Origin of the sequence: Streptococcus sanguinis (genome assembly GCF_019929225.1) — a bacterium.
In the GTDB taxonomy this organism is placed as follows: Bacteria; Bacillota; Bacilli; order Lactobacillales; family Streptococcaceae; genus Streptococcus; species Streptococcus sanguinis_J.
Map to the genome: position 1 here is coordinate 57,672 of NZ_JAHZPA010000002.1, position 115,343 is coordinate 173,014.

Below are 115,343 nucleotides of genomic sequence, written 5' to 3' on the forward strand. Positions count from 1 at the left end.
CTGGTTACAAGGATACTGACGGTGATGGTTATCGTGAAAAAGACGGCCAAAAAGTCAGCATTGAGTTGCTGTCCTTTACCCGTCTGCCTGAAATGCCGCTGGCTGTAGAAGCAACCCAGCAACAGCTCAAGGAAGTCGGAATCGAAGCGACTATCAAGAAAGTTGAAGTCAGTGCCGTTGCCAGTGAAAAGGACTATGCCTTCACACCTTATGCGGTGGTAGCAGCTCCGATTGGTGACCCATACGCCTTTTTCAACAGTGCTGTTAAGACTAATGGTACAGCCAATATTGGCCACTACAGCAACCCAGAAGCAGATAAGAAAATCGAAGAGCTGGCGACTGAGACTGATCCAGCTAAGCGCAATCAGCTCAGCAAGGAAATCCAAGAAATCATGGATAAGGACTACGGCTTTACTATTATCGGCTTCTTCAAGGTCGCTCTGGTGATGGACAAGTCCGTCTCTGGTTTGGAATCCCATCCGACAGATTACTATCACGTCAGCAACAAACTATCAAAGGAATAAAACATGCTGGAAATGAAAGATCTGCTGGTGCAGTCAGCAGATAAAGTCATTCTCGATCGGGTCTCCCTCTCTCTTGCTGAGGGGGAGTCCCTTTCGATTGTGGGCGAGAGTGGCAGTGGCAAGTCCACCCTGCTCAAGATGCTGCTAGGTCTCCCTCTTAGGGGGCTGATAGTAACAGAGGGCAGTATTACCTTTGAGGGGCAGGAAATTCAGCCCCAGGGCCACCGCATTTATCTGCCTTTTGTAGGCCGAGAAGTGGCCTGGATTAGTCAGCATGCCAGTCTCAGCTTCAATAACCGCCGTAAGATCAAAAAGCATTATCAGGACTTGGTGAAAAATCAGGGTCAGCAAGCAACAAATCTCCGTCCCTTGGAAGAATGTCTAGAGATGGTGGGACTGCTGCCTGAAAAAGTCGTCAATAAGTATCCTTTCGAGCTCAGCGGTGGTATGATGCAGCTAGTCGGTGTAGCGCTGGCTCTAGCCAGCAGACCCAAACTGCTGCTGGCTGATGAGCCAACTAGCGCTCTGGATGTCCTGTCGAAAATGAAGCTGCTTGATCTCTTGAGCAAGCTTCATCAGGAGGAAAACATGGCCATTCTCTTTGTCACACATGATATCAGCGTAGCTGAGCATCTGGCGCAAAAAGTAGTCGTCATGAAAGAAGGGCAGATTGTCGAAAGCGGTCCAGCCTATCAAGTTCTCTGCCATCCTAAGCAGGCCTATACCCAGAAATTGCTGAAGGCTGTGCCCAAGCTGGCAGAGTTTAGAGAAGGGGAGCAGCCATGAGTCAAGTATTGGTCGGTCGCCAGCTGACCTACGAGTATGGTCAGATTGGTAATCGGAGAATCGGTGTCTTTGATATTGATATTAGCTTGGAAAAGGGACGAGCTATGGGGCTAGTCGGAGAGTCAGGATCTGGCAAGAGTACCATTGCCAATCTCATCTGCCGCTTTTTAAAGCCGGACCAAGGGGAGCTAACCCTACTGGGCCAGCCAGTCTCTGCCTACAGAGATAGAGACTACTATGCTCGGGTCCAGTACATCGCCCAGCAGCCCCAATCTACCTTTCATCCCAAGCGCAGCATTCAGCAGAGCCTAGAAGAGGTCTGTCGAAATTTCTCTCTCTATCAGCAGCCGTCAGATAGAAAGCAGGCCATCCATGACTTGCTGACCTCGGTCGGTCTGACAGCTGAGCTTGCTCAGCGGCTGCCGCATCAGCTGAGCGGAGGAGAATGTCAGCGGGCAGCTATTGCCCGTGCCTTGCTGATTAATCCTGATGTGCTCATCTGCGATGAAATCACCAGTGCCCTGGATGTGACTGTTCAGTATGAAGTCATGCAGCTACTGGCAGATATCAAGAAGCGTTCGCAGACCTCCTTTCTCTTCATCTCTCATGACATCGCACTGGTCAGTAATTTTGCGGAAGATTTGGTCGTCCTCAAGGACGGAATCGTGCAGGAAAAGGGCAGCATGCGAGAGGTCGTCTCTGCTCCCAAGAGTGACTATACCAAGCTCCTACTCAGTCAGTACAGGGAGGATAAAGATGAGGATTAAGCAAGAACTAGACTCTATGGCTCCTTGCAGCAGCTATCAGGGCAGTCTGCCCATCACAGATGAGCTGGCTATCCAGTACACTCTGCTCAAAGGACAGGCTACCCAGCCCTTGCTGACCATCAGTGCGGCAGTCCATGGCTGCGAGTATGTCGGAGTTAAGGCGCTGATGGACTTGGCGCATGAATGGGACTTTAACTTTCAGGGCTCTGTCCTCCTCCTACATGCAGTCAATGTCAGCGGCTTCTGGGCTCGGGAGACGACACTTGTACCTGAGGACGGTCTCAATCTGAACAGGATTTTTCAGGACCAAGAGCCAGTTTCCAGCCTCAGCTATCAGATTCGGTCTGTGATTGAGAGCCAGGTCTTTAGTGTCAGTGACTTCCTGATTGACCTGCACAGCGGTAACCGGGAAGAACTGCTGACCCCTCATGGTTACTATTCCCTGCGGGCAAATCCAGAGGTGATGGAAAAGTCCTATCAGATGCTGCAGGCTTCTGGGACACCGATAATCTACCAATCTCAGGACCGTGGCAATCTTTATCACGCTGCCTCGGTGGACTATGGTTTACCTAGCATCCTACTGGAGCAGGGAGAAAACGGCACCTGTCTGCCAGAGGATGTTCTGGCTATGAAGGAGTCAGTCAAGCAAGTCGCCCGCTATCTTTTTGAAGGGATCATGCCCTATTATAAGCAGGCGCCGCTGATCTTTGACGACAGTTACTATCTGACCTGTCAGAGGTCGGGGTGCTGGATGTGCTTTGTCCGGCCCAATCAAACAGTACAGGCTGGTCAGGTCATTGGCGAAATCTGTGATATTTATGGCAATATTTTAGAAAAGGTGACTGCCAAGGAAGACGGTCTGGTCCTCTACCAGAAAGCGACCCTGGTCGTCCACCAAGGCGAAGTGCTGCTGACCGTTGCCAGCAAGAAGCCTGGAAGCTACCAGACATCTGAAAGGGAGGCGCATGATTAAATTTATTATCAAAACTATTCTGCAATTCGTCCTCATCCTGCTCTGCGTCAGCTTCATCTCCTTTTTACTGGTTTATCTAGCACCGGGAGATCCGGCTGAGAGTATCCTCAATGCTCAGGGCATTCCTTTTACCAAGGAATTGCTGGAAATTAAGCGGGCAGAGATGGGGCTGAATGGCAGCTTTATGGAGCAATATCTGGCCTGGCTGGGCAGGATTGTCCATGGCGACTTTGGTGTGACCTATAATTCCGGAGCTTCGGTCTGGGAGCAGCTTGTTTTCTATTTTCCAAATACAGTCTACCTAGCTTTTTATACCCTGCTAGCTACTCTGGGAATTTCCTTGCCGACAGCTCTCTACACATCCTACCATGCTGGAAAGCCAGTTGATCGCTTCCTGATGGCAGGTATGGCCTTTCTGAATGCCATTCCTAGCTTTGTTATGGGGATTATCCTGATTCTGATCTTTTCCGTTCAGCTGCGCTGGCTTCCCATTCAGGCAACGGCCAATGAGCTGGGCTTGGTCTTGCCAGTCATAACACTGGCCATGATTATGTCCACTCGCTATATTCCGCAGCTGCGGACCGCTTTGATAGAAGTGCTGCATTCACCAGAAGTCGAAGGTGCGCGTGGTCGGGGGATTCGAGAGGGACATATCCTACTGCATGACGTGATTTACAATGTTCTGCCCTTTCTCATGACCTTAGTCAGCCTCTCTCTGGGCTCGCTCCTAGGAGGGGTGGCTATTATCGAGCACCTCTTTTCCTGGCCGGGCATCGGTAAGATGCTGATAGGAGTCGTCGCCAAGCGGGATTATCCCCTCATTCAGGGGGCGGTCCTCTTTATCACAGCTGGGGTCTTGACTGTAAATCTAGTCTTTCAGCTGCTTACGGTTTGGCTCAATCCTCGTGTCCGACTGGCTCAGGAAAATCCCAAACTGCTGCCGCGCATGAAGGGACTAAAGGCAAGCAAGGAGGGTTCGTATGGATAAGAAAATCAATCAAAAACTTCTGGTCTTGGGCGGTCTCATCGTCCTGGCCCTGATCCTCTCCTCCTTGGCTCCTCGTCTCTTGGGTGACAGTTTGACCAAGGTCAATCTGGGACAAGCCCTGCAAGGACCGAGCAGCAGTGAGTGGTTCGGAACAGACGCTCTAGGCCGGTCTGTCTTTGCGCGTGCAGTAAGCGGAGGTGCGGAAACAGTTCTGCCAGCCCTGATGATTCTGATGCTGATTGCGGCGGTAGGCTCCTTTATCGGGGTGACTAGCGCTTTCATCGGCGGGAAATTCGACCAGTTCATATTGCTGGTAATCACGGCTTTTCAGTCTTTCCCATCTATCATTTTGGTCATTGCCATCGTCAGTATCTTGGGCATCGGTCTCCAGCAAACCCTCATCGCTATCTGCTTGACGGCCTGGACCAAGTATGCCTACCTGATGCGCTCCATGACCCTGCAGCTGAAAAATGAACCCTATATCCAGTCCTCTAAAATGTATGGTAATAGTTTTTGGACAAGCCTGAAAAATTATTATTTCCCCAGTCTTTTTCCTCAGATTCTGACGACTATGAGCTTTGACATCAGCACCATTATCATGGAAATCGCTGGTCTCAGCTTTGTCGGTCTGGGAGCTCAGGCACCGTCGCCTGAGTGGGGAGCCATGATCAATGACGGCCGGATTTACATCCAGGAAGCCCCTTGGATTGTGGTCTTCCCTTGTATCTTGCTGATTCTGACGATTCTCCTCTTTACCAAGTTCGGAGACGCTCTGAACAGCAAGTACAACCGCATGAATTGATCATCAAAAAACATAAACTATAGCCCCTATCTCTTGGGACTGCAATCATAAAAAATATGAATACAAGAAAGTGATTCAATAAAAATGAGAAAAAAACTATTTTTATTAGTTGTCCTCTTGCTGCCTTTATTCTTGGTAGCCTGCCAGCAAAACTCAAATTCTTCCAAACAAGCCAATGAGAAAGACAAACTCACTATGGTCTGGGGAGAGGACTTTGGGGATGTCAATCCTCACCGCTACAATCCAGATCAATTTGTCATTCAGGATATGGTCTATGAAGGCCTAGTCCGCTACGGTGACAATGGTAAAATCGAGCCAGCCTTGGCTGAAAGCTGGGATATCAGCGAAGATGGTAAAACCTATACCTTCAAGCTGAGAAAGGCAAAATTCTCAGACGACTCTGACTTTAATGCTGAGAATGTCAAACGGAATTTCGATACCGTTTTTTCAGAGGAAAATAAGAAAAACCACACTTGGTTTGACTTCACCAACCAGTTGGAAAGCTATCGAGTTGTAGATGAGCATACCTTTGAGATTAAGCTCAAACAAGCCTACAGTGCGACTCTCTATGATTTATCAATGATTCGTCCGATTCGCTTCATTGCTGATGCTGCCTTTCCTGACGGAGATGATACGACTAAGGACAACCTCAAAAAGCCAATCGGAACCGGTCAATGGGTTGTCAAAGACAAGAAGCCAAACGAGTACATCACCTTTACCCGTAACGAAAATTACTGGGGCGAAAAGCCTAAACTGAAAGAAGTAACTGTCAAGATTATTCCAGACCCGCAAACCCGTGCTCTTGAGTTTGAGTCTGGCAATGTTGACTTGATCTATGGAAATGGCGTTATCGGTCTGGATAACTTTGCCAAGTATGCCAAGGATGACAAGTACACGACAGATGTATCACAACCAATGTCCAGCCGCCTCATGCTCTTGAATGCCAAGCAAGAAATTTTCAAAGACAAGACTGTCCGTCAGGCCATGAACCATGCAGTTGATAAGAAGTCTATCGCGAAAGACATTTTCCGCGGCACAGAAACACCAGCTGATACCATCTTCTCTAAGTCTACACCGCATTCTGACGCCAATCTGACTCCCTATGACTACGACATCAAGCAGGCTGAAAAGATGCTGGATCAAGCAGGCTGGAAGAAAGGCTCTGACGGTATCCGTGAAAAAGATGGCAAGAAATTGAGTCTGAATGTTCCTTATATCTCTTCTAAGGCGACAGACAAGGACTTGGTTGAGTACTTCCAAGGTGAATGGAAGAAAATCGGAATCGACGTTCAGCTTAAAGCTATGGAAGAAGATGACTACTGGGAAAATGCCAAGACAGGAAACTTTGACCTGATGTTGACTTATTCTTGGGGAGCACCGTGGGATCCGCATGCTTGGATGACTGCCTTGACTTCACCAGCAGACCATGGTCACCCAGAAAATGTTTCCCTAGAAGCTCTGCCATCTAAGCCAGAAATTGATAAAATTATCAAGGCGACTCTGGTCGAACCAGACGAGGCAAAAGTCGATGAAGGCTACAAGAAAGTCCTCACTATGCTCCACGATGAAGCTATCTATATCCCAATCACTTACCAATCCGTTGTTTCCGTCTACCGCAAGGGAGAACTCGATGGTATGCGCTTTGCTCCAGAAGAAAATGCTTTCCCACTGCGCTATATTGAGAAAAAATAAAAACCTGGCTTCATAACTACAAATTTTAATATAAAGGGAGTAGTGCTGCTGAGTTGAAAAGCTTAGCAGCCGCCCCTTTTCTTTTAAGGACTATGAAAAAAGATTTATTTAAAAAAATAGTTTCTTTCTTAGCTGCCCTGTTGATGATATCAGTCTTGACCTTTCTCTTGGCCAAGCTATCCTCGGCGGATCAAGCAGAAAATTATTTAAGGGTATCTAAGATTCAAGTGACTCCTCAATCCTTGGAAAAAGCCAGAGAATATCTGGGCCTCAATCAACCTTGGCCCCAGCAGTATCTGGGTTGGCTGACTAAGGCCCTTCGTGGGGATTTTGGAACGTCTTATCTATTAAAGGTTCCTGTCCTGCCCTTGGTGTTGGAACGTTTCCAGTCGACTCTTTCTCTGGGCTTGACATCCTTTGCGCTCATTTTGCTTACATCCATTCCTTTGGGAATATTTAGTGCAGTCTACAAGGAGTCTCTCTTTGATAAGGTCACTCGCTTTCTATCCTTTTCCAGCGTTTCCATGCCCAGCTTTTGGCTAGGCTACATGCTGATTGTGATTTTTGCTGTTCAGCTCAGATGGCTGCCAGTTTCGGGCAAGCAGGACCTTAGCAGCTTGATTCTTCCTAGTCTGACCCTCAGTATGTCATTGATTGGCCAATATACCGCTTTGATCCGCAAGGCCGTGCTGGAGCAGATGAACAGTGTCCATGTTGAAAATGCCCTCCTGCGCGGAGTCAGTAAGTTCTTCCTGGTCAAGAATCATCTCTTGAGAAATTCCCTGCCAGCCATTGCGACAGGCCTGAGCCTGACCTTGGTCTATCTTCTGACAGGATCCTTAATTGTCGAAGAAGTCTTCTCCTGGAATGGTGTCGGCTCTCTCTTTGTAGATGCGCTGCAGTCTGTGGATCTGCCCATCATCCAGTGCTGTATGCTTTTATTTGGCCTATTATTCTTGGGAAATAACATTCTAACCCAGCAGCTGCCGCTCTGGATAGATCCTAGAGTCAGAAAAAGGAGGAGCAATGTCTAAACGATTTATTTTTTCAAGTGTCATTTTGCTGGTCCTCTTCATCTGCGCTCTCTTTGCTCCCTATCTATCCTCTTTTGATCCCCAGCATGTGGAGATTTCAAATAAACTAATGGCACCTGACGCTGTTCATCTGCTGGGGACCGATCAGCTGGGCAGAGATGTCTTGTCTCGTCTGCTGCACGGGGCTCGTTATTCCCTCTTTTTATCCTTGACTATCAGTCTGCTGGAAGTGGTTATCGGTGTGGCAGTTGGCTTGCTGATTGGATGGTACCAGGGAAAGGCGGAAGCCACCTTCTTATGGTTTGCAAATGTTATTTCCGCCTTTCCTAGCTTCCTGCTATCGCTAGCTACAGTTGGGATATTGGGACAGGGAATGACCAATATGATTCTAGCCATTGTCATCATAGAGTGGGTCTATTATGCTCGGGTGACGGCCAATCTGGTCAAGAGTGCCAAAGAGGAAGCCTACGTCATTTCTGCTCAGACCATGGGCCTCTCTCAGATTCATATTCTCAAAACTCATATCCTGCCCTTTATCTACAAGCCTATTTTGATTATTGTGCTGATGAATATTGGGAATATCATTCTCATGATTTCTGGCTTTTCCTTTCTGGGAATCGGTGTCCAGCCCAATATTACCGAATGGGGTATGATGCTGCATGATGCTAGAAGCCATTTTCAAACGGCAACTTGGATGATGCTGGCGCCCGGACTGGCTATCTTTCTGACTGTGGTCGCCTTTAATCTATTTGCCGAATGCTTTGAAGAGAAAGGCTGGAAACAGATATGGAAAAAATAGCAGTAAAGCAACTGACAGCCCAGATTGAGGGAAAGACCATACTGCAGGACATCAGCTTTGAAGTGGAGGCGGGTCAGTCTCTGGTCATCATTGGGGAGAGTGGTTCTGGTAAAACCCTCTTAACCAAGATATTGATTGGCCAGCTGCCTTTATCCTTGAGCATGCAAGGAGAAGTTCACTATGGCTACATGTCTCTGGAGCGCAACTCTCTCAAGGACTGGCAGCAGCTGCGGGGGAGACGAGTGGCCTATATGTCTCAAAATCCGATGGCTATGTTCAATCCTTTTCAGACCATTCAAAGTCATTTTTGGGAAACCCTGCGCAGCCATAGCAAGATTTCAAAGAGCGCTTGTCTGACTAAGGCCCTAGCCTCTATGAAAGAAGTCAGACTGGGAGAGTCGGAAGAGCTTTTGAAGAAATATCCTTTTGAGCTCAGCGGCGGTATGCTGCAGCGGGTCATGTTGGCTATCTTGCTTTGCCTAGAGCCAGAGACCATCATTTTGGATGAGCCTACTTCGGCGCTGGATATCCACAATCGCGAGCAGATTATCCTCATCTTAAAGGAGCAGTTAGCTAAAGGCAAGACCCTCATCACAGTGACCCATGATTATCATTTGGCGCGGGAGCTGGGAGGCAAGATGCTTGTCATGTATCAAGGGGCTATCATGGAGGAAGGGCATGTGTCCAAGCTTCTCGAAAGTCCTTCGCAACCCTATAGCCAAGACCTTATCTTAGGAAATCCATACGAACGGTTGGTGAGACAAGATGTTGGAATGTAGACATGTTTTTAAAAAATTCGAGGGCAAAATGGTTGTCAAAGACTGTAACTTTTCCGTCCAGAAGGGTGAAATGATCGGCCTGATGGGCGAGAGCGGCAGTGGTAAGAGCACGCTGGCTAAATTGCTGATTGGTCTAGAAAAGCCCAATCAAGGCCAGGTCTTACTGGATGGCCAGCCCTACTCAGTCAAAAAGTCTGGCGTGAGAATTTTGCTGGTCTTTCAAGACTCGCTCCATTCGGTCAATCCGCACTTTACAGTCGAGCAGGTCTTGACAGAGGCCCTGCCGAAGGATGTGGCTAGAGAAGAGATAGAAGCCATTCTAGAAGACGTCGGTCTGGATAAAAGCTATCTGACTCAGCCAGCGCGCCAGCTCAGTGGCGGCCAGCTCCAACGGATTTGCATCGCCCGCGGCCTGCTCTTAAAGCCAGATATTCTTATCTTTGATGAGGCTCTGAGCGGTCTGGATCCCATTGTTCAGGGAAGGTTGTTACGCCTCCTATATGATTTGTGGGAGAAATACCAGCTGACCTATCTTTTCATTTCTCATGACTTTAAGCTGAGCTATGCTCTCTGCCATCGGATTTTGGTCATGGCAGACGGGGAAATCGTTGACGAGATAAAGGACTTTGAGCTTCCTATCCAGGCTCATCACCCTGTGACAAAAAAGTTGATAGGCGACAAGGGACATTTCAGTTGATGTGTGCCCCAGCCAGCTAATCTATTTTAGAATTAAAAATAAAGGAACATATATGAAACGTACTTTTGAAACGAGAAAACTTTACTTCGGATTTCCAGTCTTCTTTTTAGGCTATAAGGACGATGTGCACGGCTATAATATTTCGACCTCAAGCTCGGTTTATTCCTTGGGTAGCATGATGGTTATTGCCATGCGTACCAAGGGGAATGCCATTACAGAGATTGCCAAGCACCAGCAATTCACAGTCAATGTCCCTGAGAAGGATTTGACCAAAGAGTCTGAAATTGCTGGCTTCAACAGCCGCAAGGACAAATTTGCCCTGACCGGTCTTAGCTACACAATCGGCGAGACCGTGGATGCTCCGCTGGTAGACCAGTGCCCTGTATCCATTGAGTGTCAGGTGCTGGACATGGTCGAATGCGGTGCCTTGACCAATGTCATCGCCCGTGTCACTCGGCGCGTGGTTGATGAAGACTTGATTGATGAGAATGACGCTTTCCGCAGTGATCGTTTTTCCCCTATCAGCTACATGGGAGATGGAGATGGCCGGCTTTACCGCTATTTCAGCGACGAGTCAGTCAAGATGGGATCCATTATCAAAGAAATCCGCAAACAAGAAGAAAAATAAAGAAACCGCTGAGATATTTACGTCTCAGCGGTTTAGTTTTCTATCACTAGTTTTTCTTTTAGGCCAAATTTCTCTAGAAAACGGCCTTGCTCTTCTTGGATTTGCGGAGTTGGATTTTTGATGCCCATGACTAGTTCTATCATTTCTGGATGGACCTCACGCACCAGCTGACTCAGAGCCCAGATAGCTGTAGCGACATGAATCGGATTTTGCCCCTTGTCGATAATTTCCAGCATTTTAGGAATGGCAGAGCGGTCATTGGCATTTGCCAGAGCGATAATGGCATTGCGCTGCAGGATGTTTTTCCCCCGCCAGCTGCCGGCCACATGACCGAATTTCTCCTTAAACTGACCGTTGGAAAGCTCCAAGAAAGGCAGGAGCTCCGGATGAGAAAGGTCGGGATCAATCTCTGTCGCCAGAGGATTGCCCAAACCTTTATTGTAAGGGCAGCAGATTTGGCAGATATCACAGCCATAGATGACCGTTTTAATCTTCTTGCGAAATTCCAGATCCATGACGCCCTTGTCCTGAGTCTGAAAGGATAGACAGCGCTTGGCATTCATGCTGCCATCGCCAATCAAGCAGGAAGTAGGGCAGGCTGTCACGCAGCGATTGCAGTCTCCGCATCCGTAGTCGACAGGCTGATCAGGCTCGATGTCCAGATTGGTGATTAGCTCTCCCAAAAACATATAGGAGCCAAATTCCTTGGAGATGACCAAGCCGTTCTTGCCGATAAAGCCGATTCCTGCTCTTTGGGCTACGGCGGTATCGACCAAGGCGCCCGTGTCCACCATGCCCTTGTACTCAAAATCAGCGGTCAGTTCCTCAATTCCCTTGGCAAGCCGGTCCAGCTTGTCCTGTAGGACATAATGGTAGTCCAGCCCCCAGCTGTTAGGGGTAAATTTCCCACGTTTATAGGCCGTTTTCTGAGGTTGCTGCTTGAGCTTGTGGGGGTAGGCGACTGCGATAGAGATGATGGTCTTAGCCGAAGCCAGACTCAGCTTAGGTTTGATTCGCTCCTCGATGTTCTTATGCTCAAATCCTGAATTTCGCCCTTCTTCTACAGCCAAGCGCAGCGACTTCTCCAGATAGTCAAAATCATCCGCTGTCGTAAAACCAATCTTAGAAATCCCAATTTTTTTTGCTAAGTTAATAATTTCTTCTTTGATGTTCATCCTTATTATTATAGCGGAAAAATGCCAACTTGGCGAATGATTGAGAAAGGGAATTATCCTATAGAACTATACCTATAGTTTTATAAGACTTCCTTAGCCTATATACTGTATGATATAATGAAATGTGGAATTTTTTTATAGAAAGTTCCGCAAAGTTTAGGGAATTTTTTTAATAAATGGGAGTTATAATATGAAAAAGAGATACTATGAATTTTTGAATGTTCTTGTTACGGATTGTAATCCAATCAGAAACTTAGATTTTTATAAGGCTGGTTTAATTGAGTTATTTTTTATCTCGCTGGTATCTATCGTTTCGATTTTCTTGCGTGGTGAGATGCATGAGCGGAGCATGATGGTCATGCAGTTTACTATTGGGCACATCGCTATCTTGTTGCTAGCCTTCTTATTGTTCCAAAAGTTTTTTGATACCAAGGTGCTGCAGGTCGTTCCGACCAGTTCTTACCTATTCCTGCATTTTGAATTGCTTTTTTGGGGCTCCATCTTTTTTGGTGAGAACTACTTAGCATTTTTCCTGATTTTTATCATACTGAGTTTGTCTTACCAGCTGATCAATTTGCTCTATCAGATGGTGATTGTTTCAAAATTGAGATATTTTGAACAGAAACAAAAGATCAACATTTTGCAGATTCACGCCATCGTCCTGTGCTGCCTGTCAGCAGGAGTAGCAGTCATCACTCGCCTGTTTATGCTGTCAGGAATCTATATGATTATTGCATTAGTAGGCTTGAGCATTGCATTGACGCCCTTGTATCTATTGGGCTATGCACAAGTTTTCACAGGCTGGAGAAATCAAGTGCCTGAAAAATGGTAGAATTGAGGGGGATTATCGAAGAGATAATGTACTGACCCCAAAAAGTTAGACAATTAATTATTGAAAGGATTTAGTTCTGTATTGCACAGGGCTAAGTCCTTTTAGTTTGACTTTGATTCGTTTGTTATTGTAGTAATCAATGTAGTCCACAATAGCTTGCTCAAGGTCTTCTAAAGACCTAAAGTTCTTCTCATAACCGTAAAACATCTCAGACTTAAGAATGCCAAAGAAGGACTCCATCATGCCGTTGTCTGGGCTGTTACCCTTGCGTGACATGGATGGCTGAATTCCCTTATTCTCTAGAAACCGATGATAAGAATCATGTTGGTATTGCCAGCCTTGATCGCTATGGAGAATCGTATTCTCGTAGTGTTTCTTTGTGAATGCCTGTTCCAACATGGTCTTCACTTGTTCTAAATTTGGTGAAGTAGAAAGATGATAAGCGATGATTTCACTGTTATATCCATCCAGAACAGGGGATAAATAGAGTTTCTGCCTGCTTGCTGGAATGGCAAACTCTGTCACATCCGTATAGCACTTTTCCATTGGCTTGGCTGCTTCAAACTGGCGTTGAATGAGATTCTCTGCTTTCTTGCCAATCTCTCCTTGGTAGGAAGAATACTTCCGTTTTCGACGAATTCGAGCCGTTAAACCAAGGACTTTCATCAGCCGTTGGACCTTCTTATGATTCACCACGAAGCCATGATTTCTTAATTCAAGAGTAACTCTCCGATAGCCATAATTTCCTTTATGCGCACTATAAATGGCCTGAATTTCAGCTTTAAGTTCTTGATTCTTATCTGGTTGATCTAGCTGTTTTAAGTGATAGTAGTAAGTTGAGCGAGCTAAATGTGCCGTTTCAAGAAGTAAATCTAATCGAAATCCTCCTGAAACCATTTCTCTAACTGTCTCTGCCTTTCTCGCTGTAAGGCTTCGTCCCTGTCTTCTAGCTCTTTTAACTTTTTTAGGTAGGCCACCTCAGTACGTAGACGCTCATTCTCCTCTTGAAGTCGCTCTAATTCTGTCATTTCTTCCCAAGTTTTCTTCCGTTTACGTCCCATTTTAGCTGGTCTCCCTCTTGTTTTCTCAACAATAGTATACCCGTTTTTCTTGTATTGTGCCAGCCAATTTGGAAGTAATCCACTACTTGGAAGAGCATAATCCAGAGATACGCTTAGTTGCGAACGACCTTCAATCAAAACCTTATTGATGATTTCTTGTTTTAATTCAGGAGAGTAATAACGGTTTTTCCCTTTTTTGACACTATCTATTCCGTAGCGATCAATCAATCGAATTAAGTAGTCAAGATTTGAAAGGTTCATCCCATATTTTTCTGAAAGTCGCTTTAAGCTGATTCCTTGTTTTCTTAGTTCATAGATTCGAACTTTATCCTCATAAGTTAATTTCATTTAAAAACACCCCAAAAGTTAGATTTTTTCTGTCTAACTTTTGGGGTGCGGTTCATAACTTCCTCTTTTTTCATTTGGAGGGAAGAAGTAAATGCTAATAATTAGCCACGATAACTGGATTGTTTATCAAGCAAAATTTAAAATGTATAAGAGTAATTAATACTGAGAATTTTAGAAGAAACAAAAACATCAATACAGGAGCTGCGAAATGAAAAAAAATATTACGATTTTTTAAATATGATTATTATAGACTATTCAAGTTGTCAACAGCTTATGTCTTTGAAAGAATTTCGGAAATTAAATGAATTCCTTGATTCATACATTAAATTACTTCAGAAAGTGTTTGTTTGGTTTAGTTAATGGTGAAGGTGAATATGAAAGATAACGCAAAGATTACTAATATAGAAAGAGAAAGATACCATGGTCCTTTGATCACACATGGTGTCAGTTTAGGTTATATTAAATTATATCCATGGATAAATTTACCATTTTGCTCATTTTTCTTTTACTGGGCCCTTATAGGTGAAACAGGAAGTCGCCAGGGAGGGATTAAAGTTCTATTTTTGACTTGCATCATTCTTAATGTGGTAAGTATGTTATTTGCTTTTTCTAAGTTTCTAATCAATCGATTTAAATTTTTAACCTATATTCTGATTGCTTTGCTTACTTGGACCGCATTAGTTTGGATCGATTTTATCGGATTGTTGATGTTTGCAATAGTAGGAGATTCAAAAAGTATAGAGGGAATATATCAATCCCCCCTCACTCCATTTTATGTAATATTGATGATGTTCCTTTTTATCTTTGCTTGTGGCCTCTATGCTTGGTACTATCTCCCAAAAAATCAAGGAAAAGTCTGGGCTTTTAATCAAGTAAATGAGGGAGATAGAAAGAAAACATGGTGGAATAATTTTGCTGTAGCTTTTGCGGGTGCAACAATCATTCCCTCCCTCCTAACGGGTTATATTCAGAATGCCTTTGGTTTTTTATTGGGAATTTTGTTAACCTTTACGCTGACAGCTGTTATGGTAGATGCGGTTTATGCAGCTATTTATATAAAGAAGAATCCGAAAAGTGATGAGCTGATTTGAGTGCTTTTAGTAGCTGACCAAAATTTAAGTGGTGTACCGAATATCTTCTATGTAGTTAAACAGTTATAGCGTTTATATTCTAAAAGTTTGCTAAGGTAGAGAAATAATTTTCTCTGCCTTTATTTTTTACAAATTTGAAAGCGCTTCATTGACAAAGTCAATCAGATAGTTTATAATATAATAACAGTATAGAAAATGGCAAGGAAGCCTGATTTGATCGCAATGAAGCGAGTGTTTCAGAATCAAAGGGTTTTTCTATGCCATTTTTTTGCGCACTATTATTTTTTATGGAGGATTGTTTCTATGCGGACAAAAGGAATTGTGCTGCTTTGTGGTTTGGCTTTGCTTCTGGGAGCCTGTCAAGCGGGGAATAATAAGACGACGACTGAGTCATCCTCGGCTAAGACGGAGACAACAGATAAGGACAAGGCTAAGACTTTGGATAAGGGTGTCTGGGAAGACAAGCTTTATGCCCGTCTGACCAAGCTCATCAAGGAGAATGGGAACACCAGCTCTAGCTATGATAAAAATAAAAAACCTTATGCCGTCTTTGACTGGGACAATACGACAGTCATTAACGACATTGGCGAAGCAACCTTTACCTATCAAATTGAAAATCTGGCCTTTAAGATGACGCCGGAAGAATTTGACCAAGCAGTACGGACCAATATACCGAGCGACGATTTTGTTGAAGATTTCCATAACAAAGATGGTGAACCAGTGAACATTGACAAGATTGCGGCTGACTTGCTTTCTGACTACACGGCTATTTACAATAGCTATAAAGGAATGCAAGGAGATAAGTCTCTGGAAGAAGTCAAAAAGACTGATGAATACCAAGACTTTGCTGCTAAACTCCGCTATCTTTACGAAGCGATTGGTGATACCTTCAGCTCTGACATCAGTTATCCATGGGTGACCTACCTCTATGCAGGTATGACTTCTGAAGAAGTTCAAGCTCTATCTGAAAAGTCTATTGATCAGGCTCTCCAAGACAAGCTGACTTCTGAAACCTGGGAAAGTCCTGAAGGTTTGAAAGGTGAATCAGGCCAAGTCACTGTAACCTTCAAGCGCGGTGTTCGCTCAGTCAAGGAAATGCAAAATCTCTACAAGACTCTGATGGCCAACGGCATTGATGTCTATATATGCTCCGCGTCTTATATTGATGTGATTATCCCTTATGCTAGCAATTCTAAGTATGGCTACAATATTCCTAAAGAAAATGTCACTGCTATGCGCCTGAAAAAGGATGACAAGGGAGTGATTCAGCCGGAATACGATACCAACTATGCTCAGACTCAGGGTGAGGGCAAGACAGAGACTATTAAGAAGCTGATTGCTGTCAATCATGACAATCAAGAACCAATCCTGATTGCCGGTGATAGTAATGGCGACTATGCTATGCTCAAGGATTTCCCTAAACTGCAAATGGGTATTATCTTCAATCTTTTGAGAGATCCTAGCAAGGGAATCGGTCTTTTGCAAACTAAGGCAATTGAAACTTACGGCCAGGAAGATGCAATTTACTACCTGCAAGGTCGCGATGAAAATAAAGGTGTACTGCTCAACGGTAGGGAAACTATCAAACTAGATAGTAAGAAAGCCCAGCTCAGCAGATAGCAGGCAGTTCCCTGTCATAGAGAGGAATGGATGCAAGATATGAAAAAAATCATGTTTGTCGGTCCAGTCGGAGTGGGTAAGACCACTCTGACCCAGCGACTGAAAGGATTGGAGCTGACCTACTTTAAGACTCAGGCTATTGAGTTCTATGATGCCATCATTGATACACCCGGAGAATTTCTCCAGCATCGTAAGTATTACAATGCTCTGAACGTGACAGCAACGGAAGCTGATGTGATTGGCCTCTTGGTGGCGGCTTCCGATCAGATGCAGACCTTTCCTCAGGGCTTTTCTTCCCTCTTCAATAAAGAAGTGATTGGTATTGTCACCAAGATTGATATGACTGAACAGCCGGAGCAAATCGAAAAAGCACGGCGACAGCTGAAAGCGGCTGGAGCTAAGGAAATTTTTGAAATATCAGCGACGGAAAACGAAGGAATTGACCGTCTCCAGGCTTATCTGGAGGCAGACTAAGGACGAAAAAGCCGAATATGGTATACTAGATTCTAACAAGGAAACGAGGAAGGAATGTCTATTTATGAAAGTAGAGCACGGTGGAAATGCGGCAGCTTTGGCTGAGGAATTTGGTTTTTCTCTAGAAGACTGTCTGGATTTCAGTGCCAATATCAATCCTTTGGGGATTTCTCAAAGGCTGAGGGCTTGTCTGACCGAGTCCATTGATTGGCTGGTTCATTATCCAGACATCGGCTACAGCCACTCCAGAGATCTTTTGGCACATCATCATGCCCTAGAAAGGGACAATGTCCTACTGGCAAATGGTGCGGTAGAAGTCTTTTATGAGCTGGCCCGCTTCCTGCGTCCAAAGACAGTCCTGACTCTGAGCCCTACTTTCATGGAATATGAAAAAGCCTTTTCGCAAGTGCAGGCCAAGGTGGAGCGCTTTAGCCTTCCTTCTCCATCCTATGAGTTGAATCTAGCTGACATGTTGCCAGCCTTGGATTCACTGACTGCGGGAGACGCTGTACTCATATGCAATCCTAATAATCCGACGGGTACCTTGATTCGGCGTATTGAGCTAGAAAAGCTGGCTGAGGACCTGCAGGAACGGCGAATCTTTTTGATATTGGATGAGGCTTTTATGGACTTTCTGGACGATGAGGGGGACTATAGCTTTGTCTCCTGTCTAGCTACCTATCCAAATGCAGTAGTGGTGCGGTCTCTGACCAAGTTTTATGCTATTCCTGGTCTGAGATTGGGCTATGCTCTCAGCTGTCATCCAACTTGCTTTGATGAGATAGAGGGGAGCCGCGCTCCTTGGTCGGTCAATGCTATGGCGGATCACACCCTGCCTGTCCTTTTGGCGGATCAGGCTTATCAGCAAGCTACCAAGCAGTGGCTGCGAGTAGAAAGAGACTTTCTTTTTCAAGGACTGACTGCATTTTCACAGCTTCGACCGGTCAAGCCTAGTGTCAACTATATCTTCTTTGAATATTTAGGTCAGCAGGACCTGCGTCACGAGCTTCGGCAGAGAAAGATTTTTATCCGTTCCTGTCAAAATTATCATGATCTGACAAACCGGCATTACCGCATAGCCATCCGCAGCCATCAGGAAAATGAACAGCTTCTGGCTTGTCTGACAGAGGTCTTGGCGAAAGAGGCTCCTTATGACTAAGGGTATCGTGTCCTGTCCAGGTTCCTGCGGTGAATTATTTCAAGGTTTAGTAGGAGAGCAGGAGGTCCTGCTCTCCTATGGGATTGAGAAGCGAAGTCGAGTGAGATTGGACGGAGCTTCGTCTTTTGCAAGGCAGGCCCAAGGTGAAAAGGTAAGGCGAGCTTTGGAGCTCCTGCCTGAGTCCAATGTTTTCTCTTTTGTTCAGGAGTCAGACCTGCCGATCAGCAAGGGCTATTCTAGCAGCACAGCTGATATGATTAGCTGCCTGCAGGCAGCTGCTCTGGGACGAAAGCAGCCTCTAAAGGCGGCAGATTTGACGAGTCTCTGTGCCAAGATTGAGCCTACTGACTCTGTGGCTTTTGCGGACTGGACGGTCATTAATCCCCTGACTGGTCAAGTTGTCTGGCAGACAGATTGGCGACCGGAGCTCTATGTTTATATATTGGAGCCTGTGGAGATGGTGACAACTCTTGACTTGGTTCGGATGAAGGACAGTCCTAGCTATCCAGCTGAGGAGTCTAAGCGTTTGCTTCCTCTTTTTCAGGAGGCTTGTCGGGAGAAGAGTTTGGAAAAACTTGGCCATTTAGCGAGCTATAGTGCTTTGTTGAACAACCAACGGCTACCCAAACCCTATCTGAAAGAATTACTGGCTTTGGTAAAAGAATACCAGTGTTTAGGCCTTAATGTTGCCCATAGTGGTACATTGGTTGGTCTGTTGCTGAGCAGGGAAGAGCTAGAAAACTTGCCTCTGTTAGAGGCTGAACTAGCTCGCTCAGCCAGTGGGGCTTATTATCAGAATCGGACCTTGAGCAGGATTATTTTTGAAGGGGTGCAGCCGGTCAGGGAGGAGATAGACTAGTTTGAAAGACTTAGAAAAAATTATTGAGCAGATTCTTCCGATAGATAAAGACAAGCTTCAAGAAGGCCAGCGCTACTGTGATCAATTAGGGAAACCCCCGGGGTCCTTGGGAAAGCTCGAGACTATCTATGCTCGCTTGCATGCCATGTTTTCTGGTCCTATTGACCTAGAGAAGAAGATTGTCCTCGTCTACGTGGCAGATAATGGCATTGTGGCTGAAGGCGTTTCTGCCAACCCTCAAGAAACAACCTACACTGTTGCTCGCAATATTCTAGCAGGGAAATCAGGCTTGTGTGCTATTTCCAAACATGCAGGTTCAGACATCTGCCTGGTAGATATTGGCTGCAAGAAGGATATCTTTGAGGAGAATGGGGACAAGGTCTGCCATGGCACCCACAATATGCTTAGAGAGCCAGCCATGACTCGCGAGCAGGCTATAGCGGCAGTTCTAGTCGGCTACAAGAAGACAGAGGCCTTGATTAAAGACGGATATCGTCTCTTTGGAACAGGAGAAATGGGGATTGGCAACACCACCACCTCGGCTGCTGTCATTGCGGCAGTTCTCGGTCTAAAAGCAGAAGACGTCACAGGCTATGGAGCTGGTCTGACTCAGGATATGAAGGCTCATAAAACAGCCGTTATCCAGCAGTGTCTGGATCGTCACGCTCCTTATGGAGATATTCTGGATCTGACCGCTAAGCTTGGTGGGCTAGATATGCTGGCTATGGCAGGCACTCATCTCGCCTGTGCCCGCTATCAGTTGCCTTGTGTAGTGGACGGTCTTATCTCTCTGACGGGGCTTCTGATTGCCCATCAGCTGACTCCTCATGTCTTGGACTATAGTTTTGCTTCTCATGCATCGACGGAGCCTGCTTACAGACTGGTCAGTGACTTTCTAGGACTGGAGCCCATGCTTTTGCTGGACATGCGACTGGGTGAAGGGTCGGGTTGTCCTTTGGCTTTCTTTCTGCTGGAAAATGCTGTTTATACCATGGAGCATATGCCAACCTTTGCAGAAGGCAGCTTGAAAGAAGAAGATTATGTTGATATTCGCAAAAATGTGACTTAAAGGAGGAAAAATATGCAACTCTATACAAAAACAGGTGACAAGGGCTTGACCAAGCTAGTTGGCGGTCAAAGTGTCGCCAAGGATGCAGAACGAGTTAATGCTTATGGAACCATTGATGAGCTGAACTCTTGGATTGGTTATACTATTACCAAGCTGGACAAGGATGATAAGCTGAGAGATGAGCTACTCCAGCTGCAGCATTATCTCTTTGACTGTGGTTCAGACCTCTCTACTCCTAAGGGAGTTTACCCTTATAAGGTCGATCAGCAGCTGATTGACTGGATCGAGGAGAGGATTGATACTTACGCAGAAATTCCACCGGCTCTGGAAAGGTTTATCCTGCCAGGCGGTGACGAGATTGCTTCCATGATTCATGTGGCTCGGACCATTGCAAGACGGGCAGAGCGTCATATCGTAGGAACGATGTGGACTACGGAAATTAACAATAATGTCCTGATTTTTGTCAACCGTCTATCAGATTACTTCTTTGCCTTGGCTCGAGTAATCAACTTTACCAAGCATCAAGAAGACATCGCCTATGAAAGAGGTGCCAAGGTCTTCCACAATATCACCAAGGCGGATGTTGAGCGTTGGGCAAGCAAGCGCCAGTGATAAAAAGAAACAGAAAAAAGTTCTGTCTTTCCAAATTGACTCTTACTGAGTCTTGGAAGGACAGAACTTATTTTGATCTTCTAAAAAAGAAAGCCGCCTATACATCGTTGTATCTTCATGCTAAGCTTCGTTGATTAGCACTAGCTTTCCAATTATTGACTCTGCTCCTTTGCAGAAAGACAAGTGAAACCTCATCTTTAGAAAATTAACGTACTTAAACGTAGAGTCAATAATGGAAACTAAGCTAAAATGTTTGTTCCAAACTGACATCACTACCTTACATCGAGGCATGAAATCTACTAAAATTTAAGAATAAAGACCTGACTTAAAGCTGAAAAGCTTATCACAGTGGCGGGACCGCGCTGGATTTGCACCAGACTTCCATATCCTTAAAAGTACTAAAATCAATTTCCTAGTAACTAGATTGTAACACCTTTCACAGGGAATTACAAGGAAAATGAACTAAATTTTAATAAAAATTTAATTCTTCAAATAAGCTTGGCTTTTCAAGGAGAAGCAGCACTAAAAACTTCTTATATTAATGACTTTTTTATTGCCATGAAAGCGCTTTTGTGTTATAATTCAATATAGTACAAAGGGGTACTGAAGATAAATAAGCAATGAAGCTATATGAAAATGCTGTGACATGTGTAGGGGAGCAGTCTTATTTTCATATAGCTTCTTTTTGTTTAAAAACAGATACAACAGAAAGGAGAAAAGATGTATAAGATTTCCTATAAGACTGAATTGCATGTGGGCAAGGGCGCTCTGCAGCAATTAAACCATTATAAAAACGAGCATATTTTAGTCGTTGCCGATCCTTTTTTGAAGACATCTGGCACGCTGGATGCTATTTTAGCCAACTTTGATGACAGCAATGATATTGTTGTTTTCACAGATATTGTGCCTGATCCGCCAATCGAAACGGTTGTGGCTGGCATCAAGAGTGCTGGAGACAAGCCAATCAGCATTGTGCTTTCTATTGGTGGAGGCTCTGCCATTGATGCTTCCAAGGCTATGTATTATTTTGCCAAGAAGCAGGGTGCCTTCTCAGAGGCCATTCTCATTGCCATTCCTACAACAAGCGGAACTGGATCTGAAGTAACGTCCTTTTCTGTAATCACGGATGCAGAGAGAGGTACCAAATATCCTTTAGTGACCAAAGAAATCCTTCCGGATGTTGCGATTTTAGATGCGGATTTGGTTCTGTCACTTCCTGGTAACATCACGGCTGACACTGGAATGGATGTACTGACCCATGCCATTGAAGCTTATGTATCGACCAAGGCTACGGACTTCTCTGATGCCTTGGCTGAAAAGGCAATCAAGCTGGTCTTTGAATACTTGCCTAAAGCCTACAAAAATGGTCAGGATGTAGAAGCGCGTGAAAAGATGCATGCAGCATCCACTCTGGCTGGTATGGCCTTTAACACAGCTTCCTTGGGTATCAATCACAGTCTGGCACATGCGGCAGGAGCTAAGTTCCATGTACCTCATGGTCGTTTAAACAGTATTTTAATGCCCCATGTCATTCAGTATAATGCTGGTATCGAATTCAACAATCGGAACCGGCAGGCGACAGACAAGACTGTAGCGAGCCGCTATCAGGATATTGCCAAACTACTGGGATGCAGTGCTTCAAGTCCTGTGTCAGGAGTAAGACAGCTGGTTGAAGCCATCAAGAAACTACAAAGAAAGCTGAAAATGCCAACTTCTCTAAGAGAATATGGTGTGAAAGCAGATGCTTTTGCTCAGTACAAGGTAGAAATTTCAGAAGCTGCTCTGCATGATGGCTGTACTCCGACTAATCCTCGCGTCCCTACGGCAGAAGAACTGCTTAAAGTATTAGAGAAAGCGTTTTAATCCTCTGAATTGCTGTTATGCCAAAATTATTGTATAATGATTAAGAGCATGCAGTACACTTCTGAACGTTTAAAATCATGAAGAAGGTTTACTAAATTGGAAGAAAAACAAAGAATGATACAGGAATACGTTCCTGGGAAACAAGTGACCTTGGCGCACCTTATCGCTAATCCTGATGAAGTCATTTTTGAAAAATTAGGATTGCAGGCAGAAATCAAGGATGCGATTGGAATCTTGACGATCACTCCAAGTGAAGCGGCTATCATTGCGGTTGATATTGCGACCAAGGCTGCGGATGTTCAAGTTGGTTTTGTGGATCGTTTCAGCGGCTCTGTCGTGATGACAGGTGACGTTTCTTCTGTTGAGGCAGCTCTCATTGCCGTTTTACAAGGTCTGGAAGAGATTTTGGGCTTCTCCAGTACTGTCGTAACGCGGACATAAAAAATCAAACTGTCGAGGGGAAGTATGAAAGGCAGAATACTAATTGTTGATGATGATCCAATTGTAAGATTAGATATCCGAAATATATTAGAGGCAGCTGATTATGAAGTGGTGGCTGAGGCATCCGATGGCTTTGAGGCTATTGATTTGTGTCAGAAATATCGTTGTGACTTGGTCATGATGGACATCAAGCTTCCACTTCTGGATGGCCTGACAGCAGGTAAGAAGATACTCGAAGACGCTTTAGCCTACAGTGTGATTCTACTGTCAGCCTACAGCGATGAACACTATGTTCAAAAAGCTAAAACCAATGGGATTAGTGCTTACTTGGTTAAACCTTTGGATGCCAAGTCCTTGATTCCAATGGTAGAGATTTGCATTGAGAAGGGCCGCCAGCTTCAGCAGATGTCCAATGAAATGGTCAAGCTGTCTAAAAAAATAGACGATCGGATTGTGATTGAAAAGGCTAAAGGCTTGCTGATGGCTCGTGATCATTTGTCAGAGCCAGAAGCTTTCAAGCGCATTCGGACAATTAGTATGCAAAAGAGAGTGCCGATGATTGAGATTGCTAAATTGCTGGTGCTCCAAGATGATGTGTAATGATGTATAAAGATAAGATAAAGCAGCTTTGTCAGGAACAGACAAATTTGGATGAGGCTGATATCGAGCATCTTGTCCAACAGGCTGACGAATTATTGAAAAACTCAGCTTATGCTAATGAAGATGTCTTCATTGACGTAAAGAATATCTTTTCGGAACATGCCATTGTCATCTTTCACAAAAAACCGGAAAGCAAGCTCAGCTTGTACGAAAAATCGGTCGTAGGTGCTATGGCTTACCTGGAAAATGAGCCAGGTGTTATCCGGACCTTGGAGACGGGGGCTCCCTCGATTGGGCTTTCGGCCAGATCGCAGGAGGGCTTAGCCATCCACCAGACGGTCTTTCCGATAGTGAGAGAAGAGCGCGTCATCGGAACGCTGATTATCGAAAAAAATGCTCCTCAGACTTTACCGGACCACTTTTCTTTGGATAAAGAGGACGACGGTTTTGGGTTGCGGAGCACTCCTGAGATTTCAGCTCAAGAGCAGTTTGTTTTATTTGATCATATTGACGAAGCTTGTCTGGTCTTTGACCAGCAGGGCTATCTCAAGTATTTCAATCAAGCAGCTGCCGATTCTTATCGCCATAAGCTGGGCTATATGGACTCGATTGAGGGAATGCACTATAGCAATCTGGTCTTAGACAGTCTGACTTTTGAAGAAATCCAGCAACTGGGACCGCAAGCCCCTCAAGAAAAACCTCACCAAGTTGAGGTACATTATGGCACTTATTGCTTTTTGGTCAAACGCTATTTGCTGGCTGAGAGTGAGAATGTGGTCATGATCTGTAAGGATATTACAGACATCAAGGAAAAGGAAGCACAGCTCTTAACCCATACAACTACCATTCGTGAAATGAACCATCGGGTAAAGAATAACTTGCAAACCGTTGTTTCCTTGCTGCGACTACAGGCTCAGCAAAGTCCAGGAGCAGACACCAAAAAAGCTCTTAACGACAGTATGAATCGTGTGCTCTCTATAGCAGCGACCCACGAGCTCCTGTCTTCTCAGCAGGATGACAGCATTCAGATTGAGCATCTGCTGAAGAGAGTTATCGAAAATGTTCAGCGTTGTTTTTCCGGGCATAGGGAAATAACCCTGACCTACAGCCTGGAACCGGAACTTTGTCTCGACAGCAGCCGGGCTACTTCACTGGCGCTAATCGTCAATGAATTACTGCAGAACAGCTATGAACATGCTTTTAAGGACAAAAAAAATCCAGAAAAACCGCAAATCCGTTTGCAGGTTGGATTTAAAAATGATATAATAACTTTAAAAGTACTGGATAATGGTAGCGGTTACAATCAAGAGCACACCTTTGAAAATCATCTGGGTCTACTCTTGGTGGAGCGTTTTGTCCAAGGAAAGTTGTTTGGAACCTTGTCTATCCACTCAGACTGTGAGGGGACGACAACGACCATTCGTTTTAAAAAATAAATACTACCAGACTAACAATGATGTCAGTCGAAAAAAGCAATGACGCTTGAAGAATGTAAATGAACTCTGTTTGTTTGCATTGCTTTGAGCGTCTTTTTTTGGAGGTTTTTAGTATGTCAGATAAAATTTTGAGTGTGGGGCTTGATATCGGGACAGCCACTACACAGCTGATCTTGTCAGAGCTTACCATCGAGAATATTGCTTCTGTGTTTACTATTCCTCGTGTCTATATTACAGATAAAAAAGTTCTTTATAAAAGTGAAATTATCTTCACACCAATTTCGGATCAACTTTTGATCGAGGTAGATAAGATCAAAAACTTTGTTCTGAATGAGTATGCGAAAGCAGGCATTCAGAAAAAAGATATTCAGATGGGAGCAGTCATCATTACTGGTGAGACAGCTCGCAAGGAAAATGCCAGTCAGGTGCTCCAAGCACTGAGTGGCTACGCTGGGGACTTTGTTGTTGCGACTGCTGGTCCAGACCTTGAGAGTATCATCGCTGGTAAAGGGGCCTGCAGCCATCAATATTCTCAAGAGCATCATACATCAGTAGTCAATATTGATATTGGTGGGGGGACTTCCAATCTGGCAGCCTTCCGAGAAGGAGATGTGATTGATACAGGATGTTTTGATATCGGAGGTCGGCTGATAAAAATCGATCCGCAGACCCAGCGGATTAGCTATATTGCTCCAAAACTGCAGACTATCATTGCAGAGCAGGGGCTTCAGCTGGCAGTTGGTGAAACGGTCCATCGGGCTGATTTGGATCGACTGATTCAAGAAATGGTCTCCGTATTAGAACAGTCTGTAGGAATTGACAATCACAGTCCTTACTATGAGCTTCTACAGACCAACCATGGTCTCAAGTTGAACTATGATCTCCACTGCGTATCTTTCTCTGGTGGTGTAGCTGATGGAATATACTTGGAAACGACCTCGGCGGATGATTTTCGCTATGGGGATATCGGTATCCTGCTAGGCAGGGCGCTGAGAAAGTCCAAGATTTTTGAACAAAAGAAGGTCATCCAGTCAGCTGAGACCATTCGGGCAACCGTTGTTGGAGCGGGCAGCCATACGACCGATGTCAGCGGCAGTACCATTACCTACATCTCTGATATCCTCCCTATTAAGAACATTCCAGTTCTCAAACTGGCAGCTTCTGATGAGCATGAGGATAAGGAGGGGCTGCAGCAGATTATCAAGGACAAGGTAGCCTGGTTCACACTGGAAAATGAAGTCCAGCAGGTGGCTTTGGCAATCAATGGAGAAAAAAGCCCAAGCTTCGCCCGAGTTTTGGAATATGCAGAGGCTATTGTCAAGGGAATGAGCGAAAGCATTGAAAAGAAAATTCCGTTGCTAGTGGTGGTCAGAGAAGATATGGCCAAGGTTCTAGGCCAATGTCTCTTTGCTCAATTGCCTAAGGATTATCCATTTGTCTGCATTGACTCAGTGGATGTTCAAAATGGCGACTATATCGATATTGGTAATCCAGTCATTGAAGGATCGGTCTTACCGATTGTCGTGAAAACATTGGTGTTTAATTAAACTTTTATTTACACTAAGGAGGAAGTAATCCATGATTTTGAAAACAAAATTGTTTGGTCGGCTTTACGAATTTAAATCCGTAAAAGAAGTGCTGGCCAAAGCCAATGAGTACAAATCAGGGGATCAGCTAGCGGGAGTAGCAGCAGAATCTGCCGAAGAGCGCGTTGCTGCTAAGGTTGTACTAGCTCAGCTGAAATTATCTGATTTGTTCAATAATCCGGTAGTGCCTTATGAAGAAGATGAGGTAACACGGATTATCATCGACGATGTCAATCTTCGTACTTACGAAAAGATTAAGAATTGGACAGTAGAAGAGTTACGTGAATGGATTTTGGATAACAAGACTAAGAACGTAGATATTCAGTGGCTGTCTCGTGGGTTGACTTCTGAAATGGTAGCAGCGGTTGCTAAGTTGATGACCAACTTGGACTTGATTGTAGCTGCCAATAAGATTGTCATTACCAAACATGCGAATACAACGATTGGTATGCCGGGAACATTCTCTTCTCGTCTTCAACCTAACCATACCACAGATGATCCAGACGGTATCATGGCTTCTACTATGGAAGGTTTTGCTTATGGATGTGGGGATGCTCTCTTGGGGTTGAACCCAGTGGATGACTCAGTAGAAAGTACCAAACGGGTCTTGCATAAGTTTAACGACTTCATCGAAGAGTACAAGATTCCAACTCAGCACTGTGTGCTAGCTCACGTTACTACTCAGATTGAAGCCATGAATCAAGGTGCTCCGACAGGTTTGGTCTTCCAATCTATCGCTGGATCTGAAAAAGGAAATGAAGCTTTTGGTTTTGATGCTAAAATCATTCAAGAAGCTTGGGATACAGCTTTGAAAGTGGGAACAGCTGCTGGACCGAATGTCATGTACTTTGAAACAGGTCAAGGTTCTGAACTTTCATCTGACGCTCACCATGGAGCAGACCAAGTGACTATGGAAGCTCGTTGTTATGGCTTCGCTAAACGCTTCGATCCATTCTTGGTAAATACCGTTGTTGGATTCATCGGACCAGAATATCTTTATGATTCTAAGCAGGTTATCCGTGCTGGTTTGGAAGACCACTTCATGGGCAAACTGACTGGTATCTCAATGGGTTGTGATATCTGCTACACTAACCACATGAAAGCTGACCAAAACGACGCTGAAAATCTCTTGGTTCTTCTCGGAGCAGCTAATGTTAACTACATCATGGCGATTCCTCATGGTGACGATATCATGCTTAACTATCAAACAACTGGTTACCATGAAACAGCAACCATGCGTTCACTTCTTAACAAACGTCCGATTAAGGAATTTGAAGAGTGGATGGAAAAGATGGGCTTGATGGAAGATGGTCACCTGACAGAAATCGGCGGAGACGGCTCCATCTTTATGAAATCAAATTAGCAAGGAGGAAATCATTGTGGATGAATTGCAATTAAAAGAAATGATTCGCTCATTGTTAAATGAGATGGGCGGCGACTCAGCTGTTAAAGAAACAGCAGCGACTGACCAGAACAAAGCTGAAAAACCTGCGGTTTCTCTGCAGGAAGAAGTCAAACAAGACACTTCAGTGATTGAAGATGGCATTATTCCGGATATAACAGAAGTAGATATTCAGGAGCAGTTCTTGGTTCCAAATGCCATCAATGAAGAAGCCTACCGGAAGATTAAGAAATTTACTCCGGCACGTCTGGGCTTATGGCGGGCAGGCGATCGCTACAAGACACAAAGTGTTTTGCGTTTCCGTGCAGACCATGCGGCAGCTCAGGATGCGGTCTTCTCCTATGTCTCAGATGACTTTATCAAGGAAATGGGCTTCATTCCTGTACAGACTAAGGCGACTACTAAAGATGAATATTTGACACGTCCAGATTTTGGCCGGGTCTTCCCAGAAGATCAGCAGGCTATTATCAAGGAAAAATGCAAACCTAATGCTAAAGTTCAGATTGTCGTTGGTGATGGTCTTAGCTCATCAGCTATCGAGGCTAACGTCAAAGACTTCCTGCCAGCTCTGAAGCAAGGTCTGAAAATGTTCGGACTGGACTTTGGTGAAGTGCTCTTTATCAAGCATGCTCGGGTTGCAGCTATGGACCAAATCGCAGAGCTGACTGGTGCAGAAGTTATCTGTATGCTGGTCGGTGAGCGTCCAGGTCTGGTAACAGCTGAGTCTATGAGTGCTTATCTGGCTTACAAGCCAACAGTTGGTATGCCAGAAGCGAAACGGACTGTTGTTTCCAATATTCATAAAGGCGGAACACCAGCCGTTGAAGCTGGAGCCTATGTAGCAGAAATCATTAAGAAGATTCTTGATAATAAGAAATCAGGAATTGATTTGAAATAATAGGAGGTAGTGGCTTTGAAAAATGATCGATTAGGTGCAAATGTATTAAGTGCCCTTCTGATTTCAAACGTGGATGCAGGTTTGGCAGCTTCTTTGGAGCTTAAACCACATCACAGAAGTCTGGGAATTATCACTTCTGACTGTGATGATGTCACTTATGTAGCCTTGGATGAAGCAACCAAGGCAGCAGATGTCGAAGTGGTCTATGCTCGTAGTATGTATGCTGGTGCAGGCAACGCTTCAACTAAGCTGGCTGGTGAAGTCATCGGTATCTTGGCTGGTCCAAACCCAGAAGAAGTTCGCAGCGGTCTGGATGTAGCAGTCTATGAAATCGAAAATGGGGCTAGCTTCTACAGTGCCAATGATGATGACAGCATTCCTTATTTTGCTCATTGTATTTCTCGTGCGGGCTCTTACCTGTCAGAGGGTGCTAATGCAGAAGAAGGAACAGCAATTGCTTACTTGATTGCTCCACCAGGTGAAGCTATGGTGGCACTGGATGCGGCTTTGAAAGCGGCAGACGTGCAAGTTGGAGCTTTCTACGGACCACCGAGTGAAACCAACTTTGCCGGCGGACTTCTGGTCGGATCACAGTCAGCATGCCGAGCTGCCTGCGACGCATTTGCGAATGCAGTCATTGCAGTAGCGAATGATCCTAAAAGTTATTGATTAGGAGTTGATTAAATGGCAGATAGAGCACTAGGTTTAATTGAAGTAAAAGGTTATCTAGGTGCTGTAGTTGCGGCAGATGCGGCTTTGAAGGCTGCCAATGTATCATTGCTTAATATTGAAACGGTCAAAGCTGGTTTGAACACAGTTCAATTAATAGGCGATGTCAGTGCAGTCCGCTCAGCGGTTGATGCGGCAGTTGAGTTGGTACAGGATAAACCTTATTATCTGGCCAGCCATGTAATTTCTAGGCTGGATAATCAGACAGACCTTCTCTTTGTACCAAAGAGAAATAGTAAAACAGTTAAAAAAGAGATTGCTTCTACGGCGGAAACAATCCCTTCAGAAAAAATCGAAGAAAAGCCTCAGCCTGTAAAGGAAACTAAGGCTGAACCAGCTAAGAAGCTTGAAGGAGAGACAAGGACCTACACCAGAGAAGAACTGGAAAAACTAAAAGTCGTCGAACTACGCAGCCTTGCCTATCATCAAGAAGGTATCCGTCTCAGCAAGAAAGAAATCAAATTTGCCAACAAGAAACTTCTCGTTGAGACTTTGATGGAAACAATAGGAGAGGAGTAATTGCGGATGTTTTTAGAAGATAAAGATTTGGTATCGATTCAGGAAGTAAGGAATTTGATTCGGGATGCAAAGAAAGCCCAAGCAGAACTTGCTAAAATGAGCCAAGAGCAAATTGATACCATTGTAAAAGTAGTAGCGAAAGCTTGTTATGATGAGCGTGAACGCCTAGCGAAGATGGCAGCTCAGGAAACAGGCTTTGGCCGCTGGGAAGACAAGGTGTTGAAAAATGCTCTTGCTTCCAAAGGTATTCTTGAAGAAATCAAGGATATGAAAACGGTTGGGGTTCTCAGCGAAGACAAGGAAAAGAAAGTCTTGGAAGTTGGGGTTCCAGTCGGTGTCATTGCTGGCTTGATTCCATCAACCAACCCGACATCAACGGTTATGTATAAGGCTTTGATCGCCTTGAAGGCAGGAAACAGTATCGTCTTCTCTCCTCACCCAAATGCTCTTAAGTGTATTGAGGAAACGGTGGAAATCATCAAGAAAGCTGCTAAATCAGCTGGCTGTCCGGATGGAGCTATCAGTGCGATTCATCGGGTATCCATCGCAGCTACCAATGAGTTGATGCGACACAAGGATACAAATCTCATTTTGGCGACTGGCGGAAATGCCATGGTCAAAGCGGCTTACTCATCTGGTACACCAGCAATCGGTGTAGGTCCTGGTAATGGTCCAGCCTTCATCGAAAGAACAGCAGATGTGCCAAAAGCAGTTCGTCAGATTTTGGATTCTAAAACCTTTGACAATGGTGTGATTTGTGCATCTGAGCAGTCCATCATCGTCGAAGAAGATATGAAGGAAAAGGTTGTAGCAGAGTTCAAGAAACAAGGTGCTTACTTTGTTCCAGCAGAAGATGCTAAGAAACTGGGTGCCTTCATTATCCAGCCAAGTGGTGCGATGAATCCGAAGATGGTTGGTAAAACACCTCAAGTGATTGCGGAGTTAGCTGGTATTTCAGTTCCAGCAGATGCTCGGGTCTTGATTGCAGAAGAAACAGGCGTCGGTAAGCAGTATCCATATTCTATGGAAAAACTGGCTCCAGTCTTAGGTTTCTACACTGTCAAGGACTGGTTGGAAGCTTGTGAGCTGAGTATTAAGATCTTGCATCATGAAGGTGCAGGCCACACTCTTGCTATTCACAGTCAAAACGAAGAAATTATTCGTGAATTTGCACTGAAAAAACCAGTATCTCGTCTGCTAATCAATACGCCAGCAGCTCTGGGTGGTGTCGGTGCAACGACTGGTCTCTTCCCAGCCTTTACTTTGGGTTGTGGAGCTGTGGGTGGCAGCGCGACATCTGATAATGTCAGCCCGCTCAATCTCTTCAATATCCGTCGTGTAGCTTACGGTACATCAGAACTGTCAGACCTGCGACAAGCAGAAAATATGGCAGTGGAAGAACCAAAAGCTGTGGCAGTTGACGGATCAAACGAAGAAGAACTGGTAACCTTGTTGGTTCAACGCGTATTGGAAAAACTAAAATAGTCAATATTAAACATTATAATTGGAGGATACAATCATGGCAAACGCAAATGCATTAGGAATGGTAGAAACAAGAGGACTTGTCGGCGCAATCGAAGCAGCTGATGCAATGGTCAAAGCCGCTAACGTAACTTTAGTTGGTAAAGAACAAGTCGGCGCTGGATTGGTAACAGTCTTGGTTCGTGGTGATGTCGGCGCAGTAAAAGCAGCGACAGATGCTGGAGCAGCTGCAGCTGAAAATGTTGGTGAATTGATTTCAGTTCACGTAATTCCACGTCCACATGCTGAAGTAGAAGTAATCTTGCCTCATCAAGAATAAGATTACAGACTTTCGGATAAAATTAAAAACAAGAAAATAATTGGAGGAAATAAACATGGCAAACGCAAATGCATTAGGAATGGTAGAAACAAAAGGACTCGTCGGCGCAATTGAAGCAGCTGATGCAATGGTCAAAGCCGCTAACGTAACTTTGATTGGTAAAGAACAAGTCGGTGCTGGTTTGGTAACTGTAATGGTTCGTGGTGATGTCGGCGCAGTCAAAGCAGCGACAGATGCTGGAGCAGCTGCAGCTGAAAATGTTGGTGAATTGATTTCAGTTCACGTAATTCCACGTCCACATGCTGAAGTGGAAGTCATTCTGCCCAAATAATCTGGGACAGATAAATATTTGCTGAAAGGGCCTGTATTGTAGTGTTCAGGCTTGATACAGGCCTCTGATGCAAATAGAATACTCAGTGAAAATGAAGCTTATGGGCAGCAGCTCGATACTAGACAGAAATGTTGATTTTCGGAGAGTATCAGATTGATTTTCACAGAGTATCAACGGAGTAGAAGGATGTGAATACATGTCAGTTTTTACAGAAGCTAAGATCAGAAAGCTTTATAGAGAATCCGTTCTCGCTGATAACGGTGTCTTTGAATTAAACAAAGATGAAAAACTGACGCCAGCAGCCAGAGGTTTTCTCAATGATCACCATATTCGAATTATCTGTTCAGGTCAGACCAAAGGGAAAACAGCCTCAGCTGCTGATGCTATCAGGGTGCCGATTACAAACCTTGAGGACTCTGCTGTGTATCCACGACTATTTAGACTGACTAAACTTTATACTTGCTTTTTGAAGAACCAGAGAGAATTGCATCAGGCTTTTCAGGATGAAAAGTGTGAGCAAGTTGGCCAACTATTGAATATAGTAGAACAAATAGTCGGCCAGTATATTCTGGATGATATTTCTGATTACCAGACAGACCTGCCTAGCAATGCAGAATTGCAGGCCATTCGGGTCAGTCGACAGCTCGATCAAGAAACGGTTATGATGAGTTATCAGGAGCCGACTTGGCAGCTGAATTGCTATGAAACATATATCGAAACGACCCTCCTGCGCAAAGAATTGGAGCAGGCTGCTGATGGTGACAGAGATCAATTTGCTTGTAAGGTTTCTCAATTATTAAAATCAATTGAAGTCTTGCTCTGGTTGATAGCAAGCTAATAACAAGAGAAAGAAGAACAGCAATGACTTTAGAAAATTTGGTAAATAAAGTAATTGATAAAGTTCAGGAAGAATTGCAGGGGTCATTTGAGGTAGAAGCGAGCGGACGTCATGTCCATTTGAGTCAGGAAGATTTGGAAGCCTTGTTTGGTCCCAACTATCAATTAACAAAAGCAAAAGACCTATCACAGCCAGGCCAGTTCGCTAGTCAGGAAAGGCTGACAGTTGTCGGTCCAAAAGGCGCTTTTCACAATGTGGTTATTCTGGGACCTGTTCGCAAACATTCTCAGGTAGAAGTTTCCCTGACCGATTGTTTGCAGCTGGGCACCAAGGCTCCCATTCGCGAAAGTGGCGATATCGAAGGAACACCGGGTGTCATCTTGGCTCATGGGGACAAGGCAGTTTGTCTGGATAAGGGCCTGATTGTAGCTAAGCGTCATGTTCATATGACACCGGAAGATGCCGAACGTCTGAATGTAAAAAATCACGAGATTGTACAAGTCAGAGTAGAAGGTGCTCGTCCGCTGATATTTGATGATGTGGTCATCCGTGTTAGTCCCAAGTTTGCGACCTATATGCATATCGACTACGATGAAGCCAATGCATGTGGTTTCAAAAAAGGAACACGCGGACGGATTATTAAAAAATAAGTCCTATGAGCAAATAAAAGGTAGGTAAAGAATGGAAAATCTAGATCATTTAGTAGATTTGATTACAGACCGCCTGATGGAAAAGTTGAAGAAAAAGCCTCAGAAACCCTCAGTATACGTCATTGGAGGCGATAAGATTCCTGACTTATTAGAAGGGGAAGGCTTTCAAGTCGTAAGAGATTCTTGCGCAGCAGAGATTATTGTTGTCGAGACACTTGGCTTTGATGCTTTTCTGAGACTCTCATCCCTTTGCCCTTTAGCGGTAGAGGAAGCAGTCATTTTAAAGAGTCTTTTGAAAGGCAAAAAAGTCCTCGTGTCAGACAGCGCCTTTGCTGTTCAGCAGTACAAGCAATCTTCTAAAGTGCACTTGTATCAGGAACTGCAGGGACAGCGCGAAAAGCTGATCCGCTACGGTCTGCAATTTTATAAAGAAGGCCAACTCTTAGCACTCCTAGAAAGCAATCATGCTGAAGAGCCTCGTCCGACTGAAAAGCGGGCGGTGACAGAAGAAGTCAGTCAGAAGGCTAAGGATCCGAGCAAGCCGGTTTTGCTTACAGAGAAGAGGCTGAGAGAAATGGGCTTACCTGAAAATGGAAGCTTTAAAATAGAAAAAGGAATGATTGTGACAGCCTTGGCGAGAGATTATCTAAAACGTCAAAAAATAGAAATCATAGAATAAAGGAGTGGGTAGAGATGTTTGTTGGTAAAGTAAAAGGAAGCCTTTGGGCGACTAGAAAAGACGAAAATTTAAATGGTTTGAAATTTTTAGTGGTCGAACGGCAGCTAAATGAACATCAAAGTGACCCAGCTCTGCTTATTGTGGCCGACTGCATCGGTGCAGGCGAAGGAGACCAAGTAATGGTAACCACTGGCAGTTCTGCCCGGATGAGCCTAAATAAGACGAATATCCCTGTGGATATGGTCGTTGTGGCTATCATTGACAAGGTTGACTATCACAGTGATGAAGAATATTAGAAACTAAGGTAATGTTATGAGTATCAATGAAATTATCATTTATATCATGGTTCTATTCATGCTAATCGGTGCAGTGGATAAATGTATCGGTGGCAAACTAGGACTAAGTGAAAAATTTGAAGAAGGTATCATGGCTATGGGAGCTTTGGCTCTTTCTATGGCTGGGATTATGGTAATCGCTCCCCTCTTGGCGGATGTCTTGAAACCAATTGTCGTGCCTTTGTATGGCTTGGTGGGCGCTGACCCGTCTATCTTTGCGACAACCTTCATTGCCAATGATATGGGAGGAGCTCCTCTGGCTCTTAGTTTGGCTCAGGATCCAGCGGTAGGAAATTTTGCTGCCTTTGTACTGGGCTCTATGATGGGGCCAACCATCGTCTTTACAATTCCAGTTGCCTTGGGTATTATCGAAAAAGATGACCGTCCGCTTTTGGCTCGCGGAATCCTATACGGTTTGGTAACTGTTCCGATTGGCTGTCTTCTTGGAGGAATTTTTGTGCCTGGTCTGCCTTTTGGAACCTTGATTGTCAATCTTATCCCGATTATCATTGTATCTGCTCTGATTTTCATAGGATTGCTTTTGGCACCTAATGCCATGATTAAAGGTTTTGAAGTGTTTGGTCAGATTATTGTTATCTTGGCAACGCTCGGTTTGGCTTTTGGTGCAGCGCAGCTTCTGACTGGAAATGAATGGCTCATCAGCCTCTATCCAAAAGGTGCTGAGACACTGAAGGAAGCCTTTGAAGTTGTCGGAACGATTGCCGTAACCTTGGCTGGAGCCTTTGGTCTGGTAGCTGTCTTTACCAAGGTAGCCAACAAACCGCTTTCTGCTATCGGAAAATCCCTAGGAATGAACGAAGTTGGTGCAGCTGGTTTGGTAGCTTCTCTGGCTAATAACATTGCCATGTTCCAGATGATGAAGGATATGGACAAACGCGGTAAGATTATTAACGTAGCCTTTGCCGTATCTGCTTCCTTTGTTATCGGAGATCACCTAGGCTTCACAGCTGGTCAAAAACCGGAAATGATTGTGCCGATGATGATTGGTAAATTTGTCGGCGGTATCACAGCGGTATTACTGGCTTTCTTCTTAACGAAGAAGGAAGCTTAGACTTGGAGGTATGAAGTATGGCAGATATTAATCGTTCTGACCTAGAAACATTGGTTCGTAAGATTTTATTGGAAGAATTAGCCACTAAAGATGGTGGGAAAAAAGTCAGCAAGGCAGGCGTAGCTTCTATCGCCCTGCCTGGTCTGGATGTTCGTCCAGAAGATCGCTTGGATACAGGTGATTCGAGCCATCAAGTTTATACACGAGACTTGCTGACCTTAGACGAAAGCCCAAGATTGGGCTTGGGTCTGATGACCATGGAAAAGACAACTTTCCCTTGGCATCTGGACTATGATGAAGTGGACTATGTTATTGAAGGGCGTCTTGATATTATCGTTGGTGACGAAGTCATGACAGCTGGCCCTGGCGAAGTACTCTTTATCCCTAAAGGCAGCGACATTCAGTTCTCTGTCAGAGATAAGGCCCGCTTTATCTATGTCACCTATCCGGCTGACTGGCAAGGCTAGTTTGTTGGATGCTGGAACTATCGGATTTACTAGAATGGCAGGACAGCGGCCTGCTGTCCTGCCATTCTGTAATGATGGAAAATAAAAAAACAGATAGAAGATGAGCAACCCTGCGAAAAGTTTATCATCTGTTATCTGTCTCTGCGATTGTTATTTTTGAAGGGAAAGGCCTGTCAAGTATATTTCTTGTAGGCTTAGCTTGGCATTCCTAAAAAAGTTGGTTAGGCTCTTTTTGAGAATGCAGAATTTTTTCCTTTATAAAAAACAACCATACTCATTCTAACAGAAAACCTTAGAATAATCTATTCTTTTGACCCGAAAAAAGTAAAAAAATGGAATCAGAAAGAGGCGTATAGTTATGGTGCTCCCCTTATCTGATTTCCTTATTCCCTAAAATTGTAAGCGCTTCAAAATATATGTCAGCGAAAGGAGCTGTCTTATGGAAAACAAATGCAATATTACAGAATTTGTCGGTGTTAATCCGATAGGCGATACAATTGGACTTGTCATTGCCAATGTGGACCAGCAGGTGCTGGATGCTATGAAGCTAGAAAAGAGTTATCGCTCAATTGGTGTAGTCGGTGCTCGTACCGGTGCGGGTCCTCATATCATGGCTGCTGATGAAGCGGTCAAAGCAACCAATACAGAAATTGTTAAAATCGAACTGCCTCGTGATACCAAGGGAGGTGCTGGACACGGAAGTTTGATTATCTTCGGTGGTGAAGATGTATCAGATGTCAGACGAGCTGTGGAAGTAACCTTGGAGGAAGTGGATCGAACCTTTGGCGATGTTTATGCTAATGATGCAGGGCATATTGAACTCCAATATACTGCGCGTGCTAGCTATGCTTGCCAGACTGCCTTTGGTGCTGAATACGGCCGTGCTTTTGGCTTGATTGTCGGAGCACCTGCAGCTATTGGTGTTGTTATGGCGGATACAGCTGTTAAGGCTGCCAACGTTACTGTTGTCGGCTATGCTTCTCCAGGAAATGGTGGTACCAGCCACTCAAACGAAGCTATCCTCTTTATCAGTGGGGATTCTGGAGCAGTTAGACAATCAGTTATCTCAGCGCGTGAAGTTGGACTGGCACTTTTAGGTAGTATGGGTGACGAGCCAACTAACTCACAGCCATCTTACATTTAAGAGTGAGAGGGAGGAAACGGTATGAGATCCAAACGTTTTGAAGTATTAAGCAAACGCCCTATCAACCAAGATGGATTTGTAAAAGAATGGGTTGAAGAAGGTTTGGTGGCTATGGAAAGTCCCAATGACCCTAAACCCAGTATCAAAATTCAAAATGGGAAAGTGGTTGAGTTAGACGGCAAACCAAAAGAAGAATTTGACCTGATTGACCAATTCATTGCCAATTATGGGATTGACCTGAGCCGAGCTGAAGAAGTTATTCAGATGGACTCACGAGAGATTGCCAATAAAATATTGACACCGAATGTACCTCGGACAGAAATCATCAAGCTGACCAAGGCCATGACTCCGGCTAAAATCATTGAAGTGGTCAATCAGATGAATGTCGTAGAAATCATGATGTGTCTGCAAAAGATGCGGACCCGTAAGCAAACAGCTACGCAAGCCCACGTCACTAATGTCAATGATAATCCAGTTCAGATTGCAGCAGATGCAGCTGAAGGGGCTCTGCGTGGTTTTGCAGAGCAGGAAACAACGGTTGCCGTAGTGCGTTATGCTCCTTTCAATGCCCTGTCACTGATGATTGGCTCCCAAGTGGGCCGTCCTGGGGTACTGACTCAGTGCTCCTTGGAAGAAGCGACAGAACTAGAATTTGGTATGCGTGGCTTTACGGCCTATGCTGAGACCATCTCTGTTTATGGTACAGAAGATGTCTTCACTGATGGAGATGATACACCTTGGTCCAAGGCCTTTCTGGCTTCCGCCTATGCCTCTCGTGGACTCAAGATGCGTTTCACTTCCGGTACGGGGTCTGAAGTGCAGATGGGACAAGCTGAAGGCAAGTCCATGCTCTATCTGGAAGCTCGCTGTCTCTATGTAACAAAAGCAGCTGGGGTTCAAGGAACTCAGAATGGATCAGTAAGCTGTATCGGTATTCCTGCAGCTGTTCCGAGTGGTATTCGGGCAGTCGTTGCTGAAAACTTGATTGCCAGCATGCTGGACTTGGAATGCGCTTCATCAAATGACCAAACCTTTACTCACTCAGACTTACGTCGCTCCGTTCGGACTTTGATGCAGTTTGCACCAGGTACAGACTTTATCAACTCTGGCTACTCTGCTACGCCAAACTATGACAATATGTTTGCCGGCTCTAACTGGGATGCGGAAGACTTTGACGACTACAATGTCTTGCAACGTGACCTGCGGGTAGACGGTGGTCTTCGTCCTGTACGAGAAGAGGAAGTTGTAAAGGTTCGGAACAAGGCAGCACGCGTTATGCAAGCTCTTTTCAAAGGCTTGGGCCTGCCGCCGATTACCGACGAAGAAGTCGAAGCAGCGACCTATGCTCATGGCTCTAAAGATATGCCAGAGCGGGATAAGGTTGAAGACATCAAGGCTGCTCAAGGTATTCTGGAACGCGGAGTTCAAGGGGCTGATTTGATCAAAGCCTTGGCTAATAATGGCTTCCCAGAAGTTGCCAATGAGCTGCTCAATTTGTTCAAGCAACGTGTAGCAGGAGATTTCCTGCAAACATCTGCTATCTTTGATCGGGATTGGAATGTTATTTCAGCGGTGAATTCACCGAATGACTATGTTGGTGTCGGTACAGGCCATCGTCTGGTCGGCGAAGAATGGGAAAAAGTCAAAGACATTCCTAAAGCGATTGACCCGCGTGATGTATAGGAGGAGCTAAGATGACAGAGATAAATGAAACTTTACTGCGCTCCATTATTGCAGAAGTGATGAAAGAGATGAGCGTCAATACCAACGAAACAGCTGCTGAAACAAGCGAAAAGCCTGTCACAAAGCCTGTGTCCAATGAAAAAGCTGTCATCCGTACAGTTGGTGTGGCTAAACCTAGCCAGTCAACGGATGAAGTCGTTATTGCAGTTGGACCTGCCTTTGGAGAACAGCAGGTGAAGACGATGGTGGACATTCCTCATACGGAAGTACTGCGTCAGCTGGTGGCTGGTATCGAAGAAGAAGGGCTCAAGGCTCGCATTGTCAAGGTCTATCGTTCTTCTGACGTTGCCTTTGTAGCGGTAGAAGGAGACCACTTGTCTGGTTCTGGCATTTCTATCGGTGTTCAGTCTAAGGGAACAACGGTTATTCACCAACGTGATTTGCCACCGCTCAGTAATCTGGAACTCTTCCCGCAGGCACCTTTGTTAACTCCTGAAACCTATCGTTTGATTGGTAAAAATGCTGCTAAGTATGCCAAGGGTGAAACACCAAATCCGGTGCCAACCCTTAACGACCAAATGGCTCGTCCTAAGTACCAGGCCTACTCAGCTTTGCTGCATATCAAGGAAACGAAACTGGTTAAAAGAGGAAAACCAGCTGATGAATGTCAGGTGATTTGATGCATATGATGTCTACAAGGAGAAATCAGAATGAGTGAATCAGTAGAAACATTAGTAAAACAAATATTAGCCGAGCTAAGCGATAGCAGCTCAGCTAGTCAAGGAGCAGCCAATCGTCCTGTCAGTTCTGATGAAGCGACAGCGGCTGATTATCCTATTTCTAAAAAACACCCAGACTGGATAAAGGTTGGTCAGGATAAGAAATTCGAAGATATTACTCTGGAAAATATCTTGTCTGGCTATGTAAAAGCAGAGGATTTGCGGATTAAGCCGGAGATTTTGATCAAGCAAGGTGAAATTGCTAAGAATGCCGGCCGCGAAGCAATCCAGTATAACTTTTCTCGGGCTGCGGAACTGACCAAGGTTCCGGATGCGCGTGTGTTGGAAATCTACAATGCCCTGCGCCCTTACCGGTCTTCCAAACAGGAATTATTGGACATTGCCAATGAATTGGAAAACCAATATGGAGCTGTTATCTGTGCGGGCTTTGTCAGAGAAGCCGCTGAAAATTATGAACGCCGCAAGAAGTTGAAAGGCGACAACTAATCCGGTTTTATCAAGGCTATTTTGGGTTGAGAAAAGATTATTATCACTGCTTTTATAAATGCTACTCAAAATAGCCTAATCTTGGTGGAGGTGAAAATGTGAAACGAATCATTGGAGTAGACATAGGCAATTCTTCTACCGAGTCTGCCTTAGCTGAAGTGCAAGATGATGGAAGCATTCACTTTCTTGCCTCAGCCATTGCGGATACAACAGGTATCAAGGGGACCAAGGAAAATGTCCACGGGATTTATCAATCTCTGAGAAAATTGATGGAGCAAATATCCTTTGAACTGGGACAAGTTGATTTGATTCGGATCAATGAAGCGACGCCTGTTATCGGTGATGTTGCCATGGAAACTATCACAGAGACGGTCATTACTGAGTCTACCATGATTGGTCATAATCCGCGTACTCCAGGCGGTCTGGGTCTGGGGATTGGACTCACGGTAGATATTCTCGACTTGGTTCATCATCCTCTTGATGGGAAATACATCGTGGTAGTGCCGAAGGTCATTGATTTTGACTTGGTTGCCCAGCTAATCAATGCCTATCTAGCCAAGGGCTATCAGATTACCGCTGCCATTCTGCAGGCGGATGATGGGGTTCTGGTCAATAACCGCATTAGCCAGAAGATTCCAATCGTGGATGAGATTCTCTTTATTGACAAGGTTCCTTTGGGAATGCAAGCTGCTGTTGAAGTAGTAGAGCAGGGAAAGGTGATTTCTCAATTATCCAATCCCTATGGTATTGCGACGGTCTTTGGCTTGAGTGCAGAAGAGACGAAAAGCATTGTTCCCATTGCCCGTGCCCTCATTGGCAACCGCTCAGCTGTCGTGATTAAGACACCGGCAGGTGACGTTCAGGCTCGGACGATTCCAGCAGGTAGTATCCAAATTATCGGCAAGGAGCATACCTTAAAGGTAGATATTTCCAAGGGTGCTGATGAGATTATGGAGAAAATTGTCTATGCTGGCGAGATTAGCAATGTTGTCGGAGAGGCGGGCACCAATGTTGGTGGCATGCTGGAGAAGGTGCGCCAAACCATGGCTGACCTGACCGAGAAAGAGCCTTCCGACATTTATATCCGTGACTTACTAGCCGTTAATACTTTTGCTCCGATTTCTGTGCGCGGTGGTGTGGCTGGAGAATTTTCTATGGAGCAGGCTGTCGGTATAGCCTCTATGGTAAATTCTGACAAGCTACAAATGTCCATCATTGCCCAAGAAGTCGAACGAGAGCTGGGTATCACTGTAGAAATCGGTGGAGCAGAAGCTGAATCAGCTATCCTCGGGGCTCTGACTACACCAGGGACGGATCGCCCCTTGGCTATTTTGGACTTAGGAGCAGGCTCGACAGATGCTTCCATTATTGATAGCATGGGTCAAATCTTGGCTGTCCATCTAGCCGGTGCCGGTGATATGGTAACCATGCTGATCAATTCGGAGTTGGGACTGGAAAATCATCATCTGGCAGAGGACATCAAACGATATCCTCTGGCCAAGGTAGAAAGTCTTTTCCATATCCGGCATGAAGACGGCACTGTTCAATTTTTTGACAAGCCGTTGTCTGGAGATTTGTTTGCCAGAGTCGTCATCGTCAAGGAAAATGATGAATTTGTTCCTATTGATGATGGAGACTACTCTATCGAAAAAATCAAACTCGTTCGGCAGTCAGCCAAGGAAAGGGTCTTTGTTACCAATGCGGTTCGAGCTCTCAAGCGCGTCAGTCCCACTCAGAATATTCGAGACATTCCTTTCGTTGTCATCGTAGGTGGCTCAGCTTTGGACTTTGAAATACCTCAGCTAGTGACCGAAGCCCTCTCTCAGCATGCCATTGTAGCTGGTCGAGGCAATGTGCGTGGCTTGGTGGGACCTCGAAATGCAGTAGCGACCGGACTGATTTTGACCTATGTCAGAGAGAAATGGGGGGCCGGCTATGGAATTAGCTTATACTAGAAAGCCCACCATTAGGTTTATTGCTACGGACAATGCTCCTGCGGATAAGGTGGCACAAATCGGCTACGGTATCGAAGAGGAAGGTATTCCTTTTAGTCTGGTCAGCCCAGATGAACTTAGCGATCCTGTATCACTAGCGCATGTGGCTGCAACTCAATCCCAGCTGTTAGTAGGGATTGCCTGTGACGGGCGAGATGCAGTCCTCCATTATCGTAACTTGCCGCTTGAAAAATTTATCTATCGTATCAAAGATTATTCCGCTATACCGGACCACGTCTTGCGCCTATTTGGTTCAAATGCAGCGCGTTTGGTCAAGGGAGTCCCGTTTAAAAAATCTGACCTGTTAGAAGCATCTTTTTGACTTGTTCCGATCGATTCAAAAAGATGTCCGTATCAACTACTGAAAAGAGGTGAAATGGATGGCTAGAGATAGAGAGAAAGACGAGCTCAGCAGTCCAGAACTATCAAGCTGGGAAGGAAACCCAGGATTGCAAGACATCATTATCCAAAAAGTCCTTGCCAGATGCCAAACCTTACTGGATAAAGAGCCTCTTCTTTTCACAAATATCTATCAGGATGCCTGGGAATTGGTAACAAGGGCCAGACGCAAGGCTGAAGAGCTGGGACTAGCCGTCGTGATAACGGTGGTTGATCCAGCAGCACAAGTTGTGATGACCTATCGTATGGAAAATGCCTTGTTAGTGAGTAACGATATGGCTTATAAGAAAGCTTATACAGCTGTCGGCATGAGAATGCAGTCCAAGGATTTAGCACCTTTAACTCAGCCTGGCCAATGGCTCTACCAGCTGGAAACGATGACTGACAATAAGGTCGTTAGTTTAGCAGGTGGCATTCCTATTTATTGCCAGTCAGAAATGATTGGCGGTATCGGCGTCAGCGGAGGAAGTTCTGAAGAAGACCAGTCCATTGCTGAGTATGCTATAGGTCTGTAGAGAAGCAATCTAGCAAATTAAATAATATCAGAGGAGAGAATACCGCTTGCAATCCATGCTTTGGAGCTAGGGATTTTCTCCTATTTCACGAGCATATTTCTCTTATACTTTCTTAGACTCTATATTGCGCTGTAGAAGCAATATAGAGGAGAGAGTATAAAGTATTTCGAAATGAAGGAGTATGGAGTATGGAAAAATATCTAGGTGAATTTTTAGGCACCATGGTTCTGATGGTTTTTGGGAATGGAATCGGAGCGTCTATTAGTCTTAATAAGAGTCTTGCAAAAGGTTTCGCTCCCAATTGGTTTACCGTTGTATTTGGCTGGGGCTTGGCAGTGACCTTGGGTGTCTATACGGCAGGATTTTATAATACTGGCGGTCACCTTAACCCAGCTGTCACTATTGCCTTTGCGGTGGGTGGCATCTTCCCTTGGGAACAAGTGGTGGGCTATATCATCGCTCAGATTCTAGGGGCTTTTGTCGGAGCGGCTATTGTAGTGCTCTTCTATTATCCCCATTTCAAAGAAACCAAGGCAGAAGAAGGCAACTCAGTTGGCGTATTTGCTACTGGACCAGCCATCCAGAATCCAGCATTTAATTTGCTCAGCGAGATCGTTGCGACTTTCTTCTTCATCTTTGCACTTTTGATGATAACGCACGGCGAAATCACGCCTGGACTCACTCCACTCTTAGTTGGCTTCCTCATTATGGCGGTCGGCTTGTCTTTGGGTTCGACGACAGGTTTTGCCCTCAACCCAGCTCGGGACTTCGGTCCGCGCCTTGCTTATGCCCTCTTGCCAGTTCCGAATAAAGGAGATGCAAACTGGGCTTATGCTTGGGTGCCAATTGTAGGACCGACTATCGGCGCTGTCTTGGCTGTCTTGGCAGTCAATGCTATGTAATATATAAAATAGTAAATAAGCTAGCCGACCAGTTGAAGCTGCTTATTTATCTAACAAGTAGCAATGGAAAATTTCAGTTTTCAAAAAACGTTATTTGAAAAAATCACTGTTTTCATTGCTCAGGAGAAAAATATGTCTAAAAAAATTTTTGCGATTAATGCGGGCAGTTCGTCATTAAAATTTCAACTGCTCAGTATGCCTGATGAAAGCCTTTTGGTGAAAGGAATTTTTGAAAAGATTGGCTTAAAGGAAGGCATTTTTAAGATTGAATTTGAAGGTCAAAAAGAAAAGGAACTGCTTGCGATTCCCTCTCATCAATTTGCGGTGGATTACCTGCTGAACTTTCTTTTGGAGCGGAAGCTGATTGCTTCTCTGGACGAGATAGATGGAGTCGGTCATCGGGTAGCACATGGCGGCGAGTCCTTTGATGATTCTGCTTTGATAGATGAGCGAGTGCTGTCCATCATTGAGAAGCTGTCCTTCTTGGCTCCTAGCCATAACCCTGTCAACTTGGTAGGGATTCGAGCTTTCCAAAAGGCCTTGCCGGAGACAGGACAAGTGGCTGTGTTTGATACAGCCTTCCATCAAAGCCTTTCAGAAGCCTATTATCTCTATCCTCTTTCCTGGGATTACTATCATAAATACGGTCTGAGAAAGTATGGTTTCCATGGAACGAGTCATAAGTATATTGCTCAAAAGGTAAAGGAGATTTGGGAAGGGCAGGGAGAAGCTGCGGAGCATTTGAAGATTATCAACTGCCATTTGGGCAATGGTGCTAGTATCTGCGCCATTAAAAATGGTCAGTCTGTCAATACTTCAATGGGATTCACCCCCTTAGCTGGCCTGATGATGGGCTCCCGCTCCGGTGACATAGATCCCATGATTCTTCCTTTTTTGCTAGAACAAGAAAAATTATCAGCCCAGCAATTAAGCGATGTCCTCAATAAAGAATCCGGTCTGCTAGCAATCTCCCAGCTCAGCAATGATTTAAGAGATGTTCTGGAAGCTTGTGATAGAGGCGATGAAAAAGCCAGTCTAGCAGTCAATATGTTTGTCAACCGCATCGCTCAGACCATTGCAAGCTACATCACAGATTTAGATGGGCTCGACGCCTTGGTTTTCACTGCTGGAATCGGGGAGAATTCAGCCTTGATCCGTAGCTTGGTCGTTCAAAAGCTCAATTGCTTAGGACTTTCTTTAAATCAGGCAGCTAACGAGCAAGGTCAGCTCTTTATTCAAAATTCCCAGTCTCAGGCTAAAATTCTCATTCTTCCAACCAACGAAGAACTGATGATTGCCCAAGACACCATGCGCTTGTTGGATTTTAAGTAGCCAAAAGAGGGGTAGAATGTCCAAGGAGTGTTAGACACTATCGGAAAAAGGTCTCTTTATCAAAAAGAAAAAACACTTGTTTATCCTTGTGCTGTTTGGACTCGAAAAGACAGAGTAAAACCTCTGCCTTTTCTTTTTTTATCCTCTAATCTCCTGCTATCTCCCGGTTCTGTAAGCACAGTTTGATGAAGCTTTTTTGCTTTTTTCATTCTTGAAAGATATAGGAAAACATGCTATAATGAAAAGAACATTCTAAAAATCAGAAAGATTATTATATAGTAAGGAAAAAAATGGCGAATATTTTAAAGACTATCATTGAAAATGATAAAGGTGAATTAAGAAAATTAGAAAAAATGGCTGACAAGGTCTTGGCTTATGAAGACGAAATGGCGGCCTTGTCTGATGAAGAACTTCAGGCAAAAACAGAAGAATTCAAGAAACGCTATACTGATGGTGAAACTTTAGATCAGCTCTTATTTGAAGCTTTTGCGGTTGTCCGTGAAGGAGCTAAGCGTGTGTTGGGTCTTTTCCCTTATAAGGTACAGGTTATGGGGGGGATCGTTCTCCATCATGGTGACGTTCCAGAGATGCGTACCGGTGAAGGAAAAACCTTGACAGCGACAATGCCAGTTTACCTAAATGCCCTTGCAGGAAAAGGTGTGCACGTTGTCACAGTCAATGAATACCTGACTGAGCGTGACGCGACCGAAATGGGTGAACTCTACTCTTGGCTGGGCCTTTCTGTCGGTATCAATCTGGCAGCTAAGTCTCCATCTGAGAAGAAAGAAGCATACGCTTGTGATATTACCTATTCAACCAATGCTGAGATCGGCTTTGACTACCTGCGTGATAACATGGTAGTCCGCGCTGAAAATATGGTACAGCGCCCGCTCAACTATGCCTTGGTCGATGAGGTGGACTCAATCCTGATTGACGAAGCCCGGACACCATTGATTGTTTCTGGACCGGTTTCTTCAGATACCAACCAGCTTTATCATATGGCTGACCACTATGTCAAATCTCTGGATAAGGACGACTACATCATCGATGTTCAGTCTAAGACGATTGGTCTGTCTGACTCAGGGATTGACAAGGCAGAAAGTTACTTCAAACTGGACAATCTCTACGATATTGAAAATGTTGCCCTGACTCACTTTATCGACAATGCTCTGCGAGCTAATTACATCATGCTCCTTGACATTGACTATGTGGTCAGTGAAGATCAGGAAATTCTAATTGTCGATCAGTTTACCGGTCGGACAATGGAAGGCCGCCGTTACTCTGACGGTCTTCACCAAGCGATTGAAGCCAAAGAAGGTGTGCCGATTCAGGAAGAAACAAAGACTTCTGCTTCCATTACTTATCAGAACCTCTTCCGTATGTATAAGAAGCTGTCCGGCATGACGGGTACAGCTAAGACGGAGGAAGAAGAGTTCCGCGAAACATACAACATTCGTGTTATTCCGATTCCAACCAACCGTCCGGTAGCACGTATTGACCATTCTGACCTGCTCTACCCAAGTATTGATTCTAAGTTTAAGGCAGTTGTTCAGGATGTTAAAGAGCGTCATGAAAAAGGCCAGCCAGTTCTGGTCGGTACCGTTGCGGTTGAAACCAGTGATTATATTTCTAAGAAATTGGTAGAAGCTGGGGTTCCTCACGAAGTCCTCAATGCGAAAAACCACTATAAAGAAGCACAAATTATCATGAACGCCGGCCAACGTGGGGCGGTTACCATTGCGACCAATATGGCCGGACGGGGAACCGATATCAAGTTGGGTGAAGGTGTTCGCGAATTGGGCGGTCTCTGCGTTATCGGTACAGAGCGCCATGAAAGCCGCCGGATCGACAATCAGCTGCGCGGACGTTCAGGCCGTCAGGGTGATCCAGGTGAGTCACAATTCTACCTGTCACTGGAAGATGAGCTGATGCGCCGCTTTGGATCAGAGCGCATTAAAGCCCTCTTGGATCGAATGAACCTTAGTGACGAAGATTCTGTTATCAAGTCTGGCATGCTGACCCGTCAGGTAGAGGCAGCTCAGAAGCGTGTCGAAGGAAATAACTACGATACACGGAAACAAGTCTTGCAGTATGATGACGTGATGCGTGAGCAGCGGGAAATTATCTATGCTGAGCGCCACGATGTCATTACTGCTGACCGTGACCTCAGTCCTGAAATCCATGCTATGATTAAACGGACTATCAACCGTATCGTGGATGGCAGCAGTCACTCTAATCAGGATGATAAGATTGAAGCGATTTTAAACTTTGCTAAGTATAACTTGGTTTCAGAAGATTCTATTTCTGACAGAGATTTGGAAGGCAAGTCTGACCAAGAAATCAAAGATTATCTGTTTGAACGTGCATTGGAAGTCTATGACAGTCAGATTGCGAAGCTGCGAGACGAAGAAGCTGTACGTGAATTCCAGAAGGTCTTGATTCTGCGCGTGGTGGACAGCAAGTGGACTGACCATATCGACGCCCTTGACCAGCTGCGCAATGCTGTTGGACTGCGTGGTTATGCACAAAATAACCCAGTTGTCGAATATCAAGCAGAAAGCTTCCGTATGTTCAACGATATGATTGGCTCCATTGAATTCGATGTGACTCGTCTGATGATGAAAGCGCAGATTCATGAGCAAGAGCGCCCTCGGACAGAGCGGGCTATCAATACCACAGCTACCCGCAATATCTCTGCCAAGGCGCCAAATATGCCTGATAATGCAGACCTGTCTAACGTAAAGAGAAACGACCCTTGTCCATGTGGCTCTGGCAAGAAGTTCAAGAACTGTCACGGCCGTAAAAAGTAAGCATAAAAGAAGGAGAATAGATGACCTTTAAAGAAACCAGTCAACCCATTGATGTGGCAGAAGTTCGCCAACTTGCTAAGCTAGAAGGCGACATGCTAGCTCGCAAGGAAAAACGTGACCGAGAGTTAGAAGCAATTCTGCGTGGTCAAGATGACCGCATTCTCTTGGTTATCGGTCCCTGCTCTTCAGATAATGAAGAAGCGGTGCTGGAGTATGCCAAGCGTCTATCTGCTCTCCAAGAAGAAGTAAAAGATCGCATTTTCATGGTCATGCGTGTTTACACTGCCAAGCCTCGGACGAATGGAGATGGCTACAAAGGGCTTATTCATCAGCCTAATGCGACGGCCGCTCCAAGTCTGATTAACGGCATCAAGGCAGTCCGCAATCTGCACTATCGGGTTATTTCCGAGACAGGCATGACCACGGCTGATGAGATGCTCTATCCAGAAAATCTGCCTCTGGTAGATGATTTGATTTCTTACATGGCAGTCGGAGCTCGCTCGGTCGAAGACCAGCAGCACCGCTTTGTAGCTAGTGGAGCAGATCTGCCGACTGGCTTGAAAAATCCGACTTCTGGTAATCTCAATGTCATGTTTAACGGTATCTATGCAGCTCAGAACAAGCAGAGTTTCCTATTTTCCGGTAAGGAAGTAGAAACATCTGGCAATCCTTTGGCGCATGCTATCTTGCGCGGTGCCCTGAACGAATACGGCAAGAATATTCCTAACTACTATTATGATAACCTGCTGGATACCATTGCCCAGTATAAAAAAATGGGCTTAGAAAATCCCTTTATCATCATTGACACCAATCATGATAACTCTGGTAAGCAGTATCTGGAACAGGTTCGTATCGTTCGCCAGACTCTGATTAACCGAGACTGGAATGAAAAGATTAAGGCTACAGTACGTGGCTTTATGATCGAGTCTTATCTGGAAGACGGTCGTCAGGACGAGCCAGAAGTCTTTGGTAAGTCCATTACTGATCCTTGTCTGGGCTGGGCTAATACAGAACAGCTGGTTCGTGAAATTTATGATACATTAGGAAAATAGTATGGCATTTATTGAAAAAGGTCAGAAGATTGACATTGAGCAGATTAAGTCCAGAACCAGGCTGACTGGTCAGGCCTTGGCTCATAAAAACAAGCGAGACCAAGAACTAGCTGAGATTCTCAGTGGAGAAGACGAGCGTATTATCTTGGTGATTGGTCCTTGTTCATCGGACAATGAAGAGGCTGTGCTGGAGTATGCCCGTCGTTTGTCAGAGCTGCAGAAGAAGGTCGCAGATAAGATTTTTATCGTTATGCGGGTCTATACTGCTAAGCCGCGGACCAATGGGGATGGCTATAAGGGGTTGGTTCACCAGCCAGATACGTCTAAAGCACCAAGTCTTATCAATGGTTTGCAGGCTGTTCGTCAGTTGCACTACCGCGTCATTACAGAGACTGGTCTGACGACGGCTGATGAGATGCTCTATCCGTCCAATCTTGTGCTGGTAGACGACTTGGTCAGCTATCATGCTGTGGGTGCACGCTCAGTTGAAGACCAGGAGCACCGTTTTGTGGCGTCAGGTATTGATGCCCCGGTAGGCATGAAAAATCCAACTTCTGGCAATCTGGGTGTTATGTTTAACGCTGTCTATGCGGCACAAAATAAGCAGACTTTCCTTTTTCATGGCCAGGAAGTAGAAACCTCTGGGAATCCTTTGGCTCATGTTATTCTGCGTGGGGCGACCAATGAATACGGTAAGAACATTCCAAATTTCTACTATGAGAATATGCTGGATGCCATTTCCTACTACGAAAAAATGGGCTTGGAGAATCCTTTCATCGTCATCGATACCAATCACGATAACTCTGGCAAGCAGTATCTGGAACAGATTAGGATTGTGCGTCAGACCTTGCTGAATCGGGATTGGAACGAAAAGATTAAGAGAGCGGTTCGTGGTTTTATGATTGAGTCTTATCTGGAAGATGGCCGGCAAAATGAACCGGAAGTCTTTGGTAAATCCATCACCGATCCTTGTCTGGGCTGGGACAATACTGTTCAGCTCATTGAAGAAATTTACAACACTTTAGATAAATAAGGAAAATTGAAAGGGACAGTCTTGACCTGTAAAGAGGACTAACTGTCGGGTGAAGACGAACTCAGCTGGCGGCCCAGCTGAGTTTTGTCGCCTTTCTAGAGAATGATATGATAAAAGGACACGGAATTGACATAGAAGAGTTGGCTGCCATTGAGCGAGCCTATCTGAAAAATGCCCGTTTTGCAAAGAAGGTGCTGACTGAGGCGGAGCTTTCTCGTTTTGAGGAGTTATCAGGCAAACGGAAAATAGAATTTCTAGCTGGTCGTTGGGCTGCCAAGGAGGCTTTTTCTAAAGCTTGGGGAACCGGTATTGGTAAGCTCAGGTTTCAGGATTTGGAGATTTTAAACGACCGTCAGGGAGCGCCTTATTTCAGCCGGTCACCTTTTACTGGCAAGGTTTGGATTTCGCTCAGCCATGCTGCTGGGCTAGTTACAGCCAGCGTTATTTTGGAGGAAGATGATGAAAGCTAGTCTGCATAGACCCAGCAAGGCAGTGATTGATTTAGCTGCCATTGCTTTTAATATTAGACAACTGAGTGCCCATCTGCCTCAGACGACTGAGAAGTGGGCTGTCGTCAAGGCCGATGCTTATGGCCACGGAGCTATTGAGGTTTCTAGGCACATTGAGCCCCTTGTAGATAGATTTTGTGTGTCAAATATCGATGAAGCTTTGGAGCTGCGCTCAGCGGGTATTGGCAAAAAAATTCTGGTGCTAGGAGTATCAGATCTGGCTGCGCTTCCGCTGGCTAGAAAGGGAAAGGTGTCTCTGACCGTAGCCAGTCTGGAGTGGTTGGATCTATCCTTAGATGCGGAAAAAGACTTAACAGGATTGAATTTTCATATCAAGATTGACTCTGGTATGGGGCGGATTGGTTTTCGAGATAGTCAGGAAGCTCAGGAGGCAATCCATCGCTTGCAGGCTGCTGGGGCTGTCGCAGAGGGAATTTTTACCCACTTTGCAACGGCAGATGAAGTGGATCACTATAAGTTTGAAGCCCAGCTGGCTCGTTTCCATCAGATCTTATCTGAGCTGGACAATGTGCCTCCTCTCGTTCATGCTAGTAATTCCGCCACCTCTCTCTGGCACAGCAAGACCGTTCTAAATGCAGTTCGGCTGGGTGATATCATCTATGGTCTCAACCCCAGCGGAAGAGTATTGGAACTTCCTTATGAATTCAAGCCAGCTTTGTCGCTGGTCTCAGAATTGGTGCATGTCAAAGAAGTTGAGGCTGGAGCAGATGTTGGCTATGGAGCTACCTACACTAGCCAGTCTCAAGAGTGGATTGGTACCATTCCTTTGGGTTATGCGGATGGCTGGACACGGGATATGCAGGGCTTTGATGTCTTGATTGATGGTCAGCGCTGCCCTATTGTCGGCCGAGTTTCCATGGACCAGATTACAGTGCGCCTGCCTCAGGCTTATCCCCTTGGCACTCCGGTTGTGTTGATTGGGAATAGCGGAGCGGAGACCATTACGGCGACAGATGTGGCAGAAAAACGTGGCACCATTAACTATGAGGTGGTTTGCTTGATTAGCGACCGTGTACTGAGGGTCTATAAAGACTAAGAAGATTAATGAAGGGAACCGCTTGAAGTATTTGATAATGTTCTATCTTTTCCCCCCTGTCTGTGATTTTATATCCGCAGCAGTATCAGAACTGAAAGAGGAATTATGAATTTACACCAACCTTTGACGGTTCTGCCTGGTGTGGGACCGAAATCAGCAGAAAAATTTACCAAGCTGGGTCTAGAGACTTTGCAGGATTTGCTGCTTTATTTTCCTTTTCGTTATGAGGATTTTAAGAGTAAGAATGTCCTAGACTTGGAGGATGGAGAAAAGGCAGTTGTTTCTGGTCAGGTTGTGACCCCGGCCAATGTCCAGTATTACGGCTACAAACGCAATCGCCTGCGCTTTACCATCAAGCAGGGAGATGTCGCTCTGGCAGTTAACTTCTTTAACCAGCCTTATCTGGCAGACAAGATTGAAGTGGGAGCTAATATAGCCGTCTTTGGAAAGTGGGATAAAGCCAAGGCCAGTCTGACTGGAATGAAACTACTGGCTCAGATAGAGGACGACTTGCAGCCTGTCTATCGGCTGGCTCAGGGAATTAGTCAGGCCAGTTTGGTCAAACTGATTAAGACTGCCTTTGACCAAGGATTGGATTTGCTCTTAGAGGAAAATCTGCCCCAGTCCCTGCTGGAACGCTACCAGCTAGTGAGCAGAGTTGAGGCTGTGCGGGCCATGCATTTTCCAAAGGACTTGGCGGACTACAAGCAGGCTTTGAGGCGGGTTAAATTTGAAGAACTTTTTTATTTCCAAATGCAGCTGCAGGTCTTAAAGAGAGAAACCAAGGCTGTCAGCAATGGATTGAAGATTGATTGGCAATCGGATGCTGTGGCCGAGAAAAAGCAGAGCTTACCTTTTGAGCTGACTTCGGCTCAAGAGCGCAGTCTGACAGAGATTTTGCAGGATTTGCGATCGCCTGGACACATGAATCGCCTGCTGCAGGGGGATGTGGGAAGTGGAAAGACTGTTGTCGCTGGTCTGGCTATGTATGCTGTTTATACAGCTGGCTTTCAGTCAGCTCTGATGGTTCCAACAGAAATTTTGGCTGAGCAGCATTTTGACAGCCTAGCTCAGCTATTTCCAGAATTGAAGCTGGCCCTGCTAACTGGTGGGATGAAAGCAGCTGAGCGCCGGGAAACCTTGGCAGCGATTGAAAAGGGTCAGGTGGACATGATTGTCGGAACCCATGCCCTGATTCAGGAAGGAGTCCGTTACCATGCGTTGGGCTTGGTCATTATTGACGAGCAGCATCGCTTTGGTGTGGAGCAGCGCCGGATTTTACGGGAAAAGGGAGACAATCCTGATGTCCTCATGATGACGGCGACGCCAATTCCCAGAACCCTTGCAATTACAGCATTTGGTGATATGGATGTGTCTATCATTGACCAGATGCCTGCGGGACGCAAGCCTATCATCACCCGCTGGGTCAAGCATGAGCAGCTGGAAGTCGTCCTCGACTGGCTGAAAAAAGAGCTCCACAAGGGCGCTCAGGTCTACTTTATCTCTCCCTTGATTGAGGAATCTGAGGCGCTGGATCTTAAGAATGCCATTGCCCTAGAAGAAGAACTGACAGCCTATTTTGGTCAGCAGGCCCAAGTGGCTCTGCTTCATGGCAAGATGAAGAGCGAGGAAAAAGAGGAGATTATGCAGGACTTCAAGGAAGGACGGCCTGATATTCTAGTCTCTACCACAGTCATTGAGGTCGGAGTCAATGTCCCAAATGCTACGGTGATGGTCATCATGGATGCGGACCGCTTTGGACTCAGCCAGCTTCATCAGCTGAGAGGCCGCGTCGGCCGAGGGAATAAGCAGTCTTATGCCGTCCTTGTTGCCAATCCTAAGACGGAGTCGGGCAAGCGCCGCATGAAAATCATGACTGAGACGACCGACGGTTTCCTGCTGGCTGAGGAGGATCTGAAAATGCGAGGCTCTGGAGAAATCTTTGGCACTCGGCAGTCTGGTATTCCTGAGTTTCAAGTGGCAGACATCGTGGAAGATTATCCGATTTTAGAAGAAGCCAGAAAGGTTGCTAGCCAGATTACGGCTGATCCGAACTGGCGGACAGATCCTAGTTGGCACTTGATTGCTCTTCATTTGGACAAGCGAGATTACCTAGATTAAGAGTTCTTTGGATTAAGTTTCCTGCAAGTTATTTATAAGTAGGTTTTAAGTTTTAGGGACTATACTATTGTCAAATCAAAGAAAGAGGTAGGTCCAATGACAATGTAAACATTACTTAAAATCCTGTAACCAAAGCTTGAAGACTAGAAGACTTGCGAGGTATGAGTTACTCAAAGAAGCAGAATAATTTAGAATTTTTTCATCAACAATCTCCTAACAAATCACAAGCTTCACCCGATCGGTGAAGTTTTTTGTATGTGGCAGAAAAGACTTGTTCATTTCAAATAGTAGATAGGGATGCTGCCGGATTTCTTTGACTATAAGCTTTCCCTAAGAAATCTATAAGAGATTCTTAAGTTTAGGGCTGTATCCTTATATCCAAGTAAGAACAAAAAGATTAGGGACCAAACTTGAGGTCAAACGTCCCAAGAGTTTCGTTTTTGCTCTTAAAGAATTAATGATAAGCGAGGTAAAAGCTATGAAAGTTACAATCAAAGTCCACTATCCGAAGACATTTAAGCAAGCTCAGAAAATGGAGGTGACCTATGGTAAGTGATTATATTTTTGAAATTCTAGAGTCTCTGTTTGAGGTTATCTTCTAAGACCAGCGATTCAATGAAGTTTTCCCAGTGTTAGAATATGAAAGAGTCAAAAAAAGTGCTAAGCAAACTTAGCACTTTTTGGTATTTAAAGAAAATAAATAGGGATTTTTTTCCTCAGCCTTCCATATAATCCCGGAGTTCTTGGCCTTTGAGTCCAGCATTCAGGGCGATGAGCAGTTTGATTCTGGCTTTTTGGGCATTGAGCTCTTTGACAAAGAAGATACCAGCTTGGTGCAGCTGAACGCCTCCTCCTTCATAAGCATAGACTGGCTCAGCGATCCCGTTAAAGCAGCGAGAGACCAGAGCGATTGGCAGTCCCTCTGCTATCATATCAGCCAGCTTGTCAGCTACTTCCTTAGGAAGATTGCCAGCACCGAATGCCTCTATGATGAGACCGTCTATCTTGTCTAAATCCAGCATGTCCAGAAGCTCTGTCTTCATACCTGCATAAGCTGGAATGATGGGCACCAGACCAGAGATGCTGTTTAAGTCAAAGCGGACTCGAGGCTCCGCTGTCTTAAAATAGAGAATTTCCTGCTTCATAATCAAGCCAAGTGGTCCGTGAGTCGGTGTCTGGAAGGTGCTGACATTGGTCGTGTGGGTCTTGGTTACATATTTGGCTGCATGTGCCTCGTCATTCATAACGACAAGTACGCCTTTATCACCAGCTTTTTCATCGCTAGCCACCCGCAGGGCTGTCAGGTAGTTATAGACTCCGTCGCTCCCCAGCTCATTGGAACTGCGCATAGCTCCGGTCAGAACGACCGGGATCTTCGGCAACTGCATAGTATCCAGAAAGTAAGCCGTCTCTTCTAAAGTGTCCGTCCCATGAGTAATGACTACTCCGTCAAATTGGTTAGCACTGGCTTTGATTTTCTGGTAAAGTTTGAGCATGTGTTGGGGTGTGATATGAGGACTGGGAATATTAAAAAAGTCAATGACTTCCGTCTCTATCCCCTCAAGCGGAAGGGTCACATGGTTCATAGGGTTATCAGCATTGGTGACGACAGCCCCAGAGCCGTCAGCCTGCATGGAAATGGTTCCTCCTGTGTGCAGGACCAAGATTTTCTTTGTCATAAATCCTTTTTCTCCTTGTAGTCATAATGCAGATTCGAAAACTTACATTCTGTTTTCATAGAGTTTTCAATCCTGTTGCATAGATATTACTCCAGCTTTTCTTTTCTGCAATTCATGTGATTGTATGTCATTTTTGTGTTATAATTTATTGTATCATAAAAGGAAAGAATGAGAAAATCAATGGAAGTAAAGGCCGTCTTTTTTGATATTGATGGGACACTGGTCAATGACAGTCGAACGGTTTTGAAATCTACAGAAAAGGCTATTCAGAGTTTAAAGGAGCAAGGAATATTAGTCGGTTTGGCAACAGGCCGTGGTCCTTTCTTTGTCAAACCTTTTATGGAGCAATTGGACTTAGACTTTGCTGTGACCTATAATGGCCAGTACATTTTTTCAAGAGACAGGGTAATTTCTGCCAGTCCCATTGATAAGCAGAGTTTGCGGGATTTAATCGCCTATGCTAAGAAGCATCGGAAAGAAATTTCCTTGGGAACGGCTGAGGCTATGCTGGGCTCCAAGATTATGTCCTTCGGTATGAGCCCTTTCTCCCAGTGGACTAGCCGCTTCATCCCTAAGCGAATGGCGCGAACAGTCAGTCATGGATTTAATAAGGTCATCAGCAAGGCGCTGCCCCAGCATGAAAAGGATCTCCTGCAGTTGATACAGGAGCCGATTTACCAAGCATTGATTTTGGCCAGTCCAGAAGAAAGCCGCAAGATTGAAGCAGACTTCCCTGATTTGAAATTTACCCGCAGCAGCCCCTATGCGGTTGATATTATCAATAAAGATACATCTAAGCTAGAGGGGATTCGCCGAGTCGGCAAGGAATATGGTTTTGACATTCATCAGGTCATGGCCTTCGGTGACTCTGACAATGACTTGGAAATGCTATCGGGAGTTGGCCTGTCCATTGCTATGGGAAATGGAACCAGCTCGGTCAAGGAAGTGGCCAAGCATACGACTAGCAGCAATAGTCAAGATGGGATTCACAAGGCTCTGGAGCATTTTGGCATACTAGCGAGGGAAAAGGTCTTTACCAGCAGCGACCATCACTTTAATAAGGTTAAAGAGTTCCATAGTGTCATGGATGAAAGTACTCAGGAAGAGCCGATTGCCTGGTCGCCTCAGGACGCTCGCTATCGTGCAGGCTTTAAGCTAGAAGAGTTGGTTGAGTTTCTGCGAGCAGCTAGTAACTCAGAGGAAGACTTTAACAGTTCTGTAGCCTATCTCCATCAAGCGCTTGACAAGGCTGCTGACAAGGTTCGCTCTAAGAGTCAGGCTGAGGTTTCTCTAGTCGGTCAGGTAGATGCCTTGATTGATACTCTATACTTCACTTATGGCAGCTTTGTCCTGATGGGAGTAGATCCAGAGCAGCTGTTCGATATTGTCCATCGGGCTAATATGGGCAAAATTTTCCCAGATGGAAAAGCTCACTTTGACCCCGTTACCCATAAAATTCTCAAACCAGATGATTGGGAAGAAAAATACGCTCCCGAAGGAGCTATCAAAGAAGAACTGGAACGACAGATTCAGGCCTACCAGCGTACCTTAGAGCAGAAAGAAGAAAACAAAGAATAAATACTTTAAGAGCAGACTGTTTCTTGGAAATTTTTTGCTCTTTTTTTATTTTATGGTACAATAAGAAAAAATGTAGAGGAGAGGACGGATGGATCAATACCAAGTTAAGAGCGACCTATCAACAGCAGCCCGACATGCGACGGCAATCGGAGATGCAAATTTCCTGCAGATGATGGCTATTACTCGAGATTCGCAGACAACTGTTGCTGGAAATTCTAATGCAAATGCAGGGATTTCAAATGTTGAGAACCTACAAGGGCAGCTCGGGGCACACATTACAAGTATTATTCAGAATGTTCATAGTGTAGCAGCAGAGTTTGAGGATAAGGATGCTATGATTCGTCAAAGTCTGACTACTAACTATTTACCGCCTAAAAAGGAACCGACAGTCACTAAAAAAGATTTAGGTCTGAGTACCTTGACTGCTTTGGAGGAATAATCAATGCAGGAAGATAAGCGATGGACTGCCTTGTTGGCCAAGGAGCGGAGGCTTGCTGATCATGAATGGGAACTCTATCAAAAGTTGGGACAGGCAAAAGCTCAAGAAGAAGATGTATTATGTCAGTTGGATTCTATGGGGACGTGGTTTCATGATCTGTCTTATGATTTCGAAGGAAGCCGATATTACAGTAAGATAGCAGATTGTCAGCTAGATTTTTCTCATCGAAGCAGACAGCTAAAGCTTGATATAGAGGATCAGATACAAAAACTGCGGAAAGATCATCAAAACGCAGAAAATCAACTAGAGGAAGTCTACAAAGAGAAGTGTACTTTAGCTAGCGAGGAGTAAAGATGAGTATTGATATGTATCTAGAAGCTGCGCGAACGCAGGCTGAAAGCCTTGGTCGAGCGGTTGAACAATGTTTGGGGCAGAATCTTAAACTAATAAGCGTTTTATCAGCTTTTCATAATGAGGATGAACTAAAAGGTAAAGCGTATGATTCTGCCAAAAATCATGTTGTCGGAACGGTCATCCCGATTGTTCAGGGAGTCATTCTCTATCAGGAAGCGATAGCCGTAGCTTGTCAAAATTTTGTTAGTAACTACACGGCAGAAGTAGACGGCAAGAGCTGGCGCCAATCAGAACTGGAAGAGAAAATTCGTTTTGCAGAACAGCAACTGGCAGAGTTGGAACGCAAATCGCAACTCTATGCAAATAATAAAGGTATGTCTATTGTGGATTTCAGTGCTTCCATCGCTGTTGCAGAAAGTGCTAGGCAAGTCTTTCAAGAAATTTTGGATAATTTGCTTGCTTTTAATGAGAGTTCGCCAACTATCTTCGTGGAAGCAGAGACTTATTTAGTAGCCGCATCTACTGGCCTGTCTCAGGCAGCACAGAGCTGGGATGCATCTACTCAGACTTATCTTCCTCCTCGCCGAGATGCTGATCTCAGCTGGAAAGGTACCATCAATACCGGATGGACTAAGCGGCAGGAGAGAATAGAGGAGACGAAGAGTCAACAGTCTTTCGTGAAATATATTGACGAATTGTCATTTTCCGAGATGGAAGAGCGGTACGGTAAACTTATCAGTGAGTACGAAAGCTATCTCAATACTGGTTATAATTTTCCTCAAAGAGCCGATTTGACTGCAGAACAAATTAATTATATTTATTCTCGATATCAGTATTTGAGAGCAGGGGGAGGTGCGATATATATTGAAAGTGAAAGTTCAAAAAAAATGAAGGCAAATCTTCTAGCATCTGATAAAGAAGAAGTAGATGGTATGTCGTTAGTTGAGCTAGCGGATAAGTATCCAGAATTTTTACGTGGAAGAATAAGTATCGAATTTGACTATATCTTCATGTCAGATGAGGAAAAAGCAAAGAAAGATTATAGTTATGTTCGCTTCAACCAATTAATGAACGCTGAACCGATTGATTGGCGTGATCCAGATTACGCTGCAAAGCGGAATAAATATATTCTTGAAACAGGAAAAAATCCAAGTACTAATGAACCGGCTACAGAAGCTGAAATCATCACAGCAAAAAACTACGGATGGGTCAAAGCTATTCCAGATACGGTTGCTTGGACAGATATGATGGTTGGATCTTATGTGGGGCATCAAGTCTACAATGGGAAGCCTGTTTATGGAATTGATACAAATTTTGCAGGTGAGTTAAGGAATCCAATCGTAAGTAGTCAGACAGTTTTTGGTCCTCAACTTCCATCAAAGAATTGGACTCCAGAATTGCCAGAAATTACCCCTGTTTATGGTCCCAATATAGTTTCTGAGGACTGGAAACCTAAATTGCCGATATTGACTGAAGGAAACACTAACATCCCGAAACCAACTTTCAAACCAAGTATGGAAATTCCTGTTAATGAAAGAGGTTATACTAAATCAAGTTTAAAACTTGGTAGAGAAGTTCATAAAGAGTATAAAGCTTCAGAAATAAATGGAAGTACTCGGAGAAAAGAATTTGTACTACCAAGTGGGAGGAGAGTTGACTTTATTGATTTTGAAAACCAGACTGTTTATGAATTGAAGCCAAATAATCCTAAACAGATTAAATTAGGCGTGAAGCAACTTCAAGGATATATTGAGGAAATAAATGCTGAGTTCGGAGGAAATTGGAAGGGTGTCTTAGATACTTACTAATAAAGAGGTAAATTATGAACAAAACAGAATTTAAAAAGATTGTTGGCGAAACTTTGAAATCACAAGGTTTTGCTTATGAAAATAAATATTATACATTTGAAAATACTGATTTAAAGGTATTTATTGGCTTTCAAAAATCTAACTTTGAGAACTCTTTCTATATCAATTACGGCTTTTTAATCAAAGGCATTTATGATGGGAAATTACCTCTATATAAACAAGGTTTGGAAGACTTTGGTGGTAGATTTGTTTATCAGAACCTAGATAGCTATAATCTAGAGAAGATAACCTCAGAAAGTTTAGTGGCTTCTATTAATAGTAATATCAAAATGTTGATTCAGCCTGCCTTTGATGATGGACTAGCAAACTATTTTGAGTTGTACCCTCACTTCAAGTTTCTTTGTAAAAAACGTGTGAAAGAATATCTGGGCTTCTAATTTTTAATGAATAATACAGAATTCAAAAAAATTGTTGGCGAAACTTTGAAATCACAAAATTTTGCTTATGAAAATAAATATTATACATTTGAAAATACTGATTTAAAGGTATTTGTTGGCTTTCAAAAATCTAACTTTGAGAACTCTTTTTATATCAATTACGGCTTTTTTATAAAAAAGCTTCATGAAAAATTAGAGAAGTTGAGTTATGGCTTTGGAGATTTTGGAGGTCGTTTTGTTTACAATGATAACGACAAAATGCTTGGAGATTATAAACTATCTGATCTGACGAAGGAAAGTCTTTCAGAGAGTATTTTAGAGAATACAGAGAAGTTTATTAAACCAGCCTTTGAGAAAGGGATTGATGACTATTTGGAAATGTATCCTCACTTAAAACGAAGACTTCCTTTGACAGTAAAGGAATATTTAGATTCCGCCTACAAATGAACAAAGCAGAATTCAAAAAAATTGTTAGTGAAACTTTAAAATCACAAGATTTTGCTTATGAAAATAAATGGAAGAAAAAATGCACAGAGGGGAAGATACTTTTCCTGTGATTTTAGAAGATTAATCTAGTATAAAGAATTTAGGGTAGGATGCTTTCCTTGCCCTTTTCGTATCATAATCATCATCCCTCTCATAAACAAAAAAACTAGAGCAGATGTGTACTACACATCTGCTCTAGTTTTTATAAAGTTTTTTCTGGGTCTCTGACCACCAGCAAGTCAACCTTGGCATGACGCAGGATATATTCGGAGGAAGAGCCGACTAGCAGCCGTTCAAAGGCATTGAGACCGGTAGCACCGACCATGATCAGATCTACCTTGTGCTCTTCTGGGATATCTGTAGCCAAGAGAGTCTTGGGATTGCCCATCTCAATGACAATGTTAACATACTTGATACCGGATTTTTGAGCCTTTTCTTTCAGTTCTGCTGTCAGCTTTTTAGCATCTTCTTGTAAGTCCTCGTAGACATCTGCATCAAAGGTTGAGACACTTTGCAAAGCCCGGGTGTCAATGACGTGGGCGATGGTGAGACGAGAGCCGTTTCGGAGAGCTACGTTAACACCTTTTTCAAAGGCTAGTTCGGATTCGTGAGAACCGTCCACAGCAACCATAATGTTTTCATATTTCTGAGTCATAGAGCTACCTCCTTTAAAATGGTCGGCAAAGGACGTCGCATCATTCACAGAATGATTGGGCTGACCAAAAATCAATCAGTCCATAACGTCCGAGTGATTTGCAACTATTTTCTTGTTTCTATTGTAACCCTTTTCAGAAAAAAAGTAAAGATAAAATGGAAATGCTGTCAGAAAATTGCAAGCAGAAAAAGATTCCTTTACTTTGAGGAATTAGAAAAGGAATAGTGCTCTTTATCTTATAAATCGCTTCATAATCGCGTGAAAAGTGAGCTTATTTTTTTGTTGTCAATCGCTTTTTCTGGTGGTATAATGATAACATTCTGATGAATAGAGGAAAAATAAGAATGAAAGAATTTGACAAGTCCAGCAAGCTGGAACATGTTGCCTATGATATTCGCGGTCCGGTTTTGGATGAAGCTATGCGCATGCGGGCCAACGGTGAAAAGATTCTCCGCCTCAATACAGGAAATCCGGCTGAATTTGGTTTTACCGCTCCTGATGAGGTCATTCATGATTTGATTATGAATGCGCGTGACAGTGAGGGTTACTCTGACTCCAAGGGGATTTTTTCAGCCCGTAAGGCTATCATGCAGTACTGCCAGCTTAAGAATTTTCCTAATGTAGATATTGATGACATTTATCTGGGAAATGGTGTCAGCGAACTGATTGTCATGTCCATGCAGGGCTTGCTGGATGACGGGGACGAGGTGCTGGTACCAATGCCAGACTATCCACTCTGGACGGCTGCAGTCAGTCTGGCTGGTGGGAATGCTGTTCACTATGTTTGTGATGAGCAGGCAGAATGGTATCCAGATATTGACGATATCAAGTCAAAAATCACATCTAATACCAAGGCTATCATTATCATCAACCCTAACAATCCAACAGGGGCACTTTATCCTAAGGAACTGCTGCTGGAAATTGTGGAAATTGCTCGCCAAAATAATCTCATTATTTTTGCGGATGAAATTTATGACCGCATGGTGATGGATGGCAATGTCCATACGTCTGTGGCTAGTCTGGCTCCTGATATCTTCTGTGTCAGCATGAATGGTCTTTCCAAGTCGCACCGCATCGCAGGCTTCCGTGTTGGCTGGATGGTGCTATCTGGACCTAAGCACCATGTTAAGGGTTATATCGAAGGGTTAAACATGCTCTCCAATATGCGCCTGTGCTCCAATGTCTTGGCTCAACAGGTCGTCCAAACCTCACTTGGCGGTCACCAATCTGTGGATGAACTGCTTTTGCCAGGTGGTCGTATCTATGAACAGCGTAATTTCATCTATCAGGCTATTCAGGACATCCCGGGACTGTCAGCTGTAAAACCTAAAGCTGGTCTCTATATTTTCCCGAAAATTGACCGGAACATGTATCATATCGACGATGATGAGCAGTTTGTGCTCAATTTCCTCAAGCAGGAGAAAGTCCTTCTCGTTCATGGACGAGGCTTTAACTGGAAGGACCCAGATCATTTCCGCATCGTTTATCTGCCTCGAGTAGATGAGCTAGCTCAAATCCAAGAAAAAATGACGCGCTTCTTGCGCCAATATCGCCGTTAATAAGCGGATGCTACAAAAAGGCTGGACAAGGTTCCGGCCTTTTTCTTATCTATCTTACATATTTTTTAGTCCGATGGCTGTCTTTGAATTGCAAAAATAAAAAAACAAGATGCTCTGGAAAACGAATTTCAGGTCAATTGGTAAAAAATTATAGGTGATTTTACCAACATTTTTTAGGACTTTGTCCAACATTTTTTATGCATCTGTCTAAAAATGCTTAAAAAAATGTGTTAGCGTCTTCCTTCCAGAAGACAAACATGGTAGAATGTGTTTGTCAATGTTTTTAACAATGATGAAAAAGTGGAGGAGATTATATTGACAATGAAAAAGACACTTAGTGCTTTTTCTGTCAGTGCAGCGGCATTGTCTTTGGTGCTCGCAGAAGGAGTTCAGGCTGATCAATTAGTTGATAATCAGTCTTATTCTGATGCGCCCGTTAGTCAAAGCCAACCACAGGCAGAAAACACACAGAAGGATGAATCTGTTTCGAAAGAACAGGTAGACGCTGCTCAGGCTCTTGTACAAGAAGCCGACAGCAATGTTGCACAAGGGAAAGCTGATTTGGCTCAAGCTCAGGCAAATACTGCCGCAGCTCAAAGTCAGGTCGAGCAAGCACAAGCTGAAGCTAACCGGGCACAGGAGGCAGCTGATAAAGCTGGTCCGGAAGCTATTGAAACAGCTAAGCAAGAAGAGAGCAATCAAAAAGCTCAAGTGGACAGCAATAAGTCAGAACTGGCTAAAGCTGACCAAGCAACTAAGGCGGCTGAAGCTGAGCGCGATGCTCAGGCAGCCAAGACTAAAGAAGCTCAAGAGCAAGCGAAAGCTCAAGAAGGACGCCTTTTTGAAGCTCAAAATGACGTGAAGGAAGCTCAGGCCAGCCTAAGTGGGGACGCTACATCGAAGGCAGAAAAGAATGTGAAAGCAGCCCAAGATAAGGTGGCAGCTGACCAGTCTGCTGTTGAAACAGCTCAAGCAAAAGTAGCTACAGCTCGTCAGACTGACAGTCAGAAGCAGGCTGAGGTTGCAAAAGCTCAGACCAACCAGACTCAGGCTAAGATGGCTCGTGATGCTTCTCAAAAGAACTTGCAGGAAAAAACTGCTGCAGCTGAGAAGACTCAGTCAGACTTGAACCAAGCTCAACAGGCTTTGCAAAAGGCTCAAGCTGGAAAAATTACTACTGAAGCTTCTAGCAATAAAAACCGTGTGTCAATGACTCCGGAATACATTGCAGCCTTGAGAGAACTAATTGCACCGAATTTATCAGAGCAAAAAACTAATGAGATTCAAAATAGACTGGCTGCACTTAATGCCAGTGCTAAGGCTCTCAATCGTTATGTAGCGGATCCTACAGATAGCAAAGCTTTGATTGATACCAATAATATTCCACAGAATGTTCGTCAGGAACTTTCACAGTTTGCTTCAGAACTCATCAACCAGCTGCGCACTCAGATGGGAACAGGTGAAGTAGTTGTGACACCGTCATCAATTGATTTCGCTGATAAGGTGGCAACAGAATACCGCAAAGACAACTGGAACTGGGATTTGATGGAGAAATACCATCACGATGCTAAAGCAATTAACCGCGTAGCGCGTGAATATGGTTTAATGACCACAAGTGCTGAGCAAGAGAGCAAAGGTCTCCAGTATTATGAAAACGCTTATATTTGGAGAGAAAAAGCTGGCCAAATGAGTGTGGCTGAAATGAAGAGACGAATCTATGATTCCGTTGTTGAATTCATGTTTAATGGCTATGAATGGCTGCATGCTACATCTATCTCTGGTCTCAATACTGGTCGCCAGAAAAACTATCTGGGTGTTGATTTCTCAATGGAAAGCGACATCACTATGGCTCATTTCACCATGGTGTCAGAAGATCAAGTCAAATATGCCAGCAAAAAGAACTTCAATGCCAGCCCGATTACAGGCAAAGCTGCAACAGCAAAAGTAGATCCGCAGGAAGTAGCTCAGGCTCAAACTGCCTATGACGCTGCCTTCAAGGCCAATCAACTGGCTCTGGCATCTAAGGGAGTTGCTCAAACCACTTACAATCGGAAGGCCGCAGCCTTAGAGCAAGCCAACCAGCAACTGGCTCAGGTACAAGCTCAAGCAGGTGAGTCAGCAACTGCTCAGGCACAAGCAGCTCTTGCTGCAGCTCAAGAGAAGTTGGCAGCTGATCAAGCGGTTTTGGCAGCAGCACAAGCAGCCCTGCAAAATTCAAACTTGGATGACAAGACTAAAGCAGAAAAATTAACTCAGGCCCAAGAATCTCTGACTGCTGTTCAAGCGACAGTTGCCGCAGCTCAAGAAGCTCTAAAAACTGAATCAGATAAGTTGGCTCAGCTAGACGCAGCTTTGAATGCAGCAAAAGAAAGAAAGACTAATCTTGAAAAAGCTGTTACAGATGCTGAAGCAGCTTTGCAAATGGCTAAAGAGTCATTGTCAAATCTTGAAAATGCAGAAGAAAACTTGGAACAAGCTAAAACCAAACTAGCCGCAGCTCAGGCTGCTTACCAAGCAGCTCTTACAGCTCAAACAGATCAAGAAGCAAAAGTAGCAGTTTTAACTGCGGTTCAAGCACAAGCTAAGGCGACCTACGACTTGCTAGCTCAAACATATGCTGAGCAAAATAAGGAAGAAGATATTCGCTATTATCAGTCTGTTTTGGCTCACACAGAGGAGCGCTTCGCTCGCTCTCCGCTTACTAGACAAGCAGGAGATCCTCAGCATACAGCTCTTGGAACTACTGGAAATGCTAGCCCTATAAATCATAAACAGGCAGCTGCTTCAGGTCATGCCTTGCCTAAGACAGGGGAAAACTCTTCTTGGCTCATTCTTGCAGGCCAAATGCTTCTGCTCATGGCTATGAAATTGTTCTACAAGAAACGTTCTCTTGATTAGAAAGAACAAAATCAATCAAAAACAGTCAAATTCTTGACTGTTTTTTGTTTGATATGGCTTGATATATCAAGTCATATACTTGAAAAATTCTTTATTTTATAGAATTGTATGTAATTGTTTTTCAATAAAAAATTTTCAGATAATTATTGAAATTTCACTGCTTTTATGTTACAATGAAGCTAATAAATATGAGGTAAAAATATGGCCGATTTACTAGAAAAAACACGAAAAATTACGTCTATTCTGAAGCGCTCGGAAGAGCAGATGCAGGAAGATTTGCCCTATAATGCTATTACGCGTCAGTTGGCTGATATTATCCACTGCAATGCTTGCATTATCAATAGCAAGGGACGTCTTCTAGGCTATTTCATGCGATATAAGACCAATAATGACCGTGTGGAAGCTTTTTTCCAAGATAAGAATTTCCCAGAGGAGTATGTCCAAGAAGCCAATCTGATCTATGAAACGGAGGCTAATCTACCGGTTACGCATGATTTGACGATTTTTCCGGTAGAGACCAAGGATGATTTTCCAGATGGCCTGACTACCATTGCTCCCATTCATGTTTCAGGGATTCGTTTAGGGTCATTGATTATCTGGCGTAATGACAAGGAATTTGCGGACGATGATCTGATTTTGGTTGAGATTGCCAGCACAGTGGTTGGTATCCAGCTGCTTAACTTCCAGCGGGAAGAGGATGAGAAAAATATCCGCCGCCGGACGGCAGTGACCATGGCAGTCAATACCCTGTCTTACTCAGAACTGAGAGCTGTTTCAGCAATTTTGGGCGAGCTGAATGGCAATGAAGGCCAGCTGACTGCATCTGTCATTGCTGATCGCATTGGGATTACCCGCTCAGTGATTGTTAATGCCTTGCGCAAGCTGGAAAGTGCTGGGATTATTGAAAGCCGCTCGCTAGGGATGAAGGGAACTTATCTGAAAGTCCTGATTCCGGATGTCTTTGATGAAATTAAAAAGAGGGACTACTAATGGCTAAAGCACTGATTTCCATTGATTATACAGTTGATTTTGTCGCAGATGAGGGCAAGTTGACAGCAGGAGCGCCCGCTCAGGCAATTTCTGAAGCCATTGCTCAAGTGACAGAGGCAGCTTTTGACAGAGGCGATTATATCTTCTTTGCTATTGATGCCCATGATGAGAATGATTCCTTTCACCCTGAGAGTAAGCTGTTTCCACCTCACAATATCAAAGGGACCAGCGGTCGCAATCTTTATGGTCCTTTGGCTGATTTTTATGAGAAGTATCAAGCAGACTCTCGGGTCTTTTGGATGGATAAGCGCCATTATTCTGCTTTTTCTGGTACGGATTTAGATATCCGCCTGCGGGAAAGAAAGGTAGATACGGTTATTTTGACAGGGGTCTTGACGGATATTTGCGTCTTGCATACAGCGATTGATGCCTATAATCTTGGTTATCAGATTCAGGTGGTAGAGCCAGCTGTAGCTTCTCTGTCAGAGGAAAATCACAAATTTGCCTTAAACCACTTGCAAAATGTCCTGGGTTCGACTATAATAGATACAATTTAAGAGTAAAAGAGAAGCAGAGTAGGCTTGCTGACTTGCACAGAGAGTGCTGATAGCTGAGAGCAGCACCAAGAAAGCAAAAACCGAAGAACATGTTTCGTAATCTTTTGTGTGATTAAGCACAAACGTCGCTCACGTTACGAGCTCAGAGGCTGCCTTTTAGGGCGGCGAATAACAGTGGTACCACGGCTTTCGTCTGTTTTAGAGACGAAAGCTTTTTATTTTGCAGTAGGTCCAGTGAAGACGATGGGGAAATATAGTAAATATCCTGAACAACAGGGCGGAGCTACTAATTGATTTGAGAGGGAAAGAACATGAAAGAAATTTTTATCGGAAACTATGGTTTAGAACAGGTCGGACAGACCATGACCGCAACTGGCTGGGTGGCCAATATCCGAAATCACGGTAAGCTGGCCTTTATTGAATTGCGGGATCGCGAGGGATTGCTTCAGGTCTTTGTTGGCGGTGAGATTGAAGATTTTGCCAAGCTGGAAGACATTGGCAAAGAGGATGTCATCGCAGTGACTGGGCAAGTAGTTCAGCGGGAAGAGCGCTTTGTCAATAAGTCCATCAAGTCTGGTCAGGTTGAGCTGAGGGCAGAGAAGATTGAGGTTATTGCTAGCAGTAAGGCCCTGCCTTTTGAGCTGGACCAGCATGCCCATACAGGGGAAGACCTGCGTCAGAAATACCGCTACCTGGACTTGCGCCGTGAGAAGATGACACATAACCTCAAACTTCGTCACCAGGTCACCTCAACCATACGGGAATATTTGAACGGTTTGGACTTTTTGGAAGTGGAGACGCCTTATCTGACCAAGTCAACACCAGAAGGGGCTAGGGATTTCTTAGTTCCTAGTCGGGTCTTTAAAAATCAGTTCTACGCTTTGCCACAGAGCCCGCAGATGCTCAAGCAGTTGCTGATGGGAGCTGGCCTCGAGCGCTATTATCAGATTGTTCGATGCTTCCGTGACGAAGACCTGCGGGGGGATCGCCAGCCAGAGTTTACCCAGGTGGATCTGGAGCTGAGTTTTGCCAGTGAGGAAGAAATCCGAGCTTTGGTTGAAGCTATGCTCAAGGCTGTTGTTAAGAAAACTCATGGTTTAGAGTTGACAGAAGATTTTCTGACTATCAGCTATGAAGAGGCTATGAGCCGCTTTGGTTCTGATAAGCCAGATACGCGCTTTGGTTTAGAGCTAAAGAGTTTGACGGATTTGTGTCAGTCCAATGATTCGCTGCTCATCAAGAAAGCCTTGGATAATCAAGAGGAAGTGATGGGAATTTGTGTGCCAGATGCGGCTAGTGCTTTTAGTAAGAAACAACTGAGTCACTACTATCAGGAAATGAAGGAATTTGGTTGCAGTCGTTTTGCCAATCTAAAGGTTGAAAATGGCCAGTTGGTTGGGGATTTGGCTAGTACCTTTGAGGCTGAGAGTCAGGATTTACTAGCACGTTTTGAGGCCAAGGATGGAGATTTGATTCTGCTAGTCATGGCCAAGAAGCGTCGGGCTCAGGAAGCTTTGGGACATCTGCGTATAGAAGTCGCAAAAGCTTTAGATTTGATTGACCCGAGTCTGCTTCATTTCCTCTGGGTTGTGGATTGGCCGCTGCTGGAGTGGAATGAAGACCAAAATCGCTATCAAGCCATGCACCATCCTTTCACACAGGGGATTTTTGAAGATGGACAGGAGCCAGACCAATTCCGCAGCCATGCCTACGACATCGTCTTGAATGGCTATGAAATTGGCGGTGGGAGTCTGCGGATTCATGACCGGAAGGCTCAGGAAGCTATGTTTGAGCTTTTAGGCATGAGCCGAGAAGACTATGAACGGGGCTTTGGTTTCTTCCTGGAAGCCTTAGAATACGGCTTCCCACCACACGGCGGCTTGGCTCTGGGCTTAGATCGCTTGGTTATGATTTTGGCTGGGGAAGAAAATATCCGCCAAGTCATCGCTTTTCCAAAAAATGGTACTGGCTTTGACCCTATGCTGGAAAGTCCGAGTTTGGTTGACCAAAGACAGCTCAAAGAACTGCATTTGGAATTGAAGAATTAGCCTGAAATATGGTAAAATGAAATGATGCGAATTCCTGAAGAATGGCAGGAAGAAGCTGAAGAAAAGAGCTAGCGGATGGCAAATAAATGAGCGTCCCTAGCTTGTCAAAGTAAAGGTGAGCTGAAGCTTGGAAATAAAGATATCATCTAGAAATTGTTATTTTTAGTCGCTAAAGCTCACATATCTTATGAAAGGAATCAGAGATGAAGATTACTCAAGAAGAAGTAAGTCACGTTGCTAAGCTGTCAAAACTGGCTTTCTCACCAGAAGAAACGGCTGAGTTTGCGACGACCTTAACCAAGATTGTCGACATGGTCGAATTACTCAATGAAGTGGACACAGAGGGTGTGCCTTTCACTTCCAATGTAGCTGCCAATATCAACTATATGCGAGAAGATGTGGCTCAGCCAGGCTGGAACCGGGAAGAGCTTTTCCAAAATGTACCTGAAAAAGAGCGGGGCTACATCAAAGTGCCTGCCATCCTAGATGACGGAGGAGATGCCTAATGACTTTTAATCACAAGACCATTGAAGAACTGCATGACTTGCTGGTCAAGAAAGAAATTTCTGCGGTAGAGTTAACTCAGGCGACTTTGGCAGACATCAAAGAACGTGAAGCAGCTGTGGACAGCTTCATTACTGTCAGCGAAGAGGAGGCTTTGGCTCAGGCTGCGGCTCTAGATGCTAAGGGCATTGATGCTGACAATCTTATGAGCGGCATTCCACTGGCAGTTAAGGACAATATCTCAACCAAGGGAATGTTGACGACGGCTGCTTCTAAGATACTCTACAATTACAAGCCGATTTTCGATGCGACTAGCGTAGAGAAGCTTTACGGTAAGGACATGATTATCGTCGGGAAGACCAACATGGACGAGTTCGCCATGGGGGGCTCCAGCGAAAACTCTTACTTTAAGACGACTAAGAATGCTTGGGACAGTAGCAAGGTTCCTGGTGGATCATCTGGTGGTTCAGCAACAGCTGTTGCCTCTGGTCAGGTCCGTCTGTCACTGGGTTCAGATACGGGTGGTTCTATTCGTCAGCCGGCTTCCTTTAACGGTGTAGTTGGTCTCAAGCCAACCTACGGCCGGGTTTCGCGTTTTGGTCTCATTGCTTTTGGTTCTTCTTTAGACCAGATTGGGCCTTTCTCTCAGACAGTTAAGGAAAATGCTCAACTTCTGAATGTTATTTCTGGTAATGATCCTAAGGATTCGACATCATCACAAGAGGAAGTGCCAGACTTTACCAGCAAGATTGGCCAAGACATTAAGGGCATGAAGATTGCCTTGCCTAAGGAATACATGGGTGAGGGAATTGACAGCAAGGTCAAGGAAACGATTCTGGCAGCGGCGAAGCACTTGGAAAGTCTAGGAGCCATCGTTGAAGAAGTCAGCCTGCCCCACAGCAAGTACGGCGTGGCTGTTTACTATATCATTGCTTCCTCTGAGGCTAGCTCTAACCTGCAGCGTTTTGATGGTATTCGCTATGGCTACCGCGCAGAAGGCATTGAAAATCTAGAAGATGTCTATGTCAAATCTCGCAGTGAAGGCTTTGGTGAAGAGGTGAAACGCCGCATCATGCTGGGAACTTTCAGTTTGTCATCTGGTTACTACGATGCCTACTTCAAAAAAGCTGGTCAGGTTCGGACCTTGATTATGCAGGATTTTGCCAAGGTATTTGAAAAATATGATTTGATTTTAGGCCCAACTGCACCAACTGTAGCTTATGACTTGGGCAGTCAAAACCAAGATCCAGTGGCCATGTATCTGGCTGACCTTTTAACCATTCCAGTCAATCTGGCTGGCCTGCCTGGAATTTCAATCCCAGCCGGCTTTGCAGATGGTCTTCCAGTTGGCTTGCAGCTGATTGGGAACCACTTTGATGAAGCGACCATCTATCAGGCAGCCGCAGCATTTGAAGCGACGACTGACTATCACAAACAGCAGCCAGTTATCTTTGGAGGTGAAAAATAATGAACTTTGAAACAGTTATCGGACTGGAAGTCCATGTTGAATTGAAGACCAATTCAAAAATTTTCTCACCGGCTCCAGCTCACTTCGGTGAAGATCCCAATGCCAACACCAATATCATTGACTGGTCCTTCCCAGGTGTTCTGCCTGTTATGAATAAAGGTGTTATCGACTATGGTATCAAGGCTGCTCTGGCTTTGAACATGGATATTCACCAAAAGATGCACTTTGACCGCAAGAATTACTTCTATCCGGACAATCCCAAAGCCTATCAAATTTCTCAGTTTGATGAGCCGATTGGCTACAATGGCTGGATTGAAATTGAGCTAGAAGACGGTACAACCAAAAAAATCCGTATCGAGCGGGCCCACTTGGAAGAAGATGCCGGAAAGAATACCCACGGTAGTGACGGCTATTCTTATGTGGACCTCAACCGCCAAGGAGTGCCACTGATTGAGATTGTATCCGAAGCAGATATGCGCAGTCCAGAAGAAGCTTATGCCTATCTGACTGCCCTCAAGGAAATCATCCAGTACACTGGGATCTCTGATGTCAAGATGGAAGAGGGCTCCATGCGGGTCGATGCCAATATTTCCATCCGTCCTTACGGGCAGGAAGAGTTTGGTACTAAGACTGAGCTGAAAAACCTCAACTCCTTCAACTTTGTTCGTAAGGGTCTAGCATTTGAGGAAAAACGCCAAGCAGAAATCCTACGCAGCGGTGGCCAAATCCGTCAGGAAACCCGTCGTTATGACGAAGCGACTGGTGAAACCCTACTTATGCGGGTTAAGGAAGGTTCAGCTGATTACCGTTACTTCCCTGAGCCTGATCTACCTATCTTTGAGATTGAAGAGGCTTGGATTGAGCAAGTACGCAGTAGCCTGCCAGCCTTTCCAAAAGAGCGCCGGGCTAAGTATGTGGGCGATTACGGTCTGTCTGACTACGATGCTAAGCAGTTGACAGCGACGAAAGCAGTTTCAGATTTCTTTGAAGCAGCTCTTGCCGCAGGAGGTGACGCTAAGGCTGTCTCTAACTGGCTCCAAGGAGAAGTGGCTCAATACCTCAATGCCGAAGGCAAGACTATCTCTGATATTGAGCTGACACCTGAGAACCTGACTGAGATGATTGCTCTGATTGCAGACGGAACGATTTCTTCTAAGATTGCTAAGAAGGTCTTTGTCCATCTAGCTAAAAACGGTGGCTCTGCCAAGGAATATGTGCAGAAAGCAGGCCTGATTCAAATCTCAGACCCAGCCCAGCTTCTTCCAATCATCCAAGAAGTATTTGCCAACAATGAAAAAGCTATTAATGACTATAAGGGCGGCAATAAGAATGCGGCTAAATCCCTGATCGGTCAATTGATGAAGGCTACTAAGGGGCAAGCCAACCCACAAGTAGCGCAAAAACTGCTTAATGAAGAGTTGGAGAAATTATAGAAATAAGTAGAAAACCAGTCGTGAGGCTGGTTTTTAATCTTTTCTTTAGCCATTAGTTATGTTAAAATAATTAAAAAAACAAAGGAGTCTTTTATGTCGGAAATCAAAGTGAAACGTGGGACAGGTTTTGTTGGAATTATTGGAAAGTTTCCAATCTTTATTAATGATCAGAAAGTGGGCGCAATTAAGAATGGTGATGAGGCTGTCTTCCCTATTGAGGGGGAAGAAGCTGTTGTTCGTGTAGGAGCAGCTCCTATGAAAACCAAGCCAGTAACAGTTAAAGCAGGACAAACCTTGCTGATTGAAACTAATTTTACTAATTTTTCCGTTTATTTAGTAACTTTAGTGGTTGCGCTTCTATTTGGCGGATGGCTTCGTGTGATTCTCTTGATTCTTTGTATTAGCTTCCTCTTCCTTCTGCCTTTTTATACTGCTAGAATTGCAGAATAAGTCTATGACCAGCTGATGCTGGTTTTTTGTATGCTATTTTTTGAAAATGTAGCTAATCTTTTGACAAGATTTTTGAAAGGGTTTACAATAAAGCTAACAAATTATAAAGTGAGGTATGTTTATGGCAAAAATGAATGCTGCGCGTTGGTATGGCGCTAAAGATGTTCGTATTGAAGAAGTGGATGTACCAGAAGTCAAACCACATCAGGTCAAGATTGCGGTCAAGTTCACAGGAATCTGTGGAACTGACTTGCATGAATATCTGGACGGACCGATTTTTATACCGACGGAAACTGAGCATGTCTACTCTGGCCAGAAAGCGCCTGTAACTTTGGGACATGAGTTTGCTGGGGAAATTGTTGAGGTTGGCAGTGCTGTGACACGGGTCAAAGTTGGCGACCGGGTGACAGTTGAGCCCATTTTAGCTAAGCATAATCTTGTCGGTGATTATAATCTGGACCCTAATCTAAACTTTGTCGGTTTGGCGGCAGACGGCGGTTTTGCCAAATACTGTGTTTTGGACGGAGACATTGTTCACAAAGTTCCAGACAGCCTTAGCTATGAGCAGGCTGCCTTGACCGAACCTGCTGCTGTGGCTGTTTATGCAGTTCGTCAGTCAGCTCTTAAGACGGGCGATACCGCAGTTGTCTTCGGTTTGGGGCCAATCGGGCTCTTGATTATTGAGGCTTTGCGGGCAGCCGGTGCCTCTAAGATTTATGGAGTTGAATTATCTCCAGAACGCCAAGCCAAGGCAGAGGAGCTTGGGGCCATCATTGTGCGACCAGAAGAAGGTGAAGATGTGGTAGCTGCTGTTCAGCGTTTAACTGGTGGCGGGGCAGATGTGTCTTATGAAGTGACTGGGGTGCCGGTTGTGCTGGGACAAGCTTTAGCTGCTGTCCACAAGGCCGGAGAATGTATGGTGGTTTCTATCTGGGAACGAGAAGCTAGCATCAACCCTAATGAATTTGCCATTCAAGAAAAATCGCTTAAGGGTATTATCGCCTATCGGCATATTTTCCCTAAGGTGCTGGAGCTGATGGAGCAGGGTTATTTCTCTGCTGACAAGCTTGTGACCAAGAAGATTAAGCTAGAGGATATTGTGCAAGAAGGCTTTATCGAGCTGACTCAGGACAAGGCTCAGATCAAGATTTTGGTATCGCCAGAATAAAATCTTTGCTTAATCATGAGACGAAAATCAGTCAAAACTGGCTGATTTTTCTTTATGGATTGTGCTGTAATAAGTAAAGATTTAGAAAGAGGTTGGGATGTCAAAAGTTTTGAAAGGTTCATTTCATATTTTTCTGAAAGTCGCTTTAAGCTGATTCCTTGTTTTCTTAGTTCATAGATTCGAACTTTATCCTCATAAGTTAATTTCATTTAAAAACACCCCAAAAGTTAGATTTTTTCTGTCTAACTTTTGGGGTGCGGTTCATATAAGACTTCTTTTTATTTGGAGACCATTTTCCAGAAAAAATCAATGATATAGGTCAATCCGTAGGTATAGATGACGAGAGTGATAGGCTTGCAGAGAAGGATAATCAACATGTATTTTTTGAAAGTCATCTTGGTCAGGGCGGCCAGCATGCAGAGAAAGTCGGCTGGACTGATGGGCCAAATCATCATGAAGATAAAGAAGCGCTCAAAGCGGTTGCCCTTATCCAGCCAGCCGATATATTTATCATAAGTACGCTTGCTGACGACAGACTGAACAAAAGCCGGACCGTAGGTGCGCACCAGGTGAAATATAATGGCGCAGCCAATGACAATACCGATATAGTTATAAATGGTGCCGACAATATGACCGTAGATGAAAACACCGGCAACAGAGGTCAGGGCGCCAGGGATAATGGGCACTACCGTCTGCAGAATCTGTAGCAAGATAAAGAGGGGTGGACCCCAAATGCCCGCCTGCTGGATAAAGGCTGAGAGAGTTTCCTTGGACTGGAGGATGCCAGCGAAATAGGCCCAGATGCAAAAAGCCACCGTTCCTAAAGCTCCAATGGCGGACGACCAGTTGATAATCTTTTGCAAAAGAGGAGAAACAGCCTGCATCTGCCTGTTTTTTTCTGCCATACAAACCTCCAGGATATTTATACTATCACTACTATAATATCATCTTTTTTCCTTTTTGTAACACTTGAGGCTATAAGTGCCAAAAAGCCCATTTTATGCTATAATAATGAGAATACGAATTTTTGGAGAGAGATGTGGCGATTGAAGATTATATGCCGGACTTTGCGGTCGAGGCAGTTTACGATTTGACAGTAGAGAGTTTGAAAAGACAGGGGATCAAAGCGGTTTTGGTGGATTTGGATAATACCCTGATTGCTTGGAATAATCCTGACGGGACCCCAGAGATGAAGAAGTGGCTCCATGATTTGCGGGATGCAGGCATTCGGATTATCGTGGTGTCCAATAATAACCAAAAACGGGTCAAGCGAGCTGTTGAAAAGTTTGACATTGACTATGTCTACTGGGCCATGAAACCCTTCACTTGGGGAATTGACCGGGCGCTCAAGCTTTTTCATTTTAAAAAAAAGGAAGTGGTCATGGTGGGCGACCAGCTCATGACGGATATTCGAGCTGCTCATCGGGCCGGAATTCGTTCGATTTTGGTTAAACCACTGGTTGAGCATGATTCTATCAAGACCCAGATCAATCGGGCGCGTGAACGCCGTGTGCTCAAAAAAATCACTGAAAAATACGGTCCAATTCAATACAAAAAAGGAATTTAAGCATGGAAGAACTTCTCTGTATCGGCTGCGGAGCCACTATTCAGACAGAAGATAAGGGCAAGCTGGGCTACACGCCTCAGTCAGCTCTAGAAAAAGGCTTGGAGACAGGTGAACTCTATTGTCAGCGCTGTTTCCGCCTGCGCCATTATAATGAAATCAGCGATGTCCAGCTGACGGATGATGACTTTCTGCGGCTTCTGCATGAGGTTGGAGATAGCGATGCCTTGGTCGTCAATGTTGTCGACATTTTTGACTTTAATGGCTCGGTCATTCCTGGCCTGCCTCGCTTTGTCGCTGGAAATGATGTTCTCTTGGTCGGGAATAAAAAGGACATTCTGCCTAAGTCGGTCAAGGATAGCAAGGTGACCCAGTGGCTGACGGAGCGGGCTCACGAAGAAGGCCTGCGTCCGGTTGATGTAGTTCTGACTTCTGCTCAGAACAAGCAGGCAATCAAGGACTTGATTGACAAGATTGAATATTGCCGCAAGGGACGTGATGTTTATGTAGTCGGCGTGACCAATGTGGGCAAGTCCACTTTGATTAACGCCATTATTCAGGAAATCACGGGCGACAAGGATATTATTACGACTTCGCGCTTCCCGGGAACAACTCTGGATAAAATCGAGATTCCTTTGGCAGATGGCAGTCATATCTATGATACACCAGGCATTATCCATCGTCACCAGATGGCTCACTATCTTTCTGCTAAGAATCTCAAATACATCAGTCCCAAAAAGGAAATCAAGCCCAAAACCTACCAGCTCAATCCTGAGCAATCCCTCTTTTTGGGTGGTTTAGGCCGTTTCGACTTTGTGGCAGGCGACAAGCAGGGCTTCACAGCATATTTTGACAATGAGCTCAAGCTCCACCGGACCAAGTTGGAAGGTGCTAGCGATTTTTATGACAAACATGTCGGCAGTCTCTTAGTGCCGCCAGTTGGCAAGGAAAAGGAAGAATTTCCAACCTTGGTCAAGCATGAATTTACCATCAAGGACAAGACAGACATCGTCTTCTCTGGTCTGGGTTGGATTCGAGTCAGTGGTCCTGCCAGAGTAGCCGGATGGGCGCCAGAGGGTGTGGCGGTTGTCACTCGGAAAGCTATCATTTAATTATTTTAAAAACCAAGGGGAATAAATCTCCTTAAAATAAGGAAGGAAAAGGCCATGAGCAGTGGGGAAAAGCAGGTCCTAACTGATCTCAAGCCTTATAGAAGAACATGACACTAACATCAAAACAACGGGCCTTTCTCAATAGTCAGGCACATAGTCTCAAGCCGATCATTCAGATTGGGAAAAATGGACTCAACGACCAAATCAAAACCAGCGTCCGTCAGGCACTGGACGCACGAGAACTGATTAAGGTTACGCTCTTGCAGAATACGGATGAAAATATCCACGAGGTCGCTGAGATTCTGGAAGAGGAAATCGGAGTGGATACGGTGCAGAAGATTGGCCGGATCTTGATTCTCTACAAGCAGTCCAGCAAGAAGGAAAATCGCAAACTCTCTGTCAAAGTCAAGCAAATTTAAGGAAAAATTTCTGTGGAGATGTCAGCCTATGGCTATTGAATTACTAACCCCCTTTACCAAGGTGGATTTAGAACCAGAAGTTAAAGATAAAAAACGCAAGCAGATTGGTATACTAGGCGGGAATTTCAACCCTGTTCACAATGCCCATTTGGTCGTGGCAGATCAGGTCCGCCAACAGTTGGGCTTAGATCAGGTCCTGCTCATGCCAGAGTACGAGCCGCCCCATGTGGACAAGAAAGAGACCATCGATGAAAAGCATCGGCTGAAAATGCTGGAGCTGGCTATCGAGGGCATTGCAGGATTAGGGATTGAGCCCATTGAGCTGGAACGCAAGGGAATTTCCTATACCTACGACACCATGAAGCTCCTGACAGAGCAGCATCCAGATACAGACTATTACTTTATCATCGGTGCGGATATGGTGGACTACCTGCCCAAGTGGTACCGGATTGATGAGCTGGTTGAGCTGGTTCAGTTTGTCGGTGTTCAGCGGCCGCGCTACAAGGCGGGGACTTCTTACCCTGTCATCTGGGTAGATGTCCCCCTTATGGATATTTCCTCCAGTATGGTGCGGGATTTTCTGGCCCAGGGACGGACTCCTAATTTCCTGCTGCCTCAGCCAGTCTTAGACTATATTGAGAAAGAGGAGCTTTACCTATGACCTATGAAAGCTATATCCGCATGAGCCGCGAGGCCTTGCTGGCTAAGATGGAAACAGTCATGCCAGAGAAGCGCCTGCGGCATTGTCTGGGTGTGGAAAAGGCTGCCCGTGAGTTAGCGGAGCGCTTCGGTCTTGACGTCGAAAAAGCGGGTCTGGCAGGACTCCTACACGACTATGCTAAAAAGGTCTCGGATAAGGAATTTCTAGTCTTGATTGACAAATACCAGCTGGATCCTGACCTGAAAAACTGGGGCAATAATGTCTGGCATGGCATGGTGGGCATTTACAAGATTCAGGAAGATTTAGGCATCGAAGACGCAGAGATTCTCCGAGCCATCGAGATTCATACAGTGGGGAGTAGCACCATGTCTGAGCTGGACAAGGTGGTCTATGTCGCTGACTATATCGAGCACAACCGAGATTTTCCGGGAGTGGACAAGGCCAGAGAGCTAGCTCAGCGGTCGCTCAATCAAGCCGTGGCATACGAAACAGCAAGGACTGTGGAGCATTTAGCTCACAAAGGAATGCCCATCTATCCGCAGACCTTGGAGACCTACAATGCCTTTGTAGGATATTTGAAGGAAATAGAAGAATGAAAACAGCTCTAATCATTATAGATGTACAAAATATCTTAGTGGAGACAGGTTTTCAGTCTGATAAAATGATGGCTAAAATTTCCTTTCTGCAATATCAGGCTAGGAGTAAAGGTGTCGAAATTATCTATATTCAGCATATTGAAAATCCAGAAGATAGTGAATTGGAAACTTGGGAGTTGTCTCCTCTCTTAAATCGGAAGTCAGACGAAAAAGTCTTTCAGAAGAAGTATAATAGTATATTTAAAGAGACTGGTTTAAAAGACTACTTGGATAAAGAAGATATTGGTCGTCTAGTTTTATGTGGAATGCAGACGGAATATTGTGTAGATGCATCGGTTAAAGTTGGATTTGAATTTGATTATAAACTTGTCATTCCAGAAGGTGCTTTTACAACTTTTGATGGAGAAGACGCTTCGGCAGAAAAAATAAATACTTTTTACCAAAAAATTTGGGACGGACGTTTTGCGAAAGTTCTAGATTACAAAAACATTTTTAATTAAAGAGGAACTATGAAAGAACAAGAATTATTGGAACTGGTCGTGAAGGCGGCCGATGAAAAGCGTGCAGAAGATATTGTAGCTTTGGACTTGCAAGGTCTGACTACTGTAACAGATTACTTTGTCATCGTCAGCTCTATGAACAGTCGTCAGCTGGATGCGGTCGCTGAAAATATCCGTGAGAGAGCTGCTGCGGCTGGTGTTTCTGCTGGCCATGTTGAGGGAGACGCAGCTGGTGGCTGGGTTCTCTTGGACCTGAGTGGCGTAGTCGTCCATGTCTTTTCTGAGGAAATGCGGGCTCACTATAATCTTGAAAAACTCTGGCACGAAGCAACTGGTGTGGATGTTGCAGCCTTATTGGAAGAAAAAAACAAGTGATTTTTTGCCTTTAGGCAGAAAGCAGAATTTAGCTCAGTCAGCCTGCTGGCTGGGCTATTTTTGAAAGGAAAAATATGGCAACTTATGAAACCTTCGCGTCGGTTTACGATGCGATTATGGATGATTCTTTGTATGAGAAGTGGACGGATTTCAGTCTGCGTCATTTTCCCAAGGATAAGAAAAAGCTGCTGGAGCTGGCCTGCGGTACGGGTATTCAGTCTATTTATTTTAAGCAGTCAGGTTTTGATGTGACGGGGTTGGACCTGAGTCAGGAAATGCTGGATTTGGCAGAAAAGCGTAGTAGAAAGGCCGGTTTGGACATACCCTTTATACAAGGTAATATGCTGGATTTGAGTGGCATCGGTCAGTTTGATTTGGTGACTTGTTATTCAGACTCGATTTGCTATATGGAGGACGAAGTCGATGTCGGTCAGGTGTTCTCCGAAGTCTACCAGCATCTAAATGAGGGCGGTCGCTTTATCTTTGATGTGCACTCGATTTACCAGATTGACGAGGTTTTTCCTGGCTATTCTTATCATGAAAATGCTGAAACCTTTGCTATGGTCTGGGATTCCTATGCGGACGAACCGCCTCATTCCATCGTGCATGAGCTGACCTTCTTTGTCCAAGATGAGGATGGGCGTTTCACGCGTCATGATGAGGTGCATGAGGAGCGGACCTATGAGATTCTGACCTATGATATCTTGCTGGAGCAGGCTGGCTTTAAGAATGTCAAGGTTTACGCAGACTTTGAGGACAAGGAGCCAACTGACAAGAGCGCTCGTTGGTTCTTTGTGGCGGAGAAATGAGATGACAGTTACCGGTATTATCGCAGAGTTTAATCCTTTTCATAATGGGCACAAATATCTGCTGGAGCAGGCTTCTGGTCTGAAAATTATCGCTATGAGCGGCAATTTTGTCCAGCGAGGCGAGCCGGCTATCGTGGATAAGTGGACTCGGGCACAGATGGCTTTGGAAGCTGGAGCGGATCTGGTTCTTGAGCTGCCTTTCTTGGTCAGCGTTCAAGCGGCAGACTTTTTCTCTAAGGGGGCAGTAGACATCTTAGAGAAATTAGGCATCGAACAGCTAACTTTTGGGACCGAGGAAGTGCTGGACTATGAGAGTATTTCTAAGGTCTATGGTCAAAAGGCAGAGCAGATGGAGGCTTATCTAGCTGGACTGCCTGACTCCCTATCCTATCCCCAGAAGACTCAATCCATGTGGCAGGAATTTGCAGGGCTCAATTTTTCAGGCTCTACGCCCAATCATATCTTGGGCTTGGCCTATGCCAAGGCTGTGGCGGGAAAAACTATAAAGTTGTGTCCGATTCAACGTCAGGGAGCTGGCTACCATTCCTTATCGGCTAATCAGGAATTTGCCTCCGCAACTGCCCTTCGTCAGAAGTTGGATCAGCCAGACTTTCTCAAGAAATTCACTCCAGCCTACCACTTGCTTGAAATGGCATCCAAGGTGACCTGGTCGGACCTCTTTCCCTATTTCCGTTACCAGATAATGACCTGTCCGGATTTGACGGACTTTTATCAGGTCAACCAGGAGTTGGCCGTTAGGATTAGAGAGGCTCTGAAAAACAGTGAGACTATAGAAGAGTTGGTTGAGCAAGTGGCGACCAAACGCTATACCAAGGCTAGAGTCCGGCGTCTGCTGACCTATATCCTGGTCGGAGCTAGGCAAGAAGAGCTTCCGTCAGGTGTTCATATTTTAGGCTTTTCCGAGCAGGGGCGCCAGCATTTGTCCCAGCTTAAAGGAAAAGTTGAATTGGTCAGCCGTATCGGCAAGGAGCCATGGGATAGTCTAACCCAGCAGGCTGATAAGGTCTATCAGCTAGGCAATCCTGCACTTAAGGAACAGAACTTTGGACGGGTTCCGATTATGAAAGATAAGTAAGGCTGAATGTTCAGCCTTTTTGCTTTGTTTGCGATGGTAAATAAAAAATGGTATAATAAACAAATAAACTTGTTTTCACTAAGGAGCATGATTTGCTTTTTAGAGGTTTGACTGTAGGTATGAAAGTTAGTATTCGGTCAATAAAACTTTGCTGAGCTTGATTGAATGATTATCTTTTATATCCATGTCTCAAAGGAGGAAGACTCATGAAAATTCAAAAGATTACCTTTATGGCCCTTACAGCCTTGCTTACGCTTAGTTTAGGGGCTTGTAGCTTGATTGGGCAGAAGCATTCTCAAAAGAATCAGGGTGGGACTGAGAATAGCTCCCGTGAGAGCCAAAAGAATACTTCTTCTGACGAAATTGAAGAACTCTTGGAGAAAGCAGAAACTGCAAATGAAGATCTAACTTCAATGAAAATGAAGGTGAAATTATCTATCACTGTAGATGGTTCCAATAAAACTCAAACGATGAGCGGGGATCTTCTCTATGATAAAAGTACGGATGAGTTGGCCAAGGGGCATTTAATCATAGATGGAAAAGAGAGTGGTCAGGAGAGTTATCAAGAAGCGATTATGCCAGGCGGAGAGAATAAACTTTTGTATACTCGTTCTTCTAAAAATGGAACATGGTCTAAGCAAGAAATGGGAAGCGGGGCAGATTATTATGTTCAGCCCGATTATTTCAAACTCATGGATGGCTTTTATCAAATGGCTGATGATGTCACTGTAAAGGAAAGCGGTGATGAATATATCTTTAAATTAAGCAGTAAAAATGCTGATTTGCTAGGACTTTTTGGTGAAGAATTCAAACTAGAGCTGACAGGTGTTACTCAGGCTGATATGGATAAAACGTTAGAAGTACACTTGGATAAAAAGACCTTATTCTTAAAAGACTTTAAGTTAGGTTTATCTTATAAAGGTGAAGAAGGCAGTTTGGATGTTCAAACAGATACTCAATATTCTGACTGGAATAAGGTAGAGGAAGATGAGTTTAAGGCGCCTCAGTAAAGCATAAGCAAAACTATTAGCTGAGAAAGAAGGGAAAAGCCATGCCTTTATTGTTTGCTTTTCGCTATCGTATAGGACTCTATTTGACCATAGTCATCTTGGCATCTGTCTTTTTAGCCTTAAGCCTTATTTTCGGAACTTTAGCTTACTTTATACTATTTTCTTTCGAAAAGGCCATGCCTGGAGCAGGAATAAGCTCGTTCAGTTTGCCTTTTATACTTGCTTTTTTCATGACTGTTGTAGTCGAAATCTTTGCAATAGTCCATGCGGGTCGCAAGCTGAGCAAAAAGTGCTTTGTTCTTGCAGGAACAGAATGGGGCTTGACCGTGCGAGGTGCTTTCTTGAAAGAGCATAGCTTTGCTTGGAATCGGCTGGAAAGCATCTTGTACCAGCCGGCTTGGGGCCGAACTTCTGATGGGCAGGCTTCTTTTCGACTGGGAGTCAGGTACTATCGGAGAGACTACTTATATGTCAAGCCTTATAATGGCAAGTCCGTTCGAGTAGATGTCACTTTTTTAGATGGCAGAATAGAGGATGTTTTTGCCTGTTTAAGCAGGTGCAAACCGGATTTATCTATTGTGAAAAATTATCAGTGATATTTTTGCTGGATTTCGGTAAAGGACCGTTATGACAGAACTACCGGTTTCGGGAAATAGAATGTACCGTCCAGTTGCTCTTTTAGCGGCTGGATTTTTTATGGAAGGAAAACTGAAATCAATTTTGTCTTGATTTCAGTCTAGCAGAAGTTGAAGAATGCAGGCTGAATCTTCTAGAAGCTATCATTTTTTCTTAGTGATTTTTCTGATTCCCTGTGTTATAATAAGAAAGATTAAAAATGTAATTTATCAAAAGGAGAATCTCCAATGGGACGTAAATGGGCCAATATTGTGGCAAAGAAAACGGCCAAAGACGGCGCAAACTCAAAAGTGTATGCTAAGTTTGGTGTAGAAATCTATGTAGCGGCTAAAAAAGGTGATCCAGATCCAGAGTCTAACACAGCTTTGAAATTTGTTATTGACCGAGCTAAGCAGGCTCAGGTGCCGAAGCATGTTATTGACAAAGCTATTGATAAGGCAAAAGGAAACACCGACGAAACCTTTACTGAAGGCCGCTATGAAGGATTTGGGCCAAACGGTTCTATGCTGATTGTCGATACTCTGACTTCAAATGTCAATCGGACTGCAGCCAATGTTCGTGCTGCTTTTGGTAAAAATGGCGGTAATATGGGAGCTAGCGGCTCTGTATCTTATCTTTTTGATAATAAAGGCGTGATTGTCTTTGCGGGTGACGATGCCGACAGCGTCTTTGAACAGCTGCTGGAAGCGGATGTGGATGTTGATGATGTTGAAGCAGAAGAAGGAAGCATCACTGTCTATACAGCGCCAACTGACCTTCACAAGGCTATCGTGGCTCTGCGTGAATCTGGCATTCAAGAATTCCAAGTAACCGAGCTGGAAATGATTCCTCAGTCTGAAGTAGAGTTGACTGGTGAGGACCTCGAAACCTTTGAAAAACTTTATAGCGTTTTAGAAGACGACGAAGATGTCCAAAAAATCTATACGAATGTAGATGGATTCTAAAGATACTTGACCTGTAGTTGGAGCTACAGGTTTTTTATATGACAATAACTTTCAAACTGTATTTACCAGTCAAGATAAGTATGGTAAAATAGAAAGGTCATATTATTAAGTTATTAAGGAGACAATGATGAAAAAAGTATTTCAATACGCGACCTTGCTTCTAGCAGGAATGAGCTTAACAGCCTGTGCCTTGCTTCCGACTTCAAATCAGGATATTCCAAGTAAGCAAAGTCAGGAGAAGAAGGACAAGAAAGCAGCCAGCAATGGGCAAGTAGAGGTCAAGATTAAGGAAGGCCAGTTTATTTTGCCAAGCAATGGGGCTGCTGACTCAAAATACTTGGCTTTGTCATTGGAAATTAAGAATAAAACGGATGAAAAAATCATGATTTCCTCTTCAGACATTGGCTTTTATGATTCAGAAGGTGAGAAAATCCAGCAGGTCGGAGTTTATGATGATGCAGAAAACTTTAAAATACTGAAATATGAAGATTTAGCTAAGGGAAAGACTCTTTCTGGTTATCTTGTATTTAAGGTTGAAAAGGATAAAAAATATGAACTGCACTATGAGAAGAAAACTTATGATGCTGATGAGAAAACAGAAGAAATCAAGCTAAATGTTGATCCTTCGAGCTATCCTGATCAAATCGAAGATTCAAAGAAACTAGCTTCTGATTATCTGAATGCCGTTTTCTTGGGTGGAGACGCCAAAAGCAAAGACAAGGCAAAGTCATCCAAGGGCAAGGAAGATTTTGTCTTGGGCGGTAATTTGGAGCAAGATAAAAATGACTTTAGAGCAGCTTTTGCTGAAGACTTCAAACGTAAATTGCATGACTATCCCTTTACTGATAAGGAAGTCAGTGCCTTTATCGATGCCTATGTGGAAAATAATGCAAAACGCTCCGAAATTTCTTATACAGTAGCCCAGTACATGCCGAATGAGATAGTTATCAAGATTAAACCGAGAACGGTCAGTCTAAGCAAAACCATCCTGAACTACAGTAAAGAGTTTTCTGACAAGCATCGTTCTGAGTATGCGAATCTTTCGGAATTCTATAAAGCACAAGATAAGAATTATGCTGATGACATGATGGCTGGATTGGACTCACGGCCGCTTCTCACCCCAGAACGAGATTATCAGCTGAAATTTGTAAAGACAGATGGCAAGTGGGTTTTGGAGCGTGATTTTTCTTATGAATCCATTGTCATCTCCTTCGAAGGTGATATATCCTAATACAAAAATTAGAGGGCTAATTATTGATTATTTGCTCTCTATTTTTGTGTCCTCGTCCAGCTTTGTGCTATACTGAATGATAGATAGGTGTATTCGAGTAAAGGAGTCTGCCATGAAAAAATTTTATGATAAACTAATGCAAACGCGGCATTATCTTCATCAGCATCCAGAGCTGTCTGGGCAGGAATTTGAGACGACGGCTTTTCTAAAAGGCTATTTGGAAGATTTGGAGATTAGGATTTTAGAATCCGGTCTGAAAACCGGCCTAGTTGCCGAGGTTGGTTCTGGCAAGCCTGTTATCGCCCTGAGAGCAGATATCGATGCTCTGCCTATTTTGGAGCAGACAGGTCTGCCGTACGCCAGTCAGAATTCAGGCGCCATGCACGCTTGCGGCCATGATTTTCATCAGACCAGCCTTTTGGGGGCAGCAGAGCTGCTCAAGGCTATGGAAGGTGATTTGAGAGGAACGGTTCGTTTGATTTTTCAGCCGGCTGAGGAAACTTCTCAGGGAGCCAGCCGGGTTCTTGCGACTGGTCTGCTGGACGATGTGTCTGCTATTATCGGCTTTCACAATATGCCCCAGCTTAAGGCGGGGCAGCTGGCACTTAAAGCTGGAGCCATGATGGCTGGGGTTGAGAAGTTCAAGGTGGAGGTAGAAGGAGTCAGCAGCCATGCTGCTAGACCCGATTTGGGTGTTGATACAGTATTGACCTTAACCAGTATGATTCAAAATCTGCAGGCTCTAGTGGCCCGCATAGTGTCTCCTTTTGAAGCAGCTGTCTTGTCTGTAACTCATATAGAAGCGGGGGCAACTTGGAATGTATTGCCGCAGTCGGGCTTTTTTGAAGGAACGATTCGCAGTTTCAATCCGACCTTGCAGCAGCGTCTCAAGGAAGACTTTATCCGAATTGTAGAGAATACAGCGGAGAATTTTGGAGCTCAGGTCAGGATTTCTTGGGACCATACACCGCCAGTGACCTATAATGATCCAGAATTGGCTGAGCTGCTCTACGAGCACTCACGGAATCTAGCAGAGGTCCTGGCAGCCAGTCCATCCTCGGCTGGAGAGGATTTTGCCTTTTATCAGGAGAAGCTTCCAGGCGTCTTTGCCTTTATCGGCTCAAATGGGGCAGAAAATGCTCCTGACCTCCATCATGACAGCATGGTCATTGACGACGAAGCCTTCAAAGTTTCCGTTCCTTACTATGTGGAGAGCGCCCTCTTTCTCCTGCAGCACTACAGGCAGAAAGTTTAGTGAATGGCTACATCAAAGCTGATAAAGAAAAGCTATCACCTCCATAAAAAATATATAATGGTCAAGCTTCTCCTTATTTGATATGATAAAGAAAGACTTTTTAGGAGGAATTCGAAATATGAACCTGAAGAAAACCTTGAAATACTTCTCTCTGGCGGCTGTCAGTGTCTTGGCCATTGGTGCCCTAGTGGCCTGCTCATCATCAAGTGAGAAGAAAACAGAGAAAATAAAGGTAGAAGTCGGAACAGTGGGAACGACCAAACCATTTTCATACGAGGATAAAGATGGTAAACTGACTGGCTATGATATCGAAGTCCTTCGTGCTATCTTTAAGGACTCAGACAAGTATGAAGTCAATTTCAATAAGACCAAGTGGGCTTCTATTTTCTCAGGTCTGGACAGCGACCGCTACCAGATCGGTGCCAATAATATCAGTTATTCCGAGGAACGGGCTAACAAATATCTCTATGCTAGCCCATATGCGAAAAATCCAACAGTTTTAGTTGTCCGTAAAGGTGAGGGGATTAAATCGCTGGATGACATTGGCGGCAAGTCTACTGAGGTTGTTCAGGGGACTTCAACAGCTCAGCAACTAGAGGATTACAACAAGGAACATAGCGATAATCCGACAAAAATCAATTATACGGACGGAACCATTCAGCAAATCTTGGCCAATCTGAATGACGGCCGTACGGACTATAAGGTTTTTGAGCGCATCACTGTAGAGTCTATTATCAAAGACCAAGGCTTGAATAATCTGGAAGTGATTGAACTTCCAAGCGACCAGCAGCCTTATGTCTATCCGATTATTGCAAGCGGTCAGGAAGACCTGCAAAAATTTGTCAACAAGCGAATCAAGGAACTCTATGAGGACGGTACGCTTGAAAAACTTTCACAAGAATTCTTTGGCGGCTCTTACCTGCCAGATGCAAAAGATATCAAGTAAGAAATCCCATCAAGTCCAGTCTGAATTTGGCTGACTAGACTTTGATACAAGAAATACGATAAGGGCGGGGAAGCTTATTTCCCCAGCCCTTTATCTGCTGTTAATAGGAGTAACGCATGCCTTTCTCAACTGAGACTGAACAAATCAAGAAATTTGAAAACGACGAGGTGGCCCAGCACTATTTTGAAGTGCTGCGAACCTTGATTTCTAAAAAATCAATCTTTGCCCAGCAAGTTGGCTTGCAGGAAGTAGCCAACTATTTGGGAGAGATTTTTACAGCTGCAGGTGCCAAGGTCATGATTGACGATAGCTATACTGCTCCATTTGTTTTGGCGGAGTTTCTTTCTTCAAATCCTGCTGCTAAGACCGTTATTTTCTACAACCACTACGATACAGTGCCGGCAGATGATGACCAGCCTTGGACCAATGATCCCTTTACGCTGTCAGTTCATTATGGGGTTATGTATGGGCGAGGAGTGGATGATGACAAGGGGCACATTACTGCTCGTTTGACGGCTGTTCGCAAGTATATTCGAGAGCACGGTGATTTACCAGTCAATATCATCTTTATGATGGAAGGGGCAGAAGAGTCTGCTTCGACAGACTTGGATAAATATTTGGCCAAGCATCGCAAACGCCTGCGAGGAGCGGATTTACTGGTCTGGGAGCAAGGCAGCCGCAACAATTTAGGTCAGCTAGAAATCTCAGGCGGCAACAAGGGAATTGTTACCTTTGACATGACGGTCAAAAGTGCAGATGTAGACATTCATTCCAGCTTCGGTGGTGTTATCAATTCAGCTTCTTGGTATTTGCTCAATGCTTTATCCAGCTTGCGCAGTCCAGACGGCCGCATTCTAGTTGAAGGCATTCATGAGCAGATTCAAGAGCCAAATGAACGGGAGCTGGCTCTGATTGAGGAATATGCCCTGCGGACTCCTGAAGAGTTGAGTCAGGTCTATGGCTTGAAATTGCCGGTTTTGTTGGACGAGCGGAAGGAATTTCTCCGTCGCTTTTACTTTGAACCTTCGCTGAATATTGAAGGCTTCGGATCAGGCTATCAAGGCCAAGGGGTTAAAACCATTTTGCCTTCAGAGGCCCAGGCTAAGATGGAGGTTCGTCTGGTGCCAGGTCTGGAGCCAGAGGATGTGTTAGACAAGATTCGTCAGCAGCTGGACAAGAATGGCTATCCGGCAGTTGAGCTGACTTATACCTTGGGAGAAATGAGCTATCGCAGCGACATGAGTGCACCATCCATTCTTAATCTTATTGAGCTGGCTAAAGATTATTATCAAGAGGGCATCTCTGTTCTGCCGACTTCAGCTGGAACTGGTCCGATGCATACGGTTTATGAAGCCTTGGAGGTTCCTATGGCAGCTTTTGGACTTGGCAATGCTAACAGCCGAGATCACGGCGGAGATGAGAATGTGAAAATTGCTGACTACTATACGCACATAGAGCTCATTCAAGACTTGATTGGCAGTTACCATCAAGCTGATTAGCGGGAAAGGAAGGCTTATGCTATACTCTACAAGAAAAGACAAACTGAAGCAGGCTGGCTTCTTTTACCTCTTTTATTTCCTAGCCATGCTCTTAGGCGTCTTGGTTGGACTTCTATTTGATCGCTCAGGCAATATGTTTTATGCTCCGGCTTTTACAGCTTTCTTTGGCGGAGTTCTGTTCATCTTCTATACGGAGAAAATAAAGACCTTCGGTCTAATCAGCAGTCTAGGCTGTCTGCTAGGTTTCTTCTTTTTGCTTAGTCGACATGGCTTTGGAGCTTTTCTACCAGGTTTGATTTGTGGTATTTTAGCGGATCTTATAGCTCGGTCAGGTAGTTACCAGAAGACTGTTAGGAGCTTGCTGTCTTTTATGGTTTTCAGCTTTAGCACAGCGGGTCCTATTTTCCTAATGTGGCTGGCGCCCAAGCAGTATGAAGCTAGTCTTCTTGCCAGAGGAAAGACTCAAGCTTATATCGACCAGGTCATGCTTAAGCCAGAACCCAGCTTAGTCCTCTGGTTTGTAGCTAGCATTTTACTAGGAGCTTTGCTTGGAGCCCTGTTAGGGAAGAAAATCCTTAAAGCGAGACTTTCCAAGTCAGCTTCGGTCTAAATATCATTGAAAATATAACTAAGGAGAAAATATGAACAATTTACTCGTACTCCAGTCGGACTTTGGTCTGGTGGATGGAGCTGTGTCAGCCATGATCGGAGTGGCGCTAGAAGAGTCGCCCACTCTGAAAATTCATCATCTGACTCACGATATCACCCCTTACAATATCTTTGAGGGAAGCTATCGCCTTTTTCAGACAGTTAATTACTGGCCGGCAGGAACGACCTTTGTGTCAGTAGTAGATCCGGGTGTGGGGTCCAAGCGGAAGAGTGTGGTAGCCAAGACTAAAAAAGGTCAGTACATCGTTACGCCTGATAACGGCACCCTGTCTTTTATCAAGAAGCATGTCGGCATTGAGGCCATTCGGGAAATTTCTGAGGTGGAAAATCGCCGTAAGGATACGGAGCATTCCTACACTTTCCACGGCCGTGATGTCTATGCCTATACAGGTGCCAAGCTAGCCAGCGGCCATATCAGCTTTGAAGAAGTCGGACCAGAGCTTAGAGTAGAAGACATCGTCGAAATTCAGGTAGTCGAAACTACGCTTGCGGATAATTATGTCAGCGGAGCTATTGATATCCTGGATGTCCGCTTTGGTTCTCTCTGGACCTCTATCACCCGCGAGGAATTCTACACCTTAAAACCAGAATTTGGTGACCGATTCGAGGTTACCATCTATAACAATGACATGCTGGTTTATCAAAACCAAGTAACCTATGGCAAGTCCTTTGCGGATGTCCGCATCGGCCAGCCTATCCTCTATATCAACTCCCTCTATCGGGTTGGCTTAGCGATTAACCAAGGTTCCTTTGCTAAGGCCTACAATGTTGGCGTCGGTGCCCAGTGGCATATTGAAATCAAGAGAATTGAGAATTAAGGAAGAAGAACATGAAAAATAATACAATCAGAAACGTAGTCGCAACAGGAATTGGAGCAGCCCTATTCGTGGTCATCGGAATGATCAATATCCCAACGCCTGTACCCAATACCAGCATCCAGCTCCAATACCCTCTGCAAGCTCTTTTTAGCGTCATCTTTGGACCAATCGTTGGTTTCTTGATGGGCTTCATTGGCCACGCCATTAAAGACGCTATGAGTGGTGGAGGACTTTGGTGGTTCTGGATTGCCGGTAGCGGAGTCTTCGGTCTATTGGTTGGCTTCTTTAGAAAATTCTTCCAATTAGAAGATGGCAAATTTGAAGTCAAGGATATTATCCGCTTTAACTTGATTCAGTTTGGAGCCAATGCAATCGCTTGGCTAATCGGCCCGATTGGTGACGTGATTGTATCTGGTGAGCCGGTCAATAAGGTTATTGCTCAAAGTATTGTAGCAATTCTGGTGAATTCTGCGACAGTAGCAGTCATCGGTACAGTCTTGCTGACTGCTTACGCTCGCACCCGCACCCGCGCAGGAAGTCTGAAAAAGGATTGATTACATCAAAAATTGAAAGATTGGGAGAATTCCCAGTCTTTTTTTGTACAAAATAAAAAACATAATGTAAATTATATATTGTATTATAGAAATTTATAAAGTGAAAGGAGAATCTGTAAGAGAATACAGTAAAAGCGATTTGAGAAGTATTTGGATCAGTTGGAAGAAGAGCGTTGACTTGTCCTTCTCGCTTAAACTTTCCAGCTCTGCTATTTTTCAAACAAATATTTTGCCCAACTTTTCTTCTCGCGTTATAATAAATAGATGAATTAAAAAATTCAGAAAATTTTATAGAGAAAAGAGAGTTGAAATCTTATGGCAAAAGATATTCGCGTCCTACTTTACTACAAATATGTTCCGATTGAGAATGCTGAGAAATTTGCAGCTGATCATCTGGCTTTCTGTAAATCTATCGGTCTTAAAGGCCGTATCCTGGTAGCAGATGAAGGAATCAATGGAACGGTTTCTGGTGACTATGAAACCACTCAAAAATACATGGATTATGTGCACAGCCTTCCGGGCATGGAAGACCTTTGGTTCAAGATTGACGAAGAAAACGAGCAAGCTTTCAAGAAAATGTTTGTTCGCTACAAGAAAGAAATTGTGCACTTGGGCTTGGAAGACAATGATTTTGATAATGACATCAACCCGCTGGAGACGACAGGAGCTTACTTGTCACCTAAGGAATTTAAGGAAGCCCTCTTGGACGAAGACACTGTTGTCCTAGACACTCGTAACGACTACGAGTACGATCTAGGCCACTTCCGCGGAGCCATCCGTCCAGACATCCGCAACTTCCGCGAATTGCCGCAATGGGTCCGTGATAACAAAGAGAAGTTCATGGACAAGCGCGTGGTTGTTTACTGTACCGGTGGTGTTCGTTGTGAGAAATTCTCAGGCTGGATGGTACGTGAAGGATACAAGGATGTCGGTCAGCTTCATGGCGGTATCGCGACTTACGGCAAGGATCCAGAAGTTCAAGGTGAGCTTTGGGACGGCAAGATGTATGTCTTTGATGAGCGTATCTCCGTTGATATCAATCATGTTGATCCAGTTGTGATTGGGAAAGACTGGTTTGACGGTACTCCTTGCGAGCGCTATGTCAACTGTGGCAATCCAGAGTGTAACCGTCGCATCCTGACCTCTGAAGAAAATGAAGACAAGTACCTCCGTGGCTGTTCTCACGAATGCCGCGTTCACCCTCGTAACCGCTATGTGGCTGAAAACAGCCTGAGTCAGGCAGAAGTGATGGAACGTTTGGCTGCGATCGGAGAAAGCTTGGAAACATTGGTGGCTCAGTAATAAGGAGAGATCCTAATGGAAAAATTTTGTGTTTATGGGAAATTAATGGCCCAAGAAGGAAAGGTGCAGGAACTTACTGCTTACATGCAAGAAGTTGTCAAAGAAATGCAAAATCTTGACACTTGTTTCTGCTATATCTTAGGTGAGAAGGCAGATGAACCCAACAGCATCTATATTTACGAAGTTTGGGAGAGCGAGCAAGCTCACAATGACAGTCTGACCTTGGAAGTTTTTCAAAATCTCATTGCAAAAGCTAGACCCATTATTGCAGGCATGGAAAATTTGCATAAGCTGACTATTTTTGATGGTAAGGCAAGTTTCTAAATTCCTAAGAAAAACTAAAAACTTTAGACGTTTCAAATGTCTAAAGTTTTTTTATCATTTATCTACAGGTAAAAGTCTTGTTGGACAGAGATTTTGGAAAGTAGACTATTTCCAACGATTCTTGGGACATCTCGCGGATTATCGCTTGATTTCGGATTTTCTTTCCACAGTTCTGATTTTTTGTCCTTTCTTTTTGATGTGATATAATGGGCTTAAATAAATGGGAAAGGAGCAAGTCTATGTCTAAAGCTATCATGGAAGAAGTGGCGGCCTATCTACGTCAGCATACAGATCAAGAGCTGAGTCTGACCGATTTGGCTCAGTATTTCCATTATAGTCCTTCCCATCTATCCAGAACTTTCAAGAAAAAGATGGGCTTTTCTATCAAGCAATATGTGGAAGCTCTTAAGATGGAAAAAGGGATTCAGGAAATTGTGGAAGGCCGGCAAAATGTGACCGAGACCTCTATGGAAGCTGGTTATGATAGTCTAGGCAGTTTTTCCAATACTTTTAAGCGGCATACTGGACTTTCGCCTAAAAAATATTATCAGGAATCAACCAAGGCTTATGATTTTATGATCAAACAGCTGGATGAGAAGGGAGTTTTGTTGCATCAGGATCCCGACTGTAAAAGTGGCAATCGCTTGACTGTGGCGCTATCTTATCCTGAGAGGTATGAACCACGCATTAGCTGTGTCGGGCTTTTTAAAACCCGCATACCCAAAGAAGAGCCAGTTATCGGAGTAGCATTGAGTCAGGAGAGACGGTTTACTTTTGAAAATGTACCCGATGGTCACTACTATCTTTTGGCCTGTGAATTGCTGGAGGATTTACACCTGTCTAAAAACTATGTCTTGAAGCATAACTTTCGCTGGGGCAGCGATGAGCCTCTCACTTTTTCAGGCGATAGTATCTATCAGGAGGAAATCAGCATGCGCAGGCCCTTGCTCAGCGATCCACCTATTACAGTTAATCTTCCAGTTTTAATCATGCGTTCCCTAGCCAAACAAGCGCAATTGAGAATAAGAAAATTTTTATCCTAATTGATAAACTGATACTAGAGATTTATTCTCAGATATAAAAAATTGGAGGAACAATAATGAAATTAGACGTGTTTTTAAGTTTCAATGGTCAGGCCGAAGAAGCTTTTCGTTTTTATGCAGATCTTTTTCAGACAGAGATAAAGGGACTTGTCCGAGCCAGTGATATGATGGATCCAGCTGACCTTCCTGCAGAAAAACGGAATAAGATTGCTTGGGTTGCCTTAGATACGGAAAACTTGACCCTGAATGGTGAGGATGTAGGCATTTTTAACGACCTATCTATTCCTAGCAATCATCAGCCCAATCAATGGTTAGTTCTGAGCCCAGACAGTAGAGAAGAAGCCGATGAGCTCTTTGCCAAGCTTGCTGAAGGTGGGCAAATTCTCTATCCTTTAGAGGAACAAGCTTTCGCAGAGTTTTATGGCCGCTTGATTGACCGTTTTGGTATCGGCTGGGATGTGATGAAATGAGGTAGGAGGATGGCTTATAGTGAATCCTTAGCCCAGCAAGTCCGTGCCATTTTAGCTACTGATCTTCCTCCTCATGTTTTTGAAGAAGAGCTAGAAGAGAAGAAGATGTTTGGTGGCTTGGCTTTTATGGTTCGAGGTAAGATGACCGTTACTGTGAGTTCGAGAAGTCAAGAGCTTGTCATGGTACGCATCGGTAAGGAACTGGAAAAGCAGGTCCTGCCTAAAAATGGTGCCAGTGTCACAGTGATGAAGGGTAGGCTTTATCATGGCTATATTGATTTAGATGGCGAAGGACAAAAGGAACTGCCTTACTGGATCAAGCTAGCCTTGTCCTACAATCAGGAGCTGACACAGCAGGATAAAAAGTAAGAAGTGCTCAGAATGAGTTTTGCTTTCTTAGAAGTTTATTCATTGCCTTTTTACGAAGTTCAAATATATTCTTAGAATCTGTATTGATGAAGCTTTCAGTCAGAAAGTCTCTTCATGGATACAGGTTTTTCGTCTTTTTCCTCCAAAAATGTTATACTAATACCAGAGTCCGTTTTAAGAATGGAGTTTATCCTTAAAAGTCTTGGAGAAAAGCTAGTTTGTACCTGTATTGAGTTTTGATTTTGCATTTTCTCGCTTTCTGAAAGGCTTTTGTAGTTAGAAAGGAGCATGGTATGAGTATTTCTTTTTACATTCAGAACCGAAAGGGCTTGTTTAGCTATAAGGCGGTCGAAACACCCTTATCTCTGGTTTCCTTGGTGGAAGGGCTTGAGGTCGTAGGCCTCAAGGGCGATAAGGCTTATCAATCCTTGGATCAGGTCGGAACTTTTCTGGCTGTCTACTGGGAAGGGGCAGGCCGAGGTTTTGAAGTTTATTATCTGCCAGACCGAGAAACCTACCAGGTCCGCGTCTTGACACCATCAACGGTGGGCGACTGGAAAGGGGCTATTCTCTTCATGAGTCGTTTGGCTCAGAAGATGAAGCAGGATATTGTCGATGAATACGGCACCACTTATACTGCTGATGGGATTTTTAATATTGATTTTGAAGCGGATATTCTCTATGGCCTGAACGATGCTAGAGTTGCAGCTGCGCCTATGCATGTTTTTGAAGGTTATGCTCATGATTTGTATATGTCGCAGGAAAAGCTTCTGAAACTATTCAAGGCAGAAGATCCTGTGGAGGAGTTTGGCAGGCAGATGGCCGAGATGCAGCAGGTTCAGAGTCAATTTTCTACTCCGAAGTATTATAAGGATCAGGATGGGAAATACCTGGGTTCTTATGTCTTGGCAGAAGGAGTGGATACAGTCCTTCCGACTCAGCCCATGCCCAAGGGATACTTGGTTAAAGAGATGATTGAGAGCGGTGCTAGTCAAGACATGGAATGGCATCTTCATATCCTGATAGAGGATGCTAGCAGTCCCCAGGGCTATAAATATCTGACAACAAAGGACTTGCAGGCTTTTTTGGAGAAAATTCCAGACACTCACCGTAGCTATCTGGATTCCAGCCAGATCCGGATTCAGCCACTTAGTCGACTGGAACTGGAAGCCATTTTGAATCAGCTTCCCGATGGAGAACCGAAGTTTTAGCGCTAGGAAAATTTACTTTTTGAATCTTAACAGAGCTGCCAAAAGGCGGCTTTTTTAGGTCTGTCAGCATTTCTCACAATTTTGTGACTCTTTTCGTTTTGATAACATTATTGAAAATATCTTGAGAATTTCAAATGAAGCTATAGAATAGAGGCTAATCCTATGAAAAAAGCAGAACGAAATGAAAGAAAAACACATGCTAATCTTGGGCTGGGCGGCCACTTTTATGTCTGTTATGATGTATGTTTCCTATATCTCGCAGATTATGAATAATCTAGCTGGCAATAAGGGTGACTTTATCCAGCCTTCAGTAGCTGCTCTAAACTGTACTCTCTGGGTCATTTATGGTCTATTTAAAGAGAAGCGGGACATTCCTTTGGCAGCGGCTAATATGCCGGGTATTGTATTTGGCTTGATTACTGCTGCTACAGCCCTTATGTAAGATGAGATTGGGAGTTATTCCCAGTCTTTTTTGTTGGAAAATCATTGGACAAAGTGCTCACCTCATTTGTAGCTATAGAGTCTGCCTATGGCTTTTACTATGTAGAAAATATGCAGGCAGCGTTCAGCAGACCGCCTTTTTATGATACAATGGTAAGATGAAGTCAGCAGAGTTCTGCTGGCTGTTTCATCAGGAAGAAAGGGGTAAGAGAGCAAGCCTATGATACTTGAAGAATTTGACCAAAGTCGAAAGGCCATCATTAACCCAGAAGATTTGAATGAATCCATAGAAGGTTTTCCGGAGACGGCTGTTTCCTGCTTTGCCAGAGAGACTTTTGCGCGGATGTTGGCGGATTTTGAACATGAGCTGATTACGACGACTAGCATGGCTAATATTGAAATTCCTATCTATCGTGTTTTCGTGGATGGATGGGAACTGGCTCTCTTCAATGCACCTGTTGGAGCTTCGGCCTGTGTGGCTATTCTGGAAGACCTGATTGCTTTTGGTATGAAGAAGCTGGTGCTTTTCGGTACTTGCGGTATCTTGGATGAGGAGATTAAGGAAACGTCTGTCATTATCCCGACGGAGGCCCTGCGTGATGAGGGAACTAGCTATCACTACCAGCCGGCTAGCCGTGAGCAGGAAGTCAATCTTGGCTTGAAAGATTTTCTGACGGCTTTTCTGGACGAGCGCGGTATTTCCCACAGCAAGGGCAAGGTCTGGACGACAGACGGCATTTACCGTGAGACACCAGCTAAACTCCGCCAGAGAAAGGCCGAGGGAGCGATCTGTGTGGATATGGAATGCTCAGCTGTAGCGGCCTTGGCAGCTTTTCGAGAGATAACCGTCTGCCAGTTCTTTTATGCAGCCGATCACTTGTCTGAGGAAGCTTGGGATATGCGCAACCTAGCCAATCGTGCAGACTTAGACGAAAAAGATAAGATTGCCAATCTAGCGATTCAAATCGCTCTGGCATTATAGAGAAATAAGATGAAAAAACCAATTATCCAATTTGAAGACTTTAACTTTCAATATCAGGCCCAGTCTGAGTCGACCCTGAAGCAGATCAATCTGACTATTTTCGAGGGGGAAAAGGTTCTGATTGTTGGTCCGTCTGGCTCTGGCAAATCAACGCTGGGCCAGTGTCTCAATGGGATTATCCCCAATATTTATAAAGGAGAGGCCAGCGGTCAGCTCTTGATTAAGGGGCAGCCAGCCTTTGAATCCAGCATTTATGATAAGTCCAATCTTGTCAGCACGGTCTTGCAGGACACGGATGGCCAGTTTATCGGGCTTAGCGTAGCAGAAGATCTGGCCTTTGCACTGGAAAATGATGTGATGGAGTTGTCGCTTATGCGCGAAAAAGTCAAAACCTGGTCAGAGAAGCTGGATTTATCGGAGTTTTTGCAGCATCGGCCCCAGGATTTATCAGGCGGTCAAAAGCAGCGCGTCAGTCTGGCTGGAGTTTTGATTGACGAGAGTCCCATTCTGCTCTTTGACGAGCCCTTGGCCAACCTGGATCCCAAGTCAGGTCAGGATACCATTGATTTGATTGACCAGCTTCATCGGGAGACGGCAACGACGACTCTGATTATCGAGCACCGCTTGGAAGATGTCCTCTATCGTCCAGTAGACCGGCTAGTGCTTATAAATGACGGACGTATTCTCTTTAATGGACAGCCGGATGACCTGCTCAGAACCCAGCTGCTAGCTGAAAATGGCATCCGCGAACCGCTCTACATTACGACCCTGCGACAGCTGGGTATTGATGTGGGAAAGACTGAAGGATTGTCCCGCTTGGATCAGCTGCAGCTGGCAGATGTGACCTTTGAGGGCAGGGACTGGTCTGACTCTGACAAAGAGTTTCAGGAGCCCTTACTGGAACTGGAGCACGTTTCCTTTGCTTACCAGGGCGGCGGCAAGCCTATTTTGCAGGATATGAGCCTGAAGATTTTCAAGGGAGAGCGGATAGCTATCGTTGGTAAAAATGGAGCTGGTAAGTCAACCCTGGCCAAGGCCCTCTGTCAGTTTATCGAGACTGATGGGAGCTATAGGTGGAAAGGTCAGGACATCAAAGGAGACTCCATCAAGGAGCGAGCTGAGCGGATTGGCTATGTCCTGCAGAATCCCAATCAGATGATTTCGGCAGCCATGATTTTTGATGAAGTGGCTCTAGGTTTGCGTTTGCGCGGACTGGCAGAAGCGGAAATCGAAGAGCGGGTCCATGCGGCTCTCAAGACCTGTGGCCTCTATGAATTTCGTAGTTGGCCGATTTCGGCTCTGTCTTTCGGCCAGAAGAAGCGGGTGACCATTGCATCTATCTTGGTGCTGAATCCAGAGATTATCCTCTTGGATGAGCCGACAGCTGGTCAGGACCAGCGCCATTATACAGAGATGATGGACTTTCTAGACGAGCTCAATCACCAGGGACATACGATTATCATGATTACCCACGATATGCAGCTGATGCTGGATTACTCAGATCGGGCAGTGGTTGTGGTGGATGGTCAGATTTTAGCCGATAAGGCACCTGCGCAGGTGCTGACAGATCAAGAGTTGATTGCGGCGGCTCATCTAAAGGAAACGTCAATCTTTGCTCTGGCTGAGAAGATTGGTACCGACCCTCTGGCTTTGACCGAGTTTTATATGCAAAAAAAGGAGGACAAGCATGCTTAATCAGCGAAAATTAATCGGCTACCATGCAGGCGAGACATTTCTTCATGGTCTGTCCGGTGCCAGCAAGATGCTGTTCTTCGTTCTGGTATCAGTGGCAGCCATGATTAGCTATGATACTCGCTTTTTGCTGGGGCTAGCCCTGCTGTCCCTCTGTCTCTTTCGGCTGTCCCGTATCCGCATCCGAGACATTTCATTTGTTTTAGTCTTTGCGGCATCCTTTGCTGCTCTTAACTTAGTGATGGTCTATCTTTTTGCCCCTGAGTATGGTGTCGATATCTATGGAGCCAAAGATTTCCTCTGGACCGGATGGGGAGCTTATAATCTAACAGCTCAGGAGCTGTTCTACCTCTTTAATCTCCTGCTCAAGTATATTTCGACCATTCCTCTGGCAGTAATTTTCCTCATGACAACCCATCCCAGTCAGTTTGCTTCCAGCCTACATCAGCTTGGTATTTCCTATAAAATTGCTTACGCGGTCAGTCTGACGCTCCGCTATATTCCAGATTTGCAGGAAGAATTCTTCCTAATCAGGATGTCTCAGGAAGCGCGTGGGCAGGAATTATCCAAGAAAGCCAAACTGACTCAGCGCGTGAAGGGAAATCTGCAGATTATCATTCCGCTGATTTTCAGCTCACTAGAGCGCATAAATACCATTGCCACAGCAATGGAGCTGCGTCGTTTCGGAAAAAATAAAAAACGCACCTGGTATACCTATCAGGCTCTAAGCAAACGAGATATGCTGGTGCTGACACTGGCAGTCATCTTTCTATTGCTCTGCTTTGTCCTCTTCGCAGTCAATCACGGCCGCTTTTATAACCCGTGGAGGTAGGATGTAAGCATGTTTCTTATGAATGTACGGTTTCCTAAAGTATCTTCTATTTAGATGCTATTTTAGTAACTTTTTGAGACTTACATGCTGAAAGAGGAAGGAGTAATATGAAGAAAAAATGGAAATTTATAGCATTGCTCGTAGTTGTTTTGTCTTTAGTTGGCTCTTACGATGCGTATCGATATTTTACTGTAGAGCGATATAAAGTGGTTTCGTTTGAAATTGAGCCTAAGGATTATGCATTTATTGCAGATAAACAAGGTCTAGTTATCACTTGGAAACCTGTTAATTCTAATATCAAACAAAAAAATTTAGGCGGCGGCAAGATTGCTATATATGGGAAACGATATATCGCCACTGAAAGTTATCAATTTACTCATCGATTTCATGATTCTGACTTTGATTTGAAACATCTAACTTGGGGTGAGTACTGGAAAATTCAAGTATATGATACTAGTACGGATAATTTAGACCGTAAGGAGTATGATTTGCTTGAGGCTATTCGGGAATATGATGATAGTTACGTTCCATTTTCAAGTTATACAGCCTTCTTTAGTTATGATAATGAAGAATATCGGACTATAGAATTAGAAAAAGTGGGAGGAGGAAGTGGTCGTGAGGTTTTGTTTAATCTGAGAACGGGAGAAATAGAAGATGTTCCAAAAGGGGCGAATGTAGGTAGGGATGGGCGAACTAGTATTTTTGTCAACTATACAAGCCTTAAAAATTACTATTCTGAGAGCATGGCAAATACTAATTCTTCTCTCTATTTTCCCAATTCAGTTATTAAACAATCTTCTGATTGGCGCCTAAAGGAGGAATACCCTAAAGCTTATGACTTGATGACGAAGCAAGGAGGCCAATTATATCTTTTGACGGATAAGACAGATCCTAAACTGATGTCAGACATTTTCAGTCTTTTAATACCGAAAGATAAGCAACTATTTGATAACTTAACTGTTTATGGCAGTATCACAAAAGACGGTCAAGATCATGTGGTCAATTCTTATGAAGAATTTATCAGTGTTTTAAAACTGGAGGAACAGGACAGTAAGTAAGCGACTTTTTATATTTGCCGTAGTCTTGTAGTACATTGAACTTCTAGTCAACAACATAAAAAATCAGGCAATCCTAGCCTGATTTTTTCTTTTTATAACGGTCTTTTATTTGGCATGCCGGCTTTGCGGGGGTATTTATTGGGAGTTTCTTTCTTCTTTTCCACCACTGTGATAAAGCGGGGGTCGCCGTTTGGTAAGGCATAGCTGAGGTTGTCTTGGACCTTGCTAAAGAGTAAGTTGAGGGCATTTTTTGCTTCGTCCAGTTCCTCCGGAGCATTAGAAGCCTTGAGCGCCAAAAGCTTCCCGCCAACTTTCAGATAGGGAATGGTCAGTTCAGACAGAACTTGCATCCGAGCAACTGCACGGGCAGTGACGAGGTCAAATTGGGCTCGAAAGGCCTTGTCCTGAGCAAAGTCTTCTGCGCGACCGTGGTAGAAGTGAACCTTGTCCAGCCCGATCTCTTCTGCCAGCAGTTTGAGGAAGTTGATTCGTTTATTGAGTGAGTCAATGATAGTCACATCCAGCTGAGGACAGATGATTTTCATAGGGAGGCTGGGAAAGCCGGCCCCGGCTCCGATATCCAGCAGCTTAAGCTCTTGATTACCAATCAGGCCTTGCAAAACGGGCGCTATTGAATCATAGAAATGCTTGAGATAGACTTCATTTTTCTCGGTGATAGCTGTCAGATTAATTTTTTCATTCCATTCGACCAAGAGTTCAAAATAACGCTCAAACTGGTCTTTCTGGCGGTCGGTCAGCTCGATTCCCTGCTGGCTTAATAGCTGGTAAAATTCTTGTGGTGTCATAGTTTCATCCTTGTTTGTCAGTATTCATCTTATTATATCATAAAAAGGAGACCCCAGCATTCTGCCGAAGGGCCTCTTTTCTTATATGCCAATCTGATTGAGCTCTGCCAAGAGCAGCTGGCGCCGCTCATCCTGATTAGCAGTGGGATTAAACTGAATTTCTTTTTTTATCTTGCCATCTAAAATGAGCAGGACCTTGTCTGCATAGGTAGCCACGCTGGCATCATGCGTCACCAGGAGAATACTTGCGCCCTGCTGGTGGAAGTGCTGCATGAGCTCCATAGCTTGACGGCCAGCCTGAGAGTTGAGCGCTCCTGTCGGCTCGTCAGCAAAAATGATTCGAGGCTGGTTCATGAGAGCCCGACAGATGCCGGCTCGCTGGAGCTGGCCGCCCGATACCTGATGGATAGAGCGGTAAGCAATGTCCTTAATGCCAGTCAGAACCATTAACTCCTTGGCTCGCTCATAGGCTGCCTTTCGCTCACTGCCTTTCTTACCAATGATACTTGGTAGGCAGATATTGTCTAGGATATTGAGATTTTTCAGGAAGGTTGCCTGCTGGAAGACAAAGCCGAAAGCCTCTCTGCGAAGGCGGTCTAAGTCCTTGTCTTTCATAGCTAGCAGGTCCTGTCCCTGGTAAAGAATCTGTCCTTGGTCAGGTCTGTCAATGGTGGATAGAAGATTGAGAAGAGTGGATTTCCCGCAGCCAGAAGGCCCCATGATGGCGATGAATTGGCCGCTTTCAATCTCTAGCGACAAATCACGGAGAATGGGCTCCTGATTTCCCTGATAGCTTTTGCTGAGGTTATGTGCTTCTAATAACATAGGCTTCTCCTCGGATGTAAAATAAATGCTAAGCGCTCGAAAGCTATCTGCTTAAGGTCAATGTTCCTTGAGATAGTGTCCAATTTCCAGCTGGTTCAGCGCTCGGAGACTGATGTGTGCTGCTGTGAGTCCGCTAAGAAGCAGAGCCAGCGGTGTCCATAGAAAAGTAAGGGACTTATTAATGATGAGCTGGAGTTTGCTGATACCGAAGCTGCTGAGCAGCAGACTGCAGACTTCTTGCCCCATACTAAGGAGCAGCAGGTCGGCTATTGCCAGAGCTAGCATCAAGATGAAGCAGACAGCGAGCAGGTAGTGGCTCCTGAGTCGTTCACTGCCAAATCCCAGCATCCGATAAAGTGCCAAGTCAGCTTGGTCCTTGGCGAAAATCATATAGACAAAGAGAGTCATAAGGATGAAGACAATGCCAAGTCCTGTCCAGAAAACGCTGCTCTGAATCAGGCGGAGCATGGCCAGAGTATCATCAAAAGTCTGATGGAAAAAGTCTTCTACGTCGGTTAATTTATAATTGGAATAGCGTTTTTTCCATTCGTTGATTTTTTGAGCTTTGTTGCTAGCATCTTTAAGGCGGATGGTCGTCAGGCTATTGAGCGTTTGCGCTTGCTTTGTCACAAAGGCAGCCTTGGCGGTCTTGCCTCCGTAGGTCAGGTCTGAGTAGATACCGACTACTTTTAGTTTTCTGGCTTGATCGTCTACCGTCAAGGTCAAGCTGTCCCCTACTTTTAGCTTGAGCTCTTCTGCCTTAAGCTTGGAGAGGGCAATTTCATGCTCGTTTTTAGGAGAGCGGCCTTGGCTGTATTTGACTGGAAATCCTGCATGGTTTCCCAGAGTTACCCGCAACTGTTGGGTCTGACCTTGCTGGTCTTGATAGGAGAAATTCTGGCTCTGGTACTGATTGATCTCTGCGATATCCTTGTCTGCCCGCAGTTCTTTCATAAGCTGGGCAGCCTTGGTATCAATATCTTCAGTCTGAGAAATATCAATCAACACATCTGCCTGACCAGCTCCTAGATACTGGATGAAGTTCTTGTCCATCACAGTGCTGTAGAGACTGGCTGGCAGCAGGATAAGCAGGCTAATCAGACTGACAATGAGCAAGATAGTCAAATAGAGTTTTTTATGATTCAGAATCGTTTTCAGGGCGAAATAGAGTCTGTCTAAGAAGGGGATAGACGGTAAACCCATCTTCGGAGTAGAACGAGTCTCGGTCAGACTGTTGGAAGAAGCTAATCTTAAAGCTTGGCCAGGCGTCATTTTCTTAAAGGAGCTTAGAGGTCGGGCAGTCAGCCAGAAGACTAAGAGACAGAGCAATAGAGCCACTAGCGCTTCCAAAAGATAGCTATAGAAGGGCGTCGGACTTTGCCCCATAGATAGTGCCATCTGCTTTTTAAAAGGACTACTCAGAAGAAAGGACAGTCCCCATCCAGCGATGGTTGCTAGAGCTAGGCAGAAATAATACTTGGTCAGATAGACCTTGCTGATAAAGCTTTGGGGTAACCCCATTACCTTCATAACGGCAATCTGCTGCAGGTCTTCTTGAATCTTGGTCAATAGGGCAAAGCGCATGCAGAGAAAGGTGATGCCAATGATGGCCATAACCAGTAGCCCCATGACTAGGATGACTAGAGCATCATTGAAGCCGTTAATCATCTTGATAGTCGGATAGGTAATCATAGGCGGCCCGTTGGACTCAAGCTCCGCATTTTTATAGGCTTGCTCGATAGTAGAAATCTGGCTAAGCTTATGCACTCGAAAGGCGATCAAATTCTCATTAGATGCAAATGCTTCTGTTTTCAGAATCTGCAAATCAGTCTGTGAGATGAGGAAGCGTTTGGAGGAGACTAGACCGGCATTCATCTGGGCATCTCGGATAAAGCCCTTAACAGTCAGCTGGAGCTTGCCGACTCTTATTTGGTCGCCGATTTTGATTTTTCCGCTATTGTAATAATAAAGGGGGATATAAACTTGCCCTGGCTGAGGCTGGGCAGGCTGGTTATTCTGATCCAGCAGAAAGTCAAAGTTTTGGTTCTGACTGGAAAAGCCATTATCCTGGGAGCTGTCCTGAAGTGAGTTTTTCTCATTGATGCGGATGGCTGATCCTTCCACATTGACAAAGTCTGTCAGCTGCCAAGAGGCAATTTCTGGATGCTGTTGGACGAAGTTTTGCAGGCGTTCTCGGTCGACGCTTCCGCTGTGCATCTGTAGCAGGTGAGGACTTTTAGCTGTTTCCACAAAGCGCTCAATTGAGCTAGTCAGACTGACGGTCAGGCGCGTGGCTGCAAAGCTCAGAGTCAGAGTCAGAAGCAGGAAAAGTCCAATGACTAGCATGCTGACTTTGTTTTCTTTTAAATCATTTTTTATCAAGCGTTGAAACATATTCCAGCTCCTTTACTGAACGTGCTCGGGAGAGCAGGTAAGCACCGATGCTGATAGAGATACCGGATAGGATAAAGAGCAGACCGTAGCCTCTGCCTCCGCCAACACCGATGATTTTTCCAACAGAATTTGCCAGCCAGCCAAAGTAAGTCAGTGAGGGTTTGAAAAAGGTATCTGCGACCCAACCCATGCCGGCATAAGCTAGCACATAGCCCAGCTGAGAAATAATCCCGATGGTCCCCCAGACCTTGCCTTGGTCGGCTTTGTTAATATTGATGCGGACCAGATAGTCAATGGTCGTATTGGCAAAAGGCAGGGCAGCAAAGAGGAGAAAGCCAAAGCTGCAAATCCAGATGAAGTTTTCCTTCATTCCCAGCCCCACCATGAAGAGTCCCAGTAGAAATAGAGAGAGGCAGAGCATACGATGGAAGTGTTTTTTGATAGCAAATATCCCCAGAACCAAGCCTCCTATCAGCATGCCACTGCTGGAGATGGTCATGACCAAGCCGGCTGTTTTGGCATCTGCGAAAGCCAGCACTAAGGGAGAAAGCAGGATTTGGACAGTTCCCAGAAAGAAGGAAAAGCCTGTTCCAGCTAGGACTAAAATCCAGATGCCTTTTTTTCCATAGACGATTTGAAAACCTTTAAGGAAATCAGCCCAGAAACGACTATCACTGCTATAAACTTGCGAATCAATGGCCCTACGAGCGAGCAAGGTGCAGGCTACCGTCACGAAAATAGTTGAAAAATCCAGCAACAGAATCGTGCTGATATGTCCACTCGCCAAAATCATTCCAGCCAAGGCTGGTGAAATCAGATAGCGAGCAATGCCATTAATCTGGGACAAACCAGTTGCTTTTGATAACTGATCCTCCGGCAGCAAGTCGGAAATCGTAGCTCGAAAGGCCGGATTGACCAAGGCTGAAAAGAGCGAACTAATGGCAGCTCCGATACAGATAAAAATCAAAGCAGGATTCTTCAGACTAAAGTAAATCCAGAGAACTCCTAAGCCTGACAAGCCATCTCCCAGAGCCATCAGCAATCTTCGGTCATAGCGATCGGCCAGAATTCCAGCTAGAGGAGTAACCAAAAGACCAGGCAGAAAAGCACAAAGGGTAACAAAAGAAGAAACAGAAACCAAACCGGTCAGCTGGAAGATATAAACTCCTAAAGCGAAAGAAGTCATACCAGAGCCGATTTCCGAGATGAGGCTTCCTATCCAAATCAATAAAAAGAGTCTAAAACCTGATTGTTTCATAGTTGCCTCCTTATGCTTGCAATGTCAAGTAAGTGTAAATAGTAAATCTAGTGCTTAGCTTTCTAGCTGCTTTGTGTCTGAATCAAAGATAGAAAGGGATTGAAGTAGCCTTGCCGGCTGTGAAAAAGAGTTTCTAAAAGATAGAGAAAAGCTTGCAGTTTTTTTTGCTGTTTTTCTAGGGGGAGAGCTTGAAAGCTGCTGCCAAAAACTTGAAGCGAATAAGTAAGAATCATTTCCAAGCTTTCGTAGGGATAGTCAGTCCTCATATCTCCAGCGGTGATGCCGTCTTGGATGATGGGAAGTAGAATCTGGGGTGCTCGTTCAAGAAGAATTTGATTGGTCTTTTCGTGCAGGAGCGCATTTTGTGGCTGATTGAGATGCAGTAGCACTTCCTCTCCCTCTTGGTGATTGAGATTCAGTGCAGCTATGCTGCCAGCCAAGCGCTCTATGATAGTCAGTTCACGATTATCAGCCAAGGCTTGGGAAGCCGTAAATGCTTGTTCGATAGTTCGCTCAATGATGGCATCCATTATCTCTTCCTTAGAAGAAAAGTAATAGTAGAGAGTACCGCGGGCGATTTGAGTCGCTTCTAAAATCTGGGAGATAGAGGTCTGGTCAAAGCCTTGCTCCATAAAAAGCTCCTGAGCGGTATCTAAGATAAAGTCTTTTTTATTAGCCATGCTTGCATCCTTTTTAGTAGTAAAATTTTATTCGACCGACAGTCGGTTTATTCTTTCCTTTATCGTACATCTTTTCTAAATCCATGTCAAGAATAAAGACAGTTCCTCTATTTTTTGATATAATAAGTCTAATCAAAATTGGAGGAGTATATCATGACTTTTATTATTGTTCTTATTATTGTCGCGGTTTTAGCATTCTTCGTTGTTGGTGCGTACAATACCTTGGTTAAAAGCCGTATGCAGACTCAAGAAGCTTGGAGTCAGATCGATGTGCAGCTCAAACGCCGTAATGACCTGATTCCTAACCTCTTGGAAACGGTCAAAGGCTATGGCAAGTACGAGCAGGCAACCTTGGAAAAGGTAACACAACTGCGCAACCAGGTAGCTTCAGCTGCTTCACCAGCCGAAGCCATGCAAGCCAGCGACGCCCTTTCTCGTCAGATTTCTGGAATCTTTGCAGTAGCTGAAAGCTATCCAGATCTGAAAGCTAACACCAACTACTTGAAGTTGCAGGAAGAGCTGACCAATACTGAAAATAAAATTGCTTATTCTCGTCAGCTTTATAATTCAGTAACTAGCAACTACAATGTGAAGTTGGAAACATTCCCAAGCAATATTGTTGCAGGTTTGTTTGGCTTTAAAGCTGCAGACTTCCTCAAGACACCAGAAGAAGAAAAGGCTGTGCCAAAAGTTGACTTTGGCAGCACTGGACTAGGTGACTAAGATGTTATTTGATCAAATTGCCAGCAATAAAAGGAGGACTTGGCTCCTCCTTATCGCTTTTTTCGGTCTCTTGGCTCTTGTTGGAGCAGCTATTGGCTATCTCTGGCTGCGGTCTGCTGTAGGTGGTGTCTTGCTAGCCTTGATTATTGGAGCGATTTATGCCGGAGTAATGATTTTTCAGTCTACAGAAGTGGTCATGGCGATGAATGGAGCTCGTGAGGTCTCTGAGCAGGAAGCGCCTGAGCTCTACCATATTGTTCAAGATATGGCCATGGTCGCTCAGATTCCTATGCCACGTGTCTTTATCGTAGAGGATCCCTCTCCCAATGCTTTTGCGACTGGTTCTAAGCCAGAAAATGCAGCTGTCGCAGCAACGACAGGTATCTTGCAAATCATGAATCGTGAGGAGCTTGAGGGAGTGATTGGCCATGAAGTCAGTCATATTCGCAATTATGATATTCGAATTTCAACGATTGCTGTGGCTTTGGCCAGTGCTATTACCATGTTGTCTAGCCTAGCTGGCCGTATGATGTGGTTTGGTGGCGGACGGCGCAGTAGTAATGATCGAGATAACGATAGTGGTTTGGGAATTATTCTCCTTATCGTATCGCTGATTGCTATCGTTTTAGCTCCTCTGGCAGCTACCTTGGTGCAGTTGGCCATTTCTCGTCAGCGGGAGTTTCTGGCTGATGCTTCCAGTGTAGAGCTGACCCGCAATCCGCAAGGGATGATTAATGCTCTGCTCAAGCTAGATCGCAGCGAGCCTATGGAACATCATGTTGATGATGCCAGTGCAGCTCTCTATATCAGCGATCCCAAAAAAGAAGGCGGACTGAAGAAACTCTTCTATACGCACCCTCCTATCTCAGAGCGGGTGGAGCGCTTGAGGCATATGTAAAAGCTGGGAGAAATCTCAGTTTTTTTATTGTTTATGCTATAATGATAGACGAATAATATAGTAAGTAGGAAATATAATGAAAAAACTAAAAGCCTCTAAAGATTTATTTGCAATTTTTTATATTGTTAATTGGATTCTGTCTATAATAATAGCCCCTTTGGGTGGCTATGCAGTTATAGTTCTAATGCTATCTACTATAGAATTTCTGAGTTCAGGCAAGACAAGCATATTAATGCATTTTATGATGTTTAGTATGATTTTTAAGTTTGTTGTTCTGATCTATCTGTTTATTTATCTGATTTTGAGCTTTCGTTCGCTGATTCAGAGTATAAAGACAAGCAAGGACTCGCTTCATCTGGCTCCAATCAGTTTAATTCTGACTCTGTTGCTTCAGCTATTTCCATTCATCTCTGCTTTGAAAGATACGCGAACCATAGAACCTTATCGCTGGTTGATAGGGGTTGTGCCACTATGCTCGATTTTGTCTTTCCTCAGCTATCTTTACGCTCGGTATGGACTCAAAGGACAAAGAAAGAAGGCACTGCTCTGGGCAGGGCATGTGGTTAATGGCATGCTAACTTTGCTCATGGTTGTAGCTTTTTTTCAGCCTATCATTCCTCAACTAACACGAACCAGCCGAGTTCTCAGCAGCTTGGAGCAGGAGTACAAAAAGCGGGATATGGATGCTAAGGTAGAGACTGTACCAAGTAGATACGGGGAAGAAGATTCGAATAATCCAGACTTTAATGATATATACCCAATTGGGAAATTTAAAGTAACTATTGGCAAGCATTCTTTTTATGAAGAAGTTCGAGTCAATAAGGCGGGAGGCATTGAAGAAGCTGCGTTTATTGATCCGAAAACAACACCTTCTCCCATCCTGCGAGTTATTCTCCAAAAGGAAAATAGTCAAGAAAATCTAATCAAAACGAAAGAAAATGTAGAAAAAAGTCTAGATAATATAGATGAGAGTGTTAATATCATTCCTCATTATGGGAATACAGAGGTTTCTGTAGAGTACATAACTAATCCTAAGCGCTCAAAACCCAAGAGCTTTGAGGAAAAAGATTTCAAGTTAAATTCTATCTTTGATCTTACTGATGAGAAATTGCTACAAAAAGAAGATGTTTGGATCAGTATTAGAATTGAGCTGAATCTGAAGCAAAGACTCTTTGCTTCAGATTCAGGAGAAAAATTCTTACATGATATGGACTATTCCCTCTTTCAGACAGGAAACTATGTCTTTGAGATAGAGGAGACAGACAAGGATAATGTTACTAGCAAAAAGCAATTTTTTGCTAAAATTAAGGACGGAAAGTTAGTCCAGTTAAACAAGAACGACAGTGACCAAGACTTGACTGAAGGGTCAGTATCATTGATAGAATACTCTTATCGTGGTAGTATAGGCTATTCCATAGACGAAGGGTATGACCACATGGTTGATTGGCCTGATTGATACGGAAGGGAATAGAAGAGGGGGAATTTTATGATTCTATTCCCTCTTTTTTTAGTCAAATCTATTTTAGTTCATTAGGCAGATTCATTTTACTTCTTTTCATTCATGTCTAAAAAATATTCGTTTAGATTTTGTTACAGTTTTATTTCAGTCATCTATAAACCTTAGATTATCCAAGTTTATTTTTGTATAAGTAAGGAGGCTAGATTTAAAAAAGCCAGTGTTTTCAAGTTGTCAGGTTGAACCCTCCTGACTTTCTTATAAAATTAGCATTTTCTTGAAAACCATAAAATTTTCAGAAAAAATCACTATATTGAGTTATTTTATTATTCAAGTTAATCTATTTGTATCATTTAGAAATACAAAGTAGTTTTTTTGTAACAAAATAGAAATATATTACTAGTATATTAAATTTAGTAAAATATTTTATTGCATATATGAAACCGGGGGTTCGGTATGTTGAAAACATTTGGAAAAATTTTCAAAGTCATTAGAGAATCAAAAAACATGTCTCTTAAAGAAGCGGCGGCTGGAGATATTTCAGTGGCGCAATTGTCCCGTTTTGAGCGGGGAGTCAGTGGTATCACGCTTGATTCTTTCTATTGCTGCTTGAAGAATATGGCCGTTTCTCTAGACGAGTTTCAGTATGTTTATCATAACTACATTGAGGCGGATGATGCGCTCTTCTCAAAAAAAGTAGCTGATGCTTATCAGGAAAACAATGTCGTCAAGCTCCAAAATATTTTGGCTGGCTCGGAAGCTTTGGCTGAAAAATTCCCTGAGAAGAAGAATTACAGGCTCAATACAATTGTTGTCAGGGCGGTCCTGTCTTCCTGCAGTCCAGATTTTCAGATTAGCAAGAAGGATATAGAATTTCTGACCGATTATCTCTTTTCTGTTGAGGAGTGGGGACGCTACGAGCTTTGGCTCTTTACTAATAGTGTGGATCTCTTGACCTTGGAAACACTGGAAACCTTTGCTAGTGAGATGATTAATCGTACCCAGTTTTATAATGACCTACCAGAGAATCGCCGGCGTATTATCAAGATGCTGCTTAATGTTATCAGCGTCTGCATAGAGGGAAATCATTTGCTGGTTGCTATGAGATTCCTAAATTATCTTGACCATTCAAAAATCCCTGAGACAGATCTCTATGATCGGATGCTGATTAAGTATCATAGGGCTCTTTATTCCTATAAGGTTGGGAATAACCATGCTCTGAGTGATATTGAGCAATGCCTAGCTTTTTTGGAATTTTTAGATTCCTTCGGTGTTGCCCAAAAGCTCAAAGCTCAGTTTGAAAGAATTTGCCTTTCCCAGTTGCAGATGTGCAAATAAAATAGACTCATTTCTAAAAATGTACTAAAATAAGGGTAAAACTTTATATTAATTTCAAAAGGAGGTTTTATGATGGAGAAAAAAATTCATTATAAAATGCATAAAGTTAAGAAGAACTGGGTAGCTATTGGCGTGACTGCTTTATCGCTCCTCGTAGCACCAAAAGTACTTGGTCTTGAAGCAGGCATTGTCCATGCGGATGATGCTGAACAAGCGGCCGTTAAAGATCAGACGCCCGTTCAGAGCAGTAGTTCAGAGCAGGCGATTGAAGCCCAAGCGACTACACCTTCTAAACTAGAAGCAGAAAAAACAGCTTCTGCGGACCAAGCAACTTACAGAGCTACCGCAGCAAGTCCAGCAAGCATTGAAAAGACAGCTGAAGCAGCTGCAGCAACTACAGAGGCAGTAGCTAAAACCGATGCTCAAGAACCAGCAAAGCAGGTAGAAGCAGCAGCTACAGAAAAGGCAGCCGTTGCTGAAGAAGCAAAAGCAGCTAACGCAACATCAGAAGCAGCTAAAACGGAAGCAATTGCTCAGGATAGACAAGCAAGTCCAGCAACTGTTCAAAAGCAGGCTGCTGACAAACAAGCAAAAAAGACTGTTACAGACAAAATTGTTGCAAATCCAAAGGTTGCAAAGAAAGATCGCTTGCCAGAACCGGTTCAAAGACAGGGAGCGATAGCTGAAAGAATGCGTGCTGCTCAAGCTCAAGCGGCGCCTGTTAATACTGAGCATGATGATGATGTGCTAGCTCACATCAAGACCATTGATGGCAAGAAATACTATGTTCAGGACGACGGTACAGTTAAAAAGAATTTTGCAGTTGAGCTTAATGGAAAAGTTCTTTATTTCGATGCAGAGACCGGAGCCTTGGTTGATTCAGCTGAGTATCAATTCCAGCAAGGTACTAGCAGCCTCAACAATGAATTTAGCAGAATGAATGCCTTCCATGGCACTACGGAAAAGGATATTGAAACAGTTGACGGCTACCTGACAGCGGATACTTGGTATCGTCCAAAAGCTATCCTCAAGGATGGAAAAACATGGACTCCGTCTACAGAGACTGACTTGCGTCCACTTTTAATGGCTTGGTGGCCTGATAAGCAAACGCAGGTTAGCTATCTCAACTATATGAACCAGCAAGGTTTGGGAGCAGGAGCTTTTGAAAACAAAGTGGAACAAGCTATCCTGACAGGTGCTTCTCAGCAGGTTCAGCGCAAAATTGAAGAAAGAATTGGTAAAGAAGGCGATACTAAATGGCTGAGAACACTGATGGGCGCATTTGTCAAAACTCAGCCAAACTGGAATATCAAGACAGAGTCTGAAACAACTGGTACTAATAAGGACCACTTGCAAGGCGGAGCTCTGCTTTATACCAATAGTGATAAGACTTCTCATGCTAATTCTAAGTACCGCATCCTCAACCGCACACCTACCAGCCAAACTGGTACACCTAAGTACTTCATTGACAAGTCAAACGGTGGTTATGAGTTCCTGCTAGCCAACGACTTTGACAACTCTAATCCAGCTGTTCAGGCTGAGCAACTCAATTGGCTGCACTTTATGATGAATTTCGGCAGCATCGTAGCTAATGATCCGACTGCTAACTTTGACGGAGTCCGTGTCGATGCGGTGGACAATGTCAATGCGGACTTGCTCCAAATTGCTTCTGACTACTTCAAGTCTCGCTACAAGGTTGGAGAAAGTGAAGAGCAGGCTATTAAGCATCTGTCTATCTTAGAAGCTTGGTCTGACAACGACCCTGACTACAACAAAGACACCAAGGGTGCTCAATTACCGATTGATAACAAGCTTCGTCTGTCCTTGCTTTATTCGTTCATGCGTAAGCTTTCTATCCGTAGCGGTGTAGAGCCAACGATTACGAATAGTCTGAATGACCGTTCTTCTGAAAAGAAAAATGGCGAGCGGATGGCCAACTATATCTTTGTCCGGGCTCATGACAGTGAAGTACAAACCGTTATTGCCGACATCATCCGGGAAAATATCAATCCAAACACGGATGGTTTGACCTTTACCATGGATGAGCTCAAGCAAGCCTTCAAGATCTACAACGAAGATATGCGCAAGGCCGACAAGAAGTATACGCAGTTCAATATCCCAACTGCTCATGCTCTCATGCTCTCCAACAAAGACTCCATCACTCGGGTCTACTATGGTGATCTCTACACAGATGACGGTCAATATATGGAGAAAAAATCTCCTTACCACGATGCTATCGATGCCCTGTTGCGGGCTCGGATTAAGTATGTAGCTGGTGGTCAGGACATGAAAGTCACCTATATGGGTGTACCTCGTGAGGCTGATAAATGGTCTTACAATGGAATTTTGACTTCTGTTCGTTACGGTACTGGTGCTAACGAAGCAACAGATGAAGGAACAGCAGAAACTCGCACCCAAGGGATGGCAGTTATTGCTTCTAATAATCCGAATCTGAAACTTAACGAATGGGATAAACTGCAAGTCAATATGGGAGCAGCCCATAAGAATCAATACTACCGTCCTGTGCTCTTGACGACCAAAGATGGCATTTCCCGCTATTTAACTGACGAAGAAGTGCCGCAATCTCTCTGGAAGAAGACTGATGCTAATGGTATTTTGACCTTTGATATGAACGATATCGCAGGCTACAGCAATATCCAAGTTTCTGGTTATCTAGCTGTTTGGGTACCAGTTGGTGCTAAAGAGAATCAGGATGCGCGCGTAACAGCTAGCAAGAAGAAAAATGCCAGCGGTCAGGTTTACGAATCTAGCCCTGCTCTGGATTCTCAGCTGATTTACGAAGGCTTCTCTAACTTCCAAGACTTTGCAACTCGCGATGACCAGTATACCAATAAAGTCATTGCTAAAAATGTCAACCTCTTCAAGGAATGGGGAGTGACTTCATTTGAGCTGCCACCGCAGTACGTATCTAGCCAAGACGGTACTTTCCTAGATTCTATCATCCAGAATGGTTATGCCTTTGAAGACCGCTATGATATGGCTATGAGCAAGAACAATAAATATGGTTCTTTAGATGACCTGCTCAATGCTCTCCGTGCTCTTCACAGTGTCAATATCCAAGCCATTGCGGACTGGGTGCCAGACCAAATCTACAACCTGCCAGGCAAGGAAGTGGTAACAGCAACTCGTGTCAACAACTACGGAACCTACCGTGAAGGCGCAGAAATCAAGGAAAATCTTTACGTTGCCAATACTAAAACGAATGGTACAGACTATCAAGGCAAGTATGGTGGAGCCTTCTTGGATGAACTCAAAGCTAAATATCCAGAAATCTTTGAACGAGTACAGATTTCCAACGGTCAAAAGATGACGACTGATGAGAAGATTACCAAGTGGTCTGCTAAACACTTCAACGGTACCAATATCTTAGGACGCGGAGCTTACTATGTTCTTAAGGACTGGGCTAGCAACGAATATCTCAACAACAAGAATGGTGAGATGGTACTGCCTAAGCAATTAGTTAATAAGAATGCTTACACAGGATTTGTCAAAGATACTACTGGATTCAAGTACTATTCAACTAGTGGCTATCAAGCTAGAAATTCCTTTATCCAAGATGAAAATGGAAATTGGTATTACTTCGATAAACGAGGTTATTTAGCAACGGGTGCTCATGAAATTGATGGCAAGCAAGTTTATTTCCTCAAAAATGGTATTCAGCTGCGTGATTCTCTCCGTGAAGATGAAAACGGCAATCAGTACTACTACGATAAGACTGGCGCCCAAGTTCTCAACCGTTACTACACTACTGATGGTCAAAACTGGCGTTACTTTGATGCCAAGGGTGTCATGGCTAGAGGTCTGGTAACTATGGGCGGCAAT

114 protein-coding genes, 1 pseudogene and 1 riboswitch (2 of these 116 cut by a window edge) are annotated in these 115,343 nt (G+C 44.3%); of the genes and pseudogenes, 104 read left to right on the forward strand and 11 right to left on the reverse strand.

All coding sequences use genetic code 11. The annotated features are described in order from the left end of the window. The 12 genes from K1I80_RS04785 to K1I80_RS04840 form a co-directional block, all read left to right on the forward strand. On the forward strand, positions 1-524 hold the final stretch of the coding sequence (locus tag K1I80_RS04785) for an ABC transporter substrate-binding protein (RefSeq protein WP_223313153.1). The gene continues 1,072 nt to the left of window position 1, outside the view; only the last 524 of its 1,596 coding nucleotides appear in the window; its start codon lies off the left edge, out of view; it ends in the stop codon at positions 522-524. A 3-nt stretch (positions 525-527) separates the two neighbouring features. Beyond that, a complete protein-coding gene (locus K1I80_RS04790) occupies positions 528-1,310 on the forward strand; it encodes an ATP-binding cassette domain-containing protein (RefSeq protein ID WP_223313154.1) in 783 nt (260 codons plus the stop codon). After that, positions 1,307-2,077 (forward strand): ABC transporter ATP-binding protein, encoded by a 771-nt coding sequence (locus K1I80_RS04795; protein WP_223313155.1) that lies wholly within the window; start codon positions 1,307-1,309, stop codon positions 2,075-2,077. Before K1I80_RS04790 ends, K1I80_RS04795 begins: the two co-directional genes overlap by 4 nt. Then, complete coding sequence (locus tag K1I80_RS04800; protein ID WP_223313156.1) at positions 2,067-3,050, forward strand: M14 family metallopeptidase; 984 nt, start codon at positions 2,067-2,069, stop codon at positions 3,048-3,050. The genes K1I80_RS04795 and K1I80_RS04800 overlap by 11 nt, the downstream gene beginning before the upstream one ends. After that, positions 3,043-4,038: an ABC transporter permease gene (locus K1I80_RS04805; protein ID WP_223313157.1), complete on the forward strand. Its 996-nt coding sequence runs from the start codon at positions 3,043-3,045 to the stop codon at positions 4,036-4,038. Before K1I80_RS04800 ends, K1I80_RS04805 begins: the two co-directional genes overlap by 8 nt. Next, entirely contained in the window at positions 4,031-4,840 is an 810-nt protein-coding gene (locus tag K1I80_RS04810; protein WP_223313158.1) for an ABC transporter permease, read from the forward strand. Before K1I80_RS04805 ends, K1I80_RS04810 begins: the two co-directional genes overlap by 8 nt. An 84-nt stretch (positions 4,841-4,924) precedes the next feature. Beyond that, entirely contained in the window at positions 4,925-6,532 is a 1,608-nt protein-coding gene (nikA, locus tag K1I80_RS04815; protein ID WP_223313159.1) for a nickel ABC transporter substrate-binding protein, read from the forward strand. Positions 6,533-6,624: 92 nt separating this feature from the next. Beyond that, positions 6,625-7,566 carry an ABC transporter permease gene (locus K1I80_RS04820; protein ID WP_223313160.1) on the forward strand — a complete coding sequence of 314 codons (942 nt, stop codon included), beginning with the start codon at positions 6,625-6,627 and terminating at the stop codon, positions 7,564-7,566. After that, on the forward strand, positions 7,559-8,365 hold the full coding sequence (locus K1I80_RS04825) for an ABC transporter permease (protein ID WP_002925733.1): 807 nt from the start codon (positions 7,559-7,561) through the stop codon (positions 8,363-8,365). The genes K1I80_RS04820 and K1I80_RS04825 overlap by 8 nt, the downstream gene beginning before the upstream one ends. Further along, positions 8,353-9,144 (forward strand): ATP-binding cassette domain-containing protein, encoded by a 792-nt coding sequence (locus K1I80_RS04830; RefSeq protein ID WP_223313161.1) that lies wholly within the window; start codon positions 8,353-8,355, stop codon positions 9,142-9,144. The genes K1I80_RS04825 and K1I80_RS04830 overlap by 13 nt, the downstream gene beginning before the upstream one ends. Beyond that, complete coding sequence (locus K1I80_RS04835) at positions 9,131-9,841, forward strand: ABC transporter ATP-binding protein (protein WP_223313162.1); 711 nt, start codon at positions 9,131-9,133, stop codon at positions 9,839-9,841. The genes K1I80_RS04830 and K1I80_RS04835 overlap by 14 nt, the downstream gene beginning before the upstream one ends. 52 nt (positions 9,842-9,893) lie before the next feature. Beyond that, a complete protein-coding gene (locus K1I80_RS04840) occupies positions 9,894-10,469 on the forward strand; it encodes a flavin reductase family protein (RefSeq protein WP_223313163.1) in 576 nt (191 codons plus the stop codon). Positions 10,470-10,501: 32 nt separating this feature from the next. Here K1I80_RS04840 and queG read toward each other — a convergent pair whose 3' ends face one another. Further along, on the reverse strand, positions 10,502-11,644 hold the full coding sequence (gene queG / locus K1I80_RS04845; RefSeq protein ID WP_223313164.1) for a tRNA epoxyqueuosine(34) reductase QueG: 1,143 nt from the start codon (positions 11,642-11,644) through the stop codon (positions 10,502-10,504). 190 nt (positions 11,645-11,834) lie between these two features. Here queG and K1I80_RS04850 point away from each other — a divergent pair, with 190 nt between their 5' ends. Beyond that, positions 11,835-12,476: a lantibiotic ABC transporter permease gene (locus K1I80_RS04850; RefSeq protein ID WP_223313165.1), complete on the forward strand. Its 642-nt coding sequence runs from the start codon at positions 11,835-11,837 to the stop codon at positions 12,474-12,476. A 57-nt stretch (positions 12,477-12,533) separates the two neighbouring features. Here the strand turns inward: K1I80_RS04850 and K1I80_RS04855 are convergent. After that, a protein-coding gene (locus tag K1I80_RS04855) for an IS3 family transposase (RefSeq protein ID WP_223339013.1) occupies positions 12,534-13,885 on the reverse strand; the annotation gives its coding sequence in 2 pieces (ribosomal slippage) (positions 12,534-13,444 and positions 13,444-13,885; 1,353 coding nt in all). Positions 13,886-14,244: 359 nt separating this feature from the next. Between K1I80_RS04855 and K1I80_RS04860 the strand changes: the two genes are divergently transcribed. The 40 genes from K1I80_RS04860 to recG all read left to right on the forward strand — a co-directional run bounded on the left by K1I80_RS04860 (position 14,245) and on the right by recG (position 54,193). Further along, positions 14,245-14,976 (forward strand): hypothetical protein, encoded by a 732-nt coding sequence (locus K1I80_RS04860; protein ID WP_223313167.1) that lies wholly within the window; start codon positions 14,245-14,247, stop codon positions 14,974-14,976. A gap of 303 nt (positions 14,977-15,279) precedes the next feature. After that, the gene (locus K1I80_RS04865) at positions 15,280-16,596 is read left to right on the forward strand and encodes an HAD family hydrolase (protein ID WP_223313168.1); all 1,317 of its coding nucleotides are present in this window, start codon (positions 15,280-15,282) and stop codon (positions 16,594-16,596) included. Between the two features lie 39 nt (positions 16,597-16,635). Next, the gene (locus K1I80_RS04870) at positions 16,636-17,070 is read left to right on the forward strand and encodes a EutP/PduV family microcompartment system protein (protein WP_223313297.1); all 435 of its coding nucleotides are present in this window, start codon (positions 16,636-16,638) and stop codon (positions 17,068-17,070) included. A 64-nt stretch (positions 17,071-17,134) separates the two neighbouring features. Further along, complete coding sequence (cobD, locus tag K1I80_RS04875; RefSeq protein ID WP_223313169.1) at positions 17,135-18,229, forward strand: threonine-phosphate decarboxylase CobD; 1,095 nt, start codon at positions 17,135-17,137, stop codon at positions 18,227-18,229. Continuing rightward, positions 18,222-19,088: a GHMP family kinase ATP-binding protein gene (locus K1I80_RS04880; protein WP_223313170.1), complete on the forward strand. Its 867-nt coding sequence runs from the start codon at positions 18,222-18,224 to the stop codon at positions 19,086-19,088. Before cobD ends, K1I80_RS04880 begins: the two co-directional genes overlap by 8 nt. 1 nt (position 19,089) lies before the next feature. Further along, a complete protein-coding gene (gene cobT, locus K1I80_RS04885; RefSeq protein ID WP_223313171.1) occupies positions 19,090-20,157 on the forward strand; it encodes a nicotinate-nucleotide--dimethylbenzimidazole phosphoribosyltransferase in 1,068 nt (355 codons plus the stop codon). 12 nt (positions 20,158-20,169) lie between these two features. Beyond that, positions 20,170-20,769 (forward strand): cob(I)yrinic acid a,c-diamide adenosyltransferase, encoded by a 600-nt coding sequence (locus tag K1I80_RS04890; protein ID WP_223313172.1) that lies wholly within the window; start codon positions 20,170-20,172, stop codon positions 20,767-20,769. 261 nt (positions 20,770-21,030) lie between these two features. Beyond that, a riboswitch (adenosylcobalamin (AdoCbl) riboswitch) is annotated at positions 21,031-21,179 on the reverse strand. A 310-nt stretch (positions 21,180-21,489) separates the two neighbouring features. Then, positions 21,490-22,632, forward strand: a complete 1,143-nt coding sequence (locus K1I80_RS04895) for a 1-propanol dehydrogenase PduQ (RefSeq protein WP_223313173.1) — start codon at positions 21,490-21,492, stop codon at positions 22,630-22,632. Positions 22,633-22,728: 96 nt separating this feature from the next. Next, positions 22,729-23,073: a BMC domain-containing protein gene (locus K1I80_RS04900; protein WP_002898216.1), complete on the forward strand. Its 345-nt coding sequence runs from the start codon at positions 22,729-22,731 to the stop codon at positions 23,071-23,073. A gap of 24 nt (positions 23,074-23,097) precedes the next feature. Continuing rightward, a complete protein-coding gene (locus tag K1I80_RS04905; RefSeq protein WP_002910490.1) occupies positions 23,098-23,673 on the forward strand; it encodes an ANTAR domain-containing response regulator in 576 nt (191 codons plus the stop codon). Then, positions 23,673-25,109, forward strand: coding sequence for a sensor histidine kinase (locus K1I80_RS04910; RefSeq protein WP_223312620.1), 1,437 nt, complete (start codon positions 23,673-23,675; stop codon positions 25,107-25,109). Before K1I80_RS04905 ends, K1I80_RS04910 begins: the two co-directional genes overlap by 1 nt. Positions 25,110-25,222: 113 nt before the next feature. Next, positions 25,223-26,656 (forward strand): ethanolamine ammonia-lyase reactivating factor EutA, encoded by a 1,434-nt coding sequence (gene eutA / locus K1I80_RS04915; RefSeq protein WP_223312621.1) that lies wholly within the window; start codon positions 25,223-25,225, stop codon positions 26,654-26,656. A 31-nt stretch (positions 26,657-26,687) separates the two neighbouring features. Further along, on the forward strand, positions 26,688-28,058 hold the full coding sequence (locus tag K1I80_RS04920; protein WP_002903902.1) for an ethanolamine ammonia-lyase subunit EutB: 1,371 nt from the start codon (positions 26,688-26,690) through the stop codon (positions 28,056-28,058). A gap of 16 nt (positions 28,059-28,074) precedes the next feature. Further along, positions 28,075-28,995 carry an ethanolamine ammonia-lyase subunit EutC gene (eutC, locus tag K1I80_RS04925; protein WP_002919542.1) on the forward strand — a complete coding sequence of 307 codons (921 nt, stop codon included), beginning with the start codon at positions 28,075-28,077 and terminating at the stop codon, positions 28,993-28,995. Positions 28,996-29,010: 15 nt separating this feature from the next. After that, positions 29,011-29,664 carry an ethanolamine utilization microcompartment protein EutL gene (gene eutL, locus K1I80_RS04930; RefSeq protein WP_009659835.1) on the forward strand — a complete coding sequence of 218 codons (654 nt, stop codon included), beginning with the start codon at positions 29,011-29,013 and terminating at the stop codon, positions 29,662-29,664. A 15-nt stretch (positions 29,665-29,679) separates the two neighbouring features. Further along, positions 29,680-30,243 (forward strand): BMC domain-containing protein, encoded by a 564-nt coding sequence (locus K1I80_RS04935; RefSeq protein WP_223313174.1) that lies wholly within the window; start codon positions 29,680-29,682, stop codon positions 30,241-30,243. A gap of 6 nt (positions 30,244-30,249) precedes the next feature. Continuing rightward, positions 30,250-31,728 carry an acetaldehyde dehydrogenase (acetylating) gene (locus K1I80_RS04940; protein ID WP_223313175.1) on the forward strand — a complete coding sequence of 493 codons (1,479 nt, stop codon included), beginning with the start codon at positions 30,250-30,252 and terminating at the stop codon, positions 31,726-31,728. Between the two features lie 34 nt (positions 31,729-31,762). Beyond that, positions 31,763-32,044: a propanediol utilization microcompartment protein PduA gene (gene pduA, locus K1I80_RS04945; RefSeq protein WP_002898203.1), complete on the forward strand. Its 282-nt coding sequence runs from the start codon at positions 31,763-31,765 to the stop codon at positions 32,042-32,044. 55 nt (positions 32,045-32,099) lie between these two features. Then, positions 32,100-32,375: a propanediol utilization microcompartment protein PduA gene (pduA, locus tag K1I80_RS04950; protein WP_002896373.1), complete on the forward strand. Its 276-nt coding sequence runs from the start codon at positions 32,100-32,102 to the stop codon at positions 32,373-32,375. A gap of 196 nt (positions 32,376-32,571) precedes the next feature. Continuing rightward, positions 32,572-33,213, forward strand: coding sequence for a hypothetical protein (locus K1I80_RS04955; protein ID WP_223313176.1), 642 nt, complete (start codon positions 32,572-32,574; stop codon positions 33,211-33,213). Positions 33,214-33,236: 23 nt separating this feature from the next. After that, positions 33,237-33,863 (forward strand): ethanolamine utilization phosphate acetyltransferase EutD, encoded by a 627-nt coding sequence (gene eutD / locus K1I80_RS04960; RefSeq protein WP_002896361.1) that lies wholly within the window; start codon positions 33,237-33,239, stop codon positions 33,861-33,863. 31 nt (positions 33,864-33,894) lie between these two features. Then, a complete protein-coding gene (locus tag K1I80_RS04965; RefSeq protein WP_002907137.1) occupies positions 33,895-34,542 on the forward strand; it encodes a hypothetical protein in 648 nt (215 codons plus the stop codon). A gap of 14 nt (positions 34,543-34,556) precedes the next feature. Beyond that, positions 34,557-34,838, forward strand: coding sequence for a EutN/CcmL family microcompartment protein (locus tag K1I80_RS04970; protein ID WP_002896356.1), 282 nt, complete (start codon positions 34,557-34,559; stop codon positions 34,836-34,838). 16 nt (positions 34,839-34,854) lie between these two features. Beyond that, positions 34,855-35,949 (forward strand): ethanolamine utilization protein EutH, encoded by a 1,095-nt coding sequence (locus K1I80_RS04975; RefSeq protein WP_002907136.1) that lies wholly within the window; start codon positions 34,855-34,857, stop codon positions 35,947-35,949. A gap of 17 nt (positions 35,950-35,966) precedes the next feature. After that, complete coding sequence (locus K1I80_RS04980) at positions 35,967-36,416, forward strand: cupin domain-containing protein (RefSeq protein WP_002898196.1); 450 nt, start codon at positions 35,967-35,969, stop codon at positions 36,414-36,416. A 412-nt stretch (positions 36,417-36,828) separates the two neighbouring features. Next, positions 36,829-37,560, forward strand: a complete 732-nt coding sequence (gene pduB, locus K1I80_RS04985) for a propanediol utilization microcompartment protein PduB (protein ID WP_260468011.1) — start codon at positions 36,829-36,831, stop codon at positions 37,558-37,560. Between the two features lie 21 nt (positions 37,561-37,581). After that, positions 37,582-39,243 carry a propanediol/glycerol family dehydratase large subunit gene (locus K1I80_RS04990; RefSeq protein WP_002910470.1) on the forward strand — a complete coding sequence of 554 codons (1,662 nt, stop codon included), beginning with the start codon at positions 37,582-37,584 and terminating at the stop codon, positions 39,241-39,243. Positions 39,244-39,254: 11 nt separating this feature from the next. Further along, on the forward strand, positions 39,255-39,923 hold the full coding sequence (locus K1I80_RS04995; RefSeq protein WP_002898192.1) for a propanediol/glycerol family dehydratase medium subunit: 669 nt from the start codon (positions 39,255-39,257) through the stop codon (positions 39,921-39,923). 30 nt (positions 39,924-39,953) lie between these two features. Then, a complete protein-coding gene (locus K1I80_RS05000; protein WP_223313177.1) occupies positions 39,954-40,469 on the forward strand; it encodes a diol dehydratase small subunit in 516 nt (171 codons plus the stop codon). Positions 40,470-40,567: 98 nt separating this feature from the next. Continuing rightward, positions 40,568-42,424 (forward strand): diol dehydratase reactivase subunit alpha, encoded by a 1,857-nt coding sequence (locus tag K1I80_RS05005; RefSeq protein ID WP_223313178.1) that lies wholly within the window; start codon positions 40,568-40,570, stop codon positions 42,422-42,424. After that, positions 42,405-42,785 carry a glycerol dehydratase reactivase beta/small subunit family protein gene (locus K1I80_RS05010; protein ID WP_009659783.1) on the forward strand — a complete coding sequence of 127 codons (381 nt, stop codon included), beginning with the start codon at positions 42,405-42,407 and terminating at the stop codon, positions 42,783-42,785. Before K1I80_RS05005 ends, K1I80_RS05010 begins: the two co-directional genes overlap by 20 nt. 58 nt (positions 42,786-42,843) lie before the next feature. Continuing rightward, positions 42,844-43,377 (forward strand): GlcG/HbpS family heme-binding protein, encoded by a 534-nt coding sequence (locus tag K1I80_RS05015; RefSeq protein WP_223313179.1) that lies wholly within the window; start codon positions 42,844-42,846, stop codon positions 43,375-43,377. Between the two features lie 188 nt (positions 43,378-43,565). Next, positions 43,566-44,279 carry an MIP/aquaporin family protein gene (locus K1I80_RS05020; protein WP_125340462.1) on the forward strand — a complete coding sequence of 238 codons (714 nt, stop codon included), beginning with the start codon at positions 43,566-43,568 and terminating at the stop codon, positions 44,277-44,279. A gap of 132 nt (positions 44,280-44,411) precedes the next feature. Beyond that, entirely contained in the window at positions 44,412-45,611 is a 1,200-nt protein-coding gene (locus K1I80_RS05025; RefSeq protein WP_223313180.1) for an acetate/propionate family kinase, read from the forward strand. A gap of 290 nt (positions 45,612-45,901) precedes the next feature. After that, on the forward strand, positions 45,902-48,421 hold the full coding sequence (gene secA, locus K1I80_RS05030) for a preprotein translocase subunit SecA (RefSeq protein WP_223313181.1): 2,520 nt from the start codon (positions 45,902-45,904) through the stop codon (positions 48,419-48,421). A gap of 20 nt (positions 48,422-48,441) precedes the next feature. After that, positions 48,442-49,473: a 3-deoxy-7-phosphoheptulonate synthase gene (locus K1I80_RS05035; protein WP_223313182.1), complete on the forward strand. Its 1,032-nt coding sequence runs from the start codon at positions 48,442-48,444 to the stop codon at positions 49,471-49,473. Position 49,474: 1 nt separating this feature from the next. Continuing rightward, positions 49,475-50,506 (forward strand): 3-deoxy-7-phosphoheptulonate synthase, encoded by a 1,032-nt coding sequence (locus K1I80_RS05040; protein WP_223313183.1) that lies wholly within the window; start codon positions 49,475-49,477, stop codon positions 50,504-50,506. A gap of 107 nt (positions 50,507-50,613) precedes the next feature. Further along, entirely contained in the window at positions 50,614-50,976 is a 363-nt protein-coding gene (acpS, locus tag K1I80_RS05045; RefSeq protein ID WP_002913852.1) for a holo-ACP synthase, read from the forward strand. After that, a complete protein-coding gene (alr, locus tag K1I80_RS05050; RefSeq protein ID WP_317627749.1) occupies positions 50,966-52,072 on the forward strand; it encodes an alanine racemase in 1,107 nt (368 codons plus the stop codon). The genes acpS and alr overlap by 11 nt, the downstream gene beginning before the upstream one ends. Before the next feature lie 105 nt (positions 52,073-52,177). Beyond that, complete coding sequence (gene recG / locus K1I80_RS05055) at positions 52,178-54,193, forward strand: ATP-dependent DNA helicase RecG (protein ID WP_223313185.1); 2,016 nt, start codon at positions 52,178-52,180, stop codon at positions 54,191-54,193. A gap of 716 nt (positions 54,194-54,909) precedes the next feature. Here recG and K1I80_RS05060 read toward each other — a convergent pair. After that, positions 54,910-55,872, reverse strand: a complete 963-nt coding sequence (locus tag K1I80_RS05060) for an asparaginase (RefSeq protein ID WP_223312210.1) — start codon at positions 55,870-55,872, stop codon at positions 54,910-54,912. A 180-nt stretch (positions 55,873-56,052) separates the two neighbouring features. Here K1I80_RS05060 and K1I80_RS05065 point away from each other — a divergent pair, with 180 nt between their 5' ends. The 6 genes from K1I80_RS05065 (at position 56,053) to K1I80_RS05090 (ending at position 60,935) form a co-directional block, all read left to right on the forward strand. Continuing rightward, positions 56,053-57,450, forward strand: a complete 1,398-nt coding sequence (locus K1I80_RS05065; RefSeq protein WP_317628160.1) for a Cof-type HAD-IIB family hydrolase — start codon at positions 56,053-56,055, stop codon at positions 57,448-57,450. Between the two features lie 88 nt (positions 57,451-57,538). Then, on the forward strand, positions 57,539-57,889 hold the full coding sequence (locus tag K1I80_RS05070) for a TIGR04197 family type VII secretion effector (RefSeq protein ID WP_125438320.1): 351 nt from the start codon (positions 57,539-57,541) through the stop codon (positions 57,887-57,889). Between the two features lie 3 nt (positions 57,890-57,892). Beyond that, on the forward strand, positions 57,893-58,240 hold the full coding sequence (locus tag K1I80_RS05075) for a DUF3958 family protein (protein WP_125438317.1): 348 nt from the start codon (positions 57,893-57,895) through the stop codon (positions 58,238-58,240). A gap of 2 nt (positions 58,241-58,242) precedes the next feature. After that, a complete protein-coding gene (locus tag K1I80_RS05080) occupies positions 58,243-60,051 on the forward strand; it encodes a hypothetical protein (protein WP_223313187.1) in 1,809 nt (602 codons plus the stop codon). A 14-nt stretch (positions 60,052-60,065) separates the two neighbouring features. Further along, positions 60,066-60,488, forward strand: coding sequence for a DUF4304 domain-containing protein (locus K1I80_RS05085; RefSeq protein ID WP_002902535.1), 423 nt, complete (start codon positions 60,066-60,068; stop codon positions 60,486-60,488). A gap of 6 nt (positions 60,489-60,494) precedes the next feature. Next, entirely contained in the window at positions 60,495-60,935 is a 441-nt protein-coding gene (locus tag K1I80_RS05090; RefSeq protein ID WP_049544235.1) for a DUF4304 domain-containing protein, read from the forward strand. A gap of 241 nt (positions 60,936-61,176) precedes the next feature. On the opposite strand, the gene K1I80_RS05095 is transcribed toward K1I80_RS05090, so the two are convergent. Next, positions 61,177-61,629 carry a universal stress protein gene (locus K1I80_RS05095; protein ID WP_049544232.1) on the reverse strand — a complete coding sequence of 151 codons (453 nt, stop codon included), beginning with the start codon at positions 61,627-61,629 and terminating at the stop codon, positions 61,177-61,179. A 344-nt stretch (positions 61,630-61,973) separates the two neighbouring features. Between K1I80_RS05095 and K1I80_RS05100 the strand changes: the two genes are divergently transcribed. The 10 genes from K1I80_RS05100 (at position 61,974) to K1I80_RS05145 (ending at position 74,704) form a co-directional block, all read left to right on the forward strand. Then, positions 61,974-63,188 (forward strand): pyridoxal phosphate-dependent aminotransferase, encoded by a 1,215-nt coding sequence (locus K1I80_RS05100; RefSeq protein WP_009659361.1) that lies wholly within the window; start codon positions 61,974-61,976, stop codon positions 63,186-63,188. 321 nt (positions 63,189-63,509) lie between these two features. Continuing rightward, the gene (locus K1I80_RS05105) at positions 63,510-66,086 is read left to right on the forward strand and encodes an SEC10/PgrA surface exclusion domain-containing protein (RefSeq protein WP_223313188.1); all 2,577 of its coding nucleotides are present in this window, start codon (positions 63,510-63,512) and stop codon (positions 66,084-66,086) included. A gap of 201 nt (positions 66,087-66,287) precedes the next feature. Next, on the forward strand, positions 66,288-67,076 hold the full coding sequence (codY, locus tag K1I80_RS05110; RefSeq protein ID WP_223313189.1) for a GTP-sensing pleiotropic transcriptional regulator CodY: 789 nt from the start codon (positions 66,288-66,290) through the stop codon (positions 67,074-67,076). After that, positions 67,076-67,633: a cysteine hydrolase family protein gene (locus K1I80_RS05115; RefSeq protein ID WP_223313190.1), complete on the forward strand. Its 558-nt coding sequence runs from the start codon at positions 67,076-67,078 to the stop codon at positions 67,631-67,633. Before codY ends, K1I80_RS05115 begins: the two co-directional genes overlap by 1 nt. A gap of 311 nt (positions 67,634-67,944) precedes the next feature. Further along, the gene (gene aspS, locus K1I80_RS05120) at positions 67,945-69,681 is read left to right on the forward strand and encodes an aspartate--tRNA ligase (RefSeq protein WP_223313191.1); all 1,737 of its coding nucleotides are present in this window, start codon (positions 67,945-67,947) and stop codon (positions 69,679-69,681) included. Positions 69,682-69,884: 203 nt separating this feature from the next. Continuing rightward, positions 69,885-70,187 carry an Asp-tRNA(Asn)/Glu-tRNA(Gln) amidotransferase subunit GatC gene (gatC, locus tag K1I80_RS05125; protein ID WP_002896305.1) on the forward strand — a complete coding sequence of 101 codons (303 nt, stop codon included), beginning with the start codon at positions 69,885-69,887 and terminating at the stop codon, positions 70,185-70,187. Further along, the gene (gatA, locus tag K1I80_RS05130; protein ID WP_125381932.1) at positions 70,187-71,653 is read left to right on the forward strand and encodes an Asp-tRNA(Asn)/Glu-tRNA(Gln) amidotransferase subunit GatA; all 1,467 of its coding nucleotides are present in this window, start codon (positions 70,187-70,189) and stop codon (positions 71,651-71,653) included. Before gatC ends, gatA begins: the two co-directional genes overlap by 1 nt. After that, entirely contained in the window at positions 71,653-73,086 is a 1,434-nt protein-coding gene (gene gatB / locus K1I80_RS05135; RefSeq protein ID WP_223313192.1) for an Asp-tRNA(Asn)/Glu-tRNA(Gln) amidotransferase subunit GatB, read from the forward strand. Before gatA ends, gatB begins: the two co-directional genes overlap by 1 nt. A gap of 93 nt (positions 73,087-73,179) precedes the next feature. Then, entirely contained in the window at positions 73,180-73,536 is a 357-nt protein-coding gene (locus K1I80_RS05140; RefSeq protein WP_048772565.1) for a hypothetical protein, read from the forward strand. A 121-nt stretch (positions 73,537-73,657) separates the two neighbouring features. After that, on the forward strand, positions 73,658-74,704 hold the full coding sequence (locus K1I80_RS05145) for a 2,3-butanediol dehydrogenase (RefSeq protein WP_223313193.1): 1,047 nt from the start codon (positions 73,658-73,660) through the stop codon (positions 74,702-74,704). Between the two features lie 104 nt (positions 74,705-74,808). On the opposite strand, the pseudogene K1I80_RS05150 reads toward K1I80_RS05145, so the two are convergent. Together K1I80_RS05150 and K1I80_RS05155 are read right to left on the reverse strand one after the other, a co-directional pair. Further along, positions 74,809-74,913: pseudogene (locus tag K1I80_RS05150) on the reverse strand (transposase); the annotation flags it as partial. Positions 74,914-74,982: 69 nt separating this feature from the next. Beyond that, positions 74,983-75,609 (reverse strand): TVP38/TMEM64 family protein, encoded by a 627-nt coding sequence (locus K1I80_RS05155; protein ID WP_223313194.1) that lies wholly within the window; start codon positions 75,607-75,609, stop codon positions 74,983-74,985. A gap of 134 nt (positions 75,610-75,743) precedes the next feature. Here K1I80_RS05155 and K1I80_RS05160 point away from each other — a divergent pair, with 134 nt between their 5' ends. From K1I80_RS05160 to K1I80_RS05305, 30 genes are all read left to right on the forward strand, one after another. Beyond that, positions 75,744-76,271 (forward strand): YqeG family HAD IIIA-type phosphatase, encoded by a 528-nt coding sequence (locus K1I80_RS05160; protein ID WP_032907201.1) that lies wholly within the window; start codon positions 75,744-75,746, stop codon positions 76,269-76,271. Positions 76,272-76,273: 2 nt separating this feature from the next. Further along, entirely contained in the window at positions 76,274-77,380 is a 1,107-nt protein-coding gene (yqeH, locus tag K1I80_RS05165) for a ribosome biogenesis GTPase YqeH (RefSeq protein ID WP_223312219.1), read from the forward strand. 107 nt (positions 77,381-77,487) lie between these two features. After that, entirely contained in the window at positions 77,488-77,799 is a 312-nt protein-coding gene (yhbY, locus tag K1I80_RS05170; protein ID WP_002896287.1) for a ribosome assembly RNA-binding protein YhbY, read from the forward strand. Between the two features lie 28 nt (positions 77,800-77,827). Then, positions 77,828-78,460 (forward strand): nicotinate-nucleotide adenylyltransferase, encoded by a 633-nt coding sequence (locus K1I80_RS05175; protein ID WP_223312220.1) that lies wholly within the window; start codon positions 77,828-77,830, stop codon positions 78,458-78,460. Then, positions 78,457-79,056 (forward strand): bis(5'-nucleosyl)-tetraphosphatase (symmetrical) YqeK, encoded by a 600-nt coding sequence (gene yqeK / locus K1I80_RS05180; protein ID WP_223312221.1) that lies wholly within the window; start codon positions 78,457-78,459, stop codon positions 79,054-79,056. The genes K1I80_RS05175 and yqeK overlap by 4 nt, the downstream gene beginning before the upstream one ends. Further along, on the forward strand, positions 79,053-79,556 hold the full coding sequence (locus tag K1I80_RS05185) for a cysteine hydrolase family protein (RefSeq protein WP_223312222.1): 504 nt from the start codon (positions 79,053-79,055) through the stop codon (positions 79,554-79,556). Before yqeK ends, K1I80_RS05185 begins: the two co-directional genes overlap by 4 nt. Before the next feature lie 9 nt (positions 79,557-79,565). Beyond that, a complete protein-coding gene (rsfS, locus tag K1I80_RS05190) occupies positions 79,566-79,931 on the forward strand; it encodes a ribosome silencing factor (protein ID WP_223312223.1) in 366 nt (121 codons plus the stop codon). Between the two features lie 74 nt (positions 79,932-80,005). After that, the gene (locus K1I80_RS05195) at positions 80,006-80,740 is read left to right on the forward strand and encodes a class I SAM-dependent DNA methyltransferase (protein ID WP_223312224.1); all 735 of its coding nucleotides are present in this window, start codon (positions 80,006-80,008) and stop codon (positions 80,738-80,740) included. A 1-nt stretch (position 80,741) separates the two neighbouring features. Beyond that, the gene (locus tag K1I80_RS05200; RefSeq protein ID WP_223312225.1) at positions 80,742-81,836 is read left to right on the forward strand and encodes a nucleotidyltransferase; all 1,095 of its coding nucleotides are present in this window, start codon (positions 80,742-80,744) and stop codon (positions 81,834-81,836) included. 206 nt (positions 81,837-82,042) lie between these two features. Further along, positions 82,043-82,846: a DUF6612 family protein gene (locus tag K1I80_RS05205; protein WP_223313195.1), complete on the forward strand. Its 804-nt coding sequence runs from the start codon at positions 82,043-82,045 to the stop codon at positions 82,844-82,846. Between the two features lie 230 nt (positions 82,847-83,076). Beyond that, positions 83,077-83,442, forward strand: coding sequence for a hypothetical protein (locus K1I80_RS05210; protein ID WP_317627751.1), 366 nt, complete (start codon positions 83,077-83,079; stop codon positions 83,440-83,442). 267 nt (positions 83,443-83,709) lie between these two features. After that, positions 83,710-84,426 (forward strand): YebC/PmpR family DNA-binding transcriptional regulator, encoded by a 717-nt coding sequence (locus K1I80_RS05215; RefSeq protein WP_002901009.1) that lies wholly within the window; start codon positions 83,710-83,712, stop codon positions 84,424-84,426. Between the two features lie 124 nt (positions 84,427-84,550). Continuing rightward, on the forward strand, positions 84,551-85,657 hold the full coding sequence (locus K1I80_RS05220; RefSeq protein WP_317627748.1) for a DUF4352 domain-containing protein: 1,107 nt from the start codon (positions 84,551-84,553) through the stop codon (positions 85,655-85,657). 112 nt (positions 85,658-85,769) lie between these two features. Next, a complete protein-coding gene (locus K1I80_RS05225; RefSeq protein WP_223313198.1) occupies positions 85,770-86,912 on the forward strand; it encodes a M20 peptidase aminoacylase family protein in 1,143 nt (380 codons plus the stop codon). A gap of 118 nt (positions 86,913-87,030) precedes the next feature. Beyond that, positions 87,031-87,858, forward strand: a complete 828-nt coding sequence (locus tag K1I80_RS05230) for an amino acid ABC transporter substrate-binding protein (RefSeq protein ID WP_009659877.1) — start codon at positions 87,031-87,033, stop codon at positions 87,856-87,858. A gap of 116 nt (positions 87,859-87,974) precedes the next feature. Continuing rightward, entirely contained in the window at positions 87,975-89,357 is a 1,383-nt protein-coding gene (locus tag K1I80_RS05235; RefSeq protein ID WP_223313199.1) for a M20/M25/M40 family metallo-hydrolase, read from the forward strand. 16 nt (positions 89,358-89,373) lie between these two features. Then, positions 89,374-89,967 (forward strand): MptD family putative ECF transporter S component, encoded by a 594-nt coding sequence (locus K1I80_RS05240; RefSeq protein WP_223312232.1) that lies wholly within the window; start codon positions 89,374-89,376, stop codon positions 89,965-89,967. 31 nt (positions 89,968-89,998) lie between these two features. Continuing rightward, on the forward strand, positions 89,999-90,844 hold the full coding sequence (locus K1I80_RS05245; protein WP_223312233.1) for an SAM hydrolase/SAM-dependent halogenase family protein: 846 nt from the start codon (positions 89,999-90,001) through the stop codon (positions 90,842-90,844). Positions 90,845-90,855: 11 nt separating this feature from the next. After that, the gene (locus K1I80_RS05250; protein ID WP_223312234.1) at positions 90,856-91,398 is read left to right on the forward strand and encodes an ECF-type riboflavin transporter substrate-binding protein; all 543 of its coding nucleotides are present in this window, start codon (positions 90,856-90,858) and stop codon (positions 91,396-91,398) included. Positions 91,399-91,713: 315 nt separating this feature from the next. Continuing rightward, positions 91,714-92,700 (forward strand): oxygen-dependent tRNA uridine(34) hydroxylase TrhO, encoded by a 987-nt coding sequence (trhO, locus tag K1I80_RS05255; RefSeq protein ID WP_002903980.1) that lies wholly within the window; start codon positions 91,714-91,716, stop codon positions 92,698-92,700. A 15-nt stretch (positions 92,701-92,715) separates the two neighbouring features. After that, positions 92,716-93,024 (forward strand): putative quinol monooxygenase, encoded by a 309-nt coding sequence (locus K1I80_RS05260; RefSeq protein ID WP_002903981.1) that lies wholly within the window; start codon positions 92,716-92,718, stop codon positions 93,022-93,024. A gap of 239 nt (positions 93,025-93,263) precedes the next feature. Continuing rightward, positions 93,264-94,067: a helix-turn-helix transcriptional regulator gene (locus K1I80_RS05265; protein ID WP_223312235.1), complete on the forward strand. Its 804-nt coding sequence runs from the start codon at positions 93,264-93,266 to the stop codon at positions 94,065-94,067. Positions 94,068-94,123: 56 nt separating this feature from the next. Next, complete coding sequence (locus K1I80_RS05270; protein ID WP_223312236.1) at positions 94,124-94,537, forward strand: VOC family protein; 414 nt, start codon at positions 94,124-94,126, stop codon at positions 94,535-94,537. Between the two features lie 9 nt (positions 94,538-94,546). Continuing rightward, positions 94,547-94,906 (forward strand): TfoX/Sxy family protein, encoded by a 360-nt coding sequence (locus K1I80_RS05275; RefSeq protein ID WP_023915839.1) that lies wholly within the window; start codon positions 94,547-94,549, stop codon positions 94,904-94,906. 293 nt (positions 94,907-95,199) lie between these two features. Then, positions 95,200-96,117 carry a DUF4299 family protein gene (locus tag K1I80_RS05280; protein WP_223312237.1) on the forward strand — a complete coding sequence of 306 codons (918 nt, stop codon included), beginning with the start codon at positions 95,200-95,202 and terminating at the stop codon, positions 96,115-96,117. A gap of 181 nt (positions 96,118-96,298) precedes the next feature. Beyond that, a complete protein-coding gene (locus K1I80_RS05285) occupies positions 96,299-96,559 on the forward strand; it encodes an SWEET family sugar transporter (protein ID WP_263280583.1) in 261 nt (86 codons plus the stop codon). Between the two features lie 219 nt (positions 96,560-96,778). Further along, positions 96,779-97,540, forward strand: coding sequence for a nucleoside phosphorylase (locus tag K1I80_RS05290; protein ID WP_223312238.1), 762 nt, complete (start codon positions 96,779-96,781; stop codon positions 97,538-97,540). A 9-nt stretch (positions 97,541-97,549) separates the two neighbouring features. Then, positions 97,550-99,235, forward strand: coding sequence for an ABC transporter ATP-binding protein (locus tag K1I80_RS05295; RefSeq protein ID WP_223313200.1), 1,686 nt, complete (start codon positions 97,550-97,552; stop codon positions 99,233-99,235). Further along, positions 99,228-100,064, forward strand: coding sequence for an energy-coupling factor transporter transmembrane component T family protein (locus K1I80_RS05300; RefSeq protein WP_223313201.1), 837 nt, complete (start codon positions 99,228-99,230; stop codon positions 100,062-100,064). The genes K1I80_RS05295 and K1I80_RS05300 overlap by 8 nt, the downstream gene beginning before the upstream one ends. Before the next feature lie 107 nt (positions 100,065-100,171). Continuing rightward, positions 100,172-101,122 (forward strand): hypothetical protein, encoded by a 951-nt coding sequence (locus K1I80_RS05305; RefSeq protein ID WP_223313202.1) that lies wholly within the window; start codon positions 100,172-100,174, stop codon positions 101,120-101,122. A 92-nt stretch (positions 101,123-101,214) separates the two neighbouring features. Here K1I80_RS05305 and rsmG read toward each other — a convergent pair whose 3' ends face one another. The 5 genes from rsmG to K1I80_RS05330 form a co-directional block, all read right to left on the reverse strand. Next, positions 101,215-101,928, reverse strand: coding sequence for a 16S rRNA (guanine(527)-N(7))-methyltransferase RsmG (gene rsmG / locus K1I80_RS05310; RefSeq protein ID WP_061594816.1), 714 nt, complete (start codon positions 101,926-101,928; stop codon positions 101,215-101,217). Positions 101,929-102,009: 81 nt separating this feature from the next. After that, positions 102,010-102,753 carry an ABC transporter ATP-binding protein gene (locus K1I80_RS05315; protein ID WP_223313203.1) on the reverse strand — a complete coding sequence of 248 codons (744 nt, stop codon included), beginning with the start codon at positions 102,751-102,753 and terminating at the stop codon, positions 102,010-102,012. 57 nt (positions 102,754-102,810) lie between these two features. Further along, the gene (locus K1I80_RS05320; RefSeq protein ID WP_223313204.1) at positions 102,811-105,147 is read right to left on the reverse strand and encodes an ABC transporter permease; all 2,337 of its coding nucleotides are present in this window, start codon (positions 105,145-105,147) and stop codon (positions 102,811-102,813) included. Next, positions 105,122-106,405 carry an MFS transporter gene (locus K1I80_RS05325; protein WP_223313205.1) on the reverse strand — a complete coding sequence of 428 codons (1,284 nt, stop codon included), beginning with the start codon at positions 106,403-106,405 and terminating at the stop codon, positions 105,122-105,124. The genes K1I80_RS05320 and K1I80_RS05325 overlap by 26 nt, the downstream gene beginning before the upstream one ends. 62 nt (positions 106,406-106,467) lie before the next feature. Next, positions 106,468-107,085: a TetR/AcrR family transcriptional regulator gene (locus K1I80_RS05330; protein WP_223313206.1), complete on the reverse strand. Its 618-nt coding sequence runs from the start codon at positions 107,083-107,085 to the stop codon at positions 106,468-106,470. Between the two features lie 153 nt (positions 107,086-107,238). Here K1I80_RS05330 and K1I80_RS05335 point away from each other — a divergent pair, with 153 nt between their 5' ends. From K1I80_RS05335 to K1I80_RS05355, 5 genes are all read left to right on the forward strand, one after another. Further along, the gene (locus tag K1I80_RS05335; RefSeq protein ID WP_002910364.1) at positions 107,239-107,808 is read left to right on the forward strand and encodes a LemA family protein; all 570 of its coding nucleotides are present in this window, start codon (positions 107,239-107,241) and stop codon (positions 107,806-107,808) included. A 1-nt stretch (position 107,809) separates the two neighbouring features. Continuing rightward, positions 107,810-108,706, forward strand: a complete 897-nt coding sequence (gene htpX / locus K1I80_RS05340) for a zinc metalloprotease HtpX (RefSeq protein WP_223313207.1) — start codon at positions 107,810-107,812, stop codon at positions 108,704-108,706. A 76-nt stretch (positions 108,707-108,782) separates the two neighbouring features. Further along, positions 108,783-110,162: an ABC transporter permease gene (locus K1I80_RS05345; RefSeq protein WP_223339015.1), complete on the forward strand. Its 1,380-nt coding sequence runs from the start codon at positions 108,783-108,785 to the stop codon at positions 110,160-110,162. Positions 110,163-110,618: 456 nt separating this feature from the next. Then, complete coding sequence (locus tag K1I80_RS05350) at positions 110,619-111,500, forward strand: helix-turn-helix domain-containing protein (RefSeq protein ID WP_223313209.1); 882 nt, start codon at positions 110,619-110,621, stop codon at positions 111,498-111,500. Between the two features lie 69 nt (positions 111,501-111,569). After that, positions 111,570-115,343, forward strand: the 5' portion of a protein-coding gene (locus K1I80_RS05355; RefSeq protein ID WP_223313210.1) for a glycoside hydrolase family 70 protein. 966 nt of this gene lie beyond the right edge of the window; 3,774 of the gene's 4,740 nt are visible here — the first part of the coding sequence; it begins with the start codon at positions 111,570-111,572; its stop codon lies off the right edge, out of view.

Excerpts from the sequence above, each read along its gene's own strand:
- K1I80_RS05080 (WP_223313187.1), top strand. The coding sequence starts at position 58,243 with ATGAGTATTGATATGTATCTAGAAGCTGCGCGAACGCAGGCTGAAAGC.
- K1I80_RS05320 (WP_223313204.1), bottom strand. The coding sequence starts at position 105,147 with ATGTTTCAACGCTTGATAAAAAATGATTTAAAAGAAAACAAAGTCAGC.
- alr (WP_317627749.1), top strand. The coding sequence starts at position 50,966 with ATGAAAGCTAGTCTGCATAGACCCAGCAAGGCAGTGATTGATTTAGCT.
- K1I80_RS04820 (WP_223313160.1), top strand. The coding sequence starts at position 6,625 with ATGAAAAAAGATTTATTTAAAAAAATAGTTTCTTTCTTAGCTGCCCTG.
- K1I80_RS05100 (WP_009659361.1), top strand. The coding sequence starts at position 61,974 with ATGAAAGAATTTGACAAGTCCAGCAAGCTGGAACATGTTGCCTATGAT.
- K1I80_RS05230 (WP_009659877.1), top strand. The coding sequence starts at position 87,031 with ATGAACCTGAAGAAAACCTTGAAATACTTCTCTCTGGCGGCTGTCAGT.
- K1I80_RS05330 (WP_223313206.1), bottom strand. The coding sequence starts at position 107,085 with ATGGCTAATAAAAAAGACTTTATCTTAGATACCGCTCAGGAGCTTTTT.
- cobD (WP_223313169.1), top strand. The coding sequence starts at position 17,135 with ATGAAAGTAGAGCACGGTGGAAATGCGGCAGCTTTGGCTGAGGAATTT.
- queG (WP_223313164.1), bottom strand. The coding sequence starts at position 11,644 with ATGAACATCAAAGAAGAAATTATTAACTTAGCAAAAAAAATTGGGATT.
- gatC (WP_002896305.1), top strand. The coding sequence starts at position 69,885 with ATGAAGATTACTCAAGAAGAAGTAAGTCACGTTGCTAAGCTGTCAAAA.
- K1I80_RS05280 (WP_223312237.1), top strand. The coding sequence starts at position 95,200 with ATGAGTATTTCTTTTTACATTCAGAACCGAAAGGGCTTGTTTAGCTAT.
- K1I80_RS05115 (WP_223313190.1), top strand. The coding sequence starts at position 67,076 with ATGGCTAAAGCACTGATTTCCATTGATTATACAGTTGATTTTGTCGCA.
- rsfS (WP_223312223.1), top strand. The coding sequence starts at position 79,566 with ATGAAAGAACAAGAATTATTGGAACTGGTCGTGAAGGCGGCCGATGAA.
- K1I80_RS05300 (WP_223313201.1), top strand. The coding sequence starts at position 99,228 with ATGCTTAATCAGCGAAAATTAATCGGCTACCATGCAGGCGAGACATTT.
- K1I80_RS05275 (WP_023915839.1), top strand. The coding sequence starts at position 94,547 with ATGGCTTATAGTGAATCCTTAGCCCAGCAAGTCCGTGCCATTTTAGCT.
- K1I80_RS05155 (WP_223313194.1), bottom strand. The coding sequence starts at position 75,609 with ATGGCAGAAAAAAACAGGCAGATGCAGGCTGTTTCTCCTCTTTTGCAA.
- K1I80_RS05260 (WP_002903981.1), top strand. The coding sequence starts at position 92,716 with ATGGAAAAATTTTGTGTTTATGGGAAATTAATGGCCCAAGAAGGAAAG.
- K1I80_RS05295 (WP_223313200.1), top strand. The coding sequence starts at position 97,550 with ATGAAAAAACCAATTATCCAATTTGAAGACTTTAACTTTCAATATCAG.
- K1I80_RS05210 (WP_317627751.1), top strand. The coding sequence starts at position 83,077 with ATGACTGTTGTAGTCGAAATCTTTGCAATAGTCCATGCGGGTCGCAAG.
- K1I80_RS05070 (WP_125438320.1), top strand. The coding sequence starts at position 57,539 with ATGGATCAATACCAAGTTAAGAGCGACCTATCAACAGCAGCCCGACAT.
- K1I80_RS05020 (WP_125340462.1), top strand. The coding sequence starts at position 43,566 with ATGGAAAAATATCTAGGTGAATTTTTAGGCACCATGGTTCTGATGGTT.
- K1I80_RS05205 (WP_223313195.1), top strand. The coding sequence starts at position 82,043 with ATGAAAATTCAAAAGATTACCTTTATGGCCCTTACAGCCTTGCTTACG.
- aspS (WP_223313191.1), top strand. The coding sequence starts at position 67,945 with ATGAAAGAAATTTTTATCGGAAACTATGGTTTAGAACAGGTCGGACAG.
- eutA (WP_223312621.1), top strand. The coding sequence starts at position 25,223 with ATGTCAGATAAAATTTTGAGTGTGGGGCTTGATATCGGGACAGCCACT.
- rsmG (WP_061594816.1), bottom strand. The coding sequence starts at position 101,928 with ATGACACCACAAGAATTTTACCAGCTATTAAGCCAGCAGGGAATCGAG.
- codY (WP_223313189.1), top strand. The coding sequence starts at position 66,288 with ATGGCCGATTTACTAGAAAAAACACGAAAAATTACGTCTATTCTGAAG.
- K1I80_RS05235 (WP_223313199.1), top strand. The coding sequence starts at position 87,975 with ATGCCTTTCTCAACTGAGACTGAACAAATCAAGAAATTTGAAAACGAC.
- K1I80_RS04970 (WP_002896356.1), top strand. The coding sequence starts at position 34,557 with ATGTTTGTTGGTAAAGTAAAAGGAAGCCTTTGGGCGACTAGAAAAGAC.
- yqeH (WP_223312219.1), top strand. The coding sequence starts at position 76,274 with ATGGAAGAACTTCTCTGTATCGGCTGCGGAGCCACTATTCAGACAGAA.
- K1I80_RS05265 (WP_223312235.1), top strand. The coding sequence starts at position 93,264 with ATGTCTAAAGCTATCATGGAAGAAGTGGCGGCCTATCTACGTCAGCAT.
- K1I80_RS05035 (WP_223313182.1), top strand. The coding sequence starts at position 48,442 with ATGACCTTTAAAGAAACCAGTCAACCCATTGATGTGGCAGAAGTTCGC.
- yhbY (WP_002896287.1), top strand. The coding sequence starts at position 77,488 with ATGACACTAACATCAAAACAACGGGCCTTTCTCAATAGTCAGGCACAT.
- K1I80_RS05305 (WP_223313202.1), top strand. The coding sequence starts at position 100,172 with ATGAAGAAAAAATGGAAATTTATAGCATTGCTCGTAGTTGTTTTGTCT.
- recG (WP_223313185.1), top strand. The coding sequence starts at position 52,178 with ATGAATTTACACCAACCTTTGACGGTTCTGCCTGGTGTGGGACCGAAA.
- K1I80_RS05175 (WP_223312220.1), top strand. The coding sequence starts at position 77,828 with ATGGCTATTGAATTACTAACCCCCTTTACCAAGGTGGATTTAGAACCA.
- K1I80_RS04935 (WP_223313174.1), top strand. The coding sequence starts at position 29,680 with ATGGCAGATAGAGCACTAGGTTTAATTGAAGTAAAAGGTTATCTAGGT.
- secA (WP_223313181.1), top strand. The coding sequence starts at position 45,902 with ATGGCGAATATTTTAAAGACTATCATTGAAAATGATAAAGGTGAATTA.
- K1I80_RS04920 (WP_002903902.1), top strand. The coding sequence starts at position 26,688 with ATGATTTTGAAAACAAAATTGTTTGGTCGGCTTTACGAATTTAAATCC.
- K1I80_RS05220 (WP_317627748.1), top strand. The coding sequence starts at position 84,551 with ATGATGAAAAAAGTATTTCAATACGCGACCTTGCTTCTAGCAGGAATG.
- K1I80_RS04975 (WP_002907136.1), top strand. The coding sequence starts at position 34,855 with ATGAGTATCAATGAAATTATCATTTATATCATGGTTCTATTCATGCTA.
- K1I80_RS04910 (WP_223312620.1), top strand. The coding sequence starts at position 23,673 with ATGATGTATAAAGATAAGATAAAGCAGCTTTGTCAGGAACAGACAAAT.
- K1I80_RS04980 (WP_002898196.1), top strand. The coding sequence starts at position 35,967 with ATGGCAGATATTAATCGTTCTGACCTAGAAACATTGGTTCGTAAGATT.
- K1I80_RS05040 (WP_223313183.1), top strand. The coding sequence starts at position 49,475 with ATGGCATTTATTGAAAAAGGTCAGAAGATTGACATTGAGCAGATTAAG.
- K1I80_RS04840 (WP_223313163.1), top strand. The coding sequence starts at position 9,894 with ATGAAACGTACTTTTGAAACGAGAAAACTTTACTTCGGATTTCCAGTC.
- pduA (WP_002896373.1), top strand. The coding sequence starts at position 32,100 with ATGGCAAACGCAAATGCATTAGGAATGGTAGAAACAAAAGGACTCGTC.
- K1I80_RS05285 (WP_263280583.1), top strand. The coding sequence starts at position 96,299 with ATGAAAGAAAAACACATGCTAATCTTGGGCTGGGCGGCCACTTTTATG.
- K1I80_RS04870 (WP_223313297.1), top strand. The coding sequence starts at position 16,636 with ATGAAAAAAATCATGTTTGTCGGTCCAGTCGGAGTGGGTAAGACCACT.
- K1I80_RS04805 (WP_223313157.1), top strand. The coding sequence starts at position 3,043 with ATGATTAAATTTATTATCAAAACTATTCTGCAATTCGTCCTCATCCTG.
- K1I80_RS04895 (WP_223313173.1), top strand. The coding sequence starts at position 21,490 with ATGTATAAGATTTCCTATAAGACTGAATTGCATGTGGGCAAGGGCGCT.
- K1I80_RS05085 (WP_002902535.1), top strand. The coding sequence starts at position 60,066 with ATGAACAAAACAGAATTTAAAAAGATTGTTGGCGAAACTTTGAAATCA.
- K1I80_RS05140 (WP_048772565.1), top strand. The coding sequence starts at position 73,180 with ATGTCGGAAATCAAAGTGAAACGTGGGACAGGTTTTGTTGGAATTATT.
- K1I80_RS05270 (WP_223312236.1), top strand. The coding sequence starts at position 94,124 with ATGAAATTAGACGTGTTTTTAAGTTTCAATGGTCAGGCCGAAGAAGCT.
- K1I80_RS05335 (WP_002910364.1), top strand. The coding sequence starts at position 107,239 with ATGACTTTTATTATTGTTCTTATTATTGTCGCGGTTTTAGCATTCTTC.
- K1I80_RS04905 (WP_002910490.1), top strand. The coding sequence starts at position 23,098 with ATGAAAGGCAGAATACTAATTGTTGATGATGATCCAATTGTAAGATTA.
- K1I80_RS05225 (WP_223313198.1), top strand. The coding sequence starts at position 85,770 with ATGAAAAAATTTTATGATAAACTAATGCAAACGCGGCATTATCTTCAT.
- K1I80_RS05345 (WP_223339015.1), top strand. The coding sequence starts at position 108,783 with ATGAAAAAACTAAAAGCCTCTAAAGATTTATTTGCAATTTTTTATATT.
- K1I80_RS04850 (WP_223313165.1), top strand. The coding sequence starts at position 11,835 with ATGAAAAAGAGATACTATGAATTTTTGAATGTTCTTGTTACGGATTGT.
- K1I80_RS05290 (WP_223312238.1), top strand. The coding sequence starts at position 96,779 with ATGATACTTGAAGAATTTGACCAAAGTCGAAAGGCCATCATTAACCCA.
- K1I80_RS04830 (WP_223313161.1), top strand. The coding sequence starts at position 8,353 with ATGGAAAAAATAGCAGTAAAGCAACTGACAGCCCAGATTGAGGGAAAG.
- gatB (WP_223313192.1), top strand. The coding sequence starts at position 71,653 with ATGAACTTTGAAACAGTTATCGGACTGGAAGTCCATGTTGAATTGAAG.
- K1I80_RS05105 (WP_223313188.1), top strand. The coding sequence starts at position 63,510 with ATGAAAAAGACACTTAGTGCTTTTTCTGTCAGTGCAGCGGCATTGTCT.
- K1I80_RS05325 (WP_223313205.1), bottom strand. The coding sequence starts at position 106,405 with ATGAAACAATCAGGTTTTAGACTCTTTTTATTGATTTGGATAGGAAGC.
- K1I80_RS05060 (WP_223312210.1), bottom strand. The coding sequence starts at position 55,872 with ATGACAAAGAAAATCTTGGTCCTGCACACAGGAGGAACCATTTCCATG.
- K1I80_RS05010 (WP_009659783.1), top strand. The coding sequence starts at position 42,405 with ATGGAATTAGCTTATACTAGAAAGCCCACCATTAGGTTTATTGCTACG.
- K1I80_RS04965 (WP_002907137.1), top strand. The coding sequence starts at position 33,895 with ATGGAAAATCTAGATCATTTAGTAGATTTGATTACAGACCGCCTGATG.
- K1I80_RS04955 (WP_223313176.1), top strand. The coding sequence starts at position 32,572 with ATGTCAGTTTTTACAGAAGCTAAGATCAGAAAGCTTTATAGAGAATCC.
- K1I80_RS04825 (WP_002925733.1), top strand. The coding sequence starts at position 7,559 with ATGTCTAAACGATTTATTTTTTCAAGTGTCATTTTGCTGGTCCTCTTC.
- K1I80_RS04790 (WP_223313154.1), top strand. The coding sequence starts at position 528 with ATGCTGGAAATGAAAGATCTGCTGGTGCAGTCAGCAGATAAAGTCATT.
- K1I80_RS04795 (WP_223313155.1), top strand. The coding sequence starts at position 1,307 with ATGAGTCAAGTATTGGTCGGTCGCCAGCTGACCTACGAGTATGGTCAG.
- K1I80_RS05145 (WP_223313193.1), top strand. The coding sequence starts at position 73,658 with ATGGCAAAAATGAATGCTGCGCGTTGGTATGGCGCTAAAGATGTTCGT.
- K1I80_RS05315 (WP_223313203.1), bottom strand. The coding sequence starts at position 102,753 with ATGTTATTAGAAGCACATAACCTCAGCAAAAGCTATCAGGGAAATCAG.
- trhO (WP_002903980.1), top strand. The coding sequence starts at position 91,714 with ATGGCAAAAGATATTCGCGTCCTACTTTACTACAAATATGTTCCGATT.
- K1I80_RS05015 (WP_223313179.1), top strand. The coding sequence starts at position 42,844 with ATGGCTAGAGATAGAGAGAAAGACGAGCTCAGCAGTCCAGAACTATCA.
- pduA (WP_002898203.1), top strand. The coding sequence starts at position 31,763 with ATGGCAAACGCAAATGCATTAGGAATGGTAGAAACAAGAGGACTTGTC.
- K1I80_RS04890 (WP_223313172.1), top strand. The coding sequence starts at position 20,170 with ATGCAACTCTATACAAAAACAGGTGACAAGGGCTTGACCAAGCTAGTT.
- htpX (WP_223313207.1), top strand. The coding sequence starts at position 107,810 with ATGTTATTTGATCAAATTGCCAGCAATAAAAGGAGGACTTGGCTCCTC.
- K1I80_RS04800 (WP_223313156.1), top strand. The coding sequence starts at position 2,067 with ATGAGGATTAAGCAAGAACTAGACTCTATGGCTCCTTGCAGCAGCTAT.
- gatA (WP_125381932.1), top strand. The coding sequence starts at position 70,187 with ATGACTTTTAATCACAAGACCATTGAAGAACTGCATGACTTGCTGGTC.
- K1I80_RS04880 (WP_223313170.1), top strand. The coding sequence starts at position 18,222 with ATGACTAAGGGTATCGTGTCCTGTCCAGGTTCCTGCGGTGAATTATTT.
- K1I80_RS05245 (WP_223312233.1), top strand. The coding sequence starts at position 89,999 with ATGAACAATTTACTCGTACTCCAGTCGGACTTTGGTCTGGTGGATGGA.
- K1I80_RS05240 (WP_223312232.1), top strand. The coding sequence starts at position 89,374 with ATGCTATACTCTACAAGAAAAGACAAACTGAAGCAGGCTGGCTTCTTT.
- K1I80_RS05200 (WP_223312225.1), top strand. The coding sequence starts at position 80,742 with ATGACAGTTACCGGTATTATCGCAGAGTTTAATCCTTTTCATAATGGG.
- K1I80_RS05025 (WP_223313180.1), top strand. The coding sequence starts at position 44,412 with ATGTCTAAAAAAATTTTTGCGATTAATGCGGGCAGTTCGTCATTAAAA.
- K1I80_RS05090 (WP_049544235.1), top strand. The coding sequence starts at position 60,495 with ATGAATAATACAGAATTCAAAAAAATTGTTGGCGAAACTTTGAAATCA.
- K1I80_RS04995 (WP_002898192.1), top strand. The coding sequence starts at position 39,255 with ATGACAGAGATAAATGAAACTTTACTGCGCTCCATTATTGCAGAAGTG.
- K1I80_RS04810 (WP_223313158.1), top strand. The coding sequence starts at position 4,031 with ATGGATAAGAAAATCAATCAAAAACTTCTGGTCTTGGGCGGTCTCATC.
- eutD (WP_002896361.1), top strand. The coding sequence starts at position 33,237 with ATGACTTTAGAAAATTTGGTAAATAAAGTAATTGATAAAGTTCAGGAA.
- K1I80_RS05215 (WP_002901009.1), top strand. The coding sequence starts at position 83,710 with ATGGGACGTAAATGGGCCAATATTGTGGCAAAGAAAACGGCCAAAGAC.
- K1I80_RS05195 (WP_223312224.1), top strand. The coding sequence starts at position 80,006 with ATGGCAACTTATGAAACCTTCGCGTCGGTTTACGATGCGATTATGGAT.
- K1I80_RS05095 (WP_049544232.1), bottom strand. The coding sequence starts at position 61,629 with ATGACTCAGAAATATGAAAACATTATGGTTGCTGTGGACGGTTCTCAC.
- K1I80_RS05075 (WP_125438317.1), top strand. The coding sequence starts at position 57,893 with ATGCAGGAAGATAAGCGATGGACTGCCTTGTTGGCCAAGGAGCGGAGG.
- K1I80_RS04835 (WP_223313162.1), top strand. The coding sequence starts at position 9,131 with ATGTTGGAATGTAGACATGTTTTTAAAAAATTCGAGGGCAAAATGGTT.
- K1I80_RS05000 (WP_223313177.1), top strand. The coding sequence starts at position 39,954 with ATGAGTGAATCAGTAGAAACATTAGTAAAACAAATATTAGCCGAGCTA.
- K1I80_RS04990 (WP_002910470.1), top strand. The coding sequence starts at position 37,582 with ATGAGATCCAAACGTTTTGAAGTATTAAGCAAACGCCCTATCAACCAA.
- K1I80_RS04940 (WP_223313175.1), top strand. The coding sequence starts at position 30,250 with ATGTTTTTAGAAGATAAAGATTTGGTATCGATTCAGGAAGTAAGGAAT.
- K1I80_RS05250 (WP_223312234.1), top strand. The coding sequence starts at position 90,856 with ATGAAAAATAATACAATCAGAAACGTAGTCGCAACAGGAATTGGAGCA.
- K1I80_RS04860 (WP_223313167.1), top strand. The coding sequence starts at position 14,245 with ATGGTGAAGGTGAATATGAAAGATAACGCAAAGATTACTAATATAGAA.
- yqeK (WP_223312221.1), top strand. The coding sequence starts at position 78,457 with ATGACCTATGAAAGCTATATCCGCATGAGCCGCGAGGCCTTGCTGGCT.
- acpS (WP_002913852.1), top strand. The coding sequence starts at position 50,614 with ATGATAAAAGGACACGGAATTGACATAGAAGAGTTGGCTGCCATTGAG.
- K1I80_RS05350 (WP_223313209.1), top strand. The coding sequence starts at position 110,619 with ATGTTGAAAACATTTGGAAAAATTTTCAAAGTCATTAGAGAATCAAAA.
- K1I80_RS05065 (WP_317628160.1), top strand. The coding sequence starts at position 56,053 with ATGGAAGTAAAGGCCGTCTTTTTTGATATTGATGGGACACTGGTCAAT.
- K1I80_RS04865 (WP_223313168.1), top strand. The coding sequence starts at position 15,280 with ATGCGGACAAAAGGAATTGTGCTGCTTTGTGGTTTGGCTTTGCTTCTG.
- K1I80_RS05185 (WP_223312222.1), top strand. The coding sequence starts at position 79,053 with ATGAAAACAGCTCTAATCATTATAGATGTACAAAATATCTTAGTGGAG.
- nikA (WP_223313159.1), top strand. The coding sequence starts at position 4,925 with ATGAGAAAAAAACTATTTTTATTAGTTGTCCTCTTGCTGCCTTTATTC.